The following is a 112,135-nucleotide window of genomic DNA, read 5'->3' on the forward strand; positions in this document are numbered from 1 at the left end:
CCGTTCTCGGTCAGCGCATCCGGGGAGATGCTGACCCGCACCGGGCATACGCGGGATTGCTCAAACCGGAGATTGCTCTGGGCACGCTGGGTGCTCCCGCCGGACAATGGTCCTATGACCGCCAGTGTCGAACTGCGTGCGTATGCCGAGCTGAACGACTTCTTGCCCCCGGGAGTGCGGTACGCCGCGCAGCTGCGGCCGGTCCGGCCGCACCAGACCGTGAAGGACGTCGTCGAGGCTGCGGGTATTCCGCACACCGAGGTCGACCTGATGCTGGTGAACGGTGAGTCCGTCGACTTCGGCCGCCGTGTGCAGCCGGGCGATCGGGTTGTGGTCTACCCGATGTTCGAGACGCTCGACATCGGGCCGCTGACCCGGGTGCGTCCTTGTCCGCTGCGCGATCCGCGCTTCATCGTCGATGTCAACCTCGGCGGGCTCGCACGGCTGATGCGGCTGATGGGACTCGACGTGCGCGGGGACTGGGAAGCCGACGACGCAGAACTGGCGAAAACAGCCGCGGCCGAGCATCGAATCCTGCTCACCCGAGACCACGGACTTCTCGAGCGCCGCACCGTGACTCACGGCGTATTCGTCCGGTCGGACCACCCGCTCCAGCAGATGGTGGACCTCGTCCGCCGACTCGACCTGGCGGATCGGCTGGTGCCGTTCAGTCGCTGCCTGCGCTGTGGCGGCGCTGTCACCGGTGTGGCCAAGCAGGACATCATCGAGAGACTCGAACCACTCACCCGCCGCTACTATGACACCTTCCGGCAGTGCTCGGATTGCGGCCGAATCTATTGGGAGGGTTCACATCAGCAACGTCTGGACGCCCTGGTGGCCCGGATCCGCGCGGCCATCTCGTCGTGATACGGCGACGGCGCTCCGCAGCACCGTGACGGCGGTCGGCCTTCTCGCAGAGGGCATTCACCGAAATCCATTCACCAGCTCCGCGCGCAGGGCATGAGCTGCATTCGTATGCACGGAAAGCCGACGATCGGCCAACCGCTGGACAAGGGCCAGGTTATCCATCGGGGCCACAGGTACCAGAGCTTGGAAGCGGCTGGCCGCTCGGTCGCAAGATCAAACCGAACCATCTGGCGCACTTCAGACAACACGTACCGTAATGCCGCATACGGGGCGACGCGGACCGGCCGAGCCGCGGTCTGCTGAACGCACCCTCATGCCGAGTTGAGGGTGCGTTCAGGTACTGCCGTTAATCCGGACACCCGCGTACGCTTATGCGCTGGATCGATGACGAACGAAGGCGTAGCTGTTCGGCGGTACCCAACCGGCATAGGAGACGGATATGGACCAGCAGCAGTTCATTGCCACCCGGCGGGAGTTCGACGAGATCGATGCAGATCATGACGGTTTCATCACCTTCGATGACGCGCTCGTGTGGGGTATGGCCCAGGACCCGGAAGTGCGGGACATCGTTGGGCGCCGCATCAACGGGGACCGCATCTGGGCGGAGGGGCAAGTCTCCTTCGATGAGTTCCTGAACTACAAGGAGCTGACCAACGGCTCATAGGTATGGCGAGTCGCGGAATCGCCCGGTCGCCCGATGGGCGCTGAACAAGGTTCCGATTGATGACCCATTTCGGTCGGCGAGGCGCGGTCGGCGCTACTGTTATCGCAGGTCAGTGGGACAACTACCTCCGTTTCGCTGACCTGCCATGTGCGGCTCCCAATGGCCGCGATCCGCACCATGGTGCACAGTGCCGCCAGGGTTGCCCTGACGGCACTGTCGCGTGACCACCCCGCACGAGCCAGTGGTCACACTCGGGCGATGGGGTGCGGGCCGGGATTCGGCTACTCGCAGATGTCGAACGCTTCGGCCAGGCCGACGACTTCGAGTATGCGGGTGACGCAGTGGGCGCCCTCGACGCACAATTCGCACTGGCGGCGGTGGGCGAAGTCGAGGGCCTCGATCATGGCGCAGATGCCGGCCACGCCGAAGAATGTCACCGCGGTCATGTCGATGACGGTTGTTCCTCCGATGGAGAGGCTGTCGAACACCGCCTTGCGGAACATCGGGGCGGTCCGGATGTCGATCTCGCCACGGATGGTGCAGACATGGATGTCGTCAACGGTGGTCGTGATCGAGGTGGTCAGCAGAGCAGAGTCGGGCTGGTGAGTCATCACCATCACCTGGATTCGGGGCGCGATGGCTGAACGCCGTTCGCGGTCAGCGCCCTAGTGCAGCCGCGAGAGACCAGGCTAGTTTTTGAACCCTGAGTGCACAGTACCCCGCACCCACCGGCCGAGCCTTGTGCCAAGGCGGCGAATCGGCGACAGTTCGCGGGGGACCGGGTCGGCCGTGGTCTGGGGGTGACCTTGAACGCCCGGGCCGCCGCACCGAGCACGGCTGGCGAGCGCGCTGAAAGGCCGTATACCGCGCTGACGGAACCGGCCACCATAGACAGCCGAGACACAGCTGAGCCCCGCCCGAAACCGGGCGGGGCTCAATGAGTCTGTGCGCGTGGCGGTTTGCCTCCGGACCGCCCGTCCGAGGGGGACTAAACGTTGAAGCGGAATTCGACGACGTCGCCGTCGGCCATGACATAGTCCTTGCCTTCGATGCGGACCTTGCCCGCGGCCTTGGCCGCTGCCATGGAACCCGCGTCGACGAGGTCGTTGAAGGCGACGATTTCGGCCTTGATAAAGCCGCGTTCGAAGTCGGTGTGGATGACGCCTGCCGCCTTGGGTGCGGTATCGCCCTGGTGGATGGTCCAGGCCCGGGATTCCTTGGGGCCTGCGGTCAGGTAGGTCTGGAGGCCGAGGGTGTGGAAGCCGGCGCGGGCCAGGGCGTGCAGGCCGGGCTCGGACTGGCCGATGGACTCGAGGAGTTCGAGGGCGGACTCGTCGTCGAGTTCGATGAGTTCGGACTCGATCTTGGCGTCGAGGAAGACGGCGTCGGCGGGGGCGACGGCGGCCTTGAGTTCGGCTTTCTTCGCCTCGTCGGTCAGGACCGATTCGTCGGCGTTGAAGACGTAGAGGAACGGCTTGATGGTGAGCAGGGAGAGTTCCTTGAGGAGCTCCACATCCAGCTCTTTCTGCGCGGCGAACAACGTGCGGCCGCCATCCAGGATTTCCTGCGCCTGCTTGGCGGCATCGGCGACCGGCTTGCGGTCCTTCTTGATGCGGGCTTCCTTGTCGAGGCGCACGACCGCCTTCTCCAAGGTCTGCATATCGGCGAGGATCAGCTCGGTTTCGATGACCTCGATATCGGCGAAGGGATCGACCTTGCCGTCGACGTGCACCACGTCGTCGTCGGCGAACACACGCACGACCTGGCAGATGGCATCGGCCTCACGGATATTGGCCAGGAACTTGTTGCCCAGGCCCTCACCCACGGACGCGCCCTTGACGATGCCCGCGATATCGACGAACGTCACGACGGCGGGGAGCTGGCGCTCGGACCCGAAGATCTCGGCGAGCGTGGCCAGCCTCGGATCGGGCAGCGGGACGACGCCGGTATTCGGCTCGATGGTGGCGAACGGGTAGTTCGCTGCCAATACGTCGTTGCGGGTCAGCGCATTGAACAGCGTCGACTTTCCGACGTTGGGCAGGCCGACGATTCCGAGGGTGAGACTCACGAGAGTGGGAGTCTACCCGGCGCCCCGGACCGGGCGGTCACCCCAGGTCCGGGGCTGCCACGCCGGTCAGGCGCGCGGGGTGCGACCGAGGTAGGCGAGCAGTTCGGCGACGACGGGGGTATCGGTCGCGGGGGCGTCGGTGACGACGGGGGCGAAGACGCCGTAGTCGCGCAGCGGCTCGATGAGGCCGCGCGAGGCGGTGAGCAGGTGGGCGGCCAGTTCGTCGGTGAGGGGCGAGGGCTGGCCGGTGCCGATGGCGATGTCCCAGGCGTGGACGGCGGCGTCCAGGGCGCACATGACGGCGGCGACCGGGGTGGGGAGTTCGCCGTGCGGGAGCGGGGTGGGAACGGTCTCGGTGCCGTCGGCGACGGTGCCCCAGGCGGTCGCGGTGGGTTCGATTGCGGCGGAAACCAATTCGGCCGCGCCGCCGTCGATGCTGCCGGACGGCTCGAAGGGGTTGTAGGCGGGGCCGTCGCCGATGCCGAGGAACTTGGCGTAGGCCAGCTGGTCGCCCGCGGCGTGCTGCACCACCTGGGTGACGGTCCACTCCGAGCAGGGCGTGGGGTTGTCCCACTGTTCGGGGCCGACTCCGGCGACGGCGTCGGCGAGGGCCCGGTGGGAGGCGGCGAGCACGTCGCGCCAGACCGGGGCGAGGGTGGCGGCGGGCGAGTTACCGGTCTGCGGGGTGACGTTCATTGTTCTTGCCTCTCAGGTCGTTTCGATCCGTTGAGATAAAGGTATGACCCGATTAGGCTGAATTCCTTCCTAATAAGTTCGGTCGAGCGAAGGGACTTCGTGTGACCTCCCCCACAACCCGCCTGCTTCGCCTGCTGACCCTCCTCCAGGAGGGCGCCCATACCGGCCGCGACCTGGCCGAACGCATGGACGTCACCGACCGCACCCTGCGACAGGACATCGCCCGGCTGCGCGATCTCGGCTACCCCGTGCACGCCGCCCGCGGGCCGATCGGCGGCTATCGACTCGGGCAAGGTGCCACCATGCCTCCGCTGCTGCTCGACGACGACGAGGCCGTCGCGGTGGCCGTCGCCATGAACGTGGCGGCCGACGGCAGCACGGGCATCACCGATATCCAGGCCAATCTCGAACGCGCCCAATCGAAGCTGGACCGCATCCTGCCGAAACGCCTGCAACGCAAGGTCACCGCCCTGCGCACCGTCACCGACATCGGCCCGGCCGTCACCGGTTCCCGCGAACCGGACGCACCCGTACCCGCCGAAACCCTCGCCACCTTGGCGACCGCGATCCGCGGCACCACCACCCTCCACGTCGACGGCTCGGAATTGGAGCCTTACCGGCTGATCAGCTGGCAACGCCGCTGGTACCTGGTCGCCTACAGCCTCGCCATTCACGCCTGGCAGGCGCTCCCCGTCGCGTCGATGTCCGAGATCCGGCCGGGTACACGACATTTCGCCGCACGAGCACTCCCCGAGTCCGATCTCGTCGCCTTCGTGCTGCGCGAAATAGCCTCCACCGGTTGGCAGGTACACGCCCGCGTCACGGTGCTGGCGCCCGCCGAGACCGTCATCGCCCGCATCAACCCGACGGTCGGCGTGGTGGAGCCGCTCGACGACTCCTCCTGCCTGCTGCTGACCGGAGCCGACCGGCTGGAAACGGTCGCCATCTACCTCAGCATGCTGATGATGGACTTCCGCGTTACCGAACCGCCCGAACTCGTCGCCCACCTGCGCACCCTCGCCCGCCGGTACGCGGAAGCAACCACCGTCGACGCGTCGGAGAAGTCATAGGGGCCCGACATCGCGGCCACGCGAGAATTCCCGAACCGTATCGGCTGCCGTATCGGTCGTTGCGAAGTAGCCGGATGTGGCCGTGCCCTCGACTGGGCTAGCGTGCTGTGGTTCTATCCATACTTCCAGCAAGGCAATTCGTGAATATTCATGCCCTTCGTTCGGCCGTCGTCGGCGCTGTCGGCGCCGCCGGAATCGCAGCCGCGTGCCTGGCCCCGGCGGCCGCCCACGCCGATGAGACGAGCTTCCTGATCGAGGCGAAGCGGCTCGGCCTGCTCGCCCAGGACGCGAACATGACGTCGCCGGGCGGTCCGGAGAGCAGCGAGTACAACGCCATGCGACTGGGCTGGTACATCTGCGCCGCGTACAAGGGCGGCTACTCCGACGCGACCATTCGCGAAAGAGTGAACCGTGTCTTCCCACCCGATGTCTCCAAGCAGTGGATCACCCTCGCGATCCAGGAAATCTGCCCCGAATACCTCTGATCGGTTCTCGGACTTACCTGGCGACCACCGACTCGGACAGCACCGTGAAATGACGGACCGTTCCGGACAGTTCCGGCAGTTCGCCGGGCGCTGTCCAGGTGCGGAAACCGTCGAAACTATCGCTGTAGAAGTACTTTCCCTCGGTGTACGCGTCGAAGTAGATCCGATGGCCGCCGCTCGGCAGTGCGACCACACACTGTCCTTCCCGGGGCGCGCCCCATCCGGCCCAGTCGCCGAGGCCGATGAACCGGTACGGCCCGAGCGGATGCGGGGCGATCGCGAGCTCGATGAACTTGGTCGATTCGTTCTTGGCGAACGCGTAGTAGCTCCCGTTGTTCGCCACGATGGTGGTGTCGATGAAGCCGAGGTGCCCGGGCTGCTGCGGGCCGATTCCGATCAGCGGAATCGGCGGGCTCCAGATCGGGCGAGCCGGGTCGTTCGCGATCATCAGGTAGGGGGTGAACCCGTGGCCCTGCGAGATGGAGACGAGTACGCCGACGAAGCCGGACATATGGGTGAACCACTTTGGCGCCCAGGCGGCTTCGGCCTTCGGCACCGGCACTGGGTAGTCGGACATATGGGTCCAGTTGATCCGGTCGGTGCTGCGCGCGAATCCGATCGTATGACCGTCCCCGGCCGTGGTGTAGGTGATGTAGTACGACCCATCGGTATGTCTCAGCAGACTGGGGTCTCGAACCAGCCCGGCCGGGGGCCGATAGGCGTTCGCACCGAGTAGCTCGAAGTTGGTCGCGTCCTGGGATTCGTAGACGTACAGCTCGGAGTCACTGCTGTTGGTGAACGCGGTCATCGTGTACCGGGTCCCCGCTGCCGCCCGTGCTACCGCCGGCCGCGCCCCGACCCCGGCTCCGAGCGAGAACAAGGCGATCGAAGCCAGTACGGATCGACGATTCCAGCGGATCATGTCCATCCACTGGATTATTCAAGGCCTGATTGCCGACACGTAGCCGCCGCGCCGCGAAATTCGCGATCGCGGTCACCTTTCCATCGCGGGTACGAGCTCGGTTTCGGGTATCTCGGTGCCGTGCAGCGAGGTTCCGGCGGTTTCGCGGAGGAAAGCGCAGGCGACCAGTCCGACAAGAGAAGCCGCGACCATATAGCCCGCCGGGAACAGCGACCAACCGGTGTGTTCGATGACGGCCTCGTTCACCAGCGGCGCGGTACCGCCGAACAGCGCCGTGGACACGTTGTAGCCCAAGGCGAATCCGGCATACCGGACGTGAGTCGGGAAGATCGCCGGAAACGTGGAGCTGATCGTCGACAGCTGCGGCACATACAGCAGTCCGAGCACCACGAATCCGATGACAGCCCAGACGGTTCCGCGCCCCATCAGCCAATACATCGGTATGGCGGCGACGGCGAGCCCCACCAGCGAGACCAGCCACATCGGACGCCGGCCGACCCGGTCCGAGAGCCGGCCGAAGAACGGCAGCGACACCATCATCACCAGCTGGCCGATCAACATCATGGCGGTGGTGGTGGATTCACCCAGGCCGATGGTCCGCTGCAGGTAGGTGGGCTGGTACGTGAGCAGTGTGTAGTTCACTACGTTGAGGGCCACGACCAGGCCGATCAAAGTGAGTAGTTCACGCCGGTAGGTGGTGAGCACCACGCGCAGCCCACCCGGCGGGGTCTCCTCCTCGGACAGCTCGGTGAACACCGGCGACTCGTCCAGCCTGCCGCGCAGGTACCAGCCGGTCAGGCCCAGCGGCACGGCCAGCAGGAAGGGGATACGCCAGCCGCCCGCGTACATGGCGTCCGAGCCGAGGGCCAGCTGACAGGCCAGCACGACCGCCGAACCGCCGACGAATCCCGCGAGGGTGCCGAATTCGAGGAAGCTGCCCAGGAATCCGCGGCGGCGATCCTCCGCGCATTCCGCAAGATATGTTGCGGCGCCACCGTATTCGCCGCCCGTGGAGAAGCCCTGCACGACGCGCAGCAAAATCAGCAGAATCGGCGCGAACACCCCGGCCACGGCATGAGTCGGCAGCAGACCGATAGCCCCGGTAGCCGCCGACATGATCAGGATCGTGGTCGCCAGCACCGCTTTCCGCCCGATCCGATCCCCCAGCGGCCCCCACACCATGCCGCCCAGCGGCCGCAGCAGGAACGAGACCGCGAACCCCAGCATGGTCCCGAGCGTCCCCAGCGAACCCGGGAAGAAAGCGGACGTGAGATACCCGGCCGTGGCCGCATACACCCCGTAGTCGAACCACTCGGTGGCATTGCCCATGGCACTCGCGGCAACCGACCTCCGCAACGGAAGCCCGGCGTTGCTCGATTCCGTCTTCTCTCGCATGTAACAAACCGATACCCACGCTAAGCGTCCACAAACCGCGATGACCTCGAACTCACTTTCGCCGACCATCGCCACCAGCGCCTAAACCCGAACGTGATCGTTCCCATAACACCGATCGATTTCGTCAACCGCGAGCGCCGATTCCACTCTCGAGGAATGATTTCGACAGACGATTCGTCCTTGCTCGGAGGGGAAATGAGCGACGAAATCAGCGACGCGCCTATCGACTACCGCACGGATTCGCTCGGCGCGGCCCGCCAGGGCACCAACCCGACAGTCCTCACACGCATGCGAACCGGCTGGGCGGTAATCGGTTCCACCCAACACCTCCCCGGCTACTGCCTGCTGATCTACGACGGCCAGGCCGATCAACTCACCGAACTCCCCCGCACTGACCGCCTGGCCTTCATGCACGACCTGATCATTCTCGGCGAGGCAGTCGAAACAGCATGCCGCGCAGCCGACCCCGACTTCTGGCGCATCAACTACGAAGTCCTCGGCAACAGCTGGCACCACCTCCATGCCCATGTCCACGCCCGCTACCGCTGGGAACCGGACAACTTCCGCACCGGCCCGGTCCACCTCTACGGTTCAGCCCGCGACACCCCCGAACACCTCCTCGGCCCGCAGCACGACCCGCTACGACAGGCCATCGCGGCGGCATTGAAGGACCTCGTCGCCATCTAGAACCCGTCACTCGCCGACGCGTCTCCGGGCCGTGCTGAAGCGAGTAGCTCGCTCCATCGGCGCATGATCAGCTCCGTATAGCGGTCGGCGGTGATGGCGTACGCGCCCAGGGCGTAGCCGTCATTGGCCTCGACCAGTGCGGTTTCACCGGTGGACAGAACGCCGAAGTCGATGCCATATGCGCTGGGGGCGGTGCCCGAGCGGTGCTTCAGCCCTTGTTCCAGCAGCGTCTCCTTGGGCCGCATCGGGCCCTTCCCTGAGTACTGGAGAAACGCGGTGGCGAACATCAGCCAATCCTGCCCTACCGGACTGCCGGGATTCGTGTGCGAAAGCGAGCGGCATCCAGACGTGCAGCAGGACAATTGGTTTCGTGGAGGATCGAATGCGGGCGTGGTCGTTTCCTGGCAGTTATGAGGATGGGCGGGGGCGGGTGGCGATCAAGTGGCGGATCGAACCGTACGAGGTGGCGGGGTGGGCGGGTGGGTATGAGATTTCGACGGTGGTTCGGGGGATACCACTCAGCGGGGGTGACTTGGACTGCATCGAGCCGGATCCACCGGATCCCAGAGCGCGAGAGGCGCTGTCGCTCGATGATCGGTTCGACGCACTCACACGATGCAGGCTCACCGGCGAGTTGCCATGCACTGTCGTGGTCTCGGGGGTTCGGCGCGCGGAGGTCGTCCGGTTCACGTTGGATCTCACGCCGGATACACAACGCGACAAGCTGCGTCTCAGCTTGACGCTGAATGGCGCAACGTACGAAACCGATTGCCATGCTTTTGAAACCGGGCTACAGGAACTGATCGCGGCGTTGCCGGAGGGCACATCGCTGGTGTGCTGCTACACCTGCCTTTATGCCGATTACTCGCCGGTGAGCGGCCCGATCATGGGCATGCGCTGCTACCGCGAGGCCAAGGAGCAGTACCTGGCCGTCAGGACCGAACCCGACATCTGGAATGTCCCGGCGACCGAGGCAGTCCCCGAAACGTACCTATGTTCGCAGTACCGGGTCCGCATTCCCGGCACCGGTTACCGCGGATAGCCGCCGCGACGACTACTGGGTGGGCATGGAGGCGGGGATCGAACCCGCGACCTTCACACTGACAGTGAGACCTCTACCAACTGAGCTACTCCATGCCCACGTTCACACTATCGGTGGCGTCAATCCAATTTGTGCTGCTAACGCGGGGGGTCGGCGACGAAAACGACCGGCTGACGCGTGACGCGCGAGATGGTTGCGAAATCGTGGTCGTCACAGAGGATTGTGAGCCGGTGATGCTCCGCGGTGGCGGCGATCAGCAGGTCGACGGGGCCGGCCGACCGATGTGTCCCCTGCTCGGTCATCAGCTGCTGAACGGCTTCCGCGCGTTCGTACACCTTGTCCGGCATGGCAACCCACCCGAACAGGTCCCGCAGCAGTCGCTGCTTCTCCAGCCTGTCCGCCAAGGACCTTGCCGAATACAGGAATTCGAGTTCGACGACAGGGCAGGTTGCGATGACACCCGCCGTCAGCTGATCCATCCACGACTGACGGAGCTTGTCCTGCAGGATTCGAAAGAGACCCGACGTGTCGATGAGATAGAGGGCTGGAGTCACTTCCGGTAGGCCGCCTTGTTGTCGAGGAACTCATCGAAGTCGCCGCGATCGGCCATCTCGCCGAGCCGAGCGAGCGCACGGACCCGTACCAGCCGCTGTCCCACTTCGCGAAGCGCGGCGTTGACCGTGTCCTTCTTGGTCTTCGTGCCTAGCACCTCGGCTGCGATCGCGAGAGCCTCTTCATCGATCTCGATCGGAGTCTTCGAGCCGGCCATTGCGCAACCTCCAGATATCCAGGAACTCCATGTCGGATACCCAAGGTTACCAACCGCCGCGACCAGGGACAATGATGCACTCCGACATGGGTCGGACGGGCTAGCGGCCGCCGAGGCCGGAGAGGGCTATGCCTCGGACGAAGGCTCGTTGGGCCAGGGCGTAGATGAGGAGGAGGGGGAGGAGGATGACGGTGGCGGCGGCCATGAGGAGGGGCCAGTTGGTGGAGTATTGGCCTTGGAGGCGGACGAGGCCGAGGGTGGCGGTGGCGTAGTCGTTGCGTTGGATCATGATCAGGGGCCAGAGGAAGTCGTTCCAGACCGTGATCCAGGTGAGGACCGCGAGGACCATGACGGCGGGTTTGGTGTGCGGGAGGAGGACTCGCCAGTAGGTCTGCCAGGGGGTGCAGCCGTCGAGGGTGGCGGCCTCCTCCAGTTCTACTGGGAGGGTTCGGAAGAACTGGCGCATGAGGTAGGTGCCGAAGGCGCTGCCGAAGAGGCCGGGGACGATCATGGACCAGGGGGTGTCCATCCAGCCGAAGGCGCGCATCAGCAGGAATTGCGGGATGACGGTGACGGTCAGCGGGACCATGAGGGTGGCCAGGTAGCCGAGGAAGAGGGCCTCGCGACCGGGGAACTCCAGGCGCGCGAAGGCGTAACCGGCCAGGGAGCAGAAGAAGACTTGGCCGATGGTCACGCAGGCCGCGTAGACGACCGTGTTCAGCAGCATGTGGCCCAGAGGGATGGAGGCGAAAGCCTCTCGGTAGTTGGACCATTGGGGATGGGACGGCAGCGGGGCGGCGTCGGTCAGTTCGCCGTCGGACTTCAGGGAGGCCGAGATGGACCAGAGGATCGGGGTGAGGGCGCACCAGGCCACGGCGATCAAGGCCAGGTAGGTGAGGACGGCGGACGTCAGGCGGCGTTTCATCGGTCCACCTCGGCGCGACGGGACAACCACTGCTGAATGAGGGTGAAGGCCAGCAGGATCGCGAAGATGATCCACGCCAGGGCCGAGGCGTAGCCGACTTCGTAGAAGCGGAAGGCGTTCTGGAACAACATGATTCCCAGAACATAGGTGCCGGTCTCGGGGCCGCCGTTGCTGCCGGTCAGCGCGTACGCCTGGTCGAAGGCCTGGACGGAGTTGATGACCGTGATGACGAGGACGAAGGACAGCGCGCCTCGGATCAGCGGAATCGTGATGGAGACGAACCGCCGGAAGCCACCGGCGCCGTCGATCTTCGCTGCCTCGTAGAGGTTTTCGGGGACGCCCTGCATGGCGGCCAGCAGAATCACCGTCGCGAAGGGCACCGACTTCCACACCGTGACCAGGCTCAACGACACCATGGCCCAGTGCGGGTCGGTCAACCACGGGATCGGACCCACGCCGACCCAGCCCAGCAGGATATTGGCGAGTCCGTCATCACTGGCGAAGATGAAGCGGAAGACCACCGCCATCGCCACGGTCGACGCCACCAACGGCAGGAACGCGATGGTGCGGAAGACCCCGATGCCCCGCAACTTCCGATTCAGCAGCGCGGCCACGGCAAGGCTGATCACCACCGTCGGCACCAGGGTCAGCACCGTGAACACCGCCGTATTCCGCAGCGCGATATAGAACAGCGGATCCTCGGAGAACAACCGCCGGTAATTCGTCACCCCCACGAACCGCGGCGGACTGAACAGATCCCACGAGTGAAAACTCAGATACAGCGAGAACCCCAGCGGGAACAGCATGAACACCAGGATCGCCGCCACATTCGGCGCCACGAACAGCTTCCCGGCCCGCGCCCGCCGCCGATCCAGCTCCGATCCCCGTCTCATACCGCCGCCCGCAACAACTGGTCGATATCGGAAGACGTCTGCCCGCCCAGCGATTCCGCCGACGCCGCACCCCGCAACACGCGGTTGCAGCCCCGCTCGAGCAGCGCTTCCACCTTGCCCCACAAGGGCGTCACCGCCAGCGGACGAGAATTCTCCGGCCCCTCGGTGAAGACCTCCAGATTCCGCACCCCCGGATGCGCCGCCGCGAACCCCGCCGACCGCATGGCCGACCGCAATACCGGCACGAACAGTCCCGATTCGGCGATGATGGCCTGCCCTTCCGGCCCGGTCGCGAATTTCACGAACTCCCACGCCTGTTCCCGCCGCGGGCTGCTCGCGGCGATGGCCAGCCCGGTGCTGCCGATATCGGTGATCGCCCCCGGTCCCCCGTGCGGCCCGACCGGCAACACCGTCACATCGAAGTCCAACCCGTCCCGGTCGGTGAACTCCGAGTACAGCCAGTGCCCGCCCATGAGCATGGCGGCCTTCCCGCTGCGGAACAGGTCCTGCGCCGAAACGGACTGCCGGTCACCGACACTGGGCGCGACCCGATGCCGCACCGCGAGATCGGCATAGAACTGGAGCCCTGCCGCGAACTGAGGATCCCCCAGATTCGTGTGGTCCGGCCGCACCGGCGGGCTGAACCATTCGGTGCCGTTGTTCATTCCGAAGCAGGCTGCCGAGAAGTACGGCACCCACGCGTCCACGAAACCCCATTGGCGAGTGCGCCCGTCGGGGTCCCGGTGGGTGAGCGTCCGCGCCGCGGCCAGAAACTCGTCGAAGTTCCACGCCTCCGACCAGCGCACCGGCGGCTGGATCCCGGCCTCGGCGAACAGCTTCCGGTTGTAGTAGAGGAACACCCCCGACCATTGCTCCGGTAGCGCGTACTGCCCGCCGCCCCACACGAACGTGTCACGCAGCGTGGCGTACCCGTCCGCCCGCAGCCGCGCCGCGTAATCCGGTTCCCGATCCAGGAATTCACGCAGGTCGGCCAGCACCCCGCGATCCGCGAGCCCCGCGTACAGCAGTTCCCACGCCATCAGCACGTCCGGGCATTTGCCGCCCGCGCAGTAGGTGAGCATCTGCTGCAACGGATCCGGCCCGGACATGATGGTGCGAATCCGGATATCGGGTCGCCGCCGCTGGAATTCGTCGATGATCCGCAGCCGTGTCCGCGCTTCCTCGGGTCGCGCCTGGAAGAAGAAGGTGACCGCGTCGTCGTCCCCGCCCGCGCAGCCGCCGGCGGCGAGCAGCGCACCGGCCGCGGCCGAGCGCAGCAGGGTCCGCCGGTCGAAACCGCCGCGCGCACCGCCGATCTCCCGCGCGCCGGACGGGCGGAGGTGCTGCGGCATCGCGTCTCCTCTGGTCGCGGACGATCGCGGCGGGGTCATGACTCGGGCGACGGGGCGGCCGGAAGGATATATCCGTGAACTAAACGAACTAATGCCACCACCGTGACGTAGATCTCGAACCAGCATGGCAGCATACGGGGAGCTACCCGCGACACGTCGAAAACACGCGAACTCGCGGGCATGGCACCGGATCGCAACACCCCGCCGAGCCCGGTACAGCGTCCCCCGGGCCAACCGTACCCGGCGGTACGACCTGCAGGTGAACGGCTGGTCAAAGCCGGTTCAGAGGCATGTCGGTTGGGCTACGTTGTGACCATTTGAATCAGTGACCGTTGTACCGCACGGGAGAGTTGGCGCATGGCGACCATCGAGTACCTCCGGACGGATCCCGACCTGCCACCGGTGGGCGTCGTGGACCGGACACCCATGACAACGGCGAAGAAGGGCATCTTCCTCGCCATCGCCGTCGTCGGCGCGATCGCCTGGGCCATCCTCGCGTTCATGCGCGGCGAGAACGTGAACGCGGTGTGGATCGTCATCGCGGCCCTGTGCACGTACGTGCTCGCCTACCAGTTCTACGCGCGGCTCATCGAATACAAGATCACCAAGCCGCGTGACGATATCGCCACTCCCGCCGAGGAGATGGAGAACGGCAAGGACTACATGCCGATGGACCGGCGGGTCCTCTTCGGCCACCACTTCGCCGCCATCGCCGGCGCGGGCCCGCTGGTCGGTCCGGTGCTCGCCGCCCAGATGGGCTACCTACCCGGCACCATCTGGATCATCGTCGGCGTGGTGCTGGCCGGTGCGGTGCAGGACTATTTGGTCCTGTGGGCGTCGGTGAAACGCCGCGGCCGCTCGCTGGGCCAGATGGCGCGCGACGAACTCGGTGTGGTCGGCGGCGTGGCGGCCATCGTCGCCGTGCTCGTCATCATGATGATCCTGCTCGCCGTGCTCGGCATCGTCGTCGTGAATGCCCTTGCGGCGACCGAGAACAAGACCACCCACGTCCTCGAGGGCGGCAGCCCGTGGGGTGTGTTCTCCATCGCCATGACCATCCCGATCGCGCTGTTCATGGGCTTGTACCTGCGCTACCTGCGGCCCGGCAAGGTCGGCGAGGTGTCGATCATCGGTTTCGCGGCGCTGATGCTGGCCATCATCTCCGGCAACTGGGTCGCCGGATCCGGTTGGGGCCGTGACCTGTTCACGCTGTCGGGCACCACCATCTCCTGGATGCTGATCATCTACGGCTTCGTCGCCTCGGTGCTGCCGGTGTGGATGCTGCTCGCCCCGCGCGACTACCTGTCGACCTTCATGAAGATCGGCACCATCGGCCTGCTCGCCCTCGGCGTGCTCGCCACCATGCCGGTGCTGAAGGCCCCCGCGGTCTCCCAGTTCGCGAGCAACTCCAACGGACCGTCCTTCGCGGGCAGCCTGTTCCCGTTCCTGTTCATCACCATCGCGTGCGGCGCGCTGTCGGGCTTCCACTCGCTGGTGTCCTCGGGCACCACGCCCAAACTGCTGGAGAAGCAGTCGCAGGCGCGGATGATCGGCTACGGCGGCATGCTCATGGAGTCGTTCGTCGCGGTCATGGCCATCATCGCGGCGTCGATCCTGGACCAGCACCTGTACTTCGCGATCAACACCCCCAATATGACCTCCGCGCAGGCGGCCGCCGACAGCGTCAACAAGCTCGGCCTGAGCGGCAACCCGATCGACGCGCAGTACCTGAACGACGTGGCGGCGGGCACGGGCGAGTCCCGGGTCTACTCCCGCACCGGTGGCGCGCCCACCCTCGCCATCGGCATGACCGAGATCATGCACAAGTTCATCGGCGGCAACAGCCTCAAGGCGTTCTGGTACCACTTCGCCATCATGTTCGAGGCGCTGTTCATCCTCACCACCATCGACGCGGGCACCCGTGTCGCGCGGTTCATGCTCTCGGACTCGCTGGGTAACCTGGGCGGCGCCGCCAAGAAGTTCCGCGACCCGTCGTGGTGGCCGGGCGTGTTCATCTGCTCCGGACTCGTGGTGGCCGCGTGGGGTTCGGTGCTGCTGATGGGTGTCACCGACCCGCTGGGCGGCATCAACACGCTGTACCCGCTGTTCGGCATCTCCAACCAGCTGCTCGCGGCCATCGCGCTGACCGTCGTGCTGGTGATCGTGGTGAAGAAGGGCCTGCTGAAATGGGCCTGGATCCCGGCGGTTCCGCTGGTCTGGGACCTGATCGTCACCATGACGGCCTCGTTCCAGAAGATCTTCTCCGGTGACCCGAAGATCGGCTACTGGACGCTGCACTACAACACCATCGACAAGCAGAACGCCTACATCGCGGCCCGCGACACCGGTCAGCTGCCGAAGGGCATCAAGGATGTCGACGCGCTGAACACGCAGATCAGCAATATGGACAAGATCATCCGCAATACCTTCATCCAGGGCACGCTGTCGATCGTTTTCGCGGTGATGGTGCTGATCGTGGCGCTGGTCGGCGTCTGGGTCTGCGTGAAGGCCATCCGCGCGGGCGGCAGCTCGACCACCGAGACCGAGGAAGTGCCGTCGAAGCTGTTCGGCCCCAAGGGGTTCATCGCCAGCAAGGCGGAACGGGAGGTCCAGCAGGAGTGGGACGCCCTGATCGCCGAGGGCAAGGTCGTCGCACCCGGCGCGAGGCATTGACGCGCCGATGACCACCCCCGACGCCCCGTCCACCGCAAGTCCACTGCGGCGGGCGGGGCTCGCCCTCATCCGGGCCGTGAAAGCCGTTGCCTGGTGGTTCAACTCGATCCTGGGCGGCAACGATTACGCCCGCTACGTGCAGCATCAGCGCCTGCACCACCCCGGCTGCGCGATTCCCAGCGAACGGGACTACTGGCGCGACCGGCACGCCGCCGCGGACAGGAATCCGGCAAACCGCTGCTGCTGAGCCCGGGTGGCGGTTTTCCGCCCACCCTGATGGCCGATTCCCGCTAGCGCGGGGACGCTCGGGCTGCCATGGTGGTATGCGTGAGTGCGAACGACTTGGACTTCGAGCGTTGCTACCGCGCCGTGGCCACCCGGGACTCCCGGTTCGACGGTCACTTCGTGACCGCGGTACGCACCACCGGAATCTATTGCCGCCCTTCCTGTCCGGCCATCACCCCCAAACGGGCCAACGTCACCTTCCTGCCGACCGCGGCCGCCGCCCAGCAGGGCGGATTCCGGGCCTGCCGCCGCTGCCTGCCCGACGCCGCGCCCGGGTCACCGCTGTGGAACACCCGCGCCGACCTGGCCTCCCGGGCCATGCGGCTGATCGGCGACGGCGTCATCGAACGCGGCGGCGTCCCGGCCCTCGCCAACGCCCTCGGCTACTCGCAACGCCAGCTCACCCGGGTGCTCACCGGCGAACTCGGCGCGGGCCCACTGGCTTTGGCGCGCGCCCACCGCGCCCACACCGCGCGACTGCTCATCCAGACCACCCGGCTGCCCATGTCCGACATCGCGTTCGCGGCCGGATTCGCCAGCATCCGGCAGTTCAACGACACCGTGCGCGAGGTCTTCGCGGTCAGCCCCACCGCGCTGCGCGAGGAATCCCGGCGCCGCAACGGCGACACCCTGCCCGCCACCAACGGGCTGCTCACCCTGCGGCTGCCCTACCGGGAACCGCTGGACCGGTCGTGGCTGGAATGGTTCCTGGCGGCGCACGCGGTGCCCGGGCTGGAGCTGTACGAGAGCGGGGTGTACACGCGCAGCCTGCGAACGCCGCACGGTCACACCACCATTCGGCTGTCGATTCAGCCGGGGCATGTGCGGGCGGCGTTGTCGTTGCAGGACATGCGGGATCTCGCGCCGACCGTGGCGCGCATCCGGCACTTCCTCGACCTCGACGCGGATCCGGTCGGTATCGACGAGGCGTTGACGGCGGGCATGGCGGGGATGCCGCTGCGTGTGGGCCTACCCTGCGAGGTACCAGGGGCGGATCCGACCGCGCAGCGCTCCAACGGTGCCGCTGCCGTGTCGCCTGCGAACGGTGTCGTGCCGCGCTCGAACGGCGATGGCCGGGCGAACGGCATCGTGCTGCCCGCGGGCATCCGGGTGCCCGGCTGCCTGGACGGTCCGGAGCTGTTGCTGCGCACCATGATCGGGCAGCAGATCTCGGTGGCGGCCGCCAATACCCACACCGCGCGACTGGTGCAGCAGCTCGGCGAGCCCATCGACGGGCCCATCCCGCACCTGTTCCCCACCGCCGAGGCCATCGCCGAACACGGCTCCGAGGTGCTCACCGGGCCCGGGCGGCGGATCGAGGCCATCGTCGGCGCGGCCAAGGCCCTCGCCTCCGGGGACCTCGTGCTGCACTCCGGCCGCACCGCCGCCGAACTCCGCCGCGACCTGCTCGCCCTCGACGGCGTCGGGCCGTGGACCGCCGACTACGTGACGATGCGCCTGCTCGCCGACCCCGACGTGCTGCTGCCGTCCGACCTGGTGGTGCGGCGCGGGGCCGCGCTACTCGGCGTGGATCTCACCGCGACGGCCCGCTGGTCGCCGTGGCGCTCCTACCTGACCATGCACCTGTGGAAGCACGCCCTGGCCAACCCCGAGCCGCGGGCCTCCGCGAAAATCGAACCGCTCGGCCGGCGCGCTGCCCAGTGAGCACGCCACCGACTCCCACCCGGAGGACATCCCTCATGAGCTCCGAAAACACACACGCACCAGCGGATTACGCCACTACCACTACCGCGGCCGGGCCGTTCACGGCCGTGGTGGACGCCGACGGGGTGGTCCTGGCCTCGGGCTGGACAGCCTCGGCGGAGGAACTGCGCGCGCTCATCCACCCCAGCATCCGGCCCGCCGAACTGCGGGCCCGCGATTCGCTCGGGCCGGTCTCGCGGGCCATCGCCGACTATCACGCGGGTGATCTGACCGCCATCGACGCCATTCCCGTCCGGCAGGTCTCCGGGCCGTTCCTCACCCACGCCTGGGAGATCCTGCGCAAGGTGCCCGCGGGCGAGCCGGTCACCTACACCGACTTCGCGGTCATCTCCGGCCGCCCCGCCGCCACCCGCGCCGCCGCCAACGCCTGCGCCCGCAACGCGGCCGCCCTGTTCGTCCCCTGCCACCGCGTCATCCGCACCGACGGCAGCCTCGGCGGCTTCCGCTACGGGCTGCCCGTGAAACGCTGGCTGCTCGACCACGAATCCGCCTGACCCATACCCTCCCGACCAGCGACATCACTCTGACCGGGGGTGTCGGTGCCCCGGCGTACGCTCGCAACCATGTGCCGCAACATCCACACCCTGCACAACTTCGAGCCGCCGGCCACCCCGGACGAGGTGCACGCGGCCGCCCTGCAATACGTCCGCAAGATCAGCGGAACCGCCAAACCCTCCCAGACCAACCAGGCCGCCTTCGACCTCGCCGTCGAGGAGATCACCGCGGCCACCACCCGCCTCCTCGAGGGGCTGACCACCAACGCCCCGCCCAAGGACCGCGAGGTCGAAGCCGCCAAGGCCCGAGCCCGAGCCGAAGTCCGCTTCGCCCGCAGCTGACCGCTCAGACGCCGACGGAGGTTTCCAGGCGGGAGCCGGTGCGGCCGCGGATGACGTGGAGGCGGCTGGGGATGCGCTGGCGCATTTCGTCGACGTGGCTGACCACGCCGACCACGCGGCCGCCGGAGCGGAGTTCGTCGAGGACACCCATGACCGAGTCGAGGGTGTCGGCGTCGAGACTGCCGAAACCCTCGTCGATGAAGAGGGTGTCCATGACCAGGCCGCCCGATTCAGCGGAGACGACGTCGGCCAGGCCGAGGGCCAGGGATAGGGAGGCCATGAAGGTCTCGCCGCCGGAGAGGGTTTTGGCGGGGCGGACCGCGCCGGTGTAGTCGTCGCGGATGTCGAGGCCCAGGCCGCCGCGACGGCCACGGGGGCCGGCGGCGTCGGTGTGAACGAATTCGTAGCGGCCACCGGACATTCGGCGCAGGCGGACCGATCCGGCCAGGGCCACCTCCTCCAGGCGGGCGGCCAGCACGTAGGAGCGCAGGGACATGCGGCGATTGTTCTCGCCGCGGCCCGCGACCACCTCGGACAGGCGGGCCAGTTCGTCGTGAGCGCGCTGCAACGGGGCGATGTGTTCGACGTCGGTCTGCAACTGCGTGCAGAGGGCCGTCAGTTGCTTGACCCGCCGCTCCGCTTCGGCGTGCGCGGCCACCGCCCGGTTCAGTTCCGATTCCGACTGGGCCACAGCGTTTTCCAGCTCACCCGGATCGCCCGGTTCCGTATCCCCGGCGGCGCGGATCTCCGGCTCGGCGAGAACGGCCTCGGCGTGGGCGCGAGCGCGGTCGGCGGCCACGAGCTCGTCCTCGATCTCCGACTGCTGCGCCGTCGTGCGTGAGGCGGCGTCGACCGCGCGGGCGTACTCGCCCAGCACGGCGTAATCCGGGCCGGACTCCCCCATCACCGGGGGCGCGGACTCCACCAAACCCGCTTCGTACGACAGCTTTTCGACCCGCACGGCGGCCGCTGCCACCTGCTCGCGGGCGGTGACGGCTTCGACGCGGGCCGCGCGGACCACACTGGCTTCTTCGACCAGGGCCGCCAGCCGCGCACGCCGCCGCTCGACCGTGCCATCGGCTCCGGCGGCGGCACGCAGCCGCTCGGTGAGTTCGGCCAGCCGACGATCTGTGGCCACGATCCGCTCGGTCGTCGCGCTCACGCGGCTCTCGCACTCGCGCGCCTCGTTCTGGAGCCGGGTCTGATCGGCGCGCAGCGTGTTCAGTTCGGCGGTGAGCCCGTCCACCAGCCCCGCCGCTCGTTTGGCGGCGGTGAACTGCCGCGTCGAATCGTCCAGCGCCGCGGCCAGTTCCGCCTTGTCGACGTCGCCGCCCCGCTCGACCAGCACCTCGACGGCGCGCTCGAGCTCCGCCACCAGCTGACCCGCCCGCTCCCGGGCGGCCTCCGCCGCCCGTTCGGTGGCCAGCGCCGCGTCCTCGTCCGCCTTGGACACCGCGTGCTCGGCGGGCCGGGCCGGATTCGGGTGCGCGTCGGACCCGCACACCGCGCACGGCTCCCCCTCGACCAGCGCCTCCGCCAATTCCGCGGCCATCCCCGCCATCCGCTGTTCCCGCAGGGCCTGCGTCCGCTTCCACGCCTCCGCGTGCGCGGTCCTCGCCTGCTCGAAGGTGGTTCCCGCCCGCGCCAGTTCCCCCCGCTTCCGCTCGAGCTCGACCGCGGCCTCCGCCGACGTCCGCAACCGCAGGCACTCGGCCTCCAGCCCGGCCAGCGCGGCGGCCGCATCCGCGGACCCACGCAACCGAACCTCGACCCCCGCAACGGCTTCCGGCAACTCCCCCAGCCGCGCGATCAGCTTCGCCGCCCGAGCCGCCAGATCCTTCTGCTCGGTCCGCAGCCCCGACAATTCCCGAGTCAGCTGATTCGCCGACTCGGCATCGGCCCGCACCTCATCCAGCGCCCCCACCTGCGCGCTCCACCGCTGTACCGCCGCCTCGAGCCCGCCGCCGGAGCCGGCCCGGGGCAGGTCGTCCAGCCCACCCGTGCGCGCCGAACCCGTATCGATGTCCGCGCCAAGGTGGTTCGCGCGAAGGTGCGGAAGCTCGTCACCGGCATCCGTGGAGTCCGGCTGGATTCCGGGCGCGGGGAGGTCGGTCAGGTCGGTGGCGAGGTCGGTGCCCGCGAGCTCGGTGGCGGCCAGGTCAGCTGCGGCCCAAGTGGTTCCGGGGAGTTCGGCGGTCGCGGGGTCGAGGAGGCGATCGGCGAGTTGTTCGGCGGCACGGGTGGCGTCGTCGGTGCGGCGGCGCAGGGCGACGGCGGCGGTGCGGGCCTCGGCGAGGGCGGCGGCGACCGGTTCGGCGCGACGAGCGCGGTCGAGCTCGGACTGGCGGACCATGCGCTGGGTGGCGGTCGCCGTGAACTCGGCGAGCTGCGCCTGTGCCGTGGCGCGGCGGCGGAACAGGTCATGGCGGCGGCGCTCGGCCTCGGCGGCGGCGCGGACCTTCGACGAATCCTGCTGGCGCTGTTGGAGGTCCACGGAGGTGGCGGTCAGCGTGGTGCGGGCGGCGGTCAACAGGGACTGCGACCAGGCGACCGATTCGAGGATGGTGGCGGAGTCGGTGGCGGGCAGACCGGCGGCGGTGCCGACACGGGCGATCAGAGCGTCGATGCCGTGCTTACGGGTGTCGAGCTCGGCGGTGCCGGCGCGGCGCTTGTCGATGAGCCACTGTTCGGCGGTGCCGAAACGTTCGGTGTCGAAGAGCTTTTCGAGGAGCTTCTCGCGTTCCTCGTTGTCGGCGCGCAGGAAGCGCGCGAAATCGCCCTGGGGCAGCAGGACGACCTGGAAGAACTGGTCGGCGCTCATGCCGAGCAGGCGCAGCACCTCGTCGCCGATGTCGGGAATGCGCGAGAGGTTCTGGCCACGGCCGTCCAGCCATTCCAGGGTGGCGACCGAGTTCTCCTTCACCCACCCGGATTTGGCGCGCTTGCTGGGGCGCTGGAATTCCGGGGAGCGGATCAGGCGCAGCGTCCGGCCGCCGACGGTGGCCTCGAGCAGCACCCGGGGCGGGGTCTGCTCGTCGGCGTGATCGGAGTGCAGGCGCTTGCCCTCCTCGCGCGCGCCGGGCACCTTCCCGTACAGCGCGAAGGCGATGGCGTCGAGCACCGTGGTCTTCCCGGCCCCGGTCTGCCCGTGCAGCAGGAACAGCCCGTCCGCGCCCAGCTCGTCGAAATCCACCACGGCCGTCTCGGCGAACGGCCCGAACGCCGTCAGCTCCAGCCGATGCAGCCGCATGCCGTGACCCCTTCCCGCAACGCCTCGACCCATTCGACAACCGATCGCGCGCCCGCACCGGCGGGACACGCCGAAATGCCCCGCACCCCAACGCTCACGCGGTCATCCCGTCCGCGGTCTCGCCGGATTCACCCGTCCCGAGACCGAATTCCTCCACATCGAACAACCCGAGCGCCGCATCCGCCTCCGCCGCGTCCGCCCCGCGCACCGACCCGTCGAACCCGGCCGCGCTGACCACCCGCTCCGCCTCGGACGCCCCCGGCCGGGCAGCATCCGCCTCGGCCGGCACGGCAGCATGCTGAACGGCACTCACCTCGGCCGGCACCGCGACCGTCTGCGCGGAAACCGCCTCGGCCGGCACGGATGCACTCTCCACGGGAGCAGCCGCCGCCGCGGGGAACACCGTGCGCTCGTCCGGTGCGGAAACGCGGCGGGGGCCGTCCTTTTCGCGGGTGGCGGCGGAGAGGGCGCGTTCGAGCCAGGTCGTCTCACCCGCGGTCGGGACGCCCCGGACGTCGGAGAGGAAGCTCTGGGCGATCTCGGTGTCGCGGCGGCCGTGGACGCGTTCGCGGTAGCGGAGTTCCGGGTTGCCCTCCGGGCGTTGCCATTCCACGTGGACGGCGTGCGGGAAGCGGTCGCGCAGCCGGCGCAGCGCGTCCACGGGGCGCGCGGTGTCGGTCAGGGTGGCCGACACATAGTGGGCTTCGGCTTCGGCGTGCTCCGGCGATTCCAGGAGGGATTCCAGCGGTCCGGTGAGCTGGGACAGCCCCCGCACCACCGGGAGATCGTGGCGCCGCACCTCCGCGAGCCCCGAGGCGTCGAGATCCACGATCCACACGGCCTTGCGGTGCGAGCGCTCACCGAACGAGTACGGCAGCGGCGATCCCGAATACCGGACCGACTCCGACAGCGTCTGCGGCGAGTGCAGGTGCCCCAGGGCCGTGTAGTCGATCCCGTCGAACGCCGACAGCGACACCGTCTCCACCCCGCCGACGGAAATGGACCGCTCCGAACCAGTCGCCTCACCGCCCACCACGAACGCGTGCGCCAGCACCACCGAGCGGGCCCCGGTCCGCCCCGCCAGATCCGCACGCACCCGCCCCATGGCCGCGTCCAGAATCTCGGCGTGTGAACGCGCCTGCGGTACACCCAATTCCACCCGGGTGATCTCCGGCTCCAAGTACGGAATGCCGTAAAAGGCAATTTCACCGAACTCGTCGGAAAGCACGATCGGCCGCGCCACATCCGCGATCCGGCAGCGCAAATGCAATCCGCCCGCCGCCGCGAAACTCCCGAGCGCACCCAGCCGAGTCGGCGAGTCATGATTTCCGGAGGTCGCGATAATCGTCGCCCCCGCCGCCCGAATTGCCTCGAATCCTCGATTACACACCGCGATCGCATCCGCGCTGGGAATGGAACGGTCGTACACGTCCCCCGGCAGCACGACCACGTCCACCCCCTCCGCCCGCACCAATTCCGCGATGGCCAGCAGCGAGCACTCCTGATCCGTCAGCAGATCGACGCCGTGAAAGGTGCGCCCGATATGCCAGTCGGAGGTGTGCAGGATCCGCATGTCGGAGAACGCTAGGCGATCGCTCCGACAAATTCATCCGCCCTCGGCGCGTCCCCGGCAACTTCGCACCCCAAAGACACGGCACCGGTGCCGGATTCACGGGATTGTCGGTGTCGTACGGCACTATCACAGGCCATGACCGCACCGATGCTGTTCGCGCTGCTGTTGGTGTTCGTTTCGGGGCTGGCCCTGGGCTGGCTGGGGCATGCCGCGCGGGCGGGACAGCGGGGTGCGATGGCCGAGGCGAGACTCGCGGCCATGCGGGACAACGAGCGGTTGTTGCGGCAATCACTCGGGGCGGCCAGCGAGGACGCGGCGCGGCGGCAGTCGCATGCGATCGGCGCGCTGGTGGAACCGCTGCGCGACGCGGTCGGCAGCCTGGACCGGCATATCCAGGAAGTCGAGCACAACCGCATCAACGCGTATTCCGGCCTGCGCGAACAGGTCGCGGGCATGCAGCGGATGTCGCATCAGTTGTCCACGCAGACCGGTCAGTTGGTGGCCGCCCTGCGCGCACCCCAGGTGCGCGGCCGCTGGGGCGAGATCCAGCTGGAACGGGTGGTGGAGCTGGCCGGCATGGCCCGGCACTGCGATTTCGACACCCAGGTGACCCGCCGCGGCGACACGGTGGTGCGGCCGGATCTGGTGGTGCGGCTGTCCGGCGGCCGTCAGATCGTGGTGGACGCCAAGGTGCCGTGCACCGCGTTCCTCGACGCCGCGGGAACCGAGGACCCGCGCGAACGCGCCAATCATCTGGCCCTGCACGCGCGGCACCTGCGCAATCACGTCGATCAGCTGGCGGCCAAGGAGTACTGGGCGGCCTTCGACCCCTCCCCCGATTTCGTGGTGCTGTTCGTCCCCGGCGATCCGTTCCTCGACGCGGCGCTCACCGCCGATTCCGGATTGCTCGAGTACGCCTTCGGTCGCAATGTGGTCCTGGCGACGCCCACCACACTCATGGCGCTGCTGCGCACGGTGGCGCTGGGCTGGCGGCAGGAGGCGATGTCGGCGGACATGGCCCTGATCCAGCAGCTGGGCCGCGAGCTCTACACCCGGCTCGGCACCACCGGCCGCCACCTGGACCGGCTGGGATCCCAGCTGGGCAAGGCGGTCGACGCCTACAACCACACGGTCGCGTCGATGGAGTCGCGGGTGCTGGTCACGGCCCGCAAGATGCACGATCTCGGTGTCGCGGACGCCGCCCCGCCGGAGGTCCGCAGTATCGACAGCTGGCCCCGCGCGGTCGGCTTCGCCGGAGACGAATATCGGTTCCGTGGCGACGAGGCGGGTGAGGCCTGAGCAACCGCTCGGTCCCAGGGCGCACGCGCCACAGCTAACTCCTGGTTCATGCGATTCGGAATACCTGCCTGATGTCGCCTGCCTCGTGAAACACCTGCATGCCTTAGTGTGCTTGACGTGGCAGTTACCCAACGCGAGCGAACCGAGGTGCCCCCGTCGCACCGTTCGATCCTGCCGTCGGTTCCCGGCGTCTCGGCCCCGATCGCGGTCCTGATCGCCGTGACGTGCACGTTCGTCGGGTTCCTGATCGATTCGATGGGCGGCGACGAGCTCACCGGCACGTTCGCCAGCCTGTACGTGATCGGCTGTCTGCTGGCCGTTATCGCGGTCCGCTTCCGGGGACTGTTCACCGCGCTGGTGCTGCCGCCGCTGCTGCTGTTCATCGCGGTGCCGGTGTCGTATCAACTCCTGCTGGGCTCGGCCCGCAGCTTCAAGCTGCGCGAGATCCTGCTGAATCTGGCCATCCCGCTGGTGAACCGCTTCCCGACGATGGCGCTCGCCACCACGCTGGTACTGATCGTCGGCGCGGTCCGGATCGCCATGCACCGCAAGGAGGGCAAGGACGGGGTCGACGGCGAGGCCCGCACGCTCCGGGGTCGCGCCACCCGACCCGGCGGCGCGCGCGCCCAGCGCACCCGGCCCGCCGACTCCAAGGACCCCGCCAGACGCCGCTTCCGGCCCGGCGACGACACCACGGGTGCGGGCGTGACCGAACCCACCGAGACCGAGTCCACCCGTTCGTCCCGCCGCGCCGCCGGCCGGGTCGCCGCCGACCCGCCGCGGGTGGGCGCGAACCGGCAGTCCGGGGAGACCCGTCGCCGCTCCCGCGAGGCCGATCCGGCCGCCGCCGATCGCACCCCGCCCGCCACCGAGGGCCGCCGCCGCCCGGCGCGCCCGGACCAGTCCGCCGCCCCCGCCGAGGGCCGCCGCCGCGGCCAGAACGGCGAGCAGCAGCAGCCGCGCACCGGGGATCGCCGCGCGGCCCCCGCCGAGCCGCCCCGCGGCGGCGAGCGTCGCGCCGCCCCGGCCGACCGCACCCGCACCGGGGAACGCCGCGCCGCGCAGCCCGCGCCGGATCCCGCCGCGGGCGACGGCCGTCGCCGGCGCGCCCAGAGTCCCGAGCAGGCCGCGGGACGCGGCGCGGCTCCCGCCGCCAATCCGGCCCCCGCGGCCGAGGGTGGCCGCCGTCGTCGTCCGCAGCCGGGCGAGGTGCCCCCGCATCCGCGTCCGAATGTGCGCTATCGCGAACGCGATTCCGGCCGCATCGAACGCTGACCGCGACACCCGAGCGACGATCGCCGTAGATTTCCGGCAATCACGAAATTCGGGACGAAATAAGATCATCCGGATAGCAATTCGCGCCCGCCACAACGAATGTGGCAGGCGCGAATGTGTTTTCGGAGCCGGATAACCCGGCGGCGGGATTACCCGCGCGCGGCACGCAGTTCGCGCGGCAGCGAGAAGACCAGCGTCTCGTTGGCGGTGGTGACCGGCACCACCTCACCGAAACCGTGCTCGGCCAGCAGTTCCAGCACACCCTCCACGAGGATCTCCGGAACGGAGGCGCCCGAGGTGACGCCGACCGTGCCGATGCCCTCCAGCCAGGCGGTATCCACCTCGCGGGCGTAGTCCACCAGGTACGCGGCGCGGGCGCCGGCGCTGAGCGCGACCTCCACCAGCCGCACCGAGTTGGACGAGTTGCGCGAGCCGACCACGATCACCAGATCGCATTCGGGGGCCATCGCCTTCACCGCGGTCTGGCGGTTGGAGGTGGCGTAGCAGATGTCGTCGCTGGGCGGATCCTGCAGCTTGGGGAACTTCTGCCGCAGCCGGTCGACGGTCTCCATGGTCTCGTCGACCGACAGCGTGGTCTGGGAGAGCCAGATCACCTTGTTCTCGTCGCGCACGGTGACGGCGTCGACGGCGTCCGGGCCGTCCACCAGCTGTACGTGCTCGGGCGCCTCACCGGCGGTGCCCTCGACCTCCTCGTGGCCCTCGTGGCCGATCAGCAGGATGTCGAAGTCGTCGCGGGCGAAGCGCTTGGCCTCCTGGTGCACCTTGGTGACCAGCGGGCAGGTGGCGTCGATGGTGTGCAGCTTGCGGGCGGCGGCGGATTCGTGCACGGCCGGGGAGACGCCGTGCGCGGAGAACACCACGAGCGCGCCCTCCGGCACCTCCTCGGTGTCGTCGACGAAGATCACACCGCGGTCCCGCAGGGTTTCCACCACATGCCGGTTGTGCACGATTTCTTTGCGGACATAGAGGGGGGCGCCGTGCTTTTCGAGCGCCTTCTCCACAGTTTCGACCGCCCGGTCCACACCGGCGCAATAACCGCGGGGTTCGGCGAGCAGTACGCGCTTGTGCGAAGGACTCAGCGGCGCGCCGGCATCACCCGCCGCGGACCGGACGATTCCGACGTTCAAAGGGATACCCGAGGACATGCCCCACAGAATACGTGTGCGGCCCGGCGCGCATTCGCGCGGAGGTTGGCATCACAATCACTTTTCGTGCGCTGTCACCTTTGCATCACACGGCGTTTCGGGCAGGCTAGGGGCATGTTCCGACCTCCGTTCCTGGCCCGGGTCGCCGCCGGGGCCGCCGTCTACGCCCTCGAGGAAACTCGTCGGCTACCGGCGACCGCGATCAACTTCCCGATCACCGCGATCAGCCAGATGCTGCAGACCACCATGCACCTCCAGCAGTTCGTGACCAGCCTCGCTCTCAAGGGCGACGCCGTCTTCGACCGTTTGCTCACCCAGTCCGAGGAGCAGCCCGCCTGGGCCACCTTCGATGAGGACGATGACGACGAGCAAACTTCCAGCTTCGGCTCCGAATCGGCGTACCGGAGCCGTTTCGACCTCTTCACCGAGCCCGAATTCGCTCCGGTGCCCGCCGAATCGGCCGCGCAGGAGGCTGCCGAACCGGAGGCCACCGAGACCGCCGCGCCCGTAACGGCTGCCAAGGCAGCAACCAACGGCCACAACGGCAGCGCCCCGGCCAAGCTGGAACTCGTGGCCGACGCCGAGCCCGCCCCGGCCGAGCCCGAGGTCGCCGCCGAGCCCGAGACCGCCGTCACCGAGCCCGAAGTGGCGACCCGCTTCGGGTACGCGGACATGACCATCGCCCAGCTGCGCGCGCGACTACGTCAGCTGTCGGTGGACGATCTGGCCGCGCTCCTCGCCTACGAGCAGGAGACCCGCGCCCGCGCACCGTTCGTCACGATGCTGACCAACCGCATCGCCACGGTGACCGCCCAGTAGAGTTCACACGTTCGTCAAACGCCGGTCGAGGCTCAGGCCACGACCGGCGTTTCGAGACGTATGTGGACGCGACCACTGATCTCGCGCCGACCGGGGTAACTTCCCGGGTACGCCCAAAATCGGTCCGGCACCTGACCGCCGGCACGGGTGCGAAACCGGATACGGCTCTATGCCGCCCGCTAAATACTCGGAGAGGCGGAATTGTGTGAGCACCGAAACGACGCCGGGCGCCGCGAAGCCGCCGAGTTCGTCCGCCGAGAACCCGATGCCGGTGCGGACCATCGCCGTCAAGGTGGCGCAGTGGATCGACCGGCTGGGCGCGGTGTGGGTGGAGGGCCAGATCACCCAGATGAATCTGCGCCCGGGCACCCGTACCGCGTTTCTGGTGCTGCGGGACACGGCCGCGGACATGTCGCTGTCGGTGACCTGCGATCCGGAGCTGCTGCGCGGTTCCGCGGTGCCGTTGCAGGAGGGCAGCCGGGTCGTCGTGTACGGCAAGCTGTCGTTCTTCACCGGCCGCGGCACGGTGTCGTTGCGGGTCACCGAGATTCGCCCGGTGGGGATCGGCGAGCTGCTGGCCCGCATCGAGCGGTTGAAGGCGCTGCTGGCGGCGGAGGGCCTGTTCGATCCGCGGCTCAAGCGTCCGATCCCGTTCCTGCCCAATCGGATCGGCCTGATCACCGGCCGCGCCAGCGCCGCCGAGCACGATGTGGTGACGGTGGCGACGCAGCGCTGGCCCGCGGTGCGGTTCGAGATCCGCAATACCGCCGTGCAGGGCCCGACCGCGGTGCCGCAGATCCTCGAGGCCATCACGGCGCTGGACGCGAATCCCGAGGTGGATGTGATTGTGCTGGCGCGCGGCGGCGGCAGCACCGAGGATCTGCTGCCGTTCTCCGACGAGACCCTGTGCCGCGCCATCGTTTCCGCGAAGACCCCGATCGTCAGCGCCATCGGCCACGAACCGGACAATCCGATCTCGGACTACGTGGCTGACCTGCGCGCCGCCACCCCCACCGACGCCGCCAAGCGGATCGTCCCCGACGCGGCCGCGGAAACCGCGTTGCTGCAGGAGCTTCGGTCGCGCGCCAACGCGGCCCTGCGTGGCTGGGTGGACCGGGAGGCCCGCGCCCTGACCCAATTGCGTTCGCGCCCGGTGCTGGCCGACCCGCTGCGCCTGCTCGACCAGCGTCACGACGAGGTGGAGCGCCTGCGTGCCGCCGCCCAGCGCGCGGTGGATCATCGGCTCTCGGGCGAGTCCACCACCACCCGGCACCTGCGCGAGAAACTCGCGGCGGTCGGCCCGGCCGCCACGCTGGCCCGCGGTTACGCCGTGGTGCAGCGGGTGAACGGCAAGGACCGCGAGGTGGTCCGGGCCATCGAGGACTCGCCGCCCGGCACCCAGCTCCGTATCCGGGTGGCCGACGGCGCGATCTCCGCCGCGGCCCTCGGCTCCCAATCCCTGGCTCCCCGCCCGACCCGGAAGGACTCCTGATGAACGACGACGACCGCACCGAGATCGCCGGCCTCGGCTACGAGCGCGCTCGCGACGAACTGGTGAACGTGGTCAAGATGCTGGAGCAGGGCGGCATGGACCTGGACGAGTCGCTGGCGCTGTGGGAGCGCGGCGAGGCGCTGGCCACCCGCTGCGAACAGCATCTCGCGGGTGCGCGCAAACGCGTGGAAGACGCCCTCGCGCACCGCTCTTCGGCGGAGTAGACGCACCTACGCGGGACGCCCGGACCGGACAGCGGGCCCGGCGTCGCCGGGATCAGCTGCGCGGCAGCGGCTGGGCCTGGCCGATGGCGGTCGACAGTGTGTTGAAGGCCGCCCCGTTGCCCGCGCCCTTGATCAGGATTCGGACGTCGCCGAAGTCGGAGATCCAGGCGGGCTCGGAGCCGGGTTCGGCGAACACGCTCCACTTGTGGTCACCGCGCTGCTCGCTGCCGGTGGCGACCTTCACGGGCGCGTACTTCTTGGCGAGCGCGTCCACCGTGGCGTTGGACTGCGTCAGCTGCATGTAGGTGCCCTCGGGGCTGATGAACCCGACCGTGCTGAGTTCGCCGCCGCCGGTGCCGGTGATGGTGTCGTGGCTGCCGGAGTTGGGGGTCCACTTGTCCGGCCCGCTGTCGGGGAGCGCGGGCAGCCGGATCGGGAACGACAGGTGCCGCGCGTCGTCGGTGAGGGCGGTCTTCACTTCGAAGTTCGGAATCTGGCCCTGTGTCGGCCCCTTCGTGGTGAAGGAGCACTGGCTCGCGATGCCCGCGATGACCAGGCAGATCAGCACCAGCGGGAGCAAGGACCAGATGAGGTCCTTGTAGTCGTTCTGGCTGCGCGGCTTTTGGTACGACACGCACACAGTATCCACGGGCCCCGGATGCGACCCGGCTCACAGTGCCATCTACGAACCCGTCCGTGTGCGGCGTTTCCCGTAAACGTCCACGACCAGGGCGAAAGTGAAACGTCAGTACTTGCATGGAGCCCAAAACCGCAATGCGACAATTTACGCAGCAGTTGACAACAAGGAGGCTCCTCTCATGACCGCATCCAGCCGCCGCGAGGCACCGGACCGCAACCTCGCACTCGAGTTGGTCCGGGTCACCGAGGCCGGCGCCATGGCCGCGGGCCGCTGGGTAGGCCGGGGTGACAAGGAAGGCGGCGACGGCGCTGCCGTGGACGCCATGCGTCAGCTGGTCGCGACCGTCTCCATGCGCGGCATCGTGGTGATCGGTGAGGGCGAGAAGGACGAAGCGCCCATGCTGTACAACGGCGAGCTGGTCGGCGACGGCACCGGCGCCGAGCTGGACTTCGCGGTCGACCCGATCGACGGCACCACCCTGATGTCGAAGGGCTCCCCCGGCGCCATCTCCGTGCTGGCGGTCGCCGAGCGCGGCGCCATGTTCGACCCGTCGGCCGTGTTCTACATGGAGAAGATCGCCGTCGGCCCTGACGCCGCCGATGTCATCGACCTGAGCGCCCCGATCTCGGAGAACCTGCGCCGCGTCGCCAAGGCCAAGAACTCCGCGATCTCGGACCTCACCGTCTGCATCCTGGACCGTCCTCGCCACGCCGACCACATGAAGGCCGTGCGCGAGGCGGGCGCCCGCATCCGCCTCATCTCCGACGGTGACGTGGCCGGTGCGATCGCCACCGCTCGCCCGGAGTCCGGCGTCGACATGCTGATCGGCATCGGCGGCACCCCGGAGGGCATCATCGCCGCGGCCGCCATGCGCTGCATGGGCGGCGCGCTGCAGGCCAAGCTGGCCCCGAAGGACGATGCCGAGAAGCAGAAGGCTATCGACGCCGGCCACGACCTGGACCGGATCCTGTCGACCACCGACCTGGTCTCCGGCGACGACGTGTTCTTCAGCGCCACCGGCGTCACCGACGGTGACCTGCTCAAGGGCGTGCGCTACTACGGTGGCGGCGCCTACACCCAGTCCATCGTGATGCGCGCCAAGTCCGGCACCATCCGCATGATCGACGGCTTCCACCGTCTGACCAAGCTGCGCGAGTACGCGTCGGTGGACTTCGTGGGCGACGAGCACGCCACCCCGCCGCTGCCCTGATCGGCATCGCCAAACTGATTGCCGCCCCGGTGGATACATCCACCGGGGCGGCTTCTTTTCCGGCGCGCGGGTGGCCCTATTCCCGGCCCGCGTGTGCCGATTCCCTCAGGCGTGGCACTCCCGCGCGGCGCGGGACGGGCCTAGGGTCGAATTCATGACCGAGTACCGGATCGAGCACGACACGATGGGTGAGGTTCGTGTCCCCGTCGACGCCCTGTGGCGCGCGCAGACGCAGCGCGCGGTGGAGAACTTCCCGATCAGCGGACGTGGCCTGGAGCGCGCGCAGATTCGCGCGCTCGGCCTGCTGAAGGCGGCCTGCGCCGCGGTGAACCGCGATCTGGGGCTGCTGGACAAGACCAAGGCGGACGCCATCATCGCGGCCGCCAACGAGGTCGCCGACGGGCGCCACGACGACCAGTTCCCGATCGACGTGTTCCAGACCGGGTCCGGCACCAGTTCGAACATGAACGCCAACGAGGTGATCGCGAGCATCGCCGCCCGCGACGGCGTGACCGTGCACCCCAACGACGACGTGAACATGTCGCAGTCCTCCAATGACACCTTCCCCACCGCAACGCATCTCGCGGCCACCGAGGCCGTGGTCAAGGAGCTGATCCCGGCCCTGGATCATCTGCGGCTGGCGTTGCAGGACAAGTCGCGGGAGTGGAAGTCGGTGGTGAAGTCCGGCCGCACCCACCTGATGGACGCGGTCCCGGTCACCCTGGGCCAGGAGTTCGGCGGCTACACCCGCCAGGTGGGCGCGGGCGTCGAACGCCTGCTGGCGACTCTGCCGCGGGTCGGTGAGCTGGCCATCGGCGGCACCGCCGTCGGCACCGGTCTCAACGCCCCCGCCGGGTTCGGCGCGAAAGTCGTTGCGGAACTGACGAAGGCGACCGACCTCGACCACTTGTCCGAGGCCCGCGACCACTTCGAGGCCCAGGCCGCCCGCGACGCCCTGGTGGAGCTGTCCGGCGCCCTGCGCACGGTCGCGATCAGCCTCACCAAGATCGCCAACGACATTCGCTGGATGGGTTCGGGACCGCTCACCGGCCTCGCCGAACTCCAGCTCCCGGATCTCCAGCCCGGCTCCTCGATCATGCCCGGCAAGGTGAATCCGGTCCTCCCCGAGGCGGTTACGCAGGTGGCCGCGCAGGTCATCGGCAATGACGCCGCCATCGCCTGGGGCGGCGGCAACGGCGCGTTCGAGCTGAACGTCTACATCCCCGTGATGGCCCGCAACGTTCTCGAGTCGATCCGCCTGCTGGCCAACGTCTCCCGCCTGTTCGCCGACAAGTGCGTGTCCGGCCTGGTGGCCGACGTCGACCGCCTGCGGCACCTCGCGGAATCCTCCCCGTCCATCGTGACCCCGCTGAACTCGGCCATCGGCTATGAGGAAGCCGCCGCCGTGGCCAAGCAGGCCCTGAAGGAACACAAGACAATCCGCCAGACGGTCATCGACCGCGGCCTGATCGGCGACAACCTCTCGCTCGAGGAACTCGACCGCCGCCTGAACGTGCTCTCGATGGCCAAGGTCGACGGCAACTGACCTTCGGCACCCCCGGCACCGGTGTGAGACCCGGTGCCGGTGGCGCAGTCCACCTTTCGCCGACCGACATCATCAGGCAGGATCGAATCATGAGCCTCGAGCAGCAAGCCGCCGACTTTCTCGCTCTGCACCAGCCCGGTAATCCCGTCATTCTGCCGACCGTGTGGGATGCCTGGTCCGCGACTCTCGTCCGGGAGGCCGGGTTCTCGGCGATCACCGTCGGGAGCCATCCGCTGGCGAATTCGCTGGGGAAGGCCGATCGGGAGGGGATGACCTTCTCCGAGGTGACCTCGCGGATTCGGGAGATCACGGCCGCCGTGGACATTCCCGTCTCGGTGGATATCGAGTCCGGGTATGCGCAGAAGCCCGCGACCCTGATCGAGGGTCTGCTGGAGGCCGGGGCGGTCGGTCTCAATATCGAGGACACCGTGCACAGCGAGGGTGGGCGGCTGCGGGAGCCGCAGGAGCACGCTGATCTGGTCGGTGAATTGCGGCGGGCCGCCGATGCGACCGGGGTGCATGTCGTGGTGAACGCGCGCACCGACGTATTCCTGCGTCCCGATACCGGGACTCCGGCGGAGCGGTTGGACAGCGCGCTCGAGCGGTTGCGGCTCGCCGCGGCCGCCGGGGCCGACGTGCTCTATCCGGTCGGCCGGCACGAGCCGGAGGTGTTGCGGCGGCTCACCGGGGAACTGCCGTTGCCGATCAATTCCATCGGCATCCCCACCCAGGGCGGGCGGGAGTACTTCGCCGAATTGGGTGTGGCCCGAGTGAGTTTCGGGCCGTTCCTGCAGAACGCGCTGACCGAGTACGCGAACGGGCTGTTCGGGCCCTGGCGTTGAACCCACGGCGGCCGGCTCAGTGGGAGACCAGGGCCGGGTAGTCCCGCAATTCGATGTCGTTCTTCGCGGAATCGGCGTACTTCAGCATCATGTCGAAGGCCCAGGATCCCAGGAACCAGTTGCGGAGACGCAGGCCCAGGGCGGTTTTCGGGGCCAGGAACGGGCCGGGGCGGGCGTCGTCGGCCTTGCGCAGGTAGCGCTTCATGATGTCCTCGTACCGGGCGAAGGCGACGGTGTGGTCGCCGTCGGCGACGGCCAGTTCCCCGGCCAGGACGTACGCGCCGACGACGGCGAGCCCGGTGCCGAATCCGGCGAGGGTGTTGCCGTACCCGGCGTCGCCGACCAGGGCCACGCGCCCGGACACGAAGTTCTTCATCGTCACCTTGCTCAGCGAGTCCAGGTAGAACCCGTCGAGGTGCGGGAGGTCGGCCAGCATGGCGGGCACGTCGCCGCCCATGCCGGCGAACTTCTCGGCGACGATCCGGCGCTGCTCGTCGAAATCGTCTCGCGAGTAATCGAGTTCGGGTGAGGCGAACATGTACATCTGCGCGGCCTTCGCCCCGCCGTTGACAGCGAGCAGCCCGGGCGCGGTCCAGCCGTGGGACACCGCCCGCTCGCGCGGGGCGTCGGCGTCCTCCCACAGCGACGCGCCCGCGAGCGCGTAGTAGTAACCCCGGTAGGCGAGGAATTCGGATTCGGGTCCGAAGGTCAGTTTCCGTACCCGCGAGTGGATTCCGTCGCAGCCGACGACCAGGTCGAAGCGCCGGGCCGGGGCGTGCGCGAATTCGACGTCCACGCCGTCGGCGGTCTCGGTGAGCGCGGTGACGGTGTCGCCGAACAGGTATTCGCAGGTGTCGGCGGTGTGCTCGTACATGATCGCGGCCAGGTCGCCGCGCAGTATCTCGATGTCGCCGCCGGTGAAATCGCCGGAGATGAGGGCCCGCTGCTGCCCGGACTCGTCGAGCATGACCATGTCGGTCTTGCCGGTCTGGCGGCGTTCGATGTCGGCGAGCACGCCCATCCGCTCGAGCACGGTCATGTGGGTCTCGCCGGTGAAGTCGATGGCCTGTCCGCCGGTGCGCAGGGCGGGGGCCTTCTCGACCACGGTCACCTGGAAGCCGTAGCGGTCCAGCCAGTAGGCGAGGGCGGGACCGGCGACGCTGGCGCCGGAGACGAGGACGGTGGTGTTGCGCATGATGACCCCTTCAGTAACTGCGTCCGTCGGACGCTGTTGATGATTAATAGAGTATGGTGGACGCAGTTAGGTGTCAACCCAGAAATCCGGAAGGATGGCGACCATGCCGGCACCCACCACCCGCGAACTGCTCTGGGGCACCCCCGACCGCCCCCGGCGCGGGCCCAAACCCTCGCTCACCCTCGAGCGGATCGTCGCCGAGGCGGTCGACCTCGCCGACGCCGAAGGCCTGGCCAGCCTGTCCATGGCCCGGCTCGCCGAACGGCTCGGCTGCGCCAAGATGGCCCTGTACCGCTACGTCCCCGGCAAGACCGAGCTCACCGCGCTCATGCTGGACGCCGCGCTGAGCTCGCCGCCGGAGAACCACACCGACCCCGCCGATCCGGAGTCGTGGCGGGCCTACCTGCGGGAGTGGTCCGGAACCTTCTTCGGCAATGCCGTCGCCCATCCGTGGCTCAATGAACTGGCCACCGGCGTCCGGGTGATGGGCCCCAACGAATTGGCCTGGCTGGAGACCGCTCTCGCCGTGCTGGACCGCAGCGGCCTGACCCACGCGGAACGCCTCGACACCGTCGTCCTGCTGCTCAACCACGTGCGCGGGATGGGCCTGCAGACCGGGACCGCGGGCGTGGACCTCGAGGGTGAACTGGCGCGGGAGATGACCGCGGTGTTCCTCACCCAGGCCGACCGCTTCCCGCACGCGGCGGTCGCGCTCGCCGAAGCGGTCCCCGGTACCGAGAGCGCGGCCACGGCGGGCCGCGACAATGCCCTCGACTACGGCATCGAGCGCATCCTGGACGGGGTGGCGTCGCTCATCGCGACACGGCGGTAGTTGCCGGGAATGTCTGTGCCGCGGCCCTGATTCGGCTTACGCTCGGCAGATGGCGGAGCTACCCGAGCTGAAGCAGGATCCGGTCACCACCGTGCGCGAATTCTTCGCCGCGCTGGAGATGAACATCGTGCCCGAGGCCCTCGAACTGGCCGACCCGGGCATCGTCTGGAAGAACACCTCACTGCCCGACGTACGCGGTATCGACCGGGTGCGCTGGGTGCTGGGCCTGTTCAACAACCCGCGCTTCGGCTTCCGGGCCGATATGCACCACATCGCCGCGACCGACGACGGGGTGGTGCTCACCGAGCGCACCGACTACCTGCGGGTGGGCCCGATCGAGATCGCGTTCTGGGTGTGCGGCACCTTCGAGTTCCGCAATGGCCGCATCACGCTGTGGCACGACCATTTCTCGTGGGAGAACGTCCTGCGCGGCACGGCGACCGGCGTGGTGCGCGCGATACTCCCGCACTGAACCGCGAAGGCGCAACGGCTGCCCCGTGAAAGCACAACGCCCGCCACGATTCTCGCGGCGGGCGTCGGCATCGAAACCGCGCACGAGGCGCGGCGTCAGGCTGGGTGCCCCGGCGATTCCGGGGCGCGGCAGGCGGTTCGGTCGCGGCCGCCGTTCAGGCGCGTTGACCGATCCACCCGCGTCGGCTGGTTCAGGGGCGCAGGTGGGCCAGTTCGGCGCGCGCCTTCTCCCCGTCCTCGCCGAGGTCGGTGCGGGTGAACACCTTCCACTGCTCGAGCAGCGGTCCGAACACCAGCTCGGGCTCCTGGGCGCGGTCGTAGATCCCGGCCGCGGCCAGCACCTCGTCGCTGGAGCGGCCGTCGGACAGCTCGATCACCGGCACCTGGAAGTCGGCGACGCGATTGGCGATGGCCCGCAGGGTCTGGTCGGGGGCCAGGTCCAGGGCGGCGGAGATCAGGTTGGCGAAGAAGACGGCCTGCAGTTCGTCGTCGGCGGCCAGGCGGTCGGCGATGGACGCGACCATGATGTCGTCGGCGAGGCGGGCGGTATTGCGGTGCCGGACGGCGGCGGCGGCCTCTTCGAAGGCGGCCACGGCGAGCACCTCGAGCAGGTGCATGCCGGGACGGTTGAAGCTGGCGGTCATGGCCGCCATGCGCATGCGCTCCAGCGCGATGGGGTCGACGGCGCGGGTGACCATGAGGAAGTTGCGGATGAGGATCTCGTGCCGGTTCTCCTCGGCGGTCCAACGGCCGACCCACCGCCACCACGGGCCGGTGCGCAGGTACTTGCCCAGCTCACGGTGGTAGGAGGGCAGGTTGTCGGCGATCAGGACGCTCACCGTGAGGGCGGTCTTGGCGACCTCGCTCAGCTCGGATTGCGCCGGGTCCCAGTCGGTTCCGCCCATGGCCTGGAAGTTGCGGCCGTCGGACCACGGCACGTAGTCGTGGGGCTGCCACTCCGGGCTGGCGTCGATATGCCGCGTGAGGTTGTTCTCCACCTCCGCGGCGAGTGAATCCAGCAGGTCCCGATCGGCCAAAACGTTGTGCACGCGAACAACCTAGCGGCAGATCGGCTACCGCGGGGATATTCGCGAGTATTTCGTCTTCGCTATGGCCGTTCCCGGGTCCGGGACGCCCGCGCGGGACGCCCCGGATCGGCCGGGCTACTTCTCGGTGACCGCACCCGGCCGGAGAGCGCGTCGCTCTCCGGCCGGGCGGGTCGACTACCTACCGAATGTCAGGCATTCGGTCCGAACTCCTCCAGCATCTCGGTGACCAGCGCCGCGATCGGCGACCGCTCACTGCGGGTGAGGGTGACGTGCGCGAACAGCGGGTGCCCCTTGAGCTTCTCGATGACCGCGGCCACGCCGTCGTGCCGGCCCACCCGCAGGTTGTCGCGCTGGGCCACGTCGTGGGTGAGCACCACCCGCGATCCGCTGCCCAACCGGCTCAGGACGGTGAGCAGCACATTGCGTTCCAGCGACTGCGCCTCGTCCACGATCACGAAGGAGTCGTGTAGCGAGCGCCCGCGAATGTGGGTGAGCGGCAACACTTCCAGCATGCCGCGCGCCTGCACCTCCTCCATCACCTCGGGGCTGGCCAGCCCCTCCAGGGTGTCGAAGACGGCCTGCGCCCACGGCCCCATCTTGTCGCTCTCCGAGCCCGGCAGATAGCCGAGCTCCTGCCCGCCCACCGCGTAGAGCGGGCGGAACACCACCACCTTCCGATGCGTGCGGCGCTCCAGCACCGCCTCCAGTCCGGCTGTCAGCGCCAGCGCGGATTTACCGGTACCGGCCCGCCCGCCGAGCGAGATGATGCCGACGCTCTCGTCCAGCAGCAGATCGAGCGCGATCCGCTGTTCGGCCGAGCGCCCGTGCAGTCCGAACGCCTCCCGGTCGCCGCGCACCAGCTGCACCCGTTTGTCCGGCGTGACCCGGGCCAGGGCGCTGCCGCGCGGGCTGACCATGCGAATCCCGGTGTGGCAGGGCATGTCCCGAGCCTCGTCGAGATCGATGATCGAATCGGCATAGAGCTTGTCGACGGTGGCCGTGGCCACCTCGAGCTCCACCATGCCGGTCCACCCGGAGATCACGACATCCTGGGCGTGGTATTCCTCGGCCTGCAGGCCGACCGCACCGGCCTTGACCCGGAGCGGAATGTCCTTGGATACCAGTGCGACCCGCTGGCCCTCGGCGGCCAGGTTGAGCGCGCACGCCAGAATGCGGGAATCGTTGCTGTCGGTGCGGAATCCGACGGGCAGTACCGCGGGGTCGGTGTGGTTCAACTCCACCTGGAGTGTCCCGCCCTGGGTGCCGACCTGCACCCGTTGATCGAGCCGACCGTGCGCCAAGCGCATATCGTCCAGCATGCGCAGCGCCTCGCGAGCGAACCAGCCGAGTTCGTGGTGGTGGCGTTTGGCCTCGAGCTCACTGATCACCACGAGCGGCAGCACCACGTGGTGCTCGCCGAAGCGGGTCAGGGCCCAGGGGTCGGACAGCAACACCGACGTGTCGACTACGAAGGTTTTCGGTCCGGAATCGGACAACTGCGAGGCGCGAACTCCCCGTGTCGTGGGCCGCGGGCTCTGGTCAGAGCCGGCGTCCCTGGTGGGAGCGTTGACGGAGCGTGCATCAGTCACGGTGGGCTCCTTTGCCACTCGCGCGACACCGCGCGAGCGTTCTCGCTGGGCCGGTCAGCCTTGGGGTCGTACGACCCGAGGGCCGGGTGCCGGCCCCCTCGTACTGAGTTGCTCAGTCACGATCAGGACCTCCCGTACGAGCCACACCTACGCGGCCCGCACCCCCGACGCTACCGCCGAATTCGCGATCCGGCCGCCGGACTATCGGGCGCATTCGTGAAGATCGGGTTAACGGGAGTCCCGTTAGGGTGTTTCGCCCAATTCCGCGAGAAGTACCGGGACATGGCTGTGCTCCGGCTCTTTCGTAGCCGTGACCAGGGTCAACGGACCGGTCGCGGCCTCCTCCCGGAGGTGCGCCAGACCTTCGCGGGCCGCATCGGCCCCGAGCTCGATTCGATACTTGCGCTCGAACTCGGCACGGCGTGTCTCCGGCGCGGCGTGATACCACTTGCGAAGTTCGTTCGACGGGGTCACGTCTTTGGCCCATTCGTCAATGGCCGCTTGCTGTTTGCTGATGCCGCGCGGCCACAGCCGGTCCACCAGCACGCGGTGGCCGTCGGCGGCATCGGGGGCGTCGTAGACGCGCTTGACCCGGTATCCCGGTTGCTGTGTCATGTGCTCCATTACAGTCGAGACCATGGCCGAAACTCCGGATCTGGCGACGCTGTCCACCAAGGAATTGCACGACCGCGCCGTGAAGCTGGCCGCCCGCCGCGGCGACGTCAAATTCCTGTGGCAGCTGCTCAAGGCGATTCCCGGCGCCGAGGTGGCGGCGGGCAAACAGGGTGAGGGCGAGGTCGACATCTGGAACACCGCGGCCCTGCTCGACGACTACTTTCACGCCGGGGAAGGCAAACTGGGCGAGGTGCTGCGGCCGATGTACATGGACTACCTCACCAAGCACGCCTGAGGCGTCAGCGGAATTCAGCCGGTCGGCGTGCCGTGCAGTCCGGTGAGCACGGCACGCACGAACGGCGCGAATCCCTGCGGCCCCGAGGCGAAGTCCTTCATGTGGACGGTGGTGCGGTCACTGGATTCGAAGACGGCGCGCACGATGCTCAGCCGGTCCTCGAGGTCCAGGCCCGCACCCATGATCACGTGGTCGATCGGGGTGCGCGCCAACATGTCCCGCAGATCGGCCGGCCCGGTGCCCGCGTGGATGTCGACCTCCGGTAGGCCGACGCGCTCGCGCACCTCGTCCACCACGGCCGACTTCAATCCCAGCAGCAAAACGGTGGTCGTCATCCCCGCCTCCGATCCCCTTGCAGCATAGGCCGTTCCGTCGCGGCGGTCCTACACTCCGAGAATGAGCGCTGATGCCACCGCGGAGCTGATCGTCTACCGGCGTCCCGGCTGCCCCTATTGTTCGCGCATGCGCCGGGTCCTCAACCGGCACGGCATCGTTCACCGTGAGATCGACATCTGGCAGGACCCCGACGCGGCGGCGTTCGTCCGCTCGGTGGCCGACGGCAACGAGACCGTGCCCACGGTCGTGTTCCGCGACGGTTCGACGGAGCGCAACTGGGTCAACCCGCATCCCAAGGAGTTGATCGCGACCGTCTCCGCCGACGCGCCCCAGCTCACCGGCGGCCCGCGCAGGTTCTGGACCTTCTGAAACGACGAGCGCCCGCCGCGATCGTGAGATCGCGGCGGGCGCTCGGCCGTTCGGCGGGGATCAGCCCAGCAGACGCCAGTCCTCGAGGCCGTCGTACAGCGGGAAGTCCTGAGCCAGCTTGGAGACGCGCTGACGCAGGGAGTCCAGGTCGCCGGAGCCGGTCAGCGCGGCGGCGATGATCTCGGCGACCTCGGTGAACTGCTCGTCGCCGAAGCCGCGGGTGGCCAGGGCCGGGGTGCCGATGCGCAGACCGGAGGTGACCATCGGCGGGCGCGGGTCGAACGGAACCGCGTTGCGGTTCACGGTGATTCCGATCTCGTGCAGGAGGTCCTCGCCCTGCTGGCCGTCGAGCTGCGAGTTGCGCAGGTCGACCAGCACCAGGTGGACGTCGGTGCCGCCGGTCAGGACGGTGATGCCCTTGTCCTTGGCGTCGGTGGCGGTCAGGCGCTCGGCGAGGATCTTGGCGCCGGAGATGGTGCGGGCCTGACGCTCCGCGAACTCCGCGCTGCCGGCGATCTTGAAGGCCACGGCCTTGGCGGCGATGGCGTGCATGAGCGGGCCGCCCTGCTGGCCCGGGAAGACCGAGGAGTTCAGCTTCTTGGCGAACTCCTGCTTGGCCAGGATCAGGCCGGAGCGGGGGCCGCCCAGGGTCTTGTGCACGGTGGAGGACACGACGTCGGCGTGCGGGACCGGCGACGGGTGCAGCCCGGCGGCGACCAGACCGGCGAAGTGCGCCATGTCGACCCACAGGTACGCGCCGACCTCGTCCGCGATCTCACGGAAGGCGGCGAAGTCCAGGTGGCGCGGGTACGCCGACCAGCCGGCGACGATCACCTTCGGGCGGGTGTCGCGGGCGATCTTGCGGACCTCGTCCATGTCGACGCGGTGGTCTTCCTTGGACACGCCGTAGGCGTGCACCTCGTACAGCTTGCCCGAGAAGTTCAGGCGCATGCCGTGGGTGAGGTGGCCGCCGTGGGCCAGGTCCAGGCCGAGCAGCTTCTCGCCCGGGTTCATCAGCGCGGACAGGACGGCGGCGTTGGCCTGCGCGCCCGAGTGCGGCTGGACGTTGGCGAAGTCGGCGCCGAAGAGCTCCTTGACGCGGGCGCGGGCCAGATCCTCGACGATGTCGACGTTCTCGCAGCCGCCGTAGTAGCGGCGGCCCGGGTAGCCCTCGGCGTACTTGTTGGTGAGCACGCTGCCCTGCGCCTGCAGGACCGCGCGCGGCACGAAGTTCTCCGAGGCGATCATCTCGAGGGTGTCGCGCTGGCGAGCGAGTTCGCCGCCCATCGCGGCCGCGACCTCGGGGTCGAGTTCGGCGAGGGACTGGCTGTTCACAGAGGCGCTCGTCTGGGTCGTCACGCCGCCGAGTGTATTGGCCGCCGCCGCGGAGTCGGTCAGTGGGTTCAGGGAATCGTGCATGGCGCACCTCCGTCGTCCGGGTCCCCCGAATCGGGATTCGGGGATCGCCAGGCACCCAGGCGCGCGGTGCCGGACTTGGGGTGCTTCCCGGTGGTTACTTCCACCTCGAGTGCGCCAGTCGCGGTCCTCCCATCCTAGCCAACCGCGTTAACAGTCCTTCGAGTGGACAGAATCACAGATCCAGGCTATGGCGGAGCAACAAATCTCGGTAAGGTGACGCACGACTGACCCAGATGGGTCAGTGTCCTTGCCCCTACTCACATTTCGAGGATTCATCACATGCTGTTCAACATCGCGACCGGTGGCCCGACCGACATCCTGTTCACCCTGCTCCGCACCCTGTGCACCGCCTCCAGCGGCGGCGCGTCCTGCAACGCCTGGGGTGCCTGACCCTTCCGGACTTTTCGGGGAGTACCCCTCACATGCGGCGGATCGCGCCGGGTGTGAGGGGTTCGTCCAACAGACGGCGGAACCGCTCGGACCGCTCGGCGGCATCGCCCGCCCGATCCAGCCAGCCGCCCAGCAGTCGATAGCCCTCCACATAGGTGGAGATGTAGGCCCGCCACAGCGGTGAGGACAGGAAGCGCAGCGACTGCGTGGCCCGCTCCGGCGTGACCAGGCTCCAGCGCTGCAGATACTCCGCGACCTCGGTCGAATCACGCTTGCGGTCGTGCAGCAACAGCGCCGCATCCTGGCGGACGCTCAACAGGTTCGCCGACGCCGTCGAAATCCGCTCGGCGCGTTCACCATCGAAACGCAGTCCGAGATCGGCGTAGATCTCCTGCGCCCAGCGGCCCCAGCCCGGGCCCACGATCGACTTCAGGGCCAGATCGGCCAGCCCCTCCGCCATCAGGCACTGCGGGGTGTTCACCACGAACAGCGTCTGCTCGTCCTGCCCGGCGCCGACCAGTCCGGCCTCCTTGCGGCAGTGCTCGGTGTGGTGGCCCGGGTAGGACTCGTGCGCGATCAGCCCGGGCAGATGCGACAGGTGCTGCTTGAGATCGGAGTTGATGGCCACCCGGGACTGGTAGTCGCCCAGGTAGTAGTTGAAGCCCGACCACGGCTTGTCGCCCACCACTTCGTATTCCACGTGCTCGTTCTCGGGCAGCGGGTAGCGGTCGCGGACCAGCTCGCGCAGCGCGCCGGAGAACGCGGCCACGCATTCCCGCAGGCGTTCGGGCGGGATCTCGTCCTGGCGGCGGTGCGCGGAGATGCGATCCAGCAGCGGGCCGTCGCCCGGCAGCACCTCGTCGAGCTGCCGGTGCGCCTCGCGGTAGTCCTCGGTGTCGCCCGGGGCGATGTCCACGTCGAAGTAGGCGCTCACCTCGTCGACGAAGGAGATGTCCTCCCCCGCGAACTTGCGCCCGGAGCACTCCAGCGCCCGCAGGTGGACGTCGAGGAATTCGACCCGCTCGTCGGACAGGCCCGCGTCGGGCAGTTCCTTGCGCAGGCCCGCGGCCCGGTGCGCGAGCTCGCGCGGTTCGGGCACGGGCGCGTTCTCGACCTCGCGCCGCAGGGCCGGGTCACCGGTGTAGGCGTCGACGAACCCCTCCTCCAGCCGGTCGAAGGCCAGTCCCAGCCGCAGATACTCGGTCACCAGGGGATGCGCTGCCATATCTCGACCCTAGGGGATGCGGTGCGCGCGAGCGGCCCGGATCCCGGTGCCGCGCAGCCTCACCCGACACGCCCGACGGCTGTGATGTCGCCTATCTCACTCTGGTTACCGGCCAGTAGCAACACCTGGTGTTCACCTCGATGTTGGAGCCGAGCACAATTCGGCTATGCGTGGAGTGTTGGCGACGCGGAGCGAGTGTCAGATCCGAGGACACGAGTGTCGAATGCAAGGACACGAGTAATGGCACGGATGAGCGAGCCCAGCCCCTACGTGGAATTCGACCGCAAGCAGTGGCGCACCCTGCGCAAGGCGACTCCCCTGGTGCTGACCGAAGAAGAACTGGTCGGCCTGCGCGGTCTCGGGGAGCAGATCGACCTCGAAGAGGTCGCCGAGGTCTACCTCCCATTGGCCCGACTCATCCACCTGCAGGTCGCGGCGAGGCAGCGCTTGTTCGCCGCCACCGCCACCTTCCTCGGCGAGACCCACCCCGACCGTCAGGTGCCGTTCGTCATCGGCGTGGCGGGCTCGGTCGCGGTCGGCAAGTCCACCACCGCGCGTGTGCTGCAGGCGCTGCTGGCGCGCTGGGACCACCATCCGCGGGTGGATCTGGTCACCACCGACGGATTCCTGTACCCGACAGCCGAACTCACCCGGCGCGGCATCATGCACCGCAAGGGCTTCCCGGAGTCCTACGACCGGCGCAAGCTGCTGCGATTCGTCACCGAGGTGAAATCCGGTGCGTCCGAGGTGTGCGCGCCCGTCTACTCGCACATCGCCTACGACATCGTGCCCGGCGAATACCACTGCGTGCGCCAGCCCGACATCCTCATCGTCGAGGGCCTCAACGTGCTGCAGACCGGTCCGCGCCTGATGGTGTCCGACCTGTTCGACTTCTCGGTCTACGTCGACGCCCGCATCGAGGACATCGAGAAGTGGTACGTGCAGCGCTTCCTGTCGCTGCGCAAGACCGCCTTCCAGGACCCGAACTCGCACTTCCACCACTACGCGAACTTCAACGACCAGGAAGCCACCAACCAGGCCAAGGAGATCTGGCACAACACCAACCGGCCGAACCTGGTGGAGAACATCCTGCCGACCCGGCCGCGCGCGACCCTGGTGCTGCGCAAGGACTCCGACCACACCATCAACCGGCTGCGGCTCAGGAAGCTCTGAATCTCGTGCCTCGCTGCGTGTCCGCAGCGAGGCACAGGGTGGGGGGCGGTGAGTCCGAACGTCCAGGTGATGGGTCAGAGCGTCCAGGCGGCGTCCAGGCGCGCGCCCACATCGATGTCGGTGGCGGCCTTGATGTGCGGCTTCTCGATCTCGGTGGCGATGTAGCGCGCCACGAATCGGCGGATCTCGTGATCCACGCTGGCGATGATGCGCAGCAGCTCGCCGCGGCGGGTGGCGCTGGCCACATTGATCCGCACATTGCTGGGCTGCGGGTCGGCGATCTCGATGAGGACCCGCAGAGGTTCGGCGGTGCGGACGGTCAGATGCAGGTGGATGGTGCCGTCCACCCGGAACGGGTAGCGGTCCACCGCGAGGTCGATGAGCAGGTCGACCTTGAGCGGGATCACCAGGTCGAACGAGATGATGTCGTCCATTTCGCGATTGAGCCGGGGCTGCCCGAGCCGCACGGTCGCCGAGAGTTTGGCCAGTTTGCCCGGTCCCGCGCCGATCGGCCCGAATTCGAAGGCCTCCCCGGTGAGCTTCCCGAACGCCCCGGCGATCCGCTCCGGCGAGGCGGCGTACTCGAGGAATCTCCGCCCGAATTCCTCGTAGCTCAGGTACGGCACCGCGACGACCTGGGATTCCGCTAGACCACTCGAGTCCTCACGCAGCTCGCTCATACCACCAGACGGTACGGCAGCGACCGTCCCGCGAACGTCGAAGCCGTTGCACTGCAACGGAACCGTTGACCGACTGTTGTCTACACGCCGAAGCGGCGGTGCCGGGCCGCGTAATCACGCAGGGCCCGCAGGAAATCCACCCGCCGGAACTCCGGCCAGTACGCCTCGGTGAACCAGATCTCCGAATAGGCGCTCTGCCACAACAGGAATCCGGACAAGCGCTGCTCACCGGAGGTGCGGATGACCAGATCCGGGTCGGGCTGGCCCGAGGTGTAGAGGTGCTGGCCGATGGCGTCGACGGTGATCGACTGCACCAGATCCTCGCCGGTCTCGCCCGCGTCCATCTCCTGGCGGACCAGGGAGCGGACGGCGTCGGCGATCTCCTGGCGGCCGCCGTAGCCGATAGCCACATTGACGTGCACGCCGGTGCGGCCCTCGGTGCTCTTGGCCGCCTCGCTCAGTCGCCGCGCGAACTCGGCGGGGAGCTGATCGAGCGCGCCCACGATGCGGACGCTCCAATCCTGTTCCGGCGCAGACAGTTCGTCGACGACGTCGGTGATGACCTCGAAGAGGGTCTCCAGCTCGTCGGAATCGCGGCCCAGATTCTCGGTGGAGAGCAGGTAGAGGGTCACCATCTCGATGCCGGCCTCACCGCACCAGCCGACCAGCTCAGCGATCTTCAGCGCACCGACCCGATGGCCGTGCGAGATGTCGCTGAACCCGTTCTCCCTGGCCCAGCGGCGATTACCGTCACACATCACGGCGACGTGCCGCGGATGTTGCTTACCCGCCAGCTGCCTGGCCAGCCGTGCCTCGTATACGCGATATGGGAGTCCACGCACCTGACCCACAAACTTCACGGCCGCAACCCTACGCCCCCGGAACGGTTGGCGGAGCGACCGGGACATAGCCGCGAAACATGGGAGGCCCTTGGTGACGACACCCACTCGACGGGCGTGAACGATCTAACCTACGGTACCGTAGGTTACCGAGGAGGAAACTAATGGCCGAGGCAGTGCAGCCCGTCGAACCGGTGGGTCTCATCGAAACCGTCCGCGACGAACTGACCCTGATCAAGCCCCGCCTACGCGGCTGGATCCATGCCTGGGCTGTCGGTGTCGCCGCCATCGCGGTGATCGTGCTGGTGTCGGTGGCGAGCACGGTGTCCGGGAAGGCCGCGTGGTCGACGCTGGTCTACGGCATCACCGTGTGCGGGGTGTTCGGGATCAGCGCCACCTATCACCGGGTGAACTGGAAGACCACGCGCGCCCGCATGTGGATGAAGCGGGCCGACCACTCGATGATCTTCCTGTTCATCGCGGGCAGCTACACGCCGTTCGCGCTGCTCGGGGTGCGCGGGACCGCCGGGAACGTGCTGCTCGCCATCGTGTGGGCGGGCGCGCTGGCCGGGGTGGCGCTGAAGATGCTGTGGCCCACCGCCCCTCGCTGGGTCGGGGTGCCGCTGTATCTCTTGCTCGGGTGGGCGATAGTCCCGGTGGCCGGGACGCTCATCGGCAATGTCGGCTGGACGCCGGTGATTCTGCTGCTCGCGGGCGGCATCGCCTACAGCGTGGGCGGCATCCTGTACGCCGCGCGCTGGCCCGATCCGTGGCCCGAGGTGTTCGGCCATCACGAGTTCTTCCACGCCGCAACGGTGATCGCGGCACTGTGCCACTACGTCGCGGTCTGGCTGGTCCTGCTGAGCTGATCGAGTAATTCCCCACAAAGGTGCAATCTCGGCCGAAAGTTCCCTAGAGTCTGCGACGTGACCAGCAGACTCATCCTGTGGGCGCTGCGGGCGCCGGGGGGTCTGTCTGCTGTCGTCATGGCGTGCAACCTCGGCGGCCTGGCGGTGATCACCACCGAACTGTTCCTGAGCGGCTTCCTGAGCCGGCTCGGTTCGAACTGGATCTCCACCTTCATCGGGGTGTCGATCTATCCGGCCATCGGCGCCCTCGCGGGCATCGTGCTCGCGGTGCGCGACCGGCGGCACTACTTCGGCTGGCTGGACCAGCATCGGCCGCCCACCGAACACGAGGCCCGGCGACTGCTGCGACTACCGCTGGCGATCACCATCCGGGCGCTGGCCATCTGGCTGCCGGGCGTGATCGTGGCGGCCGCCATCTTCGCCCACGCCACCGAGGACCGCGGTTTCCCGGTGGTGCTGTCGATGTTCACCCTCGGCGGACTGGAGTCGGCGGCGCTCACCTATCTGATCGTGGACCGGCTGATCCGGCCGACCATTCCGGTCGTGGCCGAGGTGCTCGACGAGACCGCGCACTGGAGCAATACGGTGCTGGCGCGCGTGCTGGTCACCTTCGCGGTGGCGGGCGCGGTGCCGCTGCTCATGCTGATCACCGTGCTCGCCGATCCGTCGACCGACAGTGACGACCGCATCCGGACCGGCATCTATCTGGCCATCGTCGGGCTGTCCGCGGGCGTGGTGGCGACGGCGGCGCTGGCGCGCGCGGTGGCCACGCCCATGCACACCTTGCGTGACGCGCTCGACCGGATCGCGCACGGCGATCTCGAGGCGCGGGTGACCATCAACAGCACCAGCGAGATCGGTCGGCTCGAGCATTCGGTGAACGAGCTGGCCGCCAATCTCAGTGAGCGCGAGCGCATGCGGACCGTCTTCGGGCGGCACGTGGGCGACGAGGTGGCGGAGCGGGCGCTGTCCGGCAGCCCCAGCCTCACCGGCGACATGCGGGAGGCGACGGCCCTGTTCGTGGACGTCACCGGTTCGGTGGCGCTGGCCACCGAGCTCGCCCCGCACGACTTCGTGGCCAAGCTCAACCGGCTGCTGACCATCGTGGTCGCGGCCACCGAGGACAACCACGGTCTGGTCAACAAGTTCGAAGGCGATGCGGCGCTGTGCATCTTCGGCGCGCCCATCGCCCTCGACGACAATGCCACCCCCGCGCTGAAGGCGGCCCGCCGCATCCGCGACGAGGTGGCCGCGCTCGGCGAACTCGAGGTGGGCATCGGCATCGCCCGCGGCTGCGTGTTCGCCGGTGACGTCGGCACCGACACCCGCCTGGAATTCACGGTCATCGGCGACGCGGTCAACGAGGCCGCCCGCCTGACCACCGAGGCGAAACTGGTCCCCCGCCGGATTCTGGCCTCTCAGGCGGTCATAGAAGCCGCCTCCGACGCCGAGCGCACACAGTGGATCCTGCACGACACTCTCCACCTCCGCGGCCGCAAGGAACCCACTCCGGGCTGGACCGATGTACCGGCCGTCGTGCCCGCGTCCCCCGCGTCGATCCACCGCAACGGCACCGCCCCGCAGGACGACCCCCGGCCGGCCGCACCCCAACCCCCCGAACCCGCCGATCGCTGATCATTCATTCCGCGCGAACGTGGGGTGCGAACTCGACGGGACCTGGCAATACTTCGATGAAACAGATGACCTCAACACGCACCGGACTGTAAGACCGCCCAGTACCTCCGGGCAACGGAATATGCGCGTTGGCTATACCAGGCCCATCCGCCGGGCCCTTCGATCCCACTGTCGTACTACCGGATCGGCGAGGACTCGTACCCGAGGGTGATTCCCAGCGAGACCGAGAGTCCGACAGTGAGTGCATGGAGGAGATCGGCGCGTTCGAGCGGAAGTCGGCGGCGGGATGGGAGCGGCCCGAGCGGGCGGTGCTCGCGTATCGGGCGGTGGTGGTGGCCCTGGTCGCCGGAGTGGCGGAGACGCTGGTGCGGGCGGCCCAGGTGCTCGAGGATCCCGGGATCGGACTGTCGGGTGTCGCGGCCGGGCTGGGGGTTCGGGCGGCGATCTATTTGACGGTGTTCTGGCTCGCGGCACGCATGTTGTTCGGAAGCCGATGGGCGCGCGCGATTCTCGTGGTCGGACTGGGTACCGTCGGGTTGGCTTCGCTGGTGGCGGAGCCGCTGAGCGCGCTGCTCGACGCTGATTCCACGGGTGCGCTGTTCACCGGCTGGACCCCGGCCTCCGTGCTGATCGGGCTTTTTCGCGCCGCACACATCCTCGCGGTCCTGGTCGCCGTTCCGGCCGCCGTGCTGGCGGGAAACCGCGTCCAGGCCATGCGATCTCGCGTGGCCTGACCATCCAAACCCGCGCCCGCGCCTCAACTCGGCGGCGCGGGCGCGGGAGGACTGCGGGCGAACCGTCAGGCCGATTGCGGCGGAAGCAGACCGGCGCGGACGTCTTCGACCGTGGTGACCGGGAGGTCGCAGACCGAGCCGCGGCAGATGTAGGCGGCGGAGGTGTCGCGCACCGGCGGGCGGTCGGCCAGCAGGGGCTGGGAGTCGACGGCGCCGGAGACGATGACCGAGCCACCCGGAGCAGCGGCACGGGCAGCGGCCACCAGCGTTGCGGCCCAGCCGGATTCGCCGTCCGGGCCCGCCGAGATCGCCACCTGGATGGGCCCGCGCAGTGCGGCCTCGGCCACCGCGAGCCAGTGCCCCGCCGAGCGGGGCGCACGAGCCAGCAGAACCGCACCCCGCGCGAGGGTTTCGTCGGCGAGCTGCCGGTAGCGGGAAGCCCGATCCGGGTCGGCGAGCGCGGAGGCCGTGAGCAGGGCCTCGGCGAGAACCGAAGTCCCCGAAGGGGTTGCGCCGTCCAGCGGATCGCGCGGCCGGGTCAGCAGGGTCTCGGCGTCGTCGGCGGTGTCGAACCAGCTCCCCGGGGTGTCCGCGTCGGCGAAGTGCGTGATGGCCGCGTCGAGGACGCGCTGCGCCTCGGCGAGCCAGTCCCCGCCGGCGGTCTGATGCAGCGCGAGCAGTCCCAGCGCGAGCCAGGCGTAGTCCTCGAGCACGCCCGCCGCCGTACCGGGCACACCGCCCAGCGAGGCGCGGCAGACCCGGCCGGCGGTCACATGGGTGTCCAGCAGGAACCGCGCGCACCGGACCGCCGCCGCGATCCACTCCGGATGCCCGTGCGCGGCACCGGCTTCCGCGAGCGCGACGATGGCCATCCCGTTCCAGGCGGTGACCACCTTGTCGTCCCGCTCGGGTTGCGGCCGCTTTTCCCGCGCCGCCGACATGGCCGCCCGGATGGCCTCGAATCGCTCGTGGTCCACGGGTTTCGGGTCGGTGTACCGCGTCAGCACCGAGGTGCCGTGCTCGAACGTCCCGGCCGTGGTGACGCCGAAGATCTCCGCGGCCCAAGCCCCGTCGAGCGCTCCGAGTACCCCGTTGAGTTCCGCGGGCGTCCAGACGTAGGTGGCGCCTTCCACCCCGGGCTGCCCCGGTTCGAGGTGGGTGTCGGCGTCCAGCGCGGACGCGAAGGCCCCCTGCTCGGTCCCCAGATCGGTCATGAGGAACTGCACGGTTTCGCGAGTCACCCGCAGCGCCAAGGATTCTCCGCCGCGCTCACTCCCGGGCGCGTCGAGCCCGCGTCGGGCCAGGTGCGCGTACACCCGCACCAACTGCGCGTTGTCGTACAGCATCTTCTCGAAGTGCGGCACCACCCAGGCCGCGTCCACCGAGTATCGCGCGAACCCGCCCCGCAGCTGGTCGTAGATCCCGCCTCGGGCCATCGCCTCGCAGGTGAACGAAACAGTCTGCAGCACACCGAGATCCCCGGTCAGCTCATGGTGCCGCAGCAACCCCTCCAACAAGGCCGACGGCGGGAACTTGGGCGCACCCCCGAACCCGCCGTGCTGAGCGTCCACATCCTTCGATACGGCCGAGGCCGCGTGCTGCACCAGGTCGGCGCTGATCCCGACCCCGGCGTCCGGCAACCCCGCCGTCTGCTGCCGCAGCGCCTCCCCCACCTGCGCCGCCGCCGTATTCACCTCGTCCCGCCGGTTCCGCCACGTCTCGCCCACCGCGGTCAGCACCTGCGCGAACGACGGCATCCCGTGCCGCGGCGTCTTCGGGTAGTAGGTCCCGCAGTAGAACGGTTCCCCCTCCGGCGTCAGGAAGCACGTCATCGGCCACCCGCCCTGCCCGGTCATGGCGACGGTGGCGTTCATGTACACCGCGTCCAGATCGGGTCGTTCCTCCCGATCCACCTTGATGCACACGAAGTTCTCGTTCATGAGCTCGGCGGTGGCGTCGTCCTCGAACGACTCGTGCGCCATCACATGGCACCAGTGGCAGCTGGCGTACCCGATCGACAGCAGGATCGGCACGTCCCGCGCGGCCGCCTCGGCCAGCGCCTCCGCATCCCATTCCCGCCAATGCACCGGATTCCCGGCATGTTGACGCAGGTAGGGCGACGTCGCGATCCCCAGTCGGTTCATGACCCCAGCCTTCCACACCCCACCGGGAGCACAAGGGCCCCGCTCGGCCTGTTCATCGGCGCGATAAATCGGCACACCATCGAACGGGCAGCCCGCTCCATCTCATCCTCCCACCCGGAGCAGCAGGTCGAGCTGCTGGAAGCGCTCGCGAGCGAGTTCGAGCTGTCGAATCCAGAACGTCACGGTCCAGTCAGGCCCGGTCATGGCACCCTGACATCGGTAAAACCTCTGTGCACGAACATATTTGGACTGAATATCAGCAATGACGGCGCATCTGAATATGGGGGAAACCCCGATTGCCGCGCTTCGCGGTTCCGAATAACGTCAGGAATTGACGTGGAAGACAACCGATTCCGCACTCGATCAGTGCGAGCAGCCGGAATCTCGGGGTTGATCGCCGCCACGGTGGTATCCAGGTCGGCCCGCGCGGTACCGAAGCATTTCGAGTTTCAGTCGCGTCGACCAGCCGGTATTCGGACCACTGGTCAACAACATCTCCCCCTGTGCCTTCTGGCCCGCGCCCGTCGAACCACGCACCGACGTGCACAACGCCACCCCTGTGCTCATCGTGCAGGCCACCGGCGATCCGGTCGCGGCATACCAAGAAGGCGTCGGCCTGCACCGAGCCATGACCGCGTCACGGTTGGTGACGCTTCAAGACGCCATCGTGCACGGAGCATTCACCGTCCCGAGTAGCTGCGTGAGCCAGGCCGTCGAAACCTATCTCCGCGACGGCGGGCTGCCTGCGACTGATCTCGCTTGTCACGCCGACTGATGTTCGATACGACCATATCCACGGCTCCCACACCCCGCAGGAGGAGACCGCGATCCACCCTGGAGGTGATGCCCCCACCCGATAAGATCCCAGGGTGAGCGCGACTGCTGACCACCTCTCGGCGCTGCGCATCGAGCGACAGGCCGTGCTCGACTACTGCGCCGATCTCACCGATGCCGAATGGCGGACCGACAGCCGGGCGGCGGGCTGGAGCGTGAAAGACGTTGTCGCGCATATGGCCGCCGACCTGCGTACCGTCGTCACCCCGGCCGCGCTCACGTTCATGGCCACCAGGGACGTGGAGAGCCTCAACGAGCGGGCGGTGGCGGCGTCGCGTCGGCGGTCGCCGGCGGAAGTCGCCGAGGGCTTCGCGACCTGGACCCGAGTCGGCACCGCCGCCCTCGCCGTCATGAGCGCGCCCGGTCTCGGCCGCGTCCGGCTGCGGGTCGGTGAGCTCGGCCACTACCCGACGCGCCTCTTCCCGGCGATGTTCCTCTTCGACTGGCACACCCACCTGCGCCACGACATCGCCCCGGCGCTGGACCGCCCGCACCCGCCGACCGACGAACGGCGGGTGGCCTCGATCCTGGCCTGGTTGACCAGCCTGCTGGAGCAGTCGCACCGCGACCGCCTGGCCTGGCTCGACGCCCCCGTCGCGATCACCTTCAACGGCCCGGGCGGCGGCACTTGGCGCATCGAACCGGATCCGGGCCGCGGCGTCCGCGTGCGGCGCGGGGAGCAGGAGGGCGCGGCTACGCGAATTACCGCTCTCGCCACGGAATTTCCCCTCTGGGGCACGACTCGCGCCGCCTGGCGCGACTGCGAAGTGTCGCTCACCGGCGACACCGATCTCGGCACTCGCCTACTCGACGACATCGATCTCGTCTGAACCGACCAGCCGGTCGTCTACCGCAAACCCCACAGGTTCGCGCGGATCCTGCGGGACAATTCTCGGGAAGCCGCGCCCGCGGAATCGCGATCGAGACCGTGCGCGACCACATCGGTGAAAGCCGGGGAACAATGCGCGTATTCGACCACCGCGGCACTATCCGGCTGCCCCTGGTCGTTCTCCTGATCGGCCTGCTGATCGCGACCGCGTCCCCATCGACCGCCGGGCCCGACGAACCCGGCCGGGTCGACACCGGCATCTACACCTCCGGCGTACTGACGTACAGCTACGAGGCTTTCGTGCCGGGCGACCTGCCGGAGAACCCCGCGCTCGTGGTGATGATCCACGGGTGCAAGACCACCGCCGAACAGCAGCATCGCGCCAATCTCCTGGATCCGATCGCTCGCGGCGGCGGGTTCGTGGTCCTCTATGTCGACGGCAGCCCGTTCCATCTGCTGCAACAGCGCTGCTGGTCGGGGCTGCTCGCGCCCGCTGTCGAGAGCCGGGCTTCCGGTGATGCCGCCGCGATCGCGGCGATGACCCGGCTCGCCATCGAGCGCTACCACGTCGATTCCGATCGGGTCTACGCGCTGGGGATGTCCTCCGGGGCCTACGAAACCACGCTGCTGGGCGCGTATTTCCCGGACCTGTTCGCCGCCATCGGCGTGCACTCGGGTGCGGCGTTCGATCATGGCGCGCTCGGCTGCGTGGGCCCGTATCTGCCGACCGTGTCCACCGGACAACTGGCCGCACAGGCATTCTCCGCCGAGAGGCAGCATCGCAGGGTGCTCCCGGTCATCGGATTCCATGGCGATGCCGATCCAGCGGTGCCGTACGAATGCGGGCGCGAGGTCATCGAGCAGTGGCGACAGACCGACAACCTGGTACTCACCGCCCAGGCCGACCCGCATGGGATTCCCCCGCAGCCGACCGGCATCACCGATGGCGTCGCCGACAGACCCGAGGGCCTTTCCTACACCGTCGAGTCCTGGCAACAGCACGAAACGAACTGTCCCACACTGCAATTGTGGACGATCCACGGTATGGCGCACTACTGGTCGGGCGGTTCCGCCGATCCCGACTCCGCCGAGTTCACCGACGCCCGTGGCCCGAACGCCTCGCGGGCGGCGTGGGAATTCTTCTCCCGCATCCACCGCACCGATATGGGCTTCCGCTGCGCATGAGCCGCGGCCGCCGTGATGCGGTGCGGCAGTTGTCAGATGGCGCTGCGGCTGAATCGGTAGGTGGCGTTGCTCGTGCTGGGAGCGGCGTTGTCGGTGCTCGGAGTGTCCGCGCCCGGGCCGGTGTAGGAGAAGGAGCCGGATTCGTTGGTCCGGCACCGCAAGGTGACCGAGTAGGTGACCGGTCCCGCGGCGGCCGCCTCGGTGGCGTCGATGACGGCGACGCCGGGCTCCGGTGAGGTGTAGGTGTAGGTGCTGTCGTGCCACACCCCGGTCCCGGCCACCAAGTACTGCAGGGAGCTCTGGCTGGGGAACCGCACGATGGCCATGGATTCACCGTTGGCGGCGGCGGGGACGGACCGTGAGCCGCCGTACAGGATCAGGTACTGGTTCGTGGTGTCGGCGGGGACGGTACACCCAGCGGGATCCGCGTGTAGCGGACCGGTAGCGGGAAAAATCCACGCGAGAGCGGTGACGCCGAACGCGGCGACACGGACGCCGGCCTGCATAGCTGCTCCTCTCCGTTGAATGACCGCACCGCACGACGAGCGCGCACGGCGCGGAGGTGTCGAATCTCGTTCGGGCACAGCGGATCGGCTACGGGAAGCACCAGTTCAGAGTGGCCGATCCCGGAGTCGGGATGTGGACACAGATGTTCACCCAGATGTAAGGGGCGTCCACGTTCTGCACCGCAACGGGCCGGTTCACGGGCGATGCCGTGGTCTCACTCGCGGACGCCGGCGCGGCCGCCAAGGCGACGAGCGGGACGGCTACCGCGGCGACCACCGCTGAGCGGGCGATTCCTGCAAGCATCTCATCAGCTCCTACGAATCGAGAACGATGATGACGAGCTCGGACAGACTGCGACGAGGACCGACGCTAGGCCACCGAGGCAGTGATTTGCCACCTCTTTGCTACCGACTTGTCCGTTTCGTTATCGCCCAATCTTTCCCACTCACCGACTCGGCCCGGCCCCAGAGCCACGTGCCGCGCCGGGCTCACCTGTGGCGATGCTCGGCGAACAACACCCAGGTCGCCAGGGCGGCGAGAGCGAACAGCAGGATCGCGGTCCCGATGGCCACCGCGGGACCGGAGTAGGTCGGAACCGTCTCCGATGCCATCACGGCCGCCACGCTGTCGAACGACATTCCGATCACCTCGTTCCTCGGCCGACATCGCTTCCGAAGATCCATGATCCGCGCCGAATCCACGGCCGGCACACATCTTTACGGGATGCTGACGGCCGCGGCGGCTTCGCCGAAACGATCAGTTGGCCGCGTCCTTGCCGACGGACTCCTGATAGATGTCGGCGTAGGTCTGCGAGTCCCGGATCAGATCATCACAGAATGCCGCGACGTCGGGGCCGATCAGCTCCATGACTCCGGTGCCGGCCGCGGCGCCTTCCTCGAAGAAATCGAGAAGCCCCGAGAGCAGATTTCCGCCGACCAGATCGACCGGGCCGACCTTGAAGAAGTACTTCTGTATCTCCTTGTAGACGATCTGATAGTCCGCCGGGAGCGCCTTGACCCGCGCGACGTGCGCTCGCCACTCCCGCTTACCTTCGATGATGTCGCGGATGCCCACGTTATCCTCCTAGCCGGCCGAGTTTCTTGGCGACGTTGTCGTTGAGCTGCTGACGCCATTTGTCGCGATAGCCCTTGGATCCTTCGCCGCCCGCGATCGCCGCGCAGAAGCCCTTGATGTCGTCGCCCACCACCTCGCGAACACTCTGACCGTCCGCCGCCGCCGCCTCGAGCAGCCCCAGGGCGCCGTCGAGGATCGGCATCAGGTTGCGGCCCGAGAAGTCCGAGTAGGGGTAGAGCTGAATCTTGATCGCGTCCCATGCCGTTCGATACTCGGCGGGAAGCGCCTCGGCCCGAGCGTCGAAGGATTTGTACTCCTTGGTGAGATCGCCGCCGGTGACCGTTTCCCAGAACTTCATTTCCCACTCCCCTTGAGCTCGTCGATCCGCGCCGAGACGTATTCCCATTTCTCCCAGAACGTCGAGAGTTCCTTACGCCCTGCTTCGTTGAGCGAGTAGAACTTTCGCGGCGGACCGACTTCGGACGGCCGCTTGGAAACATCGACCAGGCCGTTCTTCTCCAAGCGCACCAGGATGGCGTAGACGGTGCCTTCGATGACGTCCACGAATCCCAGTTCATTCAGCCGCCGCGTAATCGCGTAACCGTATGTCTCCTGGTTGCCGATGATCTCGAGAACACACCCTTCGAGCGTCCCCTTGAGCATCTCGGTCAAGTTGTCCGTAGCCGCCTCCTCTCCTCGGACCACGCTATTCGGTGGTACTGACTACCGCTAGACTGTAACGCAGAGTAGCGGTAGTCAGCAATACCAAGTAGCGCCGAGGCGGCGAGCCCGCCCAGCCCTCACCGTTCCGGCGATGCCTCAGCGCCCATCAGCCGGCGAAGCGCGGCGGCGCGACTTACTCGGGCCGCTACGCGGGGACGATGTGCTCGGAGACCGCGTCTTCATAGCGCGCGCCCCAACCTGTTCGGCGTAGCGACGCTGACATTCCCGCATCGACTACGAGGACAGCGGAATTGGGGCGATTCGGGAGGGTCGTCATGGTGTCGATGTCAGGACCCGGCCACCCCGAGACTCAGGAATTCGGTCAGGGCAGCGGCGACGGCGTCGGGGTTCTCCAGTTGCGGGTAATGCCCGGTGACCGGTGGTTCGTCGAGGACGGTGATCGTCGCGTGCGGGAGGCGCTCACGCAGCCGGGGCAGCACGTGGGCGCCGCTGACCGGGTCGGCCGGGCCCCAGACGAACAGCAGTGGGCCGGGGTACTGCTCGAGCGCTTCGCGCCACCGGTCGGCGTGCTGGCGGCGCTCGTCGATGTAGTGGAGCAGTCGATGTTGGACGCGTTTGCCCTCGCTCATGGTGGTGGCGAGCCACATGTCGTGGAGCAGTTCATCGCTCACCGGGCGACCGAGGATCTCTCGCAGAGACTTTCGGTACATCCGCTCGGAGGCCAGGTGCTGGACCACGGCGCCGAGTGGACTGTGCAGCAGCTTCTGCACACGCGTGGGCCGGTGCAGGTCGGGGTACAGCCCGCCGTTGAGGAAGGCTGCCGAGGTGATCCGGTTCGGGTCGCGGTGCAGTAGTTCCTGCGCGACCGAGACCCCGTAATCGTGCGCCACCAGCGAGGTCGGCCCGATCCCGAGCCGCTCCCACAGCGCCTCCACGATCGCCGCCTGCTCGGTGATCAGATAGTCGTGCCGCGCCGGTTTCGCGCTGGCCCCGAACCCGAGGAAGTCGAGTGTGGTGACCCGGCAACCGGATTCGACCAGCCGCGGCACGATCGGCGCCCAATCGTGCGACGAGGTCGGGAAGCCGTGCAACAGCGTCACCGGACGGCCGTCGACCGGCCCGTCCTGCCGGTGGAAGATGTCGTGACCGCTGATTCCACCGGCGATCCACTCATCGAGCCTGGGCTGCATCGTCGCGGGTCCTCCTGGGTTCGGCCGCCGGGGCGCGCGCGGCCGTTCCAGTGTGCCCGACCGCTCAGTGGATGGGCTCGGCCTGGGGGAAGGTCCAGGTGCCGTCGAGGATGTTCTGGTGGGGGCGGTAGAGGCGGACCATGTAGTTCCAGCCCGGCATGATGGGCAGGCAGTTGGGGATCTGGCCGTCGCAGCCGCCGAATTGGATGTCGACCGAACCGTCGGGGTTCTTCTTGGCGGTGGTGCCGTTGACGGTGTACGAGTTCTGCGGGTTGGCCTCGTAATAGCCCTGGGCGTTGTACAGGCTGACTGACCAGAAGCCGTCCACGGGAACGTCTTTCACGTGCAGCTTGTAGTTGACCTGGCCGTTGTTCTCCGCCGGGGTGCCGTACACGTAGAGGGCGTCCTTCTCCGGGTTGCCACCCCAGCCGGACGCGGCATTGATCAGGTGGCGGACCTCGTCGACCTGGCCGCGCGGACCGAAGGCGGCCTTGGTGTCGGGCATATTGGAGGCCAGGGCGAGCAGCGCGGTGCGGACCATGTCCTGGCTTGCCTTGTCCCACTGCGGAATCTCGAACGTGCCGGGGCCGCCGGACTGTTCGAAGCCGACCTGGTCCTGCAGCTTGTGGACGGCGTCGATATCGGCCGGGTTGTTGGGGTCGACGAAGGTCCGGATGCCGAGCATCACGTACCGGGTGCCGACCTTGTCCTTGTCGAAGGTGTACTTGCCCGCCGTGTAGCTGACATGCGAGGTGTATTCGTCCTCGTCGATGGCCTGCAACGACATGAATCGACTGCCCGCGTCGGGCATGGTGACGGTGACCGGACCGGCGTCGAGGTCGACGATCACGTTGGAGTACAACGTGTCACGGTTGGCACGCACCACGGCCTGCGCATCGATGGGCATCAGCTCGCGGAAGTGGTTCCACTTGCCGAACGCGCCCTCCTTGACGCCGATGTCGAACTGGCGGTCGCTCTCGGCGCGCACGAAATTGTCCGCGGTGACGGTGATCGGCTTGCCCAGCGGGTATTCCGCGGCCTTCGTCGCCGACGCGCCCGCGGCGGTCGAGGACGGGGAGCTGCTCTTCGAATCGGACGAGCTGTCACACGCGGTGAGCGCGAAGGCGGTCACCGCGGCCAGGCCGATCGGCAGCGCCGATGCGACACGCAGCTTGCCTCGCCGAGATTGTCCTGCACGGGTATTCACCATCGGTCCTTCGGGTCAGGAGAGCTGTTCGAGTTTCGGCGGCTGCCAACCACCGTCCGCGGCCTGGGATTTGGGCGCGTACAGCCGCATGGTCAGGGAGAACTGCCCCGAGGCGGGGATGGGCAGCCAGTTGCCCTTGGGGACCGAGTCGCCCGGATCAGCGCTCTGGACCGCGATTTCGAGAGATCCGTCCGGCCCCTCGGTCGGCTTGATCTGATGACCGACCGAGTAGATCTGCGCCGGGTTGTCGACGAGGTGACTCGCGCCGTCATAGGCCGTGATCGACCAGAACGCGTCGACCGGCGGCTGCTGCCCGGCGGCGAAGCGAATCCGGAATCGGCGCGGAGTGCCTCTGTCATCGGCCACGCCGTAGACGGTCGGATACAGTGCGTCCTTGGACAGATTCGCGCCCAGCCCCTGCATGGCGACCAGCGCGCGCTGACCGTAGTTGGTGCCGTACGCACCGATGGTGGGGTCGAAGATCCAGCCGTTGGCGTCCTCGGCCGCCGGATTCTTGTAGGTCGGAATCCGCTCCGACCCGGTCTTGACGGCCGTGTTCAGCACCTCGGCGGACACGCCATTCACGCTGCCGCCCTTGGTGATTCCGATGCTCGCGAACCGCTTCAGCGCGTCGGCGTCGGCGGCCGCGGGCGGATTGGCCGCCATCAGCTTGGTCATGCGGTCGAAGAAGGCCGGTCCGTCCATCTGCGCGACCGTCTTGGCGGCGTCACCGCTGTTGGCATTGGGCAGACCCGGATCGCCCTGCACCGCAGCCGGATCCTTGACCCAGGTGCTGAGCGGAACCAGCTTCAGCTGCCGCTGCAATTCGCGCACGCGGTCGACATCCGACCCGCCATTGAACTGCAGACGTCCGGCGACCCACACGGTCCCGGTCGGCACCTGTAGCTGGGTCACCCCGTCGGGCAGCTGCCCCGACCATCCCGGACCGGTGATGGCGTAGGTGAACGGCGGCGAGTCCGAGCCCGACTTCACTTGCGGGTGCACGCTACTGGGGTCCTGCACGGTGTTGGACCAGGCATCCATGATCTGCATCAGCCAGTAGCGGTCCTTCTCCATGGCCGGGACCTGCAACACCATCGGCTCGGCCCGGACGTCCAGCCAGGCGAACGAGTAGAGGGTGTCCAGATTGAGCCGCACCACCGACTTGTCCTCGGGCGTCGGCGGTTCGCCGTGGAAGAAGCGGTTGGTCGGAGCCGCGTTCTCCCGGGTCACGTCCATGACGACCAGCGGGTAGCCGAACACGTAGGCGTCGGTGGCGATCGCGGCCGGATCGTTCGAGGCGGCGCTGGTCGAACTCGCGACCGAACCGCTGCTGTCCGAGCTGGAGCAGGCTGCCAGCCCGACCGCGCTGATCGCGGCGATCCCGAGCCCCAGGGCGGACCGTCGCGACACGAAGGCAAACTCCCGATGCTCGCTACTCTTCTCGAAGTTCACGGACACACGACCCTTCTGCGACGTCAACGAACGGGCGTCGATAACCGATAGAGCTGGACTTTTCCCTGCACCAAGGAGAGAGTCTAGGAGAGACTAGTTCCAACTGGTTGTATTTCTTCGCACCGGAATCATCTAAACAGGGTGAGTGGCAATTAATCAGCTACCGACACTCTCGCACTACCGTCGGACCCGTCGGCAGTCGCCACATCCCGATGTCGTGAGCTACAAGGAGAGCCCCCGTGCGCCCGCTACGCGTCCCGATCACCCTGGCCGTCTCCGCTGCCGCGTCGTGCGTGCTCGCCGCCGCGCCCGCGACGGCCCAACCCCGGTTCACCCCCGAACCCGGAGGCGTGATCAAGGTCGAGTCCGCGCCCGGCGAATGGTGGAAGTGCGGGCTCTACAGCGTCGACCCGCCGACGGTGCGCGGCCTGCCGCCGGTCGTCAACTATCCGCCCGGTTCCTGGTCACCCCCCCGGCGGCGACCCTGCCGTTTCGGCCACCGACTTCACGACCGGCCCCGCCTACGCCCAATTCCAGCCCGGCGCAACGGTGCTCGCCGACTGCGTCAGCCAGTATCTGCCGGTGTTCTGGCTCCAGGTCCTGCACGCCGGCGAATAAGGAGACTCGCATGTTGATCCTGCTGGGCATTCTCGCCTCGCCCCTGATCGCCCTCACCGCGCCCATCTGGGCGCCGATCCTGCTCATCACCGAATTCGGCGGCGCTCTCGCCGTCACGCCCTGACACCCGCTCCGCGAAAGCGAAACACCGATCTCGCCGGATCCGCCCGGCGGAACAGGAGGCAAGCAGTGAGCACGACGACCGAACCGAGCCAGTTCATCATCGATCAGAACAAGCGACTGAGCGCCGATCTGCCCTTCGGCGACACCACCGACCAGCAGGACGCCGACCGCGGCTTCATCGCTGCGCTCGAGCCCGGCGTGGTCAAGGACGCCGACGGGAATGTGGTGTGGGACAACGACTCCTACAGCTTCCTGAACGGCGCCTGCCCGTCCTCGGTGAATCCGAGCCTGTGGCGGCAGGCCGGGCTGAACATCCGGCAGGGCCTGTACGAGGTGACACCGGGGATCTACCAGATCCGCGGCCTCGACCTGTCGAACATGACCCTGATCGAGGGCGACACCGGCGTGATCGTGATCGACCCGCTCATCTCGGCCGAGACCGCGAAGGCGGGACTCGATCTGTACCGCGCGCACCGCGGCGACAAGCCGGTGACCGGCCTGATCTACACCCACTCGCACGTCGACCACTTCGGCGGCGCGGACGGCGTCACCACCCAGGAGGACGTGGACGCGGGTCGCCTCCCGGTGATCGCGCCCGCCGGATTCCTCGAGCACGCGGTCGCCGAGAACGTCTATGCCGGAACGGCGATGGCCCGCCGCGCCGCCTACATGTACGGCGCGGCGCTCCCCCGCGGCCCCAAGGGCCAGGTGGGCGCGGGCCTCGGGCAGACCACCTCCACCGGCACGGTCACCCTGATCGCGCCGACCCACGACATCACCGAGACCGGTCAGGAGATGACGGTCGACGGGGTCCGCGTCGTCTTCCAGATCACGCCGGGAACCGAAGCGCCATCGGAGATGAACTTCTACTTCCCCGGCCACCGCGCACTCTGCATGGCGGAGAACGCCACCCACACCCTGCACAATCTGCTCACCCTGCGCGGTGCGCTGGTGCGCGACCCGCACGTCTGGTCGCAGTACCTGACCGAGTCGATCAACCTGTTCGGCTACGAGTCCGACGTCGTGTTCGCCTCGCACCACTGGCCGACCTGGGACACCGAGCGCCTGGTGGAATACCTTGCGCTGCAACGGGACCTGTACGCGTACCTGCACGACCAGACGCTGCGGCGCCTGAACCAGGGTTATGTCGGCAGTGAGATCGCCGAAGCCATCGAGCTACCCCCGGCCATCGCCGGGTCCTGGCACGCGCACGGCTACTACGGCTCGGTCAGCCACAATGTGAAGGCCATCTACCAGCGCTACATGGGCTGGTTCGACGGCAATCCCGCGCACCTGTGGGAGCACCCGCCGGTCGAATCGGCCACCCGCCATGTGGAATTCATGGGCGGTGCCGACGAGGTGCTGCGCAAGGCGCGCGCGGCCTACGACGCGGGCGACTACCGCTGGGTCGCGCAGGTGGTCAACTATGTCGTCTTCGCCGACCCCGCGAACACCGCCGCGAAGTCGCTGCTCGCCGACACATACGAACAGCTCGGCTACGGCGCCGAGAACGGCACCTGGCGCAACTTCTTCCTGATGGGCGCCTATGAACTCCGCAACGGCAATATCGGCACGCCCACCCAGACCACCTCCCCGTCCATGATGGCGGCCCTGACCATCGACCAGGTCTTCGACGCCCTCTCCCTGCGGCTCGACGGCCCCAAGTCCTGGCACGAAAAGGCCATCAGCGACTGGGTTTTCACCGACGAGAAGCGCACCCACCGCCTCGAACTGCGCAACGGCGTCCTCATCCACTTCGACCGCCGCGAGGGCGACAAACTCCCGCCCGCCGACGTCACCTTCACCCTCACCCGCGCCACCCTGATCGGCGTCCTGCTCGGCGGTCAGGACATCAGCACGGCCGTCAAGTCCGGCGCGCTCACCATCGACGGTGACGCCCAGAGCTTCGTCAAACTCACCGCCCTGTTCGACGAACCCAACCCGGATTTCGCCATCGTCACCCCCGAATAAGCGGTTCCGCCGTACGGGTCGCGCTAGGATCTGGCGACCCGTACGGGCGCCCGAATCTCTACCGCACGAAATGCCGAGGACCATGAGCCGTTTTCTCTCCGCCGTCGCGATGGTCTTCGGAGGGGCGGCGCTGATCAGCGGCCTCACCGCACCGGTGGCCGGGGCCGACACCGATCCGGCGGCCTCGAACGGCGGGAAGACGCTGGTCGTCATGGGCGATTCGAATACGGCCAATGCCACCTGGTCGACCATGCAGCCGCAGCCCGCCGGGGTGGCCTGCCCGCATCTGCCCACCTCCTGGCCGAATCAGCTGGCGGATCGAATGGGGTTGTCGGCGACCCAGGATGTCGCGGACGTGTCCTGCGTCGGCGCGTACATGTGGCGGCACGGGGAGGACCACTTCTGGACCGCGCTCACCGAGGCGCGACAGGCGGCCGCGGACGGGGCGTTCGGGCCGCGGACCAAAGCGGTGCTGCTGCAGTTCGGTCTGAACGATGCCTGGGGCGCGGACCATGCGGCACAGAACGAGCTGGTGCCGTGCCTGCTCGATGTGCTGCGCGGGTGCAGCACGGCCGACGCCGCCACCAACGCCAATCCGCCCGCGCTGCTGACCGGGCAGGACTACGTCGACCACCTGCGCGACATCGTCACCTACATCCGCTACTACGCGCCGAACGCCCGGATCGTGCTGGTCGGGTACCAGGAGCTGCACACGCCGGGTGATCAGGCGATCTGCATGGGCGTACTGGGCGTTCCGGTCGGCCTGCCCCGGGCGGGAGCCGTCACCGACCTGTTCGACAGCCTCCGCACCGCTCCGCGGGACGGGGCCGCCGCGCTCGGGGTCGAGTACTTCGATGCCGCCGCGGTCACCGCGGGCCACGGACTGTGCTCCCCCGACCCGTGGCTGAACGGCATCTTCACCCCGGGTCCGGACTGGTACGGGCAGCCGGGCCACCCGACCGTCCAGGGCGACGCCGCCGTCGCCCAGGGCTTGCACCAGTTCCTGACGGCCCGATGAACGAAGGCTCCCACCCGAATCCGAGATTCGAGTGGGAGCCCGATCGTGGCCGAATTCGACGCTAGGGCACGACGACGTCGAGGTTGACCGGGACGTTCGGGCGGTCCGTGCGGATGGTCAGGTGCACGCGGCCCGGTCCGGTGTCGACCGGGAAGATGGCCGGATAGGTGCTGTTCTGCCCCGCGGCGATGAAGCGGGTGACGCTGCCCTGCTGGCCGGTGTCGGCATTGGTCCAGTCGATGACGGCATTGACGTCACAGGCCAGCAGTGTCGGGGCCCAATTGCCCAGCAGGGAGAAGCCCTGGCTGATGCGCAGGATCACCGAGTGTGAGGCACCCGGCGCCTCGGAGTACTGGTAGAGCGGGCCGTCGAAGGCCGTGCCGCCGACCGAGAACATGCCCGCGCAGACACCGTTTCCGACGGTGAAGACCGGGCCGGTGTTGAAGCTGTTCTGCACGCAGGAACGCGGTTCGGTGTTCGACCAGCCCAGCTGACAGGGGCCGCCGGGTTCGGCGCCGGCCGGTGCCGCGGCGACGGCCGCGCCGGCTCCGAGGATGGCAACGGCGGTCAAGCTATTGATCGTTCGTTTCATCATCGGCCAATCCTCACAGCCCACACCGGGTCGATGTCAACTGTCTCCGGCGCGTGTCCCCGCCCGAATTCGCCGAAAGTTCCGGCGCCGACGGCCTTTTCGCGCAGGCCAACACCTGGCACATACCCATACCCCCAATACGTATGAGAAGGGTCACACTGCTCCGGGCTGTTCTTCGCATACCCCACGGGGGTACCAATGGACGGGTTGGAACAGCCAGTGGCCACCCGGCCGCCCGATACCTCTGCCAGGGAGTGATTCCTATGTCCACCCACACCACCGCGCCACCCCCGTCGCGGCGCTGGATCGCCTTGGGGCTCATCGCCCTCGCCCAGTTCATCGTCATCATGGACACCTCGATCATCGGCGTCGCACTGCCGGAAATGCAGGACGCGCTGGGCTTCTCGCAGGAGAACCTGTCCTGGGTCTTCAACGCCTACGTGGTCGTGTTCGGCGGCCTGCTGCTGCTCGGCGGCAAGCTGTCCGACATCGTCGGCGCCCGACGGATCTTCCAGACCGGCTGGGGCATCCTCGCGGTCGGTTCACTGGTCGCCGGGCTCGCCGGAAACGCCGCGGTGGAACTGATCGGACGCGGCGTCCAGGGCGCGGGCGCGGCCCTCATCGCACCCTCCGCCCTGACCCTGCTGATGATGCTGTTCGGCGGCAATCCCGGCGAACTGACCAAGGCCTTCGCCGTCTACGGCGCGGCCGCGCCCGCGGGCGGCACCGCCGGTGTGTTCCTGGGTGGGCTCATCACCCAATACGCCTCGTGGCCTTGGGTTTTCTACATCAATATCCCGATCGCGCTGGTAGCCCTGCTCGCCGCCCCGGCCCTGGTGCCCGACGGCGCGATGGCTCCGCACGCCTCGGTGGATCTGCTCGGCGCGGTGACAGCGACGCTCGGACTGGGCGCGGCGGTCTTCGGTGTGGTGCGCGGGGATTGGTCCGCCACCTCGACCTGGGTGGTGCTGGCCGCGGCCGTCGCCCTGCTCGGCGCGTTCATCGCGATCCAGGCCCGCCGCCGCGAACCGCTCATGCCGCTGAGCATCTTCCGCGCACCCGACCTCGGCGCGGCCAACCTCGCCCAGGTACTGCTGGGCGCGGCGTGGGTGCCGATGTGGTTCTTCCTGAACCTGTATCTGCAACAGGTGCTGGGCTATTCGGCCTTCCCGTCGGGCGCGGCGCTGCTGCCCATGACCGCGCTCATCATGGTCGGCATGATCGCGATCTCGCCGAAACTGTTCGCGCGCTTCGGCGCTCGCACCATGACGGTCGCGGGCCTGGTCATCCTGGCCGCCGGACTGGCGTGGCTGTCGTTCATCCGCCCCGACGGCAACTTCTGGATCGACGTGCTGCCCGGTTCGCTGGTGGCGGCGCTGGGCATGTCGCTGGCCTTCATTCCCACACTGCAGACGGCCATTTCGGCCGCGCCGCCGCAGGAGGGCGGCCTCGCCTCGGGCATCGTGAACACCAGCTACCAGATCGGTTCGGCCCTGGGCCTGGCCGCGGTCACCGCCATCGCGGCGAACGCGGGCGCCGACCGGCTCGGCGACACCGCCGCCCTGACCGACGGCTTCTCGGCGGCGTTCGTCACCGCCGGCATCATCGCCGTCGGCGCGGCGGCGCTCGCCCTGGTGACCTTCCGGTCCCCGGCCCGGCGTGACCAGGAGGTCTCGGCTGCCGCCTGACATCCGAACAGCCGCTATCGAATCGGCGATGGCTCGGTGGGATTCTCCCCACCGAGCCATCGCCGGAACTACTTCCTCTCGATCGTGCCGCTCGGCATCCCGCTGCGCCTGGTCACCGCGGCCTTCTCGTCGCCTCGATCACGAACGGCTGATCTCCGGCGTCAGGGATTCCCGCGCCATGGTGGCGAGAGTCCCCGCCTGCTGGATGATCTCGGCCAGCGCCGAGGTCACGCCCTGCGCCCCGTTGAGCACCGTGAACTGCCCGACGTGCTCGAACGGCTTCGCCGCCGCGGCCACGATCTCCGGCAGGTGCTCGGCGATCTGCTGGGCGATCACCGCCTCCTGGTTCTGGCTCATCGCCTCGGCGCGCTGCTGGATGCCCGCCGCCTCCGCGGCCATCCGGGCGCGCACGGCGTCGGCCTCGGCCAGACCGCGCGCCTTGATCGCGTCCGCCTCGGCCTGACCGGTGAGCCGGGTCGCCTCGGCCTGCGCCGCCGCCCGCGCCTTGATCGATTCGGCCTCGGCGAGGGCCTGCAACTTCGTCTGCGCCGCAGCGGCTTCCGCGCGCAGCCGGGTCTCCGCGGCGTCGGCCTCGGCCTGACTGATGCGGGCGTCACGGGCCGCGGTGGCCAGAGTCGTCTGCTTGTAGGCCTCGGCGTCGGCGGGCTTGCGCACCTCCACCTGGAGTTGCTGTTCCTTCTGCTGCGCCTCGAGCTGCGCGACCTTGGTCGCCACCTCGACCACCGCCTGCCGGGCGGTCGCCTCGGCCAGCGGGCCCTGCTGCTGGGCGTCCTTGGTGGCCCGATCCACCTCGGCCTGATATCCGGCCTTCTTGATCTGGGTGTCGCGCACCGACAACGCGACCTCCGCCTGCGCCGCCTGCTCCTGCGCGATGGCCTCGCGTTCGGCATTGGCGCGCGCGATGCGGGCGTGCTGCTCCACCTCCGCCTGGTGCGGAATGGCCAGATTGGCGATGTAATTCGATTCGCTGGCGATGGACTGGATCTGGAACGAGTCGATCACCAGGCCGAAAGACTCCATCTCGTGCGAGCAGCGGTCCCGCACCTGCTCGGAGAACTTGTCCTGATCACTGATCATGTCCTCCACGGTCATCGAGCCCGCGATGGCGCGCAGATGACCGATGAACACGTTCTGCACCTTGGTCTCGAGCTCGTCGGTGGGCCGGTCCAGGAACCGCCGCGCCGCATTGGCGATCGAGGTGTAGTCGTCGCCGACCTTGTACATCACCACACCGGTCAGCTGCAGATTGATCTTCTGCCGGCTCACGCACGGCACCACGATCTGGGATTCGTGCGCCTCCAGCGAGATTCGCCGCACCTTGGTCAACCCCGGCGCGACCAGGCACCCGCGCCCGGTGACGATCCGGAACCCCATACTCTCTCCCGACCCGCCCGGCCCCGATCCAGCTCGGAAACCCGAGATGATCAGCGCCTCATCGGGTTCGGCCACGCGCCACGCGAGCCGCAGCAACCCGATTCCGGCCAACAGAACAACGAACACCAACCCGACCAAACCAATGACCAGGATGTCCACGATGCACCTTCATTTCACGGGAACGACTTCGACGGTCCGGCCACCCAGACTGCCGACCACGAGCACCTGAGCGTGCTTGGGAATCGTCGACTCGCTGTCGGCGGCGCGCGCCAGGAACCGTTCGGACCCGGCCCGCACCTCGATCAACACCTCGCCGAGGTGGTCGGGGGTGATCGCGGCCGTCACCCGCGCGAACTTGCCGATCACGTCCGCCGCCATCAACCCCACCCCCCGGAACCGCAGCTGTTCGACACCACAAACGCTAATCCCGCGCCGGACAACCGGAAATTTCCTTTACGAAAAACTAACGGGTGCAACCGGTCAGCGGGCTCCGATACGGACCCTGCATGATGGGTTCATGCTCCCCACCGACCATCTCGCTCAGGTAGACCGTCGTCCCGCCGTGATCGACACCCCGCTCGGGATCGTGGGGTTCGGCGTCACCATCGGGTCGGAGCTGCTGCCCACCGGTCCGAACACGCTGTGGCGCTTGCCGAACGGGTCGCATCTGCACCGGTGGCGGCATCGGGACGCCACCGTCGACCTGCTGGTCGGGAGCATCGAGATGCCCGCCTGGGACGGGGGCGCGCCAGTCGCGCTGTGGGCCGGGATCTGGCAGGTGAAGGCGCACAGCGCGGTCCCGGGACTGGTCTTCACGGCCGAATTGACCGATCTGCCCGCCGGGACCACCAGCGGACCGGACACCGGGGAGTGCCTCGCGGCGGTGAGCATCGAGAACGACCACTTCATGGTGTGCATCGGCGGCCCCGACTCCGAACTGCTGGCCATGCAGGCCGAGGACGCGCGCCTCATGCCCGGCAGCTGGGCGCACCGGATCCACGCCGACGACCACGACGCCGAATACGGTGTCCGCTACCGGGATCCGGCCCGGATCGAATGGCACCTGCCCGGCCTGGCCACCGATGAGGCCGCCCGCCTGTGCGTGGCCACCGCCTGGTGCCCGCGCGACGACGACCGCCCGGCCGCCTGGTTCGCCGTCGACATCCCCCTCGACACCGCCTACCTCCACCTCACCGCCGACCCGACCTGATCCGGCCCGGTCACCGCACCAGGCCGCGGCGGAAACCCGCGGGCGACTGGCCGGTCCAGCGGCGGAAGGCCCGGGCCAGGACACGGTGATCGCGGTAGCCCAGACGCAGCGCCACCACGCGGACCGGCACGGCCGGGTCACGCAGGAGGGCGAGCGCCGTATCGCGCCTGAGGGTTTCGAGTTCGGTGCGCCAGCCGGTGCCGTGCTCGGCCAGGCGGCGTTGCAGGGTGCGTTCACTCAGACGGAGAGCGCGGGCGACCTTCTCCAGGCGGACGCCGTCCCCGCCGGAGTCCGGCAGCGTCGCGTACAGAGCCGCGCGGAAAGCGTCCAGCCACTCTGGTTCGGGCGCGATCGAGTCGATGACCTGCTGGGCGTGGGAGCGCAGGATCGCTTGCAGGACAGGGTCACTCGCGGCCTGCCCGGCATCGGAGCCCATGAAGGTGATGGCGTCCGCGGCCCGGCCGAAGTGGAGGTTCGCGGTGCCGAGGGCGCGGACCAGGTAGCCGCGGTCCGCCGGAGCCGGGTGGGTGAAGTCGACGCGGACGGGAAGCCCCGCCGCGCCGAAACTCTCGGCGGCGCGGCGCACGATCACGGCCATCACGAATTCCCGGTGCACAGCCTGCGCGGCGCCGGCGTGCGGGAAGATGCCATAGCGCACGGTCAGCAGCGCGCCGTCCTCGATCACCTCGAGGTCGACGCGGCGGTCGCAGATGGCGTTGTTGTAGCGCGCGGCATCCCGCAGGCCCTCGGCGAGCGTGGGCGCGGTGCCGATCAGGTAGTCCCACACATTGAGCCGTCCGCGCTCGGCCCGCTCGGCGGCCAGCACCCCGGCCTCGGGACCGGCCAGCCCGTACAGCAACTCCCACAGCCGCGACACCTTCAGGGTCGAGATGCGCAGCGCGTCGTCGGACAGCAGCGCCGGATCCTGGCCGAGCAGCCGGGCGAGCTGCTCCTTGTCGGCCCCGGCTCGCAGGGCCGCCTCCACCATCACCCCCACCACATGGGAGGAAACGGTATTGGCCGCGTCGGCGGACCGGTCCAGGGTCGGCGTAGCCATGAATGCCACCTTCTGACGAGATCGAGCGTGGAATCACCGCAACCACATACCCCCCAGAGGTATTCCGACACCGGCGTTTCGAGCGCCATTCCACGCCACGGCGGCCGGGAAGTGGCATCCTTGCGAGGTTCCCGCCCGACGACACCGCGCGCACCGAATCAGGAGCCACCCATGGCCGGACTCGTCCGCATCCGCCACGTCAAGCTGCCGGTCAGCGACCTGGCGCGCAGCGTCGCCTGGTACACCGACCTACTCGACCTGCGCCTGGCCGGGGAATTCCGGGAAGAGGGCGACCTGCGCGGCGCGCAGCTCATGCACCCCAGCGGATTCGGCATCGCGCTGCGCGAACGCGAATACTGCCCCGGGCAACCGGACCTCGGCGGGTTCGACGTCTTCGCGCTGGAAGTCGACTCCGTCGACGACCTGCACGCCTTCGCCGCCCGCGCCGACGAACTCGACTACACCCGCGGCGAGGTCTTCGACCGCGGCGAATACGGCGCGGTCCTCGACCTCTTCGATCCGGACAACACGGTGGTCCGGCTGCTCGCCAACAACCCCTTCCACGCCGGGCGATTCCTCGGCGTGGACACGGACGGCAAGGGCGGATTCACCCTCTACGACCAGCCGACCCTGGAGTGATCCCGCGACCCGGAACGAGACCGGCTCAGCCCAGGCGCTTGCGGACAAAGCCCGCGATCTCCTCGGTCGTCCCGGCGGGCTCGGCATCGCGATTTCCCTTTCCACTCCGGCGTTTTCGCTCTCCGGTGCGGAAACGGCAGCGTGACCGGAATTGTTCCGAGTACCGGGAAACGACAGCGCCCCCGGTCCGTGGACCGGGGGCGCTGCGCATCGTCAGGGTCAGGCCGTGCCGTTGGTGGCTTCCGGCTTGGACTCGCTGCGCGGCGACGCGTCGTCGTCCTCCTGCGCGGCGATTCCGTGCTCGGTGCCCTCGTCGGCTTCCTGATCCGCCTCCGGGTGCTCCGGGGAGAACTCGGCGGGCAGGTTCTTGATGTGCTTGTTCATGTTCCGGATGAGCAGGATCGTGCCCGCCAGCAACACCAGCACGATGACCAGGCCCAGCGGCGACGCCTTGCCGAACTCCGGGCCGGTCGGCGAGTTGTTGGTCTGGGCGAGCAGGGTGAGCATCATCGGGCGGCGTCCTCGGTGTCGGCGTCGTCGATGCCCGCGAACAGGTCGGTCTCCGGGATCGCGGTCTTGACGCGGGTCTTGGCCAGCTCGAACTCCTCGGTCGGCCACAGCCGCTGCTGCATCTCCGTCGGCACCGCGAAGAAGGCGCCGTTGGGGTCGATCTGGGTGGCGTGGGCGCGCAGCGCGTCGTCCCGCGCCGGGAAGTACTTGGCGCACTCGACCTGGGTGGTCACCCGGGCCATGATGTCGCCGCGCTCAGCGGCGTACTTGCGCATCCGGTCCATCCACTCCTGCATGGGGAACGGTTCACCGATGCGCTCGTACTCGGCGGCGAAGATCTCGAGCCGGGCCAGGCTGAAGCCGTGGTCGTAGTACAACTTCAGCGGCGTCCAGGGCTCACCCGCGTCGGGGAACCGCTCCGGATCGCCGGCGGCCTCGTACGCCGCGACCGACACCTGGTGGCACCTGATGTGGTCCGGGTGCGGGTAGCCGCCCATCTCGTCATAGGTGGTGATGACGTGCGGCCGGAACTCGCGCACCACCCGCACCAGCGCCTCGGCGGCCTCCGCCAGCGGCACCAGCGCGAAGCAGCCATCGGGCAGCGGCGGCAGCGGATCGCCTTCCGGCAGACCGGAATCCACGAAACCCAGCCAGGTCTGGCGGACGCCCAGCGCCTCGGCGGCGGCGGCCATCTCCTCGCGGCGGACCTCGGTGATGCGGTCCTTGATGCCGGGGGTGTCCATGGCGGGGTTCAGGATGTCGCCGCGCTCCCCGCCGGTGAGGGTGACGACCAGCACCTCGTTGCCTTCGGCGGCATAGCGCGCGGTGGTGGCCGCACCCTTGCTGGATTCGTCGTCGGGATGGGCGTGCACCGCCATGAGGCGAAGACCACTCACTTCTCGTTCACCTCACCGATCACGTTTTCACCTCGTAGCGTCGAGCTGTATCAATTGGCACGTGCCGAGTCCAGACACAGGCATCGGATATCCATTCCCTATAGTTCCATCCGATCGTTGTTTGTTCCGACCTACCCCCCGGGAGCGTCCCCGATATGAGCGAAAGACCGGCCGACAGGTACGGGATCAAGCCGCGGAAGAACCGCCGCTGGCTGCCCTGGGCCCTCGGACCGATCGTTCTCGTCGGCGGACTCGTGGTCGCCTACCTGGGCTTCCGCACCTACGGGCCGCAGGACATCGAACCGGAACGCCTCGGCTACACCGTCGTCGACGACTCCACCACCACCATCGAATTCAAGGTGACCCGCAAGGATCCCGGCACCGCGGTCGCCTGCATCGTGCGCGCCATGGACGGCGACACCGACGAGGTCGGCCGCCGCGAGATCCTGGTTCCCGGCTCCGACGCCGGCACCGTCCGCATGGACACCACCATCAAGACCGCCCGACGGGCCGGCGCGGCCAATGTCTACGGCTGCACCGAGCATGTGCCGGCCTACCTGCGCGCCGGGTGAAAAGTCGGGTATGCGACCCGCATTGCCGCTTCTACCAGCGCATTTTCAAATCGTGCTAAAATGACGCGATACACGGTTCCGGCGTTCGGAGCCGTGTTTGCTGCATTGACGGCCGGCGCTGTCGGGACTCTCCCCAGGGATCGCTCTGGCTGTCCACTGCTGCTGTGTGCCCATCTCCGGATGGGTTTCAGCAACGGGCATCAGGGAATCCCGGCTTGCCGGGGACAACTACTAGGGAGTGATCGAGATGACTGAGACCGTGACTTGGCTGACCCCGGAGTCGCACGAGAGGCTCACGAGCGAACTCGGCGCGCTCATCGCCAACCGTCCCGTCATCGCGGCCGAAATCAACGAGCGCCGTGAAGAGGGCGACCTCAAGGAGAACGGCGGTTACCACGCGGCGCGTGAAGAGCAGGGCCAGCAGGAGGCGCGTATCCGCCAGCTGCAGGAACTGCTGAACAACGCCAAGGTCGGCGTCGCGCCCACCAAGTCCGGCGTCGCCCTGCCCGGCTCGGTCGTCAAGGTCTACTACGACGGTGACGAGTCCGACACCGAGACCTTCCTCATCGCCACCCGCGAAGAGGGCCTCGGCAGCGCCGACCTCGAGACCTACTCCCCCAGCTCCCCGTTGGGCGGCGCCCTCATCGACGCCAAGGTCGGCGACACCCGCGAATACACCCTGCCCAATGGCAAGACCATGAAGGTGACCCTGGTCTCCGCGGAGCCCTACCACAGCTGATCAACCGCTGTATCGGCCGAGATGCAAAGGAAGCGCCGCACCGGAATCCGGTGCGGCGCTTCTTTGTGCTGAGACCTAGGCCAGGGCCTGCTCGATGTCCGAGAGCAGGTCGCTGATGTCCTCGATGCCGACCGAGAGGCGGACCAGGTCGGCCGGGACCTCGAGAGCGGAGCCCTCGGTGGAGGCGTGGGTCATGGCGCCCGGGTGCTCGATCAGCGATTCCACGCCGCCGAGGGACTCGGCCAGGGTGAAGATCTTGGTCTTGGAGCAGAACTCCAGCGCCGCTTCCTTGCCGCCGTGCACGCGCACCGAGATCATGCCGCCGAAGCGTCGCATCTGCTTCTGCGCGACGGTGTGGCCCGGGTGCTCGGGCAGGCCGGGGTAGATGACCTGGGCGATCTTGGGGTGGTTGGCCAGGAACTCGGCGATGGTCTCGGCGTTGTCGCAGTGCCGGTCCATGCGCAGGGCCAGGGTCTTGATGCCGCGCAGGGTGAGGAAGGCGTCCATCGGGCCGGGGACCGCGCCCGCGCCGTTCTGCAGGAACGCGAACTTGGTGTCCAGCTCCTGATCGTTGGTGATGAGCGCGCCGCCGACCACGTCGGAGTGGCCGCCCAGGTACTTGGTGGTCGAGTGCAGCACGATGTCCGCGCCCAGCAGCAGCGGCTGCTGCAGGTACGGGGAGGCGAAGGTGTTGTCCACGACCAGCTTCGCGCCGCCCGCGTGGGCGACCTCGGCCAGCGCCGCGATGTCACCGACGTTCAGCAGCGGGTTGGTGGGGGTCTCCACCCACACCAGCTTGGTGTTGGGGCGCATGGCCGCGGCCACGGCGTCCACGTCCGAGATCGGCGCGACCGAGTACTCGATGCCCCACTGGGTGAACACCTTGTCGATGAGCCGGAAGGTGCCGCCGTAGGCGTCGTTCGGGATCACCATGTGGTCGCCGGGGCGCAGGTTGGCCCGGATCGCGCAGTCGGTGGCCGCCATACCGGAGGCGAAAGCCCGCCCGTAGGTGCCGGATTCGAGCGCGGCCAGGTTGGCCTCCAGCGCGGTCCGGGTCGGGTTGCCGGTGCGCGCGTACTCGTAGCCGCCGCGCATGCCGCCGACCCCGTCCTGGGCGAAGGTCGAACTCGCGTAGATCGGCACGTTCACCGCACCGGTCTGAGGGTCCGGATCGAACCCGGCGTGCACCGCCCGTGTGGAGAAACCCAGCTGATCGCTCATGCGAACAGCCTAAGGACGCGGCCGGTCCGCCCCGCCTCCGGGTCGGTATCGGCGCGGCGTTGTGGGCGTCGCGCGGGCGGTCCTATCGTGGGCGCATGGTCACCGTAGACGAGCTGTTCGCCATCGACTCCCTGCTCAGTGACGAGGAACGCGCCATCCGCGAGACGGTGCGCGCGTTCGCGGCGGAACGGTTGCGGCCGCGGGTGACCGAATGGTTCGAGGAGGGGACCTTCCCGGCGCGGGAGGTGGCTCCGGAGCTGGGCAAGCTCGGGCTGCTGGGGATGCACCTGGAGGGATACGGGTGCGCGGGCACCTCGGCGACGGCGTACGGGCTGGCCTGCCTGGAGCTGGAGGCCGTCGACTCCGGAGTGCGCAGCATGGTGTCGGTGCAGGGCTCGCTGGCCATGACCGCCATCCACAAGTACGGGTCCGAGGAACAGAAGCTGCGGTGGCTGCCGGAGATGGCGGCCGGGCGGGTGATCGGCTGCTTCGGGCTCACCGAACCCGACTTCGGATCCAATCCGGGCGGCATGCGGACGCGGGCGCGACGCGACGGGGACGACTGGATCCTCGACGGCTCGAAGATGTGGATCACCAACGGGTCGGTGGCCGATGTCGCCATCGTGTGGGCGCAGTCGCGCGAGGGCGAGCGGGACGTGATCCGCGGCTTCGTGGTGCCCACGGAAACACCGGGATTCAGTGCCCGGGAGATGAAACACAAACTGTCCCTGCGGGCTTCGATCACCGCGGAACTCTCCCTCGACGGCGTCCGGCTGCCCGCCGACGCCCAGCTGCCCGAGGCGCGGGGCTTGGCGGCGCCGCTGGGCTGCTTGTCGGAGGCGCGATTCGGGATCATCTTCGGCGCGCTCGGCGCGGCCCGCGACTGCCTGTCCGCCGCGATCGAATACTCACGCACCCGCGAGGTTTTCGACAAGCCCCTCGCCGCCTACCAGCTCACCCAGGCCAAACTCGCCGACATGGCGCTCGAACTCGGCAAGGGTGAACTGCTGGCCGTGCACCTCGGGCGGCTCAAGGACCGGCACGTGATCTCCAACGAGCAGATCAGCGCGGGCAAGCTGAACAGCACCCGGGAGGCCATCCGGATCGCGCGCGAATGCCGGACCATTCTGGGCGCGAACGGCATCACCCTCGAGTACCCGGTGCTGCGGCACGCCAACAACCTGGAATCCGTGCTCACCTACGAGGGCACCGCGGAGGTGCACCAGCTGGTGCTGGGCGAGGCGCTGACCGGCTCGAAAGCCTTCCGCTGAGCGGGACTTCCGGAGGAATGCGTGATATATCACACTCGATCCGCGGGCCGCGGGCGGGTTGCTAGCATCGCCGGGTGTTTGTGCCCGGCTCCGCTCTGCTCGTCGTCTCGGCGCGTAAAACCCTGAATCGACTGCAGCGCACCCACGGAGCCCCCGCCCTGGAAGCCGCGGCAGTCTTCCCCGGCGTCAGCGCGGTCATCGACCAGCACGCCGCCGCCGTCCGCGACATCCTCGACCTGGGCGTGGAGAACTCCGGCCTGGTCCCGGTCAGCGTGCTGCTCGCCGGGTACGCCCGCGGCATCCTCGAGGACCTCCGCGAAGCCGAACACGCCGCGCTCCCGCGCTCTCCGCTGGACTGGCAGGACGCCGACTGGCTGCACCTCCGCCTGGCCGCCGTCTGCTCCCTCGCCCGCGCCTCCTGAACCCCGAAACGAGATCAGGGAGCCGCTGAGAGCTCCCTGATCCCGAAAGAGCGTCGGCTACATGTCGCCGCGATCCTGGTCGCCGTGCCGCGGTAGCTGGCCGCCCCGATCGGGGCGCTGCGCCGGGGGCGTCGGCTGATCGTTCTGGGGCGTCTGGCCGGATTGCGGTGGCATCTGGCCGCTCTGCGGTGACGGCATCCGGCCGGTTCCGGGTGCGGGCATCTGACCGGTCTGTTGCTGAGGCATCTGCCCGGTCTGCGGCGGAGGCATCTGACCCGGCTGTTGCGGAGGCATCTGCCCGGACTGTTGCTGGGGCATCTGACCCGGCTGTTGCGGAGGCATCTGGCCGCCGCCCTGCCCGTATCCGCCCTGCTGCTGATACCCCTGCGGTCCGTAACCCATTGCGCCACTGCCGGGTTCGGCCCATTTACCCGGAGGCATCTGGCCCATGCCCTGACCCGCCATGGTCGGCTGCTGCGCCATGGCGGCCCGTTGCGCGGCCATGGCCTCCTGCTGGGCCTGGCGCTGGCGCGCGGCGTCCTCGCGGCCGCGCTGATACGCCTGGGCGTGGCCCTTCACCTCGGGCATCTCGCCCTCGATGGTGTCCAGCCAGCCCGACCAGCGCTGCTGCATGGGCCGGATCAGTCCGCCGCCGACACCGACGACGAGGATGCCGCCCACGGTGGCCAGGACGGTGATGAGGATCGGCATGGTGACCGAGGTTCCGACGCCTATCTGATTGAGCGCGGCGATGATGCCGATGCCCCAGATGAACACGGCCGCGATGCGTCCCAGCATGCGGCCGTAGTCGAGGCCGCTCAGCATGTTCGACACCATGTCCTGGACGACGCGGGCGATGGCGCCGGCGATACAGATGATGATGATGCCGACGGCCAGTCGCGGCAGCCAGGCCACGACGGCGTTCAGCATGGTGCTCACCGGGTTCGGGCCGAAGACGCCGAAGCCGAGTTGCAGGGTGATCAACAGCACCGCGTAGTACGCCAGCTTGGCGATGATGCCGGTGGCGTCGTAGCTGCCGCGGGCGAGCATGTCCTTGATGCCGCCGCGTTCGACGAGGCGATCGAAGCCGACTCGGTGCAGGATTCGGGTCACCAGCCGGGCCACGAGTTTCGCCACGAACCAGCCGATGAGCAGGATGACCAGGAACCCGACGAATTTGGGCACCCAGGTGGCGATGGAACTCCACGCGTCGGAGAGCCCTCGCCCGATCTGGATATCGATAGCCGAACTCGAGGTGTGCATGACCCCGTCCCTTCGCTATCTGTTCCGGCCGGGTTGCCGGAACTGCTCCACGGGGCCGTTATACGCCGAGTCGATCCTCGGATCCGGCTGTTTGCGAAAGTGTTGCCCAATCGGATCGGACAGCCGCCCAAAGACGACGAATGGCCCGCCCCTCATCGGGCGGGCCATCGTGTGTCGTCGAACGCCGGAGCGGTGGATCAGTACGCGCTGTTGACGTTGTCCATCGAGCCGTAGCGGTGCGCCGCGTAGTTGCAAGCGGCGACGATGTTGGCGACCGGATCCCAGACGTCGAAGGGCGTGCCGTCGACGTGGTAGGCGGCGAAGGTCGGGTCGATCACCTGCAGCAGGCCCTTGGACGGGATGCCCATGGCGGCGTTCGAGTCGTACAGGTTGATCGCCTGCGGGTTGCCGCTGGACTCCCGGATGATGTTGCGGAAGATGCCGTCGTAGCTGCCGGGGATGCCGCGCTGGGCCATGATGTCCAGCGCCTGGCGGATCCAGCCGTCCAGGTTGTCGGCGTAGACCGGCGGCGCGGGGGCCGGGGCCGGGGCCGCCTCGGGAGCGGGAGCGGGCGCGGGGGCCACCTCGGGCTGCGGGGCCGGCATGGGGGCCGGAGCCGGAGCGGCGGCCTGGTGCTCGCCGGCCGACGCGAACTTGACGGCCGCGGCGGGCGCGGTGGCGGCGGCCAGGGTCTGCTTCAGCGCAGCGGGCTCGACATCACCGTTGGCGGCGCCGGCGGCGGTGAAGATGGAGCCGAACACGCCGAGGGCGAGAGCGGCGGCACCGGCCGTCCGAGCGGTGGCAACTACCTTGCTACGTTTGGCAGGGTCACTGAGAGCAGACATAACATTCTTGGGCATGGCGAATTTGGATTCCTGTTCGGTTTCGGGCTCGCGGGCCTGAAATGGCAGCGCTTGGTCACACGGGCGTCTACCGACGCTCACCTGCACACTGCGGGCTGTTGTGGATGCTGTTGTGAAACCCGTTACGGGTCAATTGAATTGGCGCCCTACCTAGAGGGCTGCAGCGAGGGCGACGGCCTCCCGGCCGTGGTCCTCAGCGCACCGATGTGGTGATCACGTTCCGCATGTGTGTTCACATCTCCTTGCGCCATCCAGACTTGCGGTCTGTTTCCGACAAGGTCACAGCTTGGTTGCGCATAGTGAACACAGCTTGAATCAAAGGTTAACGAAAAGTGAACTGGCCTCAGATGCACGTCCGGGACCTGCATTAATACATGCGGTGACCTGGTGATTCAATTGAAACCGTTAAGTGTTTCAGATCACAGAACAATTTCGCCCTCCGATCGCGATATACCGACATTTGGCATATTTCGCGGCGTTTACCGTCGTTTCGGGTGCGTTTGGTAACGATCCAGCAAATCACAGCAGTTATCTCAAATCACACACGTCACAGTTCTCACGGCCGATAAAGACCCCGCAACGATGTACCGCGCCGATTAGCGCCGGAATATGGCATCCATCCAGGTCACCGAGGTGCTGGCGGCCCTGTCCCTCACCGTTATGCGACCGAATCGCCCGAGGGCGCGCCCGTCGTGGTCCGCTCGGTCTGCGAGGTGAGCCGCTGGGACCGCGCCTGGGGCGGCCGGAGGCGGCCGTCCTGGCCTCACCCAGGTCAGGGAACGCTGGGACGGCCTCGGCGTACCCGATCGGCGCCGCGGGGACCAGCTCTCGCTGCCGGGCCGCATCCTGCACCTGGCCGAACAGGCCGGGCTCGCCTGCCGCGGCCGCGACCGGGCGGCGAGCCTGGCCGAGCTGCGCCGCCGCGCGGGCGGATACCTGGATCCCGACCTCGTGGCGGTGTTCGCCGCCGACCCGGACGCCGCGTGGGGCGTACTGGACCAACCGGACCTGCTGACCGCGGTGGTGAGCGCCGAACCCGGGCTGCCCACCGTGATCCGGCCGCAGGACCGCGATCATCTGTGTCGGTCCCTGTCCATCGTGGTGGATCTGAAAGGCCGCTACCTGCTGGGACATTCGGCGCACGTGGCCGAACTCGCCGACGCCGCAGGCGAACTCGCGGGCCTGACCGCCGCCGATCGGGCGAGCCTGCGCGCCGCCGCCCTGCTGCACGACCTCGGCCGCGCGGGTGGATCCGCTTGTCCCGCGCCATAATTCACCAGCAAGCCGCATTACTGGTCGATCACAAGACGAACCGCCCGCCGGAACCTGCACGGTTCCGGCGGGCGGTGAGACTTCGCGGTCGGCTAGACCAGCACGTCGGTGCTCAGGAAGCCCAGCAGGTCGTGGCGGGTGATGACGCCGACCGGCTTGCCGTCCTCGACCACCATCAGGGCGTCGGTGCTCTCGAGCAGCTTGGTCGCGGCCGAGACCAGCTCGCCCGCGCCGATCAGCGGGAAGGCCGGGCTCATATGCATGGAGACCGGGTCGGTCAGCTTGGCGCGGCCCTCGAACACGGCCGAGAGCAGATCGCGCTCGGTGACCGAGCCGGCGACCTCGCCCGCCATCACCGGCGGCTCCGCGCCGACGACCGGCATCTGCGAGACGCCGTACTCGCGCAGGATCTCGATGGCGTCGCGCAGGGTCTCCTGCGGGTGGGTGTGCACCAGGTCCGGCAGCTCACCGGACTTGCCACGCAGCACGTCGCCCACGTGCACCTCGCTGGCGGTGCCGTCCAGGCGCGAGCGCAGGAAGCCGTAGGAGCTCATCCACTGGTCGTTGAAGATCTTCGACAGGTAGCCGCGGCCGCCGTCCGGCAGCAGCACGACCACCACGGCGTCCGGGTCGCGCTCGGCGACCTTGAGCGCCGCGACCACGGCCATACCGCAGGAGCCGCCGACCAGCAGGCCCTCCTCGCGGGCCAGGCGGCGGGTCATCTCGAAGGAGTCGGCGTCGGAGACGGCGATGATCTCGTCCGGGATGGCCGGGTCGTAGGCGGTCGGCCAGAAGTCCTCACCGACACCCTCGACCAGGTACGGGCGGCCGGTGCCGCCGGAGTAGACCGAGCCCTCCGGGTCCGCGCCGACGATCTTGACCTTGCCGCCGGAGATCTCCTTGAGGTACCGGCCGGTGCCGGTGATGGTGCCGCCGGTGCCGACGCCCGCCACGAAGTGGGTGATCTTGCCCTCGGTGTCGCGCCAGATCTCGGGACCGGTGGTCTCGTAGTGCGATTCCGGGCCGCCCGGGTTGGAGTACTGGTCCGGCTTCCAGGCGCCCGGGATCTCCCGGACCAGGCGGTCGGAGACGTTGTAGTAGCTGTCCGGGTCCTCCGGCGCGACCGCGGTCGGGCAGACCACGACCTCGGCGCCGTAGGCGCGCAGCACGTTGCGCTTGTCCTCGCTGACCTTGTCCGGGCAGACGAACACGGTCTTGTAGCCGCGCTGCTGCGCGACCAGGGCCAGGCCCACACCGGTATTGCCGGAGGTCGGTTCGACGATCGTGCCGCCGGGCTTCAGCAGCCCGGCCTTCTCGGCGGCGTCGATCATCTTGACGGCGATGCGGTCCTTCGAGCTACCGCCCGGGTTGAGGTATTCGACCTTCGCCGCCACCAGTCCCGAGTTCGGCCCCACCACGGAGTTCAACCGGACGAGCGGGGTGTTTCCGATCAGATCGACGACATGGTTAGCGATGCGCATACCCATCATCGTTGCAGAAAGGAGATGCGGGCCTTCGCGCACGTCGGCGATATCACGCTTGCCGGAAATTACCATCGCCCCATGAGGATGCCGACGAGCTTGGCCGCCGCCTCCCTGCTGACCGTTCTCGGCAGCACGACCATGATCATCTCCGCCGCGCCCGCCCACGCCGGAACCATCGAGTTTCCGCAGGTCCCGAGCATGTACCACGATGCGATGCTGTGCGGCGGCAATATCCGATCCTGGGCCGACACCAGCCCGCAGTGGCCGGGCCGGGCGATCTTGAGCGTGCAGGCGCTGCCGGTCGCCGGGTTCGATCCGGGCGAGTTCTCCTTCGCTCCGATGTGTGAGACCACCGCCACCGTCGCCTGGCGCAATATGAACACCGGCGCCGCCGGCGAATATCGAGTTCCCGTCCTCGCCGGCTTCTACGGCAGCGAGCACTACGCGTTGTTCCAGGACACCGGACCCGGCCACATCGTCGTCACCGTCTACACCGACATGGCGAACATCCCGTCCCACAGCGCTTTCGACGTGCCCGCCTGACCGAGTGAGCGATATCCCACAGACCAGTGGATGGGATACGGGCATACCGGATGTAGGACGCTCAACACACCCGTCGTAAATTCGAAGAGGATCACCCCAGCAAAAAAGGAGTCCTCATGGCTGAGGCCGTCATCGTTTCGTACGCCCGCTCGCCGATCGGCCGCGCCGGCAAGGGTTCTCTGGTGAGCATGCGACCGGACGATCTGGCCGCGCAGATGGTGCAGGCCGCCCTGGACAAGGTGCCGGGCCTGGACGTCAACGATGTGAACGACCTGCTGCTGGGCTGCGGCCAGCCCGCCGGTTACGCCGGTTTCAACATCGCGCGCTCGGTCGCCGTGCAGCTCGGCTACGACTCCCTGCCGGGCGTCACCGTCAACCGCTACTGCTCCTCCTCGCTGATGACCACCCGTATGGCGTTCCACGCCATCAAGGCGGGCGAGGGCGACGTGTTCATCTCGGCCGGTGTCGAGACCGTCTCCAACTTCCCGAAGGGCACCGCGGACGGCTGGCCGGACAGCCACAACCCGCGCTTCGCCGACGCCGAGGCCCGCACCCAGGCGACCAAGGCCTCCAACGCCACCTGGACCGACCCGCGCGCCGAGGGCCTGCTCCCGGACGTCTACATCGCCATGGGTGAGACCGCCGAGAACGTCGCCACCTTCACCGGCATCTCCCGCGAGGACCAGGACCACTGGGGCGTGCGTTCGCAGAACCGCGCCGAGGAGGCCATCAAGGCCGGCTTCTTCGAGCGTGAGATCACCCCGGTGACCCTGCCCGACGGCACCGTCGTCACCACCGACGACGGCCCGCGCGCCGGCACCTCCTACGAGAAGATCTCGCAGCTGAAGCCGGTCTTCCGCGAGAACGGCACCATCACCGCCGGTAACGCCTGTCCGCTGAACGACGGTGCGGCGGCGCTGGTCGTCATGTCCGACACCAAGGCCAAGGCCCTGGGTCTGACCCCGCTGGCCCGCGTCGTGGCCACCGGCGTCTCCGGCCTGTCGCCCGAGGTCATGGGCCTGGGCCCGATCGAGGCCGTGCGCAACACCCTGAAGAACGCGAACATGACCATCAACGACCTCGACCTGTACGAGATCAACGAGGCCTTCGCCGTTCAGGTCCTGGGTTCGGCTCGCGAGCTGAACATGGACGAGGACAAGCTGAACGTGTCCGGTGGCGCCATCGCCCTGGGCCACCCGTTCGGTATGACCGGCGCCCGCATCACCGCGACCCTCATCAACAACCTGCAGACCCACGACAAGCAGTTCGGTCTGGAGACCATGTGCGTCGGTGGCGGCCAGGGCATGGCGATGATCATCGAGCGCCTGAGCTGATCACTCGGCACTGACGCGGGCCGCTCGACCTCACGGTCGGGCGGCCCGTTTCGTTTTCCCGGGCCGGGACCGGCGGCATTACCCGGCAGGTAATCGACTTCGTTCCGCGTTGGCGGAAACATCAAGGGCAGCACAGCAATCCGATCGAGGAGCTCGAAATGCCCGGTTACGCCATCGCCAATCTGTGGGACGTGGACCTCAACGCCGACATCGTGGAATACCTGGAGCGCATCGACTCCACGCTGGAACCGTTCGGCGGCAGGTTCATCGTCCACGGCGGCACCCAGCGGGTCATCGAGGGCCCGGTCGACGCGATCGCCATCGTCATCGAATTCCCCGACCACCAGGCCGTTGTCGACTGGTACGAGTCGGACGCCTATCAGGCGATCCTGCCGCTGCGCGTGCGGAACTGCTCCAGCATCGCGATCCTCGCCGACCACTGCGGCGCGGATCACGTCGCCACCGACGTGCTGAAGGAGGTGGTGACCAACGAGTGAAGCTGTTCTCAGGCTTGGCTACACAGCAGTGGGCGGGCACCGGATTCCCGATGCCCGCCCACTCGCGTATTCAGCTGTCCGTCAGCCCTTCCGGACTAGCGGTCCTGGAAGTAGCTCAGCAGGCGCAGGATCTCGAGGTACAGCCAGACCAGGGTGACGGTCAGGCCGAACGCCACGCCCCAGGCCGCCTTCTCCGGAGCCTGGGCCCGGATGAGCTGGTCGGCGGCGTCGAAGTCCAGCAGGAAGCTGAAGGCCGCGACACCGATGACCACGAGGCTGAAGACGATGGCCAGCGGGCCGCCGTCACGCAGGCCGAAGCCGCCCGAGGTGAAGAAACCGGCGACCAGGTTGCCCAGCATGAGCACCAGGATGCCGATCATGGCGCCGACGATCATGCGGGTGAAGCGCGGGGTGACGCGGATCGCGCCGGTCTTGTAGACCACGAGCATGCCGAAGAACACGCCGAAGGTGCCGAGCACCGCCTGCGCGATCAGGCCCGAGCCACCGACTCCGCCGATCTGCACATTGGTGAACAGGAACGAGAACGAGCCCAGCAGCAGGCCTTCCAGCGCCGCGTAGCTGAGCACCAGCGCCGGGTTGTCCTGCTTGCGGCCGAAGGTCATGATCATGGCGAGCGCGAAGCCGCCGAGACCGCCGACCAGCAGGAACAGCATGGCGAGGCCGTGGTTGGCCGAGGTGAGCGCGTAGGACAGGATCGCCGTCAGGGTGACCACGCCGAGGGTGATGCCGGTCTTCTGGACGACATCGTCGATGGTCATCGGACGGGTGGTCGGCACGGCCGGCTGGTAGGGCTGCTGGTACCCGCCCGGGTACTGCGGCGGCTGCTGGCCGTACTGGTTGTTGGGGAACTGTCCGGCTCCAGGCGCCGAGCCGAAGCCGGCATAGCCGCCCTGCTGCGGCTGCAAGTTCCGGAAGACCGGGTTGGATGTGGAGCGCATTTCCGTGCGTCCCTTTCTGGAGTCGCGGCTCACGTCGGTCGTGGCCAGTGAAGCTACTCGTCCAACGCGTGGTGGGGGCCCGGAGTTCCCGAACCCCACCAGATCAGACCAAACGGACTTTACCTCAGCTTTACCGAAGGATCAGTTCAGTTGACCCATCACACGAGTGGCGATCAGCTCCAGGTGATCCAGATCCGACAGGTCCAGCACCTGCAGGTAGACCCGGCGCGTCCCGGCGATCTCCGCGTAGCGGCCGAGCTTGTCGACCACCTCGTCCGGGCTGCCCGCCAGGCCGTTGGCCCGCAGCTCGTCCACCTCGCGCCCGATGGCGGCCGCCCGCCGCGCCACCTCGGCGTCACTCGCGCCGACACAGGCGACCAGGGCGTTGGAGAAGGTGATGTCCGCGGGATCGCGGCCGATGTCCTTGGCCGCCATGCGGACCCGATCGAACTGGTCGGCGCTGGCCTCGGCGGACTGGAACGGCACATTGAACTCGGTCGCGTACCGCGCGGCCAGGCGCGGGGTCCGCTTGGCGCCCATGCCGCCGATGATGACCGGGACCCGGTCCTGCGCGGGCTTGGGCAGCGCCGGGGAATCGGTGAGGGTGTAGTGCTCGCCCGCGAAGGAGAAGGTCTCCCCCACCGGCGTCGACCACAGGCCGGTGACGATGGCCAGCTGCTCCTCGAAGCGCGGGAACTTCGCGGCCGGGAAGGGGATGCCGTAGGCGGCGTGTTCGGCCTCGAACCAGCCCGCGCCGAAACCGAATTCGACGCGGCCGCCGGACATGGCGTCGACCTGGGCCACCTCGATGGCCAGCACGCCCGGGTGCCGGAAGGTCGCCGAGGTGACCAGGGTGCCCAGCCGGATGCGGCTGGTCTCGCGGGCCAGCCCGGCCAGGGTGATCCAGGCGTCGGTGGGGCCGGGCAGGCCGTCCGCGTCGCCCATCTTCAGATAGTGATCGGAGCGGAAGAAGGCGTCATAGCCGAGGTCCTCGGCGGCCTTGGCGACCGTGCGCAGGGTGTCGTAGGACGCGCCCTGCTGGGGTTCGGTGAAGATTCGAAGATCGATTCGTCCCATGAACCCTATTGTTCGGCGTCGCGCAGACCACACACCGACCGGGTCACGGTGAATTTGCGATTGCGGCCCATCACATCGGTTCTGCCGACCATGCGCTCCATGACGCTGCGGTAGTTCAGGTGCGTGTTGTAGACGGTCCAGAGTTCGCCGCCGGGGCGCAGGACGCGGCCGGTCTGCTGGAACATCTTGATGGCCGAACCGGTGTGCACGGCCGCGCCGATATGGAAGGGCGGATTGCACAGCACCAGGTCGGCGCTGTTGTCCGGGGCGCTGGACATGGCGTCGTCGCGCAGCACGGTGACCCGGTCGGCGACATCGTTGGCGGCGACGGTGGCGCGGGTGGAGGCGATGGCGGCGGCGGACTGGTCGGTCGCCGTAACCCGAATGCCGGGGCGGGCCTTGGCCAGGGCGACCGCGAGAATGCCGGTGCCGCAACCCAGATCGATGGCGTCACGGGCATCGGGCTTCATCCGGCGCAGGTGGTCGAGCAGGAAGCGGGTGCCGATGTCCAGGCGCGGGCCGGAGAAGGCCGCACCGTGCGCGACCACCTCCAGGTCCTGTTCGTCGATGCGGTTGCGCACCGGAAAGCGGGGTTCGCCAACGGGTTTGGGATCGGCCGCGAGCAGGACGCGGGACTTCTGACGGCCGCGGCTGGCGCGCACCGAGCCGAAGGATTCGGCCAGCACCTCGTTCATGGCCGGGGTCAGGTACTTGTCGCGGCCGCCGGCGAAGACCTCCACCTCGGGCAGCGCGAAACGCGCGATGGCGTCGGCGGTCTCGGCCAGGCCGGACAGGGCGCGCGGCAGCCGCCACAGCACCACGCGCACATCGGTGAGGAGGTCCGGGCCCAATTCCTCGACGGAATAGCGCTCGGATAGTCCGACAATTCGGGCATTGTTGGCGAGCGCCAATTCTCCGGTCAGCAAATCCTGATGCACGCGCACGCCGCGCAGGTCGTGCGCGGCGATCGCGCCGAGCGTCAACGCGCCGTAGCCGTCGTCGATCACCGCCACCCGCTGGTCTCCCACGGCGGCCAGCGAATCGGCGGCGACATCCAGCATGAGCCGGTCAGCGGCATCGACCGCGTACAGGTTCACCGCTTCGACATCCGGATACCGCCGCAGCCGGCGCAATACGTCCTCGACCTCAACCACACCTACAGTGTGCTAGATCATTGCCGGACTATTCCATTCGGCACCGCCGGTGGCCTTTTACCGAAATGAAATGACCTGTGCGCAATTCTCGTTCACGCCGAATGGATTTCCGCCGCGCTCCCGTCGCCCCGCGGCATGAACGCGGCCGCCGCGATCATGACCGCCGCCATCAGGGCCACGCCGACGAAGACCAGATGCACCGCGGGCGCGAGATCGGCCGCGGCCGGATGGTCGGCGTCGCCCAGGCGCGCGTTGACGACCGCGCCGAACACGGCCACCCCGACCGCGCTGCCCAGCGAGCGGGCGAACATATTGGTGGCGGTCACCACGCCGCGCTCGGACCATTCGCTCTGCGACTGCGCCGCGATCAGGGTCGGGGTGGCGACCAGGCCCATACCCATCCCGACGATGAAGCAGCCGATGGCCACCTGCGCCAGGCTCGAGCCGGCGCCCACCAGCAGCAGTGACGCCGCGCCCACGGTGGCGAGAACGGTGCCGATCATGGCGGTCGATCGGAAGCCTATGCGCAGGTACACCTTCCCGGCCTGGGACGCCGCCAGCGGCCAGCCGAGCGTGAGCGCGCCCACGGTGAGTCCGGCGATCATCGCGCCGCTGCCCAGCACGCCCTGGGCGAAGGTCGGCACATACGAGGTGAGCCCCAGCAGGATCGCGCCGACCAGCAGTGAGACCAGGCTGCTGGCCACCACCACGCGGCGGGTGAAGATCCACAACGGCAGAATCGGATTCGCGGCCCGACGCTCCACCAGCGCGAACGCCACCAGCGTCGCCGCGCCGCCGCCGAACAGCGCCAGGCTCGCGGCCGAACCCCAGGCCCAGGCCTGCCCGCCCTCGAGCAGCGCCAGAATCAGCGCGCCCGCGCCGACCGTCAGCAGCCCGGCTCCGAGATAGTCGATCCGATGGCTCTGCCGCGGAGCGCTTTCGGTGAACTTGCGCTGGATCATCCAGCCGGCCAACGCCGCCAGCGGCAGGTTGACCAGGAAGATCCACCGCCAGCTGACGTATTCGGAGAACACCCCGCCCAGCAGCGGACCCACCACTGAGGAGGTCGCCCACACACTGGCCAGGTACGCCTGCACCTTGGCCCGCTCCTGCACGGTGTAGACGTCGCCGGCGATGGTCATCGCGATCGGGCTGACCGCGCCCGCCCCGATGCCCTGCACCGCCCGGAACACGATGAGCCCGAGCATGCTGGTGGCGAGCCCGCACAGCAGCGACCCGAGCGCGAAAACCCCGATCCCGAACAACATCACCGGTTTCCGCCCCACCATGTCGGCGAGCTTGCCGTAGATCGGCACGGTCACCGCCTGCGCCAGCAGATAGATGCTGAACAGCCAAGGGAACTGCGCGAATCCGCCGAGCTGGTCGGTGATGGTGAGCACCGCGGTCGCGATCACCGTGGAGTCCAGCGCCACCAGCGACGTCGACAACATCAACGCGGCCAGAATCGGCCCACGCTCCGACCGCAATCCGATCGACGACTTCACATCCGTAGCCGTCACCGGCAACCCCTCTCCACAACCCGACTCACCATGGAGTCGAACGCACCGCCCGGTCCGCTATTCCCCCTCCCGGGTCCCGGCGCGAATGCCCCGCCACATCTGGCGGATCAGAGGGTGGCCGCCAGGTCGCGGAGGACCGGCAGGCTGACCGAGCCTGCCCCGAGGACCTTGTCGTGGAAGGCCTTGATGTCGAAGGCGGTTCCCAGGCGGTCGGCGACCTGCGCGCGCTGGCGGCGGATCTCGAGCTGACCGACCTTGTAGGCGACGGCCTGGCCGGGCATGGCGATGTAGCGGTCGATCTCGACGCGGATCTCCTCGACGCCGACGGGGGCGTTGGCGACCATGAAGTCGATGGCCTGCTGGCGGGTCCAGCCCTTGGCGTGCAGGCCGGTGTCCACCACCAGGCGGCAGGAGCGCCAGGAGTCGGCGGCCAGCATGCCGATGCGGGCGAGGTCGTCGGGATAGAGGCCCATTTCGTCGGCAAGGCGTTCGGTGTAGAGCGCCCAGCCTTCGACGAAGGCGGTGTTGGAGAACGACATTCGCTGGAAGGGCGGGAGGTGATCGAGCTCGTTGGCGATGGTGAGCTGGAGGTGGTGGCCCGGAATGGCCTCGTGGTAGGCGACGGCCGCGGTCTCGTAGCGGTTGCGGGTGCCGGGCTCGCGCAGGTTGACGTAGTACGCGCCGGGACGCGAGCCGTCGGCGGCCGGGGGGAAGTAGTAGGCCGCGGGCGCGTCGGCGGCCAGGAAGTCGGGAACGGGCAGGATGTCGCAGGATTGGCGCGGCAACCGGCCGAACCAGCGGGGCATCTCGGCCTCAGCGGCCGCCAGGCAGGCGCGGGCGTCGGACATGATGTCCGCGGCGTCGGTGTAGCGCAGCGCCGTGTCCTCGCGCAGCCGGGCGAAGATGGCGGTCTGGTCGGTGAGACCGAACTCGCGCCCGCCGATCTCCTCGTATTCGGCCCGCAGCCCGGCCAATTCGTCCAGGCCCAGCTGGTGGATCTCGTCCGCGCCGAGGTCGGGCAGCGTGGTGTGCCGCTGCAGCAGGCGGCGGTAGATGTCCGCGCCGTCGTCGCCGAGCCAGCACAGGCCGGGCCGCTCGTCGGGGCGGGCCACGGGCCGCAGCTCGGTGTCGAGCGCCTCCCGATAGGCGGCGAACGCGGGACGGATGACATCGCGCGCGACCTCGGTCAGCTCGGCGCGCCAAGCGTTTTCACCATCCCAGTCCGCCGGCCCGGCGAGGGTGACGAAGGGATCGTCGGCCAGATCGGCGGACAGATACCCGTCGAGCTGATTGATCGACCGCTCGATGGTGATGTGCGCGGGCGTGCGCCCCGCGGCCAGCCCCGCCCGGAACCGCTCCACAGCCTGCCCCATCAGGGTCCCGAACTGCCGATACCGCAGCACCAGATTGCGCGCGTTCTCCGGCGCGGGCGCGTTCACCTGCGGCGCCATGGTCAACATGGACGAGTGCACCCCGGTCATCTGATCCGAGGCCATCTCCACCGGCCGCCACTCCAGATACGAGACCGCCGAAGCCAATTCGGTCCGCAGCAGACTCCGCGTGGTGCGGTCCTCCGCACTCAGCCCCGCCGCGTCCAGCGCGTCCACCTCGGCGAGCAGCCCCCGCCAGGTGCCGAGCAACCGCTCCTCCGACCCCGCCGACAGATCCTCGATCCGATCATCGAATCGCCTGTCCCCCAACAGGGTCGCCTCACTGGGCGCGGACTCCAGCATGGCGTCCCAGTACCGGTCGGCGAGTGCGATGAGCTCCTTGTGCGCGTCCATGCCGACCATCATGCCCGCGCCCGTCGGCGCGGCGGGGCCGCCGCGAAACTTCGCACCCCTCAGCGGCGGGGCGGCACCGGGATTCGCATGAGGTCCTCGGCCACCACGATCTCGCCGTCGAAATGGGCTCGGGCGTCGGCGAGATGCTGGTCGAGGGTGCGGTAGCGCTGGGAGTAGTGGGTGAGGACGAGGGTGCGGACGCCGGCACGGGCCGCGACCCGAGCGGCCTGCCCCGCGGTGAGGTGGCCGTATTCGACGGCGAGCTTCTCGTCGGCGTCGACGAAGGTGGCCTCGATGACGAGCATGTCGACACCCTGGGCCAGGTCGTACACGCCGTCGCAGAGGCGGGTGTCCATGACGAAGGCGAAGCTCTGGCCCGGTCTGGCCTCGCTCACCTCGTCGAGAGTGACAGTGCGGCCGCCGATCTCGACTTCACCGCGGCGCTGTAGTTCGCCGACGACCGGACCCGACAGGCCCAGTTCGCGCAGCCGTTCGGGGATGAAACGCAGACTGTCGGGCTCGTCGAGGCGGTAACCGAACGCCTCCACCGGATGCGAGAGTCGCGCGGCCCGCAGAGTGAAATCGGCTCCCGGTGGCGGTAGTTCGCCGTTGTCGGTGATCGGGTGCGGGTGCAGTTCGACCTGGCGGTTGTGGGCGGAGGAGTCGACCAGCCGCTCGTAGAAGACTTCACCCGAGGCGGGGAAGTAGACGTCCACCGGGTGCAGCGCGCCGTCGAGGCTGATGCGGCCGAGCACACCGGGCAGCCCGAAGCAGTGGTCGCCGTGGAAGTGGGTGACGCAGATGCGGGTGATACCGCTGGCGGCCACGCCCGCGAAGCTCATCTGCCGCTGGGTGCCCTCCCCCGGGTCGAACAGCAGGCCCTCGCGGTCCCAGCGCAGCAGGTAGCCGTTGTGGTTGCGCTGTTTGGTCGGTACTTGGCTGGCCGTTCCGAGAATGACCAGTTCGCGCTGTGACACGGCCGCCAGGCTACCGGCCGCCCCGCCGATCCTCGCGGCGGCGAGTCCGGCGCGTCCCGGCGGAGATACCGAGAGGGGGTATGACCGGCGTGAGTAGAATGTCCGGGTGGTCGAGCAACGGTCCCCCGGCACCTGGTTCATCCGGGCCTTCGGGCTGCTCGCACTGCTGGCCGGATTGGTGGCCATGCACGCCCTCGTGTTCGGCATGAACCACGACGGCACGAGCCACGATTCCGGTTCCGCCATGAGCGCGATGGCCGATTCGCACGATGCTCCGATCTCTCTGCCCGACGCGCTGCTGGAGGCCGCACCGATCGCCGTGGTGTCGGCAATGGATCAGTCCATGTCCATGCCGGGCTGCGGCGGTGACTGCGGCAATGGTCACGCCGGTATGCACGGCTGCCTGTTCGTCCTGACGGCCTTGCTGCTCGGCCTCGGGCTGGCGCTGCTGGCCTGGGCCGGACCCGGCCGCCGCGACACGCTCGTCTCGCCCCCGCGCCATCCGCGCGGATTCCCCGCCCGTCCACCTCCGTGGACGGTTCTCTCCCTGGCCGACCTGGCGATTCTGCGGATCTGATGGGCCCGCCGCGCCGCGTTACCTCGCGCGGACGCGGAGTTCGGCATGCCCGGATCCGGATCACTCACCACACCCCAAGGAGTTCAACCATGTTCAGCACCCGTCTCGAGTTCGCCCTGATCGCCGCCACCGCCGCCACCGCGCTCGTCGCGGCGGGCTGTAGCAGCAATGACAACGAGGGCTCGAAGGCCACCACCACGACCGCGGCCGTGGATCACGGGACCATGCCCGGCATGGATCACGGCAAGACCAGCACCTCGGCGCAGGCGGCCACCCGCAGCGATTTCAACGACGCCGACGTGACCTTCCTGCAGATGATGTACCCGCATCACGCGCAGGCCGTGGAGATGGCGAAGCTGGTGCCGACCCGCTCGCAGAACCAGGAGCTGCTCACCCTGGCCAAGGCCGTGGAGGCGGCGCAGACCCCGGAGATGCAGCAGATCACCACGCTGCTGCAGAGTTTCGGCAAGCCCGCCCCGTCCGCCGACATGGGCGGCCACGCGGGCATGGACGGCATGATGACCAAGGATCAGATGGCGAAGCTGGAGAGCCTGTCCGGCCCCGAGTTCGACAAGCTGTGGATGCAGATGATGATCGAGCACCACAAGGGCGCGATCACCATGGCGAACACCGAACTGGCGCAAGGCACCAACGCCGATTCGAAGGCCATGGCGCAGGCCATCGTCAATGCCCAGCAGCAGGAGATCGATCAGATGAACAAGATGCTGGCCCAGGGCTAGGTGTCGAAACGCGAACGGGTGCGCCGGTTTTCCGGCGCACCCGTCGGGGGGCGTCTCGCAGGCGTTCGGGGCGGAGGACCCGAGCTACGAGATTTGTCCTGCTAGCTGCCTATGACAGCGTTCATGATGGTGCCGGCGCTGGTGGCGGTCGCGCCGCCGATCATGGCTCCGGCCACCATCTTCGGTGACTCGAGCCCGCCGCCGCTCCACTTCTCCCAGGCGAACCGGCCGCCGCCGTAGGTGATGGCGGTGACGCCGGACAGCATGGTGAACCAGGTGAAGTAGCGGACCAGCTTCATCAGCTTGTCCGCCACCGGCGGCGTCTCCGGGGTGGGGTTGCCGATCTGCGCGACAACCGAGGTGTAAGCGTCATGCACGGCGAGGAGCATGCTCACGATCGGTTCCTCTCGGGATGCTGAAGCGGTGCTGATGGGCGGAACTTGTGGCACAACTCTCACTATTCGAGAGCAATTGAACCGCATTCCGGGAGGTGAAACCGTGACGACACACCACCGGCACCGAACCTGAGCACCCGATCAGCTACCGGTTTTCACATCTCGGCTGTTCAGCAGGGAGTGCCGGCGCCCGTAGGCGAAGTACACGACCATGCCGATCGCCATCCAGATGACGAACCGCAGCCAGGTCTCCACCGACAGGTTGAGCATCAGCCACGCGCAGGCCAGCACCGACAGGATCGGGATGAGCGGCACCAGCGGCACCCGGAATCCGCGCGGCAGGTCGGGGCGGGTGCGGCGCAGCACGACCACGCCGATGGACACCAGCACGAAGGCGAAAAGCGTGCCGATATTGACCATTTCCTCGAGCGTGCCGAAGTCGACGAACCCGGCCAGCACGGCGCAGACCACGCCGACGATGGCGGTGATCCGGACCGGAGTGCCCTTGGAGCCGGTGTGGGCGAGCTTGCGCGGCATCAGGCCGTCACGGGCCATGGCGAACAGCACGCGGGTCTGGCCCAGGAACAGCACCATGACGACGGTGGTGAGACCGGCCAGCGCGCCGATGGAGATGAGGTTCTTGGCCCAGGTGACGCCGTGGATGGCGAAAGCCGTCGCGAGCGTGGCGTCGTTGCCCTGCAGGTCCTTGTAGGACACCATGCCGGTGAGCACCAGCGACACGGCCACGTACAGCACGGTCACGATGGCCAGCGAGCCCAGGATGCCGCGCGGCACATTGCGGGCGGGGTCCTTGGTCTCCTCGGCGGCGGTGGCGACCACGTCGAAGCCGATGAACGCGAAGAACACGATGGAGGCCGCGGCGAGCAGGCCGTACCAGCCGAAGTGACTGTTGCCGCCACCGGTGACCAGCTGGAACAGGGTCTGGTGCACCGCGCTCGCGCCGCTGTCGGCATTGGGGACCGATTCGGGGACGAACGGCTTCAGGTTGGAGGCCTTGAAGTAGGTCGCGCCGACCACGACCACCAGGGCGATGACGGCCAGTTTGATGGCGACCGCGACCGCGGACACGCGCGAGGACAGCTTGGTGCCCATGGCCAGCAGCACGCCGAGGATGGCGATGAGCAGCACCGCGCCCCAGTCGAACTTGACCGATCCGATGTGCCAGATGGGCTGGGTGTTCAGGACCGTGCCGAGGTACTGCGACCAGCCCTTGGCCACGACCGAGGTGCCGAGCGCGAATTCCAGGATCAGGTCCCAGCCGATGATCCAGGCGACGAGCTCACCGAAGGTGGCGTAGGAGAAGGTGTACGCGCTGCCCGCGACCGGGACGGTCGAGGCGAACTCGGCGTAGCAGAGGGCGGCCAGGCCGCAGGCCACGGCGGCGAACACGAAGGCCAGCGAGACGGCGGGCCCGGCCATGTTGCCCGCGGTGCGCGCGGTGAGGGTGAAGATGCCCGCGCCGACCACGACCGCGACGCCGAAGACCGTGAGGTCCCACGAGGTCAGATCCTTGCGGAGCTTGGCGTCCGGATCGTCGGTGTCGCGGATCGATTGTTCGACCGACTTGGTCCGGAACAATCCGCTTCCGCGCGGGGCAGCGGGACCGGCAGTGTCTCGCGGGGAGTCCGATAGCGCCACTATCTCTCCTAAATCTGGCTTCTCGGCAACAAAGCAGTTCTCACCGATCGGTCACCGGCAGGCTCCCGACCGGTATGCCGTCGCTGGTGGCCGGAGTTATCGGCATCACACGAAACCGTAGCATCGGCTGGTACGTACCAGTTCAGCAACCGGCTGGACAACGCCATGGTCCCTGCGTGCCGTCACCGCGCCACGCCGGGAACCGTCGGGTCGGATTACTGTTTCGGTATGGGTGTCGGGGGCCAGGCCACGGGCGGTGATCCCGAAGCGCTGGACCGGGTGCTGGCCGGCGCGAGGGGAGTCCGGGTCCGCGAGATGCCGGGCGACGCGCCGACCCTGATCGAGGAGCGCGACCCGGTTGCCGTGCGAGCGCTGCGGGAGGCGCTGCGCGTCTCCGACCTGCCCGGCTTCGTGTGCATGTGCTGGGGCGATGTGGTCCTCGACTTCTTCGACGCCGGCGAACGCCCCCTCACCTCCGTGACCCTGCATCACGGCTACTCGATCCGCTGGCCCGGCTGGCCGCAGGACGCGCGGCTCGCGGACGGGATGCGCTCACTGGAATGGCTGGCGGTGCGCGGCGTCGCGGTGCCGCTGCAGGAGTTCCGCGCGGCCGAGCGGCGCCAGGCCGAGAGCGACCGCATCGCATACCGCTGGGTGGCCGAGATTCCCGATCCGCTCATCCCCTTCGCCGGACTCTTCCTGGATACGTCCACCACCGGCGGCGGTCTGACCGGGCCCCAGGTGGAGGAGGCCCGCGCCCTGCTCCTCATGACGTACCCGGATCCCGTCGATCGAATCCTCCGACTGTGCGCCTGGTTCGCCGGAGGCACCGGGAGGTACTCGGGATACCCTGCGCACGAACGCATTCCGGCGCAGTTCCTACTGCTGGAGGACCACGCCGATTTCGCGCGGGCGGTGGAGCTGGCCGACGAACACGCCACCGCTGGCGCCGTCCGCTACCTGCTCAGCTGGGATACCCGGAAGCGCTTGGCCCACCTGCTGGCCGCGCTCTCCCCGGGCGGCCGCCGCAAGATTCTGGTGCACGCCCGGGACACGGAAGCCCGCCGCTGGCTACAACGCCGCATCGCGGGATTGCAGTAGATCAGCCGACCGGGGCCGGGCGCAGCAGCTGCTCACCGCAGAAGCGCCGGACCACTTCCTCATCGCTGAATTCGGACTCGGGAACGCCCTTTTCGTCGTCGACGCGGCAGGTGCTGTGACCGTCCTTGTCGTAGGTCCGGATGATCTCGGCGACGAACACCAGCTTCGATCCGACGAACTTCTGGAATTCGATGTACTTGTCCGCGGGACCGTTCTTGGCCTCCCCCGCGATGTAGCCGCTCGCCGTGCGATCGACTCCGATGCCGAAAACGCTTCCGGCCTCGACGAATTCGAGCTTGTCGGTCTTGGGCCGGAAGATGACGTAGTTCGAGTTCCCCACGATCGCCGTGGAGATGGGCACGATCAGCTCGTCGCGACCGTCGACGTCCAGGTCGGCCAGGTAGGGCTCGGAGGGCACCTCGGTGTCCTGGACGTACAGGTTCTGAAGGGACTTTCCGTCGCTCCCCGTGACTTCGATGTTCGTCCGGTTGTGCCCGCCGGCACTCGCCTTGTGCCGCACGATGAACGAGAGCCCCGCGCTGTCGCGAGAGGTCAATCGGCAATCCGGCAGCACATCGTGTGCGCCCGCGCCCGCGCCGGGGATATCACCGCATATCGGCAGGGCTGCCGCGTCCACCGTCGTGGTCGGAGCCGGTTTGGTGGTCGTCTTCGCCGCGACCGGCGTCGAAGTCGACGCCGGAGCCTGCCGGTCCGCGATGGTGTCGCCGGACCCGCAGGCGGTGAGCAGCATGCATGTCGTGATGGCCAGCATCGGCCAGATCCTCCCCATGCCGTGGAGATTAGCCTGGATTCCATGGTCGAGTTTCCCGAGAGCAACGTGGGTCCGAAGTTCAAGGGCAAGCGGGTCGGGTACTTCCGCGAGTCGGCGGGGTATCGGCGGTACGCGCAGGCGTACCAGGACGGGTTCGAGCAGTTGCCGCCGGCACGCGAGACGGTCGATGTGCCGACGAGTTTCGGCGTCGTGCGGGCCTATCGGTTCGGCGACGGGCACGCGACGCCGCTGGTGCTGTTGCCGGGACGGCAGGCCGCGACCCCGCTGTGGGCGGCGAATCTGCCCGGGTTGCTGGCGGTGCGTCCGGTGATCACGCTGGATCTACTGGGTGAGCCGGGATTGAGCGTGCAGTCCAAGCAGTTGACCGACGACGCGGATCAGGCGACCTGGCTCTCGGAAGCGCTGGCCGAGTTGGAGTCTCGGCCCGTGCACGTGCTGGGGGTGTCGATCGGCGGGTGGTCGGCAGTGAATCTGGCGGTGCGCCACCCGGAGCGGGTCGCGTCGCTGATCACCTTGGACGCGCCGTTCGTGTTCGGCGCGATGACCTGGAAGATGATCGTCATCTCGCTGGGCTCGGTGCTGCCCGGCATGCCGGAGAAGTGGCGCAATGCGTTGCTGAGCTGGATCTCGGGTGGCGTGTCGGCGCCGCAGGACATGCCGGAGGGGCGGTTGATCGCGTCGGGCATGAAGGACTTCGCCGCGTATCTGCCGATGACGAATCGGATTTCCCGGGAACAGCTTTCGGCGCTCGCGCAGCCGTATCTGGGCATCTTCGCGGGCCGCAGCATCGTGCACAATTCCCGCAAGCTGGCAGACCGGGCACGAAAGCTGGTGCCCGGCGGCCGGTTCGAGGTGTGGCCGGACGCGTCGCACGCCATCAATGGCGAGTACCCCGACGAGATCGCGGCGCGGGTCGCGAAGTTCCTCGGCGAGATCGAGCCCGCCGAGGACTGATTTCGTCTACGGCACCAGGACGGCGCGACCCCGGATGTGCCCGGCGTCCAGGCGGCGCAGAGCTTCGGGGCCGTCGTTGAGGTCGAAGCGCTCGACCTCCATGTGGATCTTGCCCGCCTGCGCGAGGGCCACGCAGGCGTGCAGGTCGCCACGGGTGCCGCCGAGCGACTTGCGCACGGTCGCGCCCCAGGGCCAGCCCGGGCCGCCCGCCGGTCCGGCGGTGATCTCCGGTGCGCCGCCACCGATTCCGACCATGCGATAGGCGCCGTTGGGGGCGACGGTCTCGCAGGCCAGTTTGGCCGTGGCGTCGACGCCGACGAAGTCGAACACGGCGTCCGCGCCGCGTCCGTCGGTGAGGTCGAGGATCTGCTTGGCGGTGTCGGCGCCGGAGAGGAAGCCGATGTCGGCGCCGCAGTCGCGGGCCAGGTCCAGCTTCTCCTGGGCCTGGTCGACCGCGATCACCCGGACGCCCGAGGTGGCCTGAAGGATCTGCACGCCCACGTGTCCGAGTCCGCCGATGCCGATGGCGACGACGGTGCCGCCGGGCCGCAGGGCTTCCCGGGCGCCGCGAATCGCGTGGTACGCGGTGAGGGCGGCGTCGGCGACGGGGGCGGCTTGCACGAAGTCGAGGTCGCCGATGGGCACGAAGGCGCTGGCCGGGATCCGCATGTATTCGGCCATGCCGCCATCGAGGACCAGGCCGGGGGTGGGCGGCATGGCGACGCGGCCGGCGGCGAGGCAGACGTTCTCGTTGCCGCTCACGCATTCGCGGCAGACGCCGCAGGTCCAGAACAGGTAGACCAGGCCGCGTTCGCCGATCTCGCGGCCGTTGACGTCGGAGCCGATGGCCTCGATGGTGCCCGCGACCTCGTGGCCGAGGGTGAGCGGGTCCTCGCGCAGCTGGATGGGGAAGTTGACCAGCGTCAGGTCCGAATGGCACACGCCCGCCGCGCCGACCTTGATCAGCAGGTCGGTGGGTCCGATGTCCGGTACCGGGATGTCGTTGATCTGCACCTTTTCCGGGCCGGTCCACTGGAGTGCGCGCATCGTGTTTCCTTGCCTAGACGTTGTGACCTGGCGCACACGGTAACACTCGCTTTACACTGTGTCTAGCGAATGACGGAATGTCTACCGATATTCGCCAAACCCTTCCCGACCCGAAAGACACGTGTCTAGGCTGCCGTCCCATGAACTCACCGCGGATCGCCATCGTGGGCGCCGGAATCTCCGGCATCTGCATGGCCGTGGCCCTGCAACGCGCCGGATTCCCCGAATTCACCATCTTCGAGAAGGCCCACGACTACGGCGGGACCTGGCGCGACAACAGCTATCCGGGCCTGGTGTGCGATGTGCCGTCGCGGTACTACCAGTTCCGATTCGCTATGAATCCCGAATGGACGCAGCTGTACTCGGCCGGACCGGAGATCAAGGACTACCTGGTCGGGGTGGCGCGCGAACACGGTCTGCACCGCAACACCCGCTTCGGCGCCGAGGTCACCGGCGCGGTGTTCGACGACGACGGCTGGCAGGTCACCACCGGTGACGGCGTCACGGAACGCTTCGACTTCGTGCTGTGCGCAACGGGTTTCCTGCATCACCCGACCCGGCCCGACATTCCCGGGATGGGCGACTTCGACGGCCCGGTCATGCATTCGTCGCGCTGGCGGCACGAGGTCGAGCCGCGCGGTAAGCGGGTGGGCGTCATCGGGACCGGGTCCACCGGCACCCAGCTGGTGGGCGCGCTGGCGGGGGTGGCCTCGGAAGTCGTCCTGTTCCAGCGCACGCCGCAGTGGATCCTGCCGACCGTGAACCGCCCGTACACCACGGTGTCCAAGCGGCTGTACAGGCTGGCGCCCGCCCTGGGCCTGGTCCCCTACTGGTTCAATCGCGCGGCGTTCGCGGTGTTCTCGCAGGGCCTGGTGCGTCCCGGGCGGGTGCGCAAGCTGATCCAGTGGGTGGTGGAACGCCATCTGCGCTCGGTCGAGGATCCCGAACTGCGCCGCAAGCTGACCCCCGACTACCAGGCCATGTGCAAGCGGCTGGTGGTGTCCGACCGCTTCTACAAGGCGGTGCAGCGTCCCGATGTCACGCTGGTGACCGAGCACATCGACAGCGTCGAGGCGCGTGGTGTGGTCACCGCGGACGGCTGTCTGCGCGAACTCGACATCCTCGTGCTGGCAACGGGATTCGACTCACACGCGTTCATGCGCCCGATGGCGATCACCGGCGCCCACGGCCGCACCCTGGACCAGGCGTGGGCGGACGGGCCGCGCGCCTTCGAGGGCGTCATGATGCCGGACTTCCCCAACCTGTTCATGCTGGTGGGCCCGCACAGCCCCTTCGCCAACCACCCGCTGACCGCGGTCGCCGAAGCGCAGTCCGCGCGCATCGTGGGCTGGCTGCGACGCTGGCGCGCAGGCGAATTCACGACCATCGAGCCGACCCACGCCGCCACCGACCGCTACAACGCGCGGATGCGCGCCGCCGCTCCGAGCACGGTGTGGACCACCGGCTGTACCAGCTGGTACCTGGGCAAGGACGGGCTGCCGGAGCTGTGGCCGTGGACGCCGGGCCGCTACGAGAAGCTGATCCGCGGCACGCCCGATCCGGTGGATTACCATCTGAGGCACAGTGTTCCGAGCGGGAAGTGATGATCGTGGAGAAAGCAGTCTGGCGCTTCGTTTCCCGCCTGATCGGCCACTGGATGTTCGGCCCGGCCCCGGATTGGAACCGGGTACGCGCCCGGGTCGGTGCGAGCACCACCTTCGCCCGCGCGCCGCGCGGTGTCGCCGTCACGGCCGGTCGGCTCGGCGACGTACCGGTCGAAACCCTCACGCCGCGTGGGGCTCCCGCCGACGCGGCGGTGCTGTATCTGCACGGCAGCGGCTATGTGATCGGCAACTCGAGCATGGTCCGGCCCCTGACCGGCGCGCTGGCGGCGGCCATGGGCACGACGGTCCACTCCCTCGACTACCGCTTGGCTCCCGAGCACCCGTACCCCGCACCCATCGAGGACACGGTGGCGGCCTATCGAGCGCTCCTGGAGCAGGGCATTCCGGCCGAACGCATTGCCGTGGTGGGCGATTCGGCCGGTGGCGGGCTGGCGCTGGATCTGGCGATGCGGTTGCGCGACGAAGGTCAGGCGCAGCCCGCGATCCTGGGACTGATCTGCCCGGTGCTGGATCTGTCCACGAGTTCTTCGGCGTTCCACTGTGATCCGAGCGGGGAGCCGCTGCTGAATCCGCCGTTGATGGCGCAGTTCATGGACGCTTACCTGCCCGGTATTCCCGAGCAGGAGCGGCACGCTCGTTCCCCGCTGTATCGGGACATCACCGGTCTCGCGCCGATCGTGATGCACTCGGCGGGTGACGATCTGCTCGCCGGCGACGCGCGGGAGTTCGCCGCGCTCGCCGCGAAAGTCGCCGCGCCCCTGCGGCATCGCGAGTTTCCCCATCTCTGGCACGTCTTCCATGTCCTGCCGATGCGGGTAGCGCGCGAGGCGGTGGACGATCTCGCGACCATGCTGTCGGACCGTCTCTTCGGCCATCACCTCGGCCACCGGACGGGCCGCTGACCGCAGCCGAAGCCGGGCTCAGACGAAGGCGCGGCTGACCACCGGCACCACGAATTCCTCGAGCATGGCGCGTTCCTCGGCGTCGTCCCGGCCGGGGGCGGCGAGGAAGGACACGATGATCCGGGTCAGCCAGCGCGCCAGGCGGCTGCGCTCTGGGTCGGTGAGCGGCGTGGGCGCGAACAGCCCCGCGGCGATGGATTCGATGACGTCGGAGTCCTGGCTGATGCGCCCGGCCGCGCCGGATTCGCCGGGCCGGAACCAGGCGATGAGCATGGGGTCGGCGCGGACCGCGTGGATCGAGCCGAGCATGGCGGCCACCACCCGTTCGCCCGGATCCTCGACGGCGGCGACCTGCTCGAACACGCCCGCGGCGATGCGGCGGGTGGCGCGGTGCACGAAGGCCAGGCGCACGGCCTGCCGGTTCTCGAAGTAGCGGTAGAGGGTCGCACGGGAGCATCCGGCGGCCTTGGCGATATCGCCCATGCCGACCGCGGCGACGCCCCGCTCGGCGAACAGGCGCGCGGCCGCGTCGAGAATGCGTTCGGCGGCCAGGTCGGCCCGTCCGTCGGCCAGCCAGTCTCGGCTCATGCGGTGTCCCTTCCCATCCGGTCCGGACCCGTTCGCGTGTCCCGTGTTCCGGTCACGGGTCCGGTGGCGACATTGACGCCGGACCCGTTCCCTCACACTCTGCCCGCGCGATACGAGGGCGGTGCAACCGGGCCGTCCGAGGCTGCGGACGGCCCGGAGTCTCAGGCCTGTGCGCGGAACGGCACCGAGATCGGCCAGCGCACGTAGTTGCCGTGCGCCCACTGCACCGCGTCGAGGTCGACGGTGAAGTCGGGGCAGCGCGACAGCAGTTCCTCCAGCGCGACCCGGGCGACCATGCGCGCGGCGGCCGCGCCCAGGCAGTGGTGGTGGCCGTGGCTGAAGGTCATGATCCGCTTGGGGTTGCGGCGCACGTCGAGTTCGCCTGCGGTGGGTCCGAATTCGCGTTCGTCGCGGTTGGCCGACCCGTAGCACAGCAGCACGCGCCGGCCCTCGGGGATGGTGACGCCGTGCAGTTCGATGTCGTGGGTGGCGGTGCGGGCCAGGCCCTGCACCGGGGAGGTCATGCGCAGGAATTCCTCGACCGCGTCGGTGATCAGGGCCGGGTTCTCGACCAGCAGGCGACGCTGTTCGGGGTAGGCGGTGAGCAGTTGCACCGCGCCGCCGAGGTTTCCGGTGGTGGTGTCGTTGCCGCCGGTGATCATGGTGAAGGCGAAGCCCAGGATGGCGAGCAGGCCCTCGTTATCGCCGTCCTCGCCCAGCCCGGAGGCCAGCAGGTGCGAGATGGTGTCGTCGCCGGGTTCCTTGCGGCGGCGGTCGATGAGTTCGCTGAAGTAGCCGACCATCTCCCCGACCGCGGTGAAGGCGTTCTGGTCGCCTGCCGCCAGTCCGGCCCCGGCGACCGCGCCGCCGACGATGTTCTCGGTCCAGTCGTCGAAGCGGCCCCGATCCTGTTCCGGCACACCGAGGTAGTGCGCCACCACCATGGTGGGCAGCGGCTTGAACAGTTCCTTGACGATGTCGCCGCCGCCGGCCGCGCGCAGCCGTTCGATGCGTTCGATGACGAAGGCGCGCACCTCGGGCTCCACCGAATTCACCTGGCGGGGAGTGAATCCCGGCGAGACGCGGCGACGGAAGTCGGTGTGGTCGGGCGGGTCCATGAACACGAACGGCTTGGCCGCGCCGAAGCCGGCGGCCACCAGGTCCACGTAGTCGACGGTCAGTCCGGAGGCCGAGGAGTAGTTCTCGGGTTCCCGGGCGGCCGCGTACACGTCCGCGTGCCGGGTCAGGACGTAGAAGTCGTCGGATTCGCGGCCTTCGGGGACGACCCGGTGGACCGGATCATGGTCGCGCAGTTGGGAATACATGGGATACGGATCGCGCCAGGTCTCCCCGGATCGCAATTCGAATCGCACCGTATGAGACGCCATTGAACTCATGAACCGACCGTAAGACAAAACACACAGTATGTCTAGAACCTGTTGCAAAGTTGTCCTGATGTACCAGGCGGTCGGATCCGTTCCTAGAGCACCCGGAAACGCACCGGATGCGCGAGCGGACGACCCCCGTCATCGAGGTGATGCAGCAGGTAGGAGCCGGTGGGCAGCGGTCCCGGCCGTGGGACGGGATCGACCGCCGCCACCTGCCGCACACCGGCCATGGGAGGGCTTCCGGCGTCCGGGGCCGCCTGCTCGGTGACGCCGAGGACCACCTGATCCCGGGTCACCCCGTTCCCCAGGGCGAGGCCGCGCAGCACCGGTGTCGCGGGGACGGCGGTGGTGAATCCGCCGGGATCGGCGTAGACGGCGAGCCGGTGCCCGGCCACCGCCTCGGCGAGGCCGTAGCTCACGACGAGATCGCGGCCGGGCTCGTACAGGGATCGGTCCAGCAGCAGCCGGGTGAAGGGCGCGGCATCGTCGGCGGTCTTCCCGGCCGCGCCGGTCTCCACGAAACCGCGGACGCGGCACAGGAATCCGGCGTCGGCGGAGGCGGACACCGACAGGTCGTACCAGCCCGCGCCCTCGGCGGCGCTCTCGCAGAGCATGTCCCGGCGCTCCGTCGACCCGGCGGCGATATCGATGGTCCAGGGTCCGTCACCTCGGTACGCGTTCGAGACCACCCGCACCGAAACAGGCTGCTTCCCAGGGTTTTCGAATGTCCACGCCAGTGCGCGCTTCCCGGAGCCCGCGGCGGTGGCGGTGACCCGCAGTCCGCCGCACGGCCCGCCGAGGTCTCCGGCGAATCGGCGCTGGAAGCCGTCCGGGCCGTAGAGGGTGTAGTCGTAGTGGCCGTTCACCGCCGGCAGGTCGTGGGTGACCGAGCCACCGCCGGCGAGGTCGAAGCGGGCCGGCGTGAAATCGGTGGCGAAAGCGTTGGGGTACACCAGGCAGTGCGCCGCCGCGGTCCCGCCATTGTCGATGGTCAGCGTGATCCCGCCATCGGCCCCCGGTGCGCAGCGCGCCTGTAGTCGGTACGGCAGCGGCACCCGCGACCGGCTGCCGCTCTGCTGCTTCGGCATTCGCTGTACGAACGGAAGCGGTTGCGCCACACCGGACATCGGCTGTTCGGCGCGGGGTGAGGCGTTCGGCAGGATGAGGGTGCGCCGGGAGCCGAAGTCGAACAGCGAGGAGAGGTCGCCGCACATCTGCCGCCGCCACGGGCTGATATTCGGTTCGGCGACGCCGGTGACGCGTTCCAGGAACTTCAGAACCGAGGTGTGGTCGAACAATTCGGAGGAGACCGCCTGCTTGCTCCACGGCGACACGACGATCGCTGGTGTCCGCGCGCCCAGGCCGACATTGTGGCGGCCGAAGTACTCGCCCGGGGTGCCCGGCGGCGGGGTCGGGGCCGGGATGTGGTCGAAGTACCCGTCGTTCTCGTCGTAGTTGAGGATGAAGACGGTCTTGTTCCACACGTCCGGGTGTTCGGCGAGCGCCTCCAGCACCCCGCGGACCAGGGCTTGACCATTGCGCGGGCCCATCACCGGATGCTCGCAGTCGACGTAGGGCGCGACGATCCAGGACACTGTGGGCAGTCGCCCGGTGGCCACGTCGGTGCGGAACGACTCCACCAGGGTGCCGGTGCGCGAACGCAACAGCCCCCGCTCCACCAGTGCGCGCTGCCCGGCCGACAGCTCGTCCATGCCCCGTTTCAGGGCGGCGACGTAGTCGGGTTCCAGGCTCGGATCCCGTTCCAGGTCGGAGTAGTAGCGGAAGAAGTTCTCGAAAGCGACGCCACGGCCGCCGTTGGTGTACTTCAGCGCGGTGCGCGCGGCCTCGCGGAACGGCAGGAAGAAGTCGAGCGCGTTGTCGGTGTAGTTGTCCCACTCCTGGTAGACGCGCCAGCCGATGCCGCGGTCCTGGAGTCGTTCGGCGTAGGTGGTCCAGGGCAGGCCGAAGATGATGTCGTTGACGTAGCGCCCGGCGTCAGGGCTGAGCAGGGCGTCGTAGAGGAACAGATTGCCGGTGCGCGGCCCGACCAGTCCGGCCAGCGCGGCGGCCACCGGCGGCGGGAGCGCGCCGGTCAGGCCGTGCACCAGGCCCAGGACCGCGTCCACGATGCCGGTGACCGGCAGGCTGCGCATCCAGCGCAGTTTCAGGTCGTCGGAGAACAGCGAGACCTGCAGGTTCTCCGCGTAATTGTCCAGGGCGAGCGGGTTTTCCACGGTACCGGTGAACAGGTACATGCGATTGGGGTCGGTGGGCCCGTTCACCGAGCAGTGGTAGCCGTCGCACAACGTGAACGCCTCGGCGAGCTGGTAGTAGAAGCCCAGGCTGTCGCGGTCGTAGCCGACCATGGTGCCCTCGCCCTTGGCCTTGATCCAGCCGTCGTTGCGGCCGTCGGCGAAAGCGTCGTGGCCGGTGCGGGTTCCGTGGTCGGTGCCGTCGATGTTCTGCAGCGTGGTGGTGTACGGCAGGACGACCCGGCCCCCGTCGGGCTGGTGGAAGACCGAGCGGCCAGTGGGCAGTTGCAGCGCGTTCAGGTCGGCGTATCCGCGGACGCCGGGCATGGACCCGAAGTAGTGGTCGAAGGAGCGGTTCTCCTGCATCAGGATCACCACGTGCTCGATGCGGTCCCAGCCGCCGGGCGGGGCGGGTTCGGCCCAGGCCTGGGCCAGGCTCGGCGGGAGCATGGACATGGCTCCGGCCGCACCACCAGCATGCGCGGCGTGCTTCAGAAAACGCCTCCGATCCATGGCATCCCCTAATGAGCATCGGAACGGCTATCACGAGGATCGCCGACCGACCTTGGGGATTCGTGGCGGTGAGGGGGCTCACCGGTGAAGGGTCAGTTAATTCAACCGGTGCTGTCATCGGTGCGGACCAGCACGAACACCAGTTCCGTGTCGCCGATGCGCAACACCGCTCCGTCGGACAATAACCCGCTGTCCACGATGCGCGCACCATCGACATACACGCCGTTGGAGGAGTGCAGGTCCTTGATCACCCAGGTGTGACCGTTGTCGATGAGCAGGGCGTGATGGCGGCTGACCCGGCCGTCGGCGAGCGCGATGTCGTTGTCGGACAGACGACCGATCCGGGTGGTGGAACCGACCACCGGGTGGACGTGCCCGGACCGGTCGCGCAGCAGCGCCTGCGGTTCGTGCCAGCTGCGGTCCACGATGGTGGTGGCGCGGGTGGCCGAGGCGGCGGCGACCTGGCGCACGCTGAGCGGGTCCTGGCGCAGGATGCGCGATTCCAGTTCCCGGATGCGGTGGCCGGGATCGATGCCGAGCTCCTCGGCGAGGATGCCGCGCAGGCGGCGGGCCGCCTCCAGCGCGTCGGATTGGCGGCCGGTCATGTAGAGCGCGGTGATCAGCTGCTCCCACAGCGATTCCCGCAGCGGATGGTCGCGGACCAGCAGGTTCAGTTCGGCGACCACGCCCTCGGCGCGGCCCTGCGCGATAACGGCCTCGGCGCGGGACTCGATGACCCCGATCCGCTCGTCGTCGAGGGCGACCGCGTAGGCGTCGGCGAAGCCGAGTCCGCGCAGGTCCGACAGCACCGGGCCGCGCCACTGCGCGAGGGCGTCGGAGAGCGCCTCGGTGGCGGCGCCGAAGCGTCCGGCGGCCAGCGCGCGCATGCCGTTCTCACGGCGGGTCCGGAAGCGGAAGACGTCGCAAGCCGAGTCCTCGACCACGATGCGGTAGCCGGTGCCCATGTGCTGGAGCATGGTCCGGGCGTCGATGCCGCCGTCGCGCAGCGGTTTGCGCAGGTTGGAGACGATGGCGTGCAGGCTGACCCGCACGTCGGGCGGCGGATTGTCCTCCCAGACGGCGCTGGCCAGCGCGTCCACCGAGACCGGCCGGTTGGCGTTGATGGCCAGGTAGGCCAGCACCGCCCGCTGCTTGGGCCCGCCCAGCTGCTGTGCCACCCCGTCGATGGTCAGCTGCACCGGACCGAGCACGCCCACCCGCGCCCGCACCCCATCCATCGCCGACCTCCCGTCGGACCCGATTTCTCGCCCGTCACTGTAACTTCGCACGGCCGCCCCCGCCCTTCGCATCCACCGAATTCGTCTTACCGAACTGGTCGGTCCCGGTCGCGATTTCGTTCCATCGGCCGGGTACTCAGAAGCATGCACCGGTGCGGGCGGCTTTCGGGAGTGTGCCTGCACCAGTGCATGCGAGCGATAGGGAAGGGCGGTCGGGGTCAGGGGTTGAGGTTGTAGACCTCCACCGAGCCGACCATCGTCACCGGATAGTTGGCCTTCACCCAGGCGGTGATCTCGGCGCCGGTGGTTCCGTTGGATTCGGAGCCCTGCCCGCCGGGGTTCTGACCGCCCGACTGCTGACCACCCGGCTGTTGGCCGTTCTGGTCCTGGCGGGGCTGGTGTCCGCCACCGGTGTGGGTATTGCCGCCGGGCTGGGGGTTGGTCGGCTGCTCCTGGTTCGAGGTGCCGCCGGGCTCGGACTCGTTGCCCTGACGGGGGCGGATCAGCAGGTAACCGATCTGATGGTCGGCGACGTACTGCTGGAACTGGGCCAGCGTCGGCGACGGGTCGCGGCCGCTGAAGCCGCCGATCGCGAGCAGCGCCTTGCCGGTGGTCAATTCGAGGGTGCCGACATCCTGCGCGCCGATCGCGGCCGCCGCCCAGCGGGCATCGCTGCCGTCGACGAGCGAGACGATCTGCGGATCGGCGACCCCGCCGCGCTGTCCACCGCCGTATTGGCCTGGGCCACCGGCATTCTGGCCGGGACCGCCGCGCTGGCTCCGGGCCGGGCCCGCGATCGGGCTGCCGCCATTGTGCACGCCGGCCACGGTCTCGAGGGTGTAGGCGGTGGGGCCGAGCAGCCCGGCCAGCAGCGCGAACACACCGATGGCCAGGGTGAACCGCGGCAGTTTCGGGGCGATCAGCAGCGTGGCGGCGGTTACCACCGCCAAGGCCATGAGCGTCCAGCGCAGCCATGGCAGCCATTCGGGTGTGCGGTGCAGGAGCACGAACGACCAGATACCCGTGGCCAGAGCCATGACCGCGAGGGTGACGCGCGCCGCGAGATGGGTTCGGCGCTGCCACAATTGGGTCGCGCCGATGCCGAGGACGGCGGCCAGCGCGGGGACCAGTTCCATCGAGTAGTAGGAGTGGAAGCTGCGGCTCATGTAGCTGAGCACGATTCCGGTGACCAGCAGCCAGCCGCCCCACAGCAGCAGGCTCGCGCGGACGCGATCGGTGCGCGGCTGCCGACGGGTCAGCCACAACCCGGCGATCAGTGCGATGAGCGCGGCGGGCAGCAGCCACGAGAACTCGGTGGCCAGTTCGCCGGAGAACAGACGGGTGATGCCGGGTTGCGAACCGAATCCGCCGAAGCCGCCGCGCATCTGGGAGGGATCGGGGTGCACGCCCGGGGTGGGCAGGGCGGAGGCATTCGGCACCGCCGACGGGGTAGGCACGGCGGACGGTGTGGGCACGGTCGACGGCATGTTTCGGGGTCCGCCGCCGCCACCGTTGTGGTTGCCCAGGATCCGGCCGAGACCGTTGTAGTCGACGGCCAGCTCCCACAGGCTGTTACTGGTGGATCCGCCGATGAAGGGCCGCGAGCTCGCGGGCCACAGTTCGACCAGCGCCACGTACCAGCCCGCGGACAGCACCAGCGCCACGCCCGCGGACGCCAATCGCGTGATGCGCGTGAGCCATCCGCCCGCACCGGCCACCAGCACCACCAGCGCCAGGCCGGGCAGGACCAGGAACGCCTGCATCATCTTGGCGAGGAAGCCGAACCCCATGAGCACGCCCGCGCCGACCAGCCAGCCGGTGCCGCTGGACCAGAAGCGTTGTCCCGGTGCGTCGATGGACCGCACCGTGCAGTACGCGGCGGCCACCAGCAGCAGCACCATGAGGGCGTCGGGGTTGTTGAAGCGGAACATCATGGCCGCCACCGGGGTGACCGCCAGCGCCGCGCCCGCGATGAGCGCGGCCGCGGGTCCGGCCCAGCGCCGCACCGCCGCGATGAGCAGCGCGACCGACGCGACGCCCATCAGCGCCTGCGGCACGAACATCGACCAGGCGTTGAAGCCGAAGATCCTGCCGGACAAGGCCATCACCCACATGGCGGCGGGCGGCTTGTCGACGGTGATGGAGTTCTGCGGGTCCAGTGATGCGAACAGCAGCGCCTTCCAGCTCTGGGTACCCGACTGCACGGCCGCGGCGTAATACCCGTTGCCCCAGCCCGCGCCGCCGAGTCCCCACAGGTAGACGACGGCGGTGGCGATCAGCAGCGCGGCGGTGGCCGGTAGTTCCCAGCGCGGCCGCCCACCGGCCGGGGACACGTCACCGTCCTTGGGTACGGCCGCATCGTCCGCAACACCGGTGATGGTCGACATGCCACCCGCTTTCTGCTGTTCCAGCCCGATTTTGTCTCTGTCGTCGCGGAGCCTATGCGGCGGGTTTTGACCACAGCTTCGAGACGGCTGGGAGTTCCCTGTGAGGGCCTGAACTGCGAGAAGAGGCGCATAAAAGCCGGAAGGGCACCCGCTGTGGCGGGTGCCCTTTCCAGGTATCCGGTCGTGCTTGTCAGTGACGGGCTGCCTCGAGAGTGCCGGGAACCTCGAGGATCAGACCGTCGGGAGGGTGAAGGCGGCGGTGCGGACCTTGTCGCCGTGCTTGAAATCCAGGAACAGGCGGTAGATGCCACGTCCGGGAACCGCGGTGTGGAAGGTGACGTCCGGGCCGGGCGCGGTGACGCCGTCGCCGGGCTCGCCGTTCGGGTGCACGTGGACGTAGGCCAGGTCCCCGGCGCGCAGGATCACCAGGTGGCCGTACGCGGCCAGGTAGGGCTGCAGGTCGGTGACCAGCTCGCCGTCCTTGCGCACGGTGAGGGTGAGCAGGCGGCCCTCCCCCGCGACCAGGTCGCCGTCCAGGGTGACCTCGTAGCCGTCGACCGCGAAGGTGCGGTCGGGCTGCGGCGCGGTGCCCGGCCGGTAGTCACCGGCGATGGCGAAATCCGCTCCGAGCGTGATGGTCCGGCCCAGGGCGCGGGGCGCGATGTCGGTGAAGGCGCGGTAGGCGCCCGCCTCGGGGAGATCCAGGCGGACCGTCCAGGTGCCGTCGGCCTGCCGTTCGGGGTGCACGTGCCAGAAGCCGGTGAGCTCGCGCTGCACGACGATCAGGTGCAGTTCCTTGTCGTGGATGGCGTCGAACTCGGTGACGGGTGCGCCGTCCGGGCCGAGGATGCGGAAGCGGAACTCGGTTTCGCCTGCGGCGACTACCTTTTCGGCGAGATCGAGGGTGTAGCCGTCCTGGGTGACCTGGAGGCCGCCGGGGACTCCGGCGTCGTGGCCGCCGTGCGCGTGACCGCCGTGCCCGGGGTGGTCGCCGTGGCCGGCGTGGGCGTTGTGATCGACATGGGCGGCATGCGCACCGTGGCCTTCGTGGCCCGCATGCGCGGCGTGCGCGTTGTGGTCGCCGTGTCCGGCATGCGCGTTGTGATCGGCGTGAGCCGCGTGTCCGGCGTGCTCGCCGTGGGCCGCGTGGTTGCCGTGTCCGGTGTGGGCCTGGGTGGTCATTTTCTCGTCCCTCTCAACTGCTTTCACTGCCTTACGGAAGATCAAGTTAATACCCCCATGGGGTATCTGCAAGAGGTGTCGATGTGAACTGGGTCACCGCGATGGCAGCCCCCGCGCCCAGGACCGCGCGGGCAACTCCCCCGTCGCGTAGCGGGCGTACGTGTTCTCCGGTGTCACCGTGATGACATCGGTGACCGCCACCAATTCCGCGGGCACGCAACCGCCTTCGAAATGCTCCACACTGGGCACGATCACGGCCTCCAGGGCGAGCCGCGAGACGAGCACCCGCAAACGGTGGACCGGCCGGTCGGTCCATGGCCCGAAGACCACCGTTTTGCGCAGGTCATACCCCAGCCGGTGGGCCATGATACGAATCCGGGCCTCATCCCATTCGCGACGTTCGCCCGAAATGTCGCTCCGCAACCATCCGATGGCGTGGGGTTCCGATGTCATGGCTATTCCTCAGGTGTGCTCACTGACGGCGACTGTGCCGACTTCAACGTTGGTCCGCCGAATCCGATTGATCGATGGCGTGCGATGGGGAAAGTACGGGGCAAATCAGGGTCAGGGCGGCACGGCAAATCCGTGGAAGACCTATTCTCGGGAGAGGT

109 protein-coding genes, 1 tRNA gene, 2 pseudogenes and 1 riboswitch are annotated in these 112,135 nt (G+C 68.5%); of the genes and pseudogenes, 50 read left to right on the forward strand and 62 right to left on the reverse strand.

What is annotated here, in order from left to right:
• Window positions 1-114 precede the first annotated feature (114 nt).
• Together ACQP06_RS30145 and ACQP06_RS30150 are read left to right on the forward strand one after the other, a co-directional pair.
• Complete coding sequence (locus ACQP06_RS30145; protein ID WP_433668111.1) at window positions 115-867, forward strand: Mut7-C RNAse domain-containing protein; 753 nt, start codon at window positions 115-117, stop codon at window positions 865-867.
• A 439-nt stretch (window positions 868-1,306) separates the two neighbouring features.
• Window positions 1,307-1,531 carry a hypothetical protein gene (locus tag ACQP06_RS30150; protein WP_433668113.1) on the forward strand — a complete coding sequence of 75 codons (225 nt, stop codon included), beginning with the start codon at window positions 1,307-1,309 and terminating at the stop codon, window positions 1,529-1,531.
• A gap of 281 nt (window positions 1,532-1,812) precedes the next feature.
• On the opposite strand, the gene ACQP06_RS30155 is transcribed toward ACQP06_RS30150, so the two are convergent.
• From ACQP06_RS30155 to ACQP06_RS30165, 3 genes are all read right to left on the reverse strand, one after another.
• Entirely contained in the window at window positions 1,813-2,142 is a 330-nt protein-coding gene (locus ACQP06_RS30155) for an STAS domain-containing protein (protein ID WP_433668115.1), read from the reverse strand.
• Between the two features lie 377 nt (window positions 2,143-2,519).
• Entirely contained in the window at window positions 2,520-3,599 is a 1,080-nt protein-coding gene (gene ychF, locus ACQP06_RS30160) for a redox-regulated ATPase YchF (protein ID WP_433668116.1), read from the reverse strand.
• Between the two features lie 66 nt (window positions 3,600-3,665).
• A complete protein-coding gene (locus ACQP06_RS30165) occupies window positions 3,666-4,295 on the reverse strand; it encodes a TIGR03086 family metal-binding protein (RefSeq protein WP_433668118.1) in 630 nt (209 codons plus the stop codon).
• Between the two features lie 101 nt (window positions 4,296-4,396).
• Here ACQP06_RS30165 and ACQP06_RS30170 point away from each other — a divergent pair, with 101 nt between their 5' ends.
• Window positions 4,397-5,365 (forward strand): helix-turn-helix transcriptional regulator, encoded by a 969-nt coding sequence (locus tag ACQP06_RS30170; protein WP_379471547.1) that lies wholly within the window; start codon window positions 4,397-4,399, stop codon window positions 5,363-5,365.
• 140 nt (window positions 5,366-5,505) lie between these two features.
• Window positions 5,506-5,850 carry a hypothetical protein gene (locus ACQP06_RS30175; RefSeq protein ID WP_379345297.1) on the forward strand — a complete coding sequence of 115 codons (345 nt, stop codon included), beginning with the start codon at window positions 5,506-5,508 and terminating at the stop codon, window positions 5,848-5,850.
• A gap of 13 nt (window positions 5,851-5,863) precedes the next feature.
• Here ACQP06_RS30175 and ACQP06_RS30180 read toward each other — a convergent pair whose 3' ends face one another.
• Together ACQP06_RS30180 and ACQP06_RS30185 are read right to left on the reverse strand one after the other, a co-directional pair.
• The gene (locus tag ACQP06_RS30180; RefSeq protein ID WP_433668120.1) at window positions 5,864-6,658 is read right to left on the reverse strand and encodes a family 43 glycosylhydrolase; all 795 of its coding nucleotides are present in this window, start codon (window positions 6,656-6,658) and stop codon (window positions 5,864-5,866) included.
• Between the two features lie 186 nt (window positions 6,659-6,844).
• Complete coding sequence (locus ACQP06_RS30185; RefSeq protein WP_433668122.1) at window positions 6,845-8,167, reverse strand: MFS transporter; 1,323 nt, start codon at window positions 8,165-8,167, stop codon at window positions 6,845-6,847.
• 195 nt (window positions 8,168-8,362) lie between these two features.
• Between ACQP06_RS30185 and ACQP06_RS30190 the strand changes: the two genes are divergently transcribed.
• The gene (locus ACQP06_RS30190) at window positions 8,363-8,854 is read left to right on the forward strand and encodes an HIT family protein (protein WP_433668124.1); all 492 of its coding nucleotides are present in this window, start codon (window positions 8,363-8,365) and stop codon (window positions 8,852-8,854) included.
• Here the strand turns inward: ACQP06_RS30190 and ACQP06_RS30195 are convergent.
• Window positions 8,851-9,141, reverse strand: a complete 291-nt coding sequence (locus tag ACQP06_RS30195) for an ATP-grasp domain-containing protein (RefSeq protein WP_433668126.1) — start codon at window positions 9,139-9,141, stop codon at window positions 8,851-8,853. The two genes, ACQP06_RS30190 and ACQP06_RS30195, sit on opposite strands and share 4 nt — an antisense overlap.
• Before the next feature lie 95 nt (window positions 9,142-9,236).
• Here ACQP06_RS30195 and ACQP06_RS30200 point away from each other — a divergent pair, with 95 nt between their 5' ends.
• Window positions 9,237-9,896: a DUF6304 family protein gene (locus tag ACQP06_RS30200; protein ID WP_433673471.1), complete on the forward strand. Its 660-nt coding sequence runs from the start codon at window positions 9,237-9,239 to the stop codon at window positions 9,894-9,896.
• A gap of 20 nt (window positions 9,897-9,916) precedes the next feature.
• On the opposite strand, the gene ACQP06_RS30205 is transcribed toward ACQP06_RS30200, so the two are convergent.
• The 6 genes from ACQP06_RS30205 to ACQP06_RS30230 all read right to left on the reverse strand — a co-directional run bounded on the left by ACQP06_RS30205 (window position 9,917) and on the right by ACQP06_RS30230 (window position 13,835).
• Window positions 9,917-9,991: transfer RNA gene (locus tag ACQP06_RS30205), tRNA-Asp, on the reverse strand.
• 42 nt (window positions 9,992-10,033) lie between these two features.
• On the reverse strand, window positions 10,034-10,450 hold the full coding sequence (locus tag ACQP06_RS30210) for a PIN domain nuclease (RefSeq protein WP_433668127.1): 417 nt from the start codon (window positions 10,448-10,450) through the stop codon (window positions 10,034-10,036).
• Window positions 10,447-10,665, reverse strand: a complete 219-nt coding sequence (locus ACQP06_RS30215) for a type II toxin-antitoxin system VapB family antitoxin (protein WP_357280055.1) — start codon at window positions 10,663-10,665, stop codon at window positions 10,447-10,449. The genes ACQP06_RS30210 and ACQP06_RS30215 overlap by 4 nt, the downstream gene beginning before the upstream one ends.
• Window positions 10,666-10,765: 100 nt before the next feature.
• Complete coding sequence (locus ACQP06_RS30220) at window positions 10,766-11,590, reverse strand: carbohydrate ABC transporter permease (protein WP_433668129.1); 825 nt, start codon at window positions 11,588-11,590, stop codon at window positions 10,766-10,768.
• Window positions 11,587-12,483, reverse strand: coding sequence for a carbohydrate ABC transporter permease (locus ACQP06_RS30225; RefSeq protein WP_433668131.1), 897 nt, complete (start codon window positions 12,481-12,483; stop codon window positions 11,587-11,589). Before ACQP06_RS30225 ends, ACQP06_RS30220 begins: the two co-directional genes overlap by 4 nt.
• A complete protein-coding gene (locus ACQP06_RS30230; RefSeq protein WP_433668133.1) occupies window positions 12,480-13,835 on the reverse strand; it encodes an ABC transporter substrate-binding protein in 1,356 nt (451 codons plus the stop codon). Before ACQP06_RS30230 ends, ACQP06_RS30225 begins: the two co-directional genes overlap by 4 nt.
• A 357-nt stretch (window positions 13,836-14,192) precedes the next feature.
• Between ACQP06_RS30230 and ACQP06_RS30235 the strand changes: the two genes are divergently transcribed.
• The 5 genes from ACQP06_RS30235 to ACQP06_RS30255 all read left to right on the forward strand — a co-directional run bounded on the left by ACQP06_RS30235 (window position 14,193) and on the right by ACQP06_RS30255 (window position 19,354).
• Window positions 14,193-16,508 (forward strand): carbon starvation CstA family protein, encoded by a 2,316-nt coding sequence (locus tag ACQP06_RS30235; protein ID WP_433668135.1) that lies wholly within the window; start codon window positions 14,193-14,195, stop codon window positions 16,506-16,508.
• Between the two features lie 7 nt (window positions 16,509-16,515).
• A complete protein-coding gene (locus ACQP06_RS30240) occupies window positions 16,516-16,755 on the forward strand; it encodes a YbdD/YjiX family protein (RefSeq protein WP_433668136.1) in 240 nt (79 codons plus the stop codon).
• Between the two features lie 68 nt (window positions 16,756-16,823).
• Window positions 16,824-18,458, forward strand: coding sequence for a DNA-3-methyladenine glycosylase 2 family protein (locus tag ACQP06_RS30245; protein WP_433668138.1), 1,635 nt, complete (start codon window positions 16,824-16,826; stop codon window positions 18,456-18,458).
• 35 nt (window positions 18,459-18,493) lie between these two features.
• Window positions 18,494-19,012 carry a methylated-DNA--[protein]-cysteine S-methyltransferase gene (locus tag ACQP06_RS30250; RefSeq protein WP_433668139.1) on the forward strand — a complete coding sequence of 173 codons (519 nt, stop codon included), beginning with the start codon at window positions 18,494-18,496 and terminating at the stop codon, window positions 19,010-19,012.
• Between the two features lie 69 nt (window positions 19,013-19,081).
• On the forward strand, window positions 19,082-19,354 hold the full coding sequence (locus ACQP06_RS30255; RefSeq protein ID WP_433668141.1) for a DUF2277 domain-containing protein: 273 nt from the start codon (window positions 19,082-19,084) through the stop codon (window positions 19,352-19,354).
• 4 nt (window positions 19,355-19,358) lie between these two features.
• Here ACQP06_RS30255 and ACQP06_RS30260 read toward each other — a convergent pair whose 3' ends face one another.
• Window positions 19,359-22,604 (reverse strand): AAA family ATPase, encoded by a 3,246-nt coding sequence (locus ACQP06_RS30260; RefSeq protein WP_433668143.1) that lies wholly within the window; start codon window positions 22,602-22,604, stop codon window positions 19,359-19,361.
• 415 nt (window positions 22,605-23,019) lie between these two features.
• Window positions 23,020-24,177: pseudogene (locus ACQP06_RS30265) on the reverse strand (exonuclease SbcCD subunit D); the annotation flags it as partial.
• 135 nt (window positions 24,178-24,312) lie between these two features.
• Between ACQP06_RS30265 and ACQP06_RS30270 the strand changes: the two are divergent.
• Together ACQP06_RS30270 and ACQP06_RS30275 are read left to right on the forward strand one after the other, a co-directional pair.
• The gene (locus ACQP06_RS30270) at window positions 24,313-25,476 is read left to right on the forward strand and encodes a DNA recombination protein RmuC (protein ID WP_433668144.1); all 1,164 of its coding nucleotides are present in this window, start codon (window positions 24,313-24,315) and stop codon (window positions 25,474-25,476) included.
• 117 nt (window positions 25,477-25,593) lie between these two features.
• Window positions 25,594-26,751, forward strand: a complete 1,158-nt coding sequence (locus ACQP06_RS30275; protein ID WP_433668146.1) for a DUF6542 domain-containing protein — start codon at window positions 25,594-25,596, stop codon at window positions 26,749-26,751.
• 149 nt (window positions 26,752-26,900) lie between these two features.
• On the opposite strand, the gene ACQP06_RS30280 is transcribed toward ACQP06_RS30275, so the two are convergent.
• Entirely contained in the window at window positions 26,901-27,917 is a 1,017-nt protein-coding gene (locus tag ACQP06_RS30280; protein WP_433668148.1) for a 4-hydroxy-3-methylbut-2-enyl diphosphate reductase, read from the reverse strand.
• A 114-nt stretch (window positions 27,918-28,031) separates the two neighbouring features.
• Between ACQP06_RS30280 and ACQP06_RS30285 the strand changes: the two genes are divergently transcribed.
• The 3 genes from ACQP06_RS30285 (at window position 28,032) to ACQP06_RS30295 (ending at window position 30,452) form a co-directional block, all read left to right on the forward strand.
• Entirely contained in the window at window positions 28,032-28,736 is a 705-nt protein-coding gene (locus tag ACQP06_RS30285) for a lipid droplet-associated protein (RefSeq protein ID WP_433668150.1), read from the forward strand.
• A gap of 265 nt (window positions 28,737-29,001) precedes the next feature.
• Window positions 29,002-30,228 carry an exodeoxyribonuclease VII large subunit gene (gene xseA, locus ACQP06_RS30290; RefSeq protein ID WP_433673472.1) on the forward strand — a complete coding sequence of 409 codons (1,227 nt, stop codon included), beginning with the start codon at window positions 29,002-29,004 and terminating at the stop codon, window positions 30,226-30,228.
• Window positions 30,228-30,452: an exodeoxyribonuclease VII small subunit gene (locus tag ACQP06_RS30295; protein WP_433668152.1), complete on the forward strand. Its 225-nt coding sequence runs from the start codon at window positions 30,228-30,230 to the stop codon at window positions 30,450-30,452. The genes xseA and ACQP06_RS30295 overlap by 1 nt, the downstream gene beginning before the upstream one ends.
• 52 nt (window positions 30,453-30,504) lie before the next feature.
• Here the strand turns inward: ACQP06_RS30295 and ACQP06_RS30300 are convergent, their stop codons facing one another.
• A complete protein-coding gene (locus ACQP06_RS30300) occupies window positions 30,505-31,086 on the reverse strand; it encodes a DUF4245 domain-containing protein (protein WP_433668154.1) in 582 nt (193 codons plus the stop codon).
• A 184-nt stretch (window positions 31,087-31,270) separates the two neighbouring features.
• Between ACQP06_RS30300 and glpX the strand changes: the two genes are divergently transcribed.
• From glpX to ACQP06_RS30315, 3 genes are all read left to right on the forward strand, one after another.
• Window positions 31,271-32,302 carry a class II fructose-bisphosphatase gene (gene glpX, locus ACQP06_RS30305; protein ID WP_433668156.1) on the forward strand — a complete coding sequence of 344 codons (1,032 nt, stop codon included), beginning with the start codon at window positions 31,271-31,273 and terminating at the stop codon, window positions 32,300-32,302.
• A gap of 154 nt (window positions 32,303-32,456) precedes the next feature.
• Window positions 32,457-33,848 carry a class II fumarate hydratase gene (locus ACQP06_RS30310; protein WP_433668158.1) on the forward strand — a complete coding sequence of 464 codons (1,392 nt, stop codon included), beginning with the start codon at window positions 32,457-32,459 and terminating at the stop codon, window positions 33,846-33,848.
• A gap of 86 nt (window positions 33,849-33,934) precedes the next feature.
• A complete protein-coding gene (locus tag ACQP06_RS30315; RefSeq protein ID WP_433673473.1) occupies window positions 33,935-34,690 on the forward strand; it encodes an isocitrate lyase/PEP mutase family protein in 756 nt (251 codons plus the stop codon).
• A 16-nt stretch (window positions 34,691-34,706) separates the two neighbouring features.
• Here the strand turns inward: ACQP06_RS30315 and ACQP06_RS30320 are convergent, their stop codons facing one another.
• A complete protein-coding gene (locus tag ACQP06_RS30320; protein WP_433668160.1) occupies window positions 34,707-35,885 on the reverse strand; it encodes an FAD-dependent monooxygenase in 1,179 nt (392 codons plus the stop codon).
• A 103-nt stretch (window positions 35,886-35,988) separates the two neighbouring features.
• Here ACQP06_RS30320 and ACQP06_RS30325 point away from each other — a divergent pair, with 103 nt between their 5' ends.
• Together ACQP06_RS30325 and ACQP06_RS30330 are read left to right on the forward strand one after the other, a co-directional pair.
• Window positions 35,989-36,717 carry a TetR/AcrR family transcriptional regulator gene (locus tag ACQP06_RS30325; protein ID WP_433668162.1) on the forward strand — a complete coding sequence of 243 codons (729 nt, stop codon included), beginning with the start codon at window positions 35,989-35,991 and terminating at the stop codon, window positions 36,715-36,717.
• Between the two features lie 49 nt (window positions 36,718-36,766).
• Window positions 36,767-37,189, forward strand: a complete 423-nt coding sequence (locus tag ACQP06_RS30330; protein ID WP_357091684.1) for a limonene-1,2-epoxide hydrolase family protein — start codon at window positions 36,767-36,769, stop codon at window positions 37,187-37,189.
• Window positions 37,190-37,379: 190 nt separating this feature from the next.
• On the opposite strand, the gene ACQP06_RS30335 is transcribed toward ACQP06_RS30330, so the two are convergent.
• The 3 genes from ACQP06_RS30335 to ACQP06_RS30345 all read right to left on the reverse strand — a co-directional run bounded on the left by ACQP06_RS30335 (window position 37,380) and on the right by ACQP06_RS30345 (window position 40,450).
• On the reverse strand, window positions 37,380-38,237 hold the full coding sequence (locus tag ACQP06_RS30335) for an acyl-ACP desaturase (RefSeq protein WP_433668163.1): 858 nt from the start codon (window positions 38,235-38,237) through the stop codon (window positions 37,380-37,382).
• 188 nt (window positions 38,238-38,425) lie between these two features.
• Entirely contained in the window at window positions 38,426-39,733 is a 1,308-nt protein-coding gene (locus ACQP06_RS30340; RefSeq protein ID WP_433673474.1) for a PhoH family protein, read from the reverse strand.
• 336 nt (window positions 39,734-40,069) lie between these two features.
• Window positions 40,070-40,450 carry a DUF488 domain-containing protein gene (locus ACQP06_RS30345; protein ID WP_433668165.1) on the reverse strand — a complete coding sequence of 127 codons (381 nt, stop codon included), beginning with the start codon at window positions 40,448-40,450 and terminating at the stop codon, window positions 40,070-40,072.
• 13 nt (window positions 40,451-40,463) lie between these two features.
• Here ACQP06_RS30345 and ACQP06_RS30350 point away from each other — a divergent pair, with 13 nt between their 5' ends.
• A complete protein-coding gene (locus tag ACQP06_RS30350; RefSeq protein WP_433668166.1) occupies window positions 40,464-40,736 on the forward strand; it encodes a hypothetical protein in 273 nt (90 codons plus the stop codon).
• Window positions 40,737-40,750: 14 nt separating this feature from the next.
• Here ACQP06_RS30350 and ACQP06_RS30355 read toward each other — a convergent pair whose 3' ends face one another.
• The gene (locus ACQP06_RS30355; protein WP_433668167.1) at window positions 40,751-41,071 is read right to left on the reverse strand and encodes a hypothetical protein; all 321 of its coding nucleotides are present in this window, start codon (window positions 41,069-41,071) and stop codon (window positions 40,751-40,753) included.
• Window positions 41,072-41,132: 61 nt separating this feature from the next.
• On the opposite strand from ACQP06_RS30355, the gene ACQP06_RS30360 reads away from it, so the two are divergent.
• Window positions 41,133-41,441 carry a glutaredoxin domain-containing protein gene (locus ACQP06_RS30360; protein WP_357280118.1) on the forward strand — a complete coding sequence of 103 codons (309 nt, stop codon included), beginning with the start codon at window positions 41,133-41,135 and terminating at the stop codon, window positions 41,439-41,441.
• A gap of 60 nt (window positions 41,442-41,501) precedes the next feature.
• Here the strand turns inward: ACQP06_RS30360 and glyA are convergent, their stop codons facing one another.
• Together glyA and ACQP06_RS30370 are read right to left on the reverse strand one after the other, a co-directional pair.
• The gene (glyA, locus tag ACQP06_RS30365) at window positions 41,502-42,800 is read right to left on the reverse strand and encodes a serine hydroxymethyltransferase (RefSeq protein ID WP_433668170.1); all 1,299 of its coding nucleotides are present in this window, start codon (window positions 42,798-42,800) and stop codon (window positions 41,502-41,504) included.
• Between the two features lie 106 nt (window positions 42,801-42,906).
• Window positions 42,907-42,992, reverse strand: a riboswitch (ZMP/ZTP riboswitch).
• A gap of 286 nt (window positions 42,993-43,278) precedes the next feature.
• Window positions 43,279-44,475, reverse strand: a complete 1,197-nt coding sequence (locus ACQP06_RS30370; protein WP_433668172.1) for a DUF885 domain-containing protein — start codon at window positions 44,473-44,475, stop codon at window positions 43,279-43,281.
• A 240-nt stretch (window positions 44,476-44,715) separates the two neighbouring features.
• On the opposite strand from ACQP06_RS30370, the gene coaA reads away from it, so the two are divergent.
• Window positions 44,716-45,648, forward strand: coding sequence for a type I pantothenate kinase (coaA, locus tag ACQP06_RS30375; RefSeq protein ID WP_357091711.1), 933 nt, complete (start codon window positions 44,716-44,718; stop codon window positions 45,646-45,648).
• 74 nt (window positions 45,649-45,722) lie between these two features.
• On the opposite strand, the gene ACQP06_RS30380 is transcribed toward coaA, so the two are convergent.
• Together ACQP06_RS30380 and ACQP06_RS30385 are read right to left on the reverse strand one after the other, a co-directional pair.
• The gene (locus ACQP06_RS30380; RefSeq protein ID WP_433668173.1) at window positions 45,723-46,328 is read right to left on the reverse strand and encodes a hypothetical protein; all 606 of its coding nucleotides are present in this window, start codon (window positions 46,326-46,328) and stop codon (window positions 45,723-45,725) included.
• An 80-nt stretch (window positions 46,329-46,408) separates the two neighbouring features.
• Window positions 46,409-47,236 carry an isoprenyl transferase gene (locus ACQP06_RS30385; RefSeq protein ID WP_433668175.1) on the reverse strand — a complete coding sequence of 276 codons (828 nt, stop codon included), beginning with the start codon at window positions 47,234-47,236 and terminating at the stop codon, window positions 46,409-46,411.
• A 95-nt stretch (window positions 47,237-47,331) separates the two neighbouring features.
• Between ACQP06_RS30385 and trhA the strand changes: the two genes are divergently transcribed.
• The 3 genes from trhA (at window position 47,332) to ACQP06_RS30400 (ending at window position 50,405) form a co-directional block, all read left to right on the forward strand.
• Window positions 47,332-48,036, forward strand: a complete 705-nt coding sequence (gene trhA, locus ACQP06_RS30390) for a PAQR family membrane homeostasis protein TrhA (RefSeq protein WP_433668177.1) — start codon at window positions 47,332-47,334, stop codon at window positions 48,034-48,036.
• Window positions 48,037-48,093: 57 nt separating this feature from the next.
• Window positions 48,094-49,671, forward strand: coding sequence for an adenylate/guanylate cyclase domain-containing protein (locus ACQP06_RS30395; protein WP_433668179.1), 1,578 nt, complete (start codon window positions 48,094-48,096; stop codon window positions 49,669-49,671).
• A gap of 245 nt (window positions 49,672-49,916) precedes the next feature.
• The gene (locus ACQP06_RS30400) at window positions 49,917-50,405 is read left to right on the forward strand and encodes a hypothetical protein (protein ID WP_433668181.1); all 489 of its coding nucleotides are present in this window, start codon (window positions 49,917-49,919) and stop codon (window positions 50,403-50,405) included.
• A 65-nt stretch (window positions 50,406-50,470) separates the two neighbouring features.
• On the opposite strand, the gene ACQP06_RS30405 is transcribed toward ACQP06_RS30400, so the two are convergent.
• Window positions 50,471-52,549, reverse strand: a complete 2,079-nt coding sequence (locus tag ACQP06_RS30405; RefSeq protein WP_433668183.1) for a thioredoxin domain-containing protein — start codon at window positions 52,547-52,549, stop codon at window positions 50,471-50,473.
• A 439-nt stretch (window positions 52,550-52,988) separates the two neighbouring features.
• Here ACQP06_RS30405 and ACQP06_RS30410 point away from each other — a divergent pair, with 439 nt between their 5' ends.
• From ACQP06_RS30410 to ACQP06_RS30420, 3 genes are all read left to right on the forward strand, one after another.
• On the forward strand, window positions 52,989-53,324 hold the full coding sequence (locus tag ACQP06_RS30410) for an alpha/beta hydrolase (RefSeq protein ID WP_433673475.1): 336 nt from the start codon (window positions 52,989-52,991) through the stop codon (window positions 53,322-53,324).
• A 94-nt stretch (window positions 53,325-53,418) separates the two neighbouring features.
• On the forward strand, window positions 53,419-54,213 hold the full coding sequence (locus ACQP06_RS30415) for a maleylpyruvate isomerase family mycothiol-dependent enzyme (protein WP_433668185.1): 795 nt from the start codon (window positions 53,419-53,421) through the stop codon (window positions 54,211-54,213).
• A gap of 131 nt (window positions 54,214-54,344) precedes the next feature.
• Window positions 54,345-55,397: an extracellular catalytic domain type 1 short-chain-length polyhydroxyalkanoate depolymerase gene (locus tag ACQP06_RS30420; protein ID WP_433668186.1), complete on the forward strand. Its 1,053-nt coding sequence runs from the start codon at window positions 54,345-54,347 to the stop codon at window positions 55,395-55,397.
• A 32-nt stretch (window positions 55,398-55,429) separates the two neighbouring features.
• Here ACQP06_RS30420 and ACQP06_RS30425 read toward each other — a convergent pair whose 3' ends face one another.
• The 9 genes from ACQP06_RS30425 to ACQP06_RS30465 all read right to left on the reverse strand — a co-directional run bounded on the left by ACQP06_RS30425 (window position 55,430) and on the right by ACQP06_RS30465 (window position 61,472).
• A complete protein-coding gene (locus ACQP06_RS30425; RefSeq protein ID WP_433668188.1) occupies window positions 55,430-55,903 on the reverse strand; it encodes a hypothetical protein in 474 nt (157 codons plus the stop codon).
• A gap of 88 nt (window positions 55,904-55,991) precedes the next feature.
• On the reverse strand, window positions 55,992-56,207 hold the full coding sequence (locus ACQP06_RS30430) for a hypothetical protein (RefSeq protein WP_433668190.1): 216 nt from the start codon (window positions 56,205-56,207) through the stop codon (window positions 55,992-55,994).
• A gap of 185 nt (window positions 56,208-56,392) precedes the next feature.
• A complete protein-coding gene (locus ACQP06_RS30435) occupies window positions 56,393-56,542 on the reverse strand; it encodes a hypothetical protein (protein WP_433668192.1) in 150 nt (49 codons plus the stop codon).
• 118 nt (window positions 56,543-56,660) lie between these two features.
• A complete protein-coding gene (locus ACQP06_RS30440) occupies window positions 56,661-56,978 on the reverse strand; it encodes a DUF1048 domain-containing protein (RefSeq protein WP_379279216.1) in 318 nt (105 codons plus the stop codon).
• A 1-nt stretch (window position 56,979) separates the two neighbouring features.
• Window positions 56,980-57,336, reverse strand: coding sequence for a DUF1048 domain-containing protein (locus tag ACQP06_RS30445; protein WP_433668193.1), 357 nt, complete (start codon window positions 57,334-57,336; stop codon window positions 56,980-56,982).
• Window positions 57,333-57,641, reverse strand: coding sequence for a PadR family transcriptional regulator (locus ACQP06_RS30450; protein WP_433673476.1), 309 nt, complete (start codon window positions 57,639-57,641; stop codon window positions 57,333-57,335). Before ACQP06_RS30450 ends, ACQP06_RS30445 begins: the two co-directional genes overlap by 4 nt.
• A gap of 347 nt (window positions 57,642-57,988) precedes the next feature.
• Window positions 57,989-58,852, reverse strand: coding sequence for an alpha/beta fold hydrolase (locus tag ACQP06_RS30455; protein ID WP_433668195.1), 864 nt, complete (start codon window positions 58,850-58,852; stop codon window positions 57,989-57,991).
• 64 nt (window positions 58,853-58,916) lie between these two features.
• The gene (locus tag ACQP06_RS30460) at window positions 58,917-59,864 is read right to left on the reverse strand and encodes a DUF1254 domain-containing protein (protein WP_433673477.1); all 948 of its coding nucleotides are present in this window, start codon (window positions 59,862-59,864) and stop codon (window positions 58,917-58,919) included.
• Between the two features lie 210 nt (window positions 59,865-60,074).
• Window positions 60,075-61,472, reverse strand: a complete 1,398-nt coding sequence (locus ACQP06_RS30465; protein WP_433668197.1) for a DUF1254 domain-containing protein — start codon at window positions 61,470-61,472, stop codon at window positions 60,075-60,077.
• A gap of 849 nt (window positions 61,473-62,321) precedes the next feature.
• Here ACQP06_RS30465 and ACQP06_RS30470 point away from each other — a divergent pair.
• The gene (locus tag ACQP06_RS30470; RefSeq protein WP_433668199.1) at window positions 62,322-64,226 is read left to right on the forward strand and encodes an alkyl/aryl-sulfatase; all 1,905 of its coding nucleotides are present in this window, start codon (window positions 62,322-62,324) and stop codon (window positions 64,224-64,226) included.
• Between the two features lie 82 nt (window positions 64,227-64,308).
• Window positions 64,309-65,244: an SGNH/GDSL hydrolase family protein gene (locus ACQP06_RS30475; protein WP_433668201.1), complete on the forward strand. Its 936-nt coding sequence runs from the start codon at window positions 64,309-64,311 to the stop codon at window positions 65,242-65,244.
• Between the two features lie 61 nt (window positions 65,245-65,305).
• On the opposite strand, the gene ACQP06_RS30480 is transcribed toward ACQP06_RS30475, so the two are convergent.
• Complete coding sequence (locus tag ACQP06_RS30480; RefSeq protein WP_433668203.1) at window positions 65,306-65,815, reverse strand: hypothetical protein; 510 nt, start codon at window positions 65,813-65,815, stop codon at window positions 65,306-65,308.
• Between the two features lie 284 nt (window positions 65,816-66,099).
• Here ACQP06_RS30480 and ACQP06_RS30485 point away from each other — a divergent pair, with 284 nt between their 5' ends.
• Window positions 66,100-67,524, forward strand: coding sequence for an MFS transporter (locus ACQP06_RS30485; RefSeq protein WP_433668205.1), 1,425 nt, complete (start codon window positions 66,100-66,102; stop codon window positions 67,522-67,524).
• A 138-nt stretch (window positions 67,525-67,662) separates the two neighbouring features.
• Here the strand turns inward: ACQP06_RS30485 and ACQP06_RS30490 are convergent, their stop codons facing one another.
• Both ACQP06_RS30490 and ACQP06_RS30495 read right to left on the reverse strand, forming a co-directional pair.
• Window positions 67,663-69,078, reverse strand: coding sequence for an SPFH domain-containing protein (locus tag ACQP06_RS30490; protein WP_433668206.1), 1,416 nt, complete (start codon window positions 69,076-69,078; stop codon window positions 67,663-67,665).
• Window positions 69,079-69,087: 9 nt separating this feature from the next.
• Window positions 69,088-69,297, reverse strand: coding sequence for a hypothetical protein (locus ACQP06_RS30495; RefSeq protein ID WP_357091767.1), 210 nt, complete (start codon window positions 69,295-69,297; stop codon window positions 69,088-69,090).
• A 139-nt stretch (window positions 69,298-69,436) separates the two neighbouring features.
• On the opposite strand from ACQP06_RS30495, the gene ACQP06_RS30500 reads away from it, so the two are divergent.
• Window positions 69,437-70,129, forward strand: coding sequence for a hypothetical protein (locus tag ACQP06_RS30500; protein ID WP_433668208.1), 693 nt, complete (start codon window positions 69,437-69,439; stop codon window positions 70,127-70,129).
• 10 nt (window positions 70,130-70,139) lie between these two features.
• On the opposite strand, the gene ACQP06_RS30505 is transcribed toward ACQP06_RS30500, so the two are convergent.
• Window positions 70,140-71,186 (reverse strand): AraC family transcriptional regulator ligand-binding domain-containing protein, encoded by a 1,047-nt coding sequence (locus tag ACQP06_RS30505; protein ID WP_433668210.1) that lies wholly within the window; start codon window positions 71,184-71,186, stop codon window positions 70,140-70,142.
• 171 nt (window positions 71,187-71,357) lie between these two features.
• On the opposite strand from ACQP06_RS30505, the gene ACQP06_RS30510 reads away from it, so the two are divergent.
• A complete protein-coding gene (locus ACQP06_RS30510; RefSeq protein WP_433668212.1) occupies window positions 71,358-71,825 on the forward strand; it encodes a VOC family protein in 468 nt (155 codons plus the stop codon).
• A 219-nt stretch (window positions 71,826-72,044) separates the two neighbouring features.
• Here ACQP06_RS30510 and ACQP06_RS30515 read toward each other — a convergent pair whose 3' ends face one another.
• Both ACQP06_RS30515 and mca read right to left on the reverse strand, forming a co-directional pair.
• Window positions 72,045-72,332: a hypothetical protein gene (locus tag ACQP06_RS30515; RefSeq protein ID WP_379095766.1), complete on the reverse strand. Its 288-nt coding sequence runs from the start codon at window positions 72,330-72,332 to the stop codon at window positions 72,045-72,047.
• Window positions 72,332-73,213, reverse strand: coding sequence for a mycothiol conjugate amidase Mca (gene mca / locus ACQP06_RS30520; protein WP_433673478.1), 882 nt, complete (start codon window positions 73,211-73,213; stop codon window positions 72,332-72,334). The genes ACQP06_RS30515 and mca overlap by 1 nt, the downstream gene beginning before the upstream one ends.
• Before the next feature lie 173 nt (window positions 73,214-73,386).
• On the opposite strand from mca, the gene ACQP06_RS30525 reads away from it, so the two are divergent.
• Together ACQP06_RS30525 and greA are read left to right on the forward strand one after the other, a co-directional pair.
• The gene (locus tag ACQP06_RS30525) at window positions 73,387-73,803 is read left to right on the forward strand and encodes a DUF4307 domain-containing protein (RefSeq protein ID WP_357091780.1); all 417 of its coding nucleotides are present in this window, start codon (window positions 73,387-73,389) and stop codon (window positions 73,801-73,803) included.
• Between the two features lie 247 nt (window positions 73,804-74,050).
• Window positions 74,051-74,542, forward strand: a complete 492-nt coding sequence (greA, locus tag ACQP06_RS30530) for a transcription elongation factor GreA (protein WP_433668214.1) — start codon at window positions 74,051-74,053, stop codon at window positions 74,540-74,542.
• Between the two features lie 75 nt (window positions 74,543-74,617).
• On the opposite strand, the gene ACQP06_RS30535 is transcribed toward greA, so the two are convergent.
• Window positions 74,618-75,763 carry a cystathionine gamma-synthase gene (locus ACQP06_RS30535; RefSeq protein ID WP_379274514.1) on the reverse strand — a complete coding sequence of 382 codons (1,146 nt, stop codon included), beginning with the start codon at window positions 75,761-75,763 and terminating at the stop codon, window positions 74,618-74,620.
• Window positions 75,764-75,858: 95 nt separating this feature from the next.
• On the opposite strand from ACQP06_RS30535, the gene ACQP06_RS30540 reads away from it, so the two are divergent.
• Both ACQP06_RS30540 and ACQP06_RS30545 read left to right on the forward strand, forming a co-directional pair.
• Complete coding sequence (locus ACQP06_RS30540) at window positions 75,859-77,034, forward strand: acyl-CoA dehydrogenase family protein (protein ID WP_433668215.1); 1,176 nt, start codon at window positions 75,859-75,861, stop codon at window positions 77,032-77,034.
• Window positions 77,035-77,108: 74 nt separating this feature from the next.
• Window positions 77,109-77,456: a DUF6401 family natural product biosynthesis protein gene (locus ACQP06_RS30545; protein ID WP_433668217.1), complete on the forward strand. Its 348-nt coding sequence runs from the start codon at window positions 77,109-77,111 to the stop codon at window positions 77,454-77,456.
• Between the two features lie 57 nt (window positions 77,457-77,513).
• Here ACQP06_RS30545 and ACQP06_RS30550 read toward each other — a convergent pair whose 3' ends face one another.
• Together ACQP06_RS30550 and ACQP06_RS30555 are read right to left on the reverse strand one after the other, a co-directional pair.
• Window positions 77,514-78,719 (reverse strand): mechanosensitive ion channel family protein, encoded by a 1,206-nt coding sequence (locus ACQP06_RS30550; RefSeq protein WP_433668219.1) that lies wholly within the window; start codon window positions 78,717-78,719, stop codon window positions 77,514-77,516.
• A gap of 197 nt (window positions 78,720-78,916) precedes the next feature.
• Window positions 78,917-79,564: a transglycosylase SLT domain-containing protein gene (locus tag ACQP06_RS30555; RefSeq protein WP_433668221.1), complete on the reverse strand. Its 648-nt coding sequence runs from the start codon at window positions 79,562-79,564 to the stop codon at window positions 78,917-78,919.
• Window positions 79,565-80,362: 798 nt separating this feature from the next.
• On the opposite strand from ACQP06_RS30555, the pseudogene ACQP06_RS30560 reads away from it, so the two are divergent.
• Both ACQP06_RS30560 and ACQP06_RS30565 read left to right on the forward strand, forming a co-directional pair.
• Window positions 80,363-80,521, forward strand: a pseudogene (locus ACQP06_RS30560) (hypothetical protein); the annotation flags it as partial.
• A 12-nt stretch (window positions 80,522-80,533) separates the two neighbouring features.
• Window positions 80,534-80,854, forward strand: coding sequence for an HD domain-containing protein (locus ACQP06_RS30565; protein WP_433668222.1), 321 nt, complete (start codon window positions 80,534-80,536; stop codon window positions 80,852-80,854).
• 92 nt (window positions 80,855-80,946) lie between these two features.
• Here ACQP06_RS30565 and ACQP06_RS30570 read toward each other — a convergent pair whose 3' ends face one another.
• A complete protein-coding gene (locus ACQP06_RS30570; RefSeq protein ID WP_433668223.1) occupies window positions 80,947-82,335 on the reverse strand; it encodes a cystathionine beta-synthase in 1,389 nt (462 codons plus the stop codon).
• Window positions 82,336-82,416: 81 nt separating this feature from the next.
• Between ACQP06_RS30570 and ACQP06_RS30575 the strand changes: the two genes are divergently transcribed.
• The 3 genes from ACQP06_RS30575 to ACQP06_RS30585 all read left to right on the forward strand — a co-directional run bounded on the left by ACQP06_RS30575 (window position 82,417) and on the right by ACQP06_RS30585 (window position 84,712).
• Entirely contained in the window at window positions 82,417-82,881 is a 465-nt protein-coding gene (locus ACQP06_RS30575) for a hypothetical protein (protein WP_433668224.1), read from the forward strand.
• 116 nt (window positions 82,882-82,997) lie between these two features.
• On the forward strand, window positions 82,998-84,215 hold the full coding sequence (locus tag ACQP06_RS30580; RefSeq protein WP_357280193.1) for an acetyl-CoA C-acetyltransferase: 1,218 nt from the start codon (window positions 82,998-83,000) through the stop codon (window positions 84,213-84,215).
• Window positions 84,216-84,373: 158 nt separating this feature from the next.
• Window positions 84,374-84,712 carry a DUF1330 domain-containing protein gene (locus tag ACQP06_RS30585; RefSeq protein ID WP_433668226.1) on the forward strand — a complete coding sequence of 113 codons (339 nt, stop codon included), beginning with the start codon at window positions 84,374-84,376 and terminating at the stop codon, window positions 84,710-84,712.
• A 95-nt stretch (window positions 84,713-84,807) separates the two neighbouring features.
• Here the strand turns inward: ACQP06_RS30585 and ACQP06_RS30590 are convergent, their stop codons facing one another.
• The 6 genes from ACQP06_RS30590 to ACQP06_RS30615 all read right to left on the reverse strand — a co-directional run bounded on the left by ACQP06_RS30590 (window position 84,808) and on the right by ACQP06_RS30615 (window position 92,183).
• Window positions 84,808-85,671, reverse strand: a complete 864-nt coding sequence (locus ACQP06_RS30590) for a Bax inhibitor-1/YccA family protein (protein WP_433668228.1) — start codon at window positions 85,669-85,671, stop codon at window positions 84,808-84,810.
• A gap of 141 nt (window positions 85,672-85,812) precedes the next feature.
• Window positions 85,813-86,739, reverse strand: coding sequence for an LLM class F420-dependent oxidoreductase (locus tag ACQP06_RS30595; RefSeq protein WP_433673479.1), 927 nt, complete (start codon window positions 86,737-86,739; stop codon window positions 85,813-85,815).
• Between the two features lie 14 nt (window positions 86,740-86,753).
• Window positions 86,754-87,902 (reverse strand): class I SAM-dependent methyltransferase, encoded by a 1,149-nt coding sequence (locus ACQP06_RS30600; RefSeq protein ID WP_433668230.1) that lies wholly within the window; start codon window positions 87,900-87,902, stop codon window positions 86,754-86,756.
• A 92-nt stretch (window positions 87,903-87,994) separates the two neighbouring features.
• Window positions 87,995-89,422, reverse strand: a complete 1,428-nt coding sequence (locus tag ACQP06_RS30605) for an MDR family MFS transporter (protein ID WP_433668232.1) — start codon at window positions 89,420-89,422, stop codon at window positions 87,995-87,997.
• 107 nt (window positions 89,423-89,529) lie between these two features.
• The gene (locus ACQP06_RS30610) at window positions 89,530-91,206 is read right to left on the reverse strand and encodes a DUF885 domain-containing protein (RefSeq protein WP_433668234.1); all 1,677 of its coding nucleotides are present in this window, start codon (window positions 91,204-91,206) and stop codon (window positions 89,530-89,532) included.
• A gap of 59 nt (window positions 91,207-91,265) precedes the next feature.
• Window positions 91,266-92,183: a ribonuclease Z gene (locus ACQP06_RS30615; RefSeq protein ID WP_433668236.1), complete on the reverse strand. Its 918-nt coding sequence runs from the start codon at window positions 92,181-92,183 to the stop codon at window positions 91,266-91,268.
• Between the two features lie 106 nt (window positions 92,184-92,289).
• Here ACQP06_RS30615 and ACQP06_RS30620 point away from each other — a divergent pair, with 106 nt between their 5' ends.
• Window positions 92,290-92,760, forward strand: coding sequence for a DUF6153 family protein (locus tag ACQP06_RS30620; protein ID WP_433668237.1), 471 nt, complete (start codon window positions 92,290-92,292; stop codon window positions 92,758-92,760).
• Between the two features lie 89 nt (window positions 92,761-92,849).
• The gene (locus ACQP06_RS30625; RefSeq protein WP_433668239.1) at window positions 92,850-93,500 is read left to right on the forward strand and encodes a DUF305 domain-containing protein; all 651 of its coding nucleotides are present in this window, start codon (window positions 92,850-92,852) and stop codon (window positions 93,498-93,500) included.
• A gap of 101 nt (window positions 93,501-93,601) precedes the next feature.
• Here the strand turns inward: ACQP06_RS30625 and ACQP06_RS30630 are convergent, their stop codons facing one another.
• Window positions 93,602-93,889, reverse strand: coding sequence for a hypothetical protein (locus ACQP06_RS30630; RefSeq protein ID WP_357092367.1), 288 nt, complete (start codon window positions 93,887-93,889; stop codon window positions 93,602-93,604).
• A 147-nt stretch (window positions 93,890-94,036) separates the two neighbouring features.
• Window positions 94,037-95,494: an amino acid permease gene (locus tag ACQP06_RS30635; protein WP_433668241.1), complete on the reverse strand. Its 1,458-nt coding sequence runs from the start codon at window positions 95,492-95,494 to the stop codon at window positions 94,037-94,039.
• Window positions 95,495-95,782: 288 nt separating this feature from the next.
• Here ACQP06_RS30635 and ACQP06_RS30640 point away from each other — a divergent pair, with 288 nt between their 5' ends.
• A complete protein-coding gene (locus ACQP06_RS30640; RefSeq protein ID WP_433668243.1) occupies window positions 95,783-96,655 on the forward strand; it encodes a hypothetical protein in 873 nt (290 codons plus the stop codon).
• A gap of 1 nt (window position 96,656) precedes the next feature.
• Here the strand turns inward: ACQP06_RS30640 and ACQP06_RS30645 are convergent, their stop codons facing one another.
• Window positions 96,657-97,445, reverse strand: a complete 789-nt coding sequence (locus ACQP06_RS30645) for a hypothetical protein (protein ID WP_433668244.1) — start codon at window positions 97,443-97,445, stop codon at window positions 96,657-96,659.
• A 24-nt stretch (window positions 97,446-97,469) separates the two neighbouring features.
• Between ACQP06_RS30645 and ACQP06_RS30650 the strand changes: the two genes are divergently transcribed.
• Window positions 97,470-98,402, forward strand: a complete 933-nt coding sequence (locus ACQP06_RS30650; RefSeq protein WP_433668246.1) for an alpha/beta fold hydrolase — start codon at window positions 97,470-97,472, stop codon at window positions 98,400-98,402.
• A 6-nt stretch (window positions 98,403-98,408) separates the two neighbouring features.
• On the opposite strand, the gene ACQP06_RS30655 is transcribed toward ACQP06_RS30650, so the two are convergent.
• Window positions 98,409-99,449 (reverse strand): NAD(P)-dependent alcohol dehydrogenase, encoded by a 1,041-nt coding sequence (locus ACQP06_RS30655; RefSeq protein ID WP_433668248.1) that lies wholly within the window; start codon window positions 99,447-99,449, stop codon window positions 98,409-98,411.
• A 140-nt stretch (window positions 99,450-99,589) separates the two neighbouring features.
• Here ACQP06_RS30655 and ACQP06_RS30660 point away from each other — a divergent pair, with 140 nt between their 5' ends.
• Window positions 99,590-101,053: a flavin-containing monooxygenase gene (locus tag ACQP06_RS30660; RefSeq protein ID WP_433668249.1), complete on the forward strand. Its 1,464-nt coding sequence runs from the start codon at window positions 99,590-99,592 to the stop codon at window positions 101,051-101,053.
• Window positions 101,054-101,058: 5 nt separating this feature from the next.
• Complete coding sequence (locus ACQP06_RS30665) at window positions 101,059-101,976, forward strand: alpha/beta hydrolase (RefSeq protein WP_433668251.1); 918 nt, start codon at window positions 101,059-101,061, stop codon at window positions 101,974-101,976.
• An 18-nt stretch (window positions 101,977-101,994) separates the two neighbouring features.
• On the opposite strand, the gene ACQP06_RS30670 is transcribed toward ACQP06_RS30665, so the two are convergent.
• The 7 genes from ACQP06_RS30670 to ACQP06_RS30700 form a co-directional block, all read right to left on the reverse strand.
• Complete coding sequence (locus ACQP06_RS30670; RefSeq protein ID WP_379274474.1) at window positions 101,995-102,564, reverse strand: TetR/AcrR family transcriptional regulator; 570 nt, start codon at window positions 102,562-102,564, stop codon at window positions 101,995-101,997.
• A gap of 161 nt (window positions 102,565-102,725) precedes the next feature.
• A complete protein-coding gene (locus tag ACQP06_RS30675; protein WP_433668253.1) occupies window positions 102,726-103,961 on the reverse strand; it encodes a cytochrome P450 in 1,236 nt (411 codons plus the stop codon).
• Window positions 103,962-104,044: 83 nt separating this feature from the next.
• Window positions 104,045-106,717, reverse strand: a complete 2,673-nt coding sequence (locus tag ACQP06_RS30680) for an alkaline phosphatase family protein (RefSeq protein WP_433668256.1) — start codon at window positions 106,715-106,717, stop codon at window positions 104,045-104,047.
• A 101-nt stretch (window positions 106,718-106,818) separates the two neighbouring features.
• Complete coding sequence (locus ACQP06_RS30685; protein ID WP_433668257.1) at window positions 106,819-107,955, reverse strand: BTAD domain-containing putative transcriptional regulator; 1,137 nt, start codon at window positions 107,953-107,955, stop codon at window positions 106,819-106,821.
• A gap of 218 nt (window positions 107,956-108,173) precedes the next feature.
• Window positions 108,174-110,342, reverse strand: a complete 2,169-nt coding sequence (locus tag ACQP06_RS30690; protein ID WP_433668259.1) for an ArnT family glycosyltransferase — start codon at window positions 110,340-110,342, stop codon at window positions 108,174-108,176.
• A 231-nt stretch (window positions 110,343-110,573) separates the two neighbouring features.
• Window positions 110,574-111,524: a hypothetical protein gene (locus ACQP06_RS30695; RefSeq protein WP_433668261.1), complete on the reverse strand. Its 951-nt coding sequence runs from the start codon at window positions 111,522-111,524 to the stop codon at window positions 110,574-110,576.
• Window positions 111,525-111,617: 93 nt separating this feature from the next.
• On the reverse strand, window positions 111,618-111,977 hold the full coding sequence (locus tag ACQP06_RS30700) for a hypothetical protein (RefSeq protein WP_357091868.1): 360 nt from the start codon (window positions 111,975-111,977) through the stop codon (window positions 111,618-111,620).
• Window positions 111,978-112,135 lie beyond the last annotated feature (158 nt).

It is taken from the genome of Nocardia sp. CA-136227 (assembly GCF_050955695.1).
GTDB lineage: Bacteria > Actinomycetota > Actinomycetes > Mycobacteriales > Mycobacteriaceae > Nocardia.

Bases quoted from the DNA above. Each gene is read 5' to 3' on its own strand.
- ACQP06_RS30650 (WP_433668246.1), top strand. From the start codon at position 97,470: ATGGTCGAGTTTCCCGAGAGCAACGTGGGTCCGAAGTTCAAGGGCAAG.
- ACQP06_RS30255 (WP_433668141.1), top strand. From the start codon at position 19,082: ATGTGCCGCAACATCCACACCCTGCACAACTTCGAGCCGCCGGCCACC.
- ACQP06_RS30270 (WP_433668144.1), top strand. From the start codon at position 24,313: ATGACCGCACCGATGCTGTTCGCGCTGCTGTTGGTGTTCGTTTCGGGG.
- ACQP06_RS30400 (WP_433668181.1), top strand. From the start codon at position 49,917: ATGGAGGAGATCGGCGCGTTCGAGCGGAAGTCGGCGGCGGGATGGGAG.
- ACQP06_RS30625 (WP_433668239.1), top strand. From the start codon at position 92,850: ATGTTCAGCACCCGTCTCGAGTTCGCCCTGATCGCCGCCACCGCCGCC.
- ACQP06_RS30570 (WP_433668223.1), bottom strand. From the start codon at position 82,335: ATGCGCATCGCTAACCATGTCGTCGATCTGATCGGAAACACCCCGCTC.
- ACQP06_RS30680 (WP_433668256.1), bottom strand. From the start codon at position 106,717: ATGGATCGGAGGCGTTTTCTGAAGCACGCCGCGCATGCTGGTGGTGCG.
- ACQP06_RS30350 (WP_433668166.1), top strand. From the start codon at position 40,464: ATGGCCGAAACTCCGGATCTGGCGACGCTGTCCACCAAGGAATTGCAC.
- ACQP06_RS30475 (WP_433668201.1), top strand. From the start codon at position 64,309: ATGAGCCGTTTTCTCTCCGCCGTCGCGATGGTCTTCGGAGGGGCGGCG.
- ACQP06_RS30200 (WP_433673471.1), top strand. From the start codon at position 9,237: ATGCGGGCGTGGTCGTTTCCTGGCAGTTATGAGGATGGGCGGGGGCGG.
- xseA (WP_433673472.1), top strand. From the start codon at position 29,002: ATGCCGGTGCGGACCATCGCCGTCAAGGTGGCGCAGTGGATCGACCGG.
- ACQP06_RS30360 (WP_357280118.1), top strand. From the start codon at position 41,133: ATGAGCGCTGATGCCACCGCGGAGCTGATCGTCTACCGGCGTCCCGGC.
- ACQP06_RS30695 (WP_433668261.1), bottom strand. From the start codon at position 111,524: ATGACCACCCAGGCCCACACCGGACACGGCAACCACGCGGCCCACGGC.
- ACQP06_RS30280 (WP_433668148.1), bottom strand. From the start codon at position 27,917: ATGTCCTCGGGTATCCCTTTGAACGTCGGAATCGTCCGGTCCGCGGCG.
- ACQP06_RS30630 (WP_357092367.1), bottom strand. From the start codon at position 93,889: ATGCTCCTCGCCGTGCATGACGCTTACACCTCGGTTGTCGCGCAGATC.
- ACQP06_RS30430 (WP_433668190.1), bottom strand. From the start codon at position 56,207: ATGCTTGCAGGAATCGCCCGCTCAGCGGTGGTCGCCGCGGTAGCCGTC.
- ACQP06_RS30555 (WP_433668221.1), bottom strand. From the start codon at position 79,564: ATGTCTGCTCTCAGTGACCCTGCCAAACGTAGCAAGGTAGTTGCCACC.
- ACQP06_RS30325 (WP_433668162.1), top strand. From the start codon at position 35,989: ATGCCGGCACCCACCACCCGCGAACTGCTCTGGGGCACCCCCGACCGC.
- ACQP06_RS30195 (WP_433668126.1), bottom strand. From the start codon at position 9,141: ATGTTCGCCACCGCGTTTCTCCAGTACTCAGGGAAGGGCCCGATGCGG.
- ACQP06_RS30355 (WP_433668167.1), bottom strand. From the start codon at position 41,071: ATGACGACCACCGTTTTGCTGCTGGGATTGAAGTCGGCCGTGGTGGAC.
- ACQP06_RS30505 (WP_433668210.1), bottom strand. From the start codon at position 71,186: ATGGCTACGCCGACCCTGGACCGGTCCGCCGACGCGGCCAATACCGTT.
- greA (WP_433668214.1), top strand. From the start codon at position 74,051: ATGACTGAGACCGTGACTTGGCTGACCCCGGAGTCGCACGAGAGGCTC.
- ACQP06_RS30225 (WP_433668131.1), bottom strand. From the start codon at position 12,483: ATGAGACGGGGATCGGAGCTGGATCGGCGGCGGGCGCGGGCCGGGAAG.
- ACQP06_RS30380 (WP_433668173.1), bottom strand. From the start codon at position 46,328: ATGAGCGAGCTGCGTGAGGACTCGAGTGGTCTAGCGGAATCCCAGGTC.
- ACQP06_RS30435 (WP_433668192.1), bottom strand. From the start codon at position 56,542: ATGTCGTTCGACAGCGTGGCGGCCGTGATGGCATCGGAGACGGTTCCG.
- ACQP06_RS30320 (WP_433668160.1), bottom strand. From the start codon at position 35,885: ATGCGCAACACCACCGTCCTCGTCTCCGGCGCCAGCGTCGCCGGTCCC.
- ACQP06_RS30515 (WP_379095766.1), bottom strand. From the start codon at position 72,332: ATGCTCACCCTGCTCGCCCAGACCAACAACTCGCCGACCGGCCCGGAG.
- ACQP06_RS30240 (WP_433668136.1), top strand. From the start codon at position 16,516: ATGACCACCCCCGACGCCCCGTCCACCGCAAGTCCACTGCGGCGGGCG.
- ACQP06_RS30405 (WP_433668183.1), bottom strand. From the start codon at position 52,549: ATGAACCGACTGGGGATCGCGACGTCGCCCTACCTGCGTCAACATGCC.
- mca (WP_433673478.1), bottom strand. From the start codon at position 73,213: ATGGCGGTGCACGCCCATCCCGACGACGAATCCAGCAAGGGTGCGGCC.
- ACQP06_RS30455 (WP_433668195.1), bottom strand. From the start codon at position 58,852: ATGCAGCCCAGGCTCGATGAGTGGATCGCCGGTGGAATCAGCGGTCAC.
- ACQP06_RS30245 (WP_433668138.1), top strand. From the start codon at position 16,824: ATGGTGGTATGCGTGAGTGCGAACGACTTGGACTTCGAGCGTTGCTAC.
- ACQP06_RS30230 (WP_433668133.1), bottom strand. From the start codon at position 13,835: ATGCCGCAGCACCTCCGCCCGTCCGGCGCGCGGGAGATCGGCGGTGCG.
- ACQP06_RS30150 (WP_433668113.1), top strand. From the start codon at position 1,307: ATGGACCAGCAGCAGTTCATTGCCACCCGGCGGGAGTTCGACGAGATC.
- ACQP06_RS30485 (WP_433668205.1), top strand. From the start codon at position 66,100: ATGTCCACCCACACCACCGCGCCACCCCCGTCGCGGCGCTGGATCGCC.
- ACQP06_RS30690 (WP_433668259.1), bottom strand. From the start codon at position 110,342: ATGTCGACCATCACCGGTGTTGCGGACGATGCGGCCGTACCCAAGGAC.
- ACQP06_RS30145 (WP_433668111.1), top strand. From the start codon at position 115: ATGACCGCCAGTGTCGAACTGCGTGCGTATGCCGAGCTGAACGACTTC.
- ACQP06_RS30345 (WP_433668165.1), bottom strand. From the start codon at position 40,450: ATGGAGCACATGACACAGCAACCGGGATACCGGGTCAAGCGCGTCTAC.
- ACQP06_RS30450 (WP_433673476.1), bottom strand. From the start codon at position 57,641: ATGCTCAAGGGGACGCTCGAAGGGTGTGTTCTCGAGATCATCGGCAAC.
- ACQP06_RS30295 (WP_433668152.1), top strand. From the start codon at position 30,228: ATGAACGACGACGACCGCACCGAGATCGCCGGCCTCGGCTACGAGCGC.
- ACQP06_RS30535 (WP_379274514.1), bottom strand. From the start codon at position 75,763: ATGAGCGATCAGCTGGGTTTCTCCACACGGGCGGTGCACGCCGGGTTC.
- ACQP06_RS30220 (WP_433668129.1), bottom strand. From the start codon at position 11,590: ATGAAACGCCGCCTGACGTCCGCCGTCCTCACCTACCTGGCCTTGATC.
- ACQP06_RS30495 (WP_357091767.1), bottom strand. From the start codon at position 69,297: ATGGCGGCGGACGTGATCGGCAAGTTCGCGCGGGTGACGGCCGCGATC.
- ACQP06_RS30550 (WP_433668219.1), bottom strand. From the start codon at position 78,719: ATGCACACCTCGAGTTCGGCTATCGATATCCAGATCGGGCGAGGGCTC.
- ACQP06_RS30540 (WP_433668215.1), top strand. From the start codon at position 75,859: ATGGTCACCGTAGACGAGCTGTTCGCCATCGACTCCCTGCTCAGTGAC.
- ACQP06_RS30250 (WP_433668139.1), top strand. From the start codon at position 18,494: ATGAGCTCCGAAAACACACACGCACCAGCGGATTACGCCACTACCACT.
- ACQP06_RS30185 (WP_433668122.1), bottom strand. From the start codon at position 8,167: ATGCGAGAGAAGACGGAATCGAGCAACGCCGGGCTTCCGTTGCGGAGG.
- ACQP06_RS30215 (WP_357280055.1), bottom strand. From the start codon at position 10,665: ATGGCCGGCTCGAAGACTCCGATCGAGATCGATGAAGAGGCTCTCGCG.
- ACQP06_RS30660 (WP_433668249.1), top strand. From the start codon at position 99,590: ATGAACTCACCGCGGATCGCCATCGTGGGCGCCGGAATCTCCGGCATC.
- ACQP06_RS30235 (WP_433668135.1), top strand. From the start codon at position 14,193: ATGGCGACCATCGAGTACCTCCGGACGGATCCCGACCTGCCACCGGTG.
- ACQP06_RS30190 (WP_433668124.1), top strand. From the start codon at position 8,363: ATGAGCGACGAAATCAGCGACGCGCCTATCGACTACCGCACGGATTCG.
- ACQP06_RS30610 (WP_433668234.1), bottom strand. From the start codon at position 91,206: ATGGACGCGCACAAGGAGCTCATCGCACTCGCCGACCGGTACTGGGAC.
- ACQP06_RS30420 (WP_433668186.1), top strand. From the start codon at position 54,345: ATGCGCGTATTCGACCACCGCGGCACTATCCGGCTGCCCCTGGTCGTT.
- ACQP06_RS30590 (WP_433668228.1), bottom strand. From the start codon at position 85,671: ATGCGCTCCACATCCAACCCGGTCTTCCGGAACTTGCAGCCGCAGCAG.
- ACQP06_RS30655 (WP_433668248.1), bottom strand. From the start codon at position 99,449: ATGCGCGCACTCCAGTGGACCGGCCCGGAAAAGGTGCAGATCAACGAC.
- ACQP06_RS30285 (WP_433668150.1), top strand. From the start codon at position 28,032: ATGTTCCGACCTCCGTTCCTGGCCCGGGTCGCCGCCGGGGCCGCCGTC.
- ACQP06_RS30510 (WP_433668212.1), top strand. From the start codon at position 71,358: ATGGCCGGACTCGTCCGCATCCGCCACGTCAAGCTGCCGGTCAGCGAC.
- ACQP06_RS30370 (WP_433668172.1), bottom strand. From the start codon at position 44,475: ATGGCAGCGCATCCCCTGGTGACCGAGTATCTGCGGCTGGGACTGGCC.
- coaA (WP_357091711.1), top strand. From the start codon at position 44,716: ATGGCACGGATGAGCGAGCCCAGCCCCTACGTGGAATTCGACCGCAAG.
- ACQP06_RS30525 (WP_357091780.1), top strand. From the start codon at position 73,387: ATGAGCGAAAGACCGGCCGACAGGTACGGGATCAAGCCGCGGAAGAAC.
- ACQP06_RS30585 (WP_433668226.1), top strand. From the start codon at position 84,374: ATGCCCGGTTACGCCATCGCCAATCTGTGGGACGTGGACCTCAACGCC.
- ACQP06_RS30640 (WP_433668243.1), top strand. From the start codon at position 95,783: ATGGGTGTCGGGGGCCAGGCCACGGGCGGTGATCCCGAAGCGCTGGAC.
- glpX (WP_433668156.1), top strand. From the start codon at position 31,271: ATGACCGCATCCAGCCGCCGCGAGGCACCGGACCGCAACCTCGCACTC.
- ACQP06_RS30165 (WP_433668118.1), bottom strand. From the start codon at position 4,295: ATGAACGTCACCCCGCAGACCGGTAACTCGCCCGCCGCCACCCTCGCC.
- ACQP06_RS30675 (WP_433668253.1), bottom strand. From the start codon at position 103,961: ATGAGTTCAATGGCGTCTCATACGGTGCGATTCGAATTGCGATCCGGG.
- ACQP06_RS30330 (WP_357091684.1), top strand. From the start codon at position 36,767: ATGGCGGAGCTACCCGAGCTGAAGCAGGATCCGGTCACCACCGTGCGC.
- ACQP06_RS30580 (WP_357280193.1), top strand. From the start codon at position 82,998: ATGGCTGAGGCCGTCATCGTTTCGTACGCCCGCTCGCCGATCGGCCGC.
- ACQP06_RS30670 (WP_379274474.1), bottom strand. From the start codon at position 102,564: ATGAGCCGAGACTGGCTGGCCGACGGACGGGCCGACCTGGCCGCCGAA.
- trhA (WP_433668177.1), top strand. From the start codon at position 47,332: ATGGCCGAGGCAGTGCAGCCCGTCGAACCGGTGGGTCTCATCGAAACC.
- ACQP06_RS30425 (WP_433668188.1), bottom strand. From the start codon at position 55,903: ATGCAGGCCGGCGTCCGTGTCGCCGCGTTCGGCGTCACCGCTCTCGCG.
- ACQP06_RS30260 (WP_433668143.1), bottom strand. From the start codon at position 22,604: ATGCGGCTGCATCGGCTGGAGCTGACGGCGTTCGGGCCGTTCGCCGAG.
- ACQP06_RS30180 (WP_433668120.1), bottom strand. From the start codon at position 6,658: ATGACCGCGTTCACCAACAGCAGTGACTCCGAGCTGTACGTCTACGAA.
- ACQP06_RS30445 (WP_433668193.1), bottom strand. From the start codon at position 57,336: ATGAAGTTCTGGGAAACGGTCACCGGCGGCGATCTCACCAAGGAGTAC.
- ACQP06_RS30310 (WP_433668158.1), top strand. From the start codon at position 32,457: ATGACCGAGTACCGGATCGAGCACGACACGATGGGTGAGGTTCGTGTC.
- ACQP06_RS30385 (WP_433668175.1), bottom strand. From the start codon at position 47,236: ATGTCCCGGTCGCTCCGCCAACCGTTCCGGGGGCGTAGGGTTGCGGCC.
- ACQP06_RS30685 (WP_433668257.1), bottom strand. From the start codon at position 107,955: ATGGATGGGGTGCGGGCGCGGGTGGGCGTGCTCGGTCCGGTGCAGCTG.
- ACQP06_RS30155 (WP_433668115.1), bottom strand. From the start codon at position 2,142: ATGACTCACCAGCCCGACTCTGCTCTGCTGACCACCTCGATCACGACC.
- ACQP06_RS30575 (WP_433668224.1), top strand. From the start codon at position 82,417: ATGAGGATGCCGACGAGCTTGGCCGCCGCCTCCCTGCTGACCGTTCTC.
- ACQP06_RS30645 (WP_433668244.1), bottom strand. From the start codon at position 97,445: ATGGGGAGGATCTGGCCGATGCTGGCCATCACGACATGCATGCTGCTC.
- ACQP06_RS30500 (WP_433668208.1), top strand. From the start codon at position 69,437: ATGCTCCCCACCGACCATCTCGCTCAGGTAGACCGTCGTCCCGCCGTG.
- ACQP06_RS30700 (WP_357091868.1), bottom strand. From the start codon at position 111,977: ATGACATCGGAACCCCACGCCATCGGATGGTTGCGGAGCGACATTTCG.